Origin of the sequence: Micromonospora sp. NBC_01699, assembly GCF_036250065.1 — a bacterium.
GTDB lineage: Bacteria > Actinomycetota > Actinomycetes > Mycobacteriales > Micromonosporaceae > Micromonospora_G.
In genome coordinates this window covers 4,194,214-4,309,556 of record NZ_CP109199.1, presented here as the reverse complement: position 1 = coordinate 4,309,556, position 115,343 = coordinate 4,194,214, and the positions used below count along the sequence as shown (strand labels likewise).

Annotated in this window: 79 protein-coding genes and 1 pseudogene (2 of these 80 only partly in view); 46 read left to right on the top strand and 34 right to left on the bottom strand. The window is 71.5% G+C overall.

The window, feature by feature from the left end; translation table 11 throughout:
* Both OG792_RS18580 and scpA read left to right on the top strand, forming a co-directional pair.
* Window positions 1–1,598 carry the 3' portion of a methylmalonyl-CoA mutase family protein gene (locus OG792_RS18580; protein WP_329100546.1) on the top strand. It extends 175 nt beyond the left edge of the window, so only the last 1,598 of its 1,773 coding nucleotides appear in the window; the start codon falls outside the window, past its left edge; the stop codon is at window positions 1,596–1,598.
* Between the two features lie 41 nt (window positions 1,599–1,639).
* Window positions 1,640–3,895 (top strand): methylmalonyl-CoA mutase, encoded by a 2,256-nt coding sequence (gene scpA, locus OG792_RS18575; protein WP_329111317.1) that lies wholly within the window; start codon window positions 1,640–1,642, stop codon window positions 3,893–3,895.
* Between the two features lie 16 nt (window positions 3,896–3,911).
* Here the strand turns inward: scpA and OG792_RS18570 are convergent, their stop codons facing one another.
* Window positions 3,912–5,105 (bottom strand): glycoside hydrolase family 3 protein, encoded by a 1,194-nt coding sequence (locus tag OG792_RS18570; protein WP_329100543.1) that lies wholly within the window; start codon window positions 5,103–5,105, stop codon window positions 3,912–3,914.
* Between the two features lie 258 nt (window positions 5,106–5,363).
* Here OG792_RS18570 and OG792_RS18565 point away from each other — a divergent pair, with 258 nt between their 5' ends.
* Both OG792_RS18565 and OG792_RS18560 read left to right on the top strand, forming a co-directional pair.
* A complete protein-coding gene (locus tag OG792_RS18565) occupies window positions 5,364–6,497 on the top strand; it encodes an alpha/beta hydrolase (RefSeq protein ID WP_329100541.1) in 1,134 nt (377 codons plus the stop codon).
* Window positions 6,498–6,595: 98 nt separating this feature from the next.
* Window positions 6,596–8,608, top strand: a complete 2,013-nt coding sequence (locus OG792_RS18560; protein ID WP_329100539.1) for an FAD-dependent oxidoreductase — start codon at window positions 6,596–6,598, stop codon at window positions 8,606–8,608.
* 204 nt (window positions 8,609–8,812) lie between these two features.
* Here OG792_RS18560 and OG792_RS18555 read toward each other — a convergent pair whose 3' ends face one another.
* Window positions 8,813–9,457, bottom strand: coding sequence for a TetR/AcrR family transcriptional regulator (locus OG792_RS18555; RefSeq protein ID WP_329100537.1), 645 nt, complete (start codon window positions 9,455–9,457; stop codon window positions 8,813–8,815).
* A gap of 56 nt (window positions 9,458–9,513) precedes the next feature.
* Window positions 9,514–10,098: a TetR/AcrR family transcriptional regulator gene (locus OG792_RS18550; protein WP_329100535.1), complete on the bottom strand. Its 585-nt coding sequence runs from the start codon at window positions 10,096–10,098 to the stop codon at window positions 9,514–9,516.
* Window positions 10,099–10,300: 202 nt separating this feature from the next.
* Here OG792_RS18550 and OG792_RS18545 point away from each other — a divergent pair, with 202 nt between their 5' ends.
* On the top strand, window positions 10,301–11,953 hold the full coding sequence (locus OG792_RS18545) for an MDR family MFS transporter (protein ID WP_329100532.1): 1,653 nt from the start codon (window positions 10,301–10,303) through the stop codon (window positions 11,951–11,953).
* 96 nt (window positions 11,954–12,049) lie between these two features.
* Here the strand turns inward: OG792_RS18545 and OG792_RS18540 are convergent, their stop codons facing one another.
* The 3 genes from OG792_RS18540 to OG792_RS18530 form a co-directional block, all read right to left on the bottom strand.
* Window positions 12,050–13,300 (bottom strand): DUF1501 domain-containing protein, encoded by a 1,251-nt coding sequence (locus OG792_RS18540; RefSeq protein WP_329100530.1) that lies wholly within the window; start codon window positions 13,298–13,300, stop codon window positions 12,050–12,052.
* Window positions 13,301–13,313: 13 nt separating this feature from the next.
* Complete coding sequence (locus OG792_RS18535; RefSeq protein WP_329100528.1) at window positions 13,314–14,753, bottom strand: DUF1800 domain-containing protein; 1,440 nt, start codon at window positions 14,751–14,753, stop codon at window positions 13,314–13,316.
* A 107-nt stretch (window positions 14,754–14,860) separates the two neighbouring features.
* Complete coding sequence (locus OG792_RS18530; RefSeq protein ID WP_329100526.1) at window positions 14,861–15,913, bottom strand: WD40/YVTN/BNR-like repeat-containing protein; 1,053 nt, start codon at window positions 15,911–15,913, stop codon at window positions 14,861–14,863.
* Window positions 15,914–16,099: 186 nt separating this feature from the next.
* Between OG792_RS18530 and OG792_RS18525 the strand changes: the two genes are divergently transcribed.
* The gene (locus tag OG792_RS18525; protein WP_329100524.1) at window positions 16,100–17,458 is read left to right on the top strand and encodes a carbohydrate-binding domain-containing protein; all 1,359 of its coding nucleotides are present in this window, start codon (window positions 16,100–16,102) and stop codon (window positions 17,456–17,458) included.
* Between the two features lie 12 nt (window positions 17,459–17,470).
* On the opposite strand, the gene OG792_RS18520 is transcribed toward OG792_RS18525, so the two are convergent.
* From OG792_RS18520 to ggt, 3 genes are all read right to left on the bottom strand, one after another.
* The gene (locus OG792_RS18520; protein ID WP_329100522.1) at window positions 17,471–19,618 is read right to left on the bottom strand and encodes an MMPL family transporter; all 2,148 of its coding nucleotides are present in this window, start codon (window positions 19,616–19,618) and stop codon (window positions 17,471–17,473) included.
* A gap of 119 nt (window positions 19,619–19,737) precedes the next feature.
* On the bottom strand, window positions 19,738–20,823 hold the full coding sequence (locus OG792_RS18515; protein WP_329100520.1) for a Gfo/Idh/MocA family protein: 1,086 nt from the start codon (window positions 20,821–20,823) through the stop codon (window positions 19,738–19,740).
* A gap of 42 nt (window positions 20,824–20,865) precedes the next feature.
* Window positions 20,866–22,698, bottom strand: coding sequence for a gamma-glutamyltransferase (gene ggt / locus OG792_RS18510; protein ID WP_329100518.1), 1,833 nt, complete (start codon window positions 22,696–22,698; stop codon window positions 20,866–20,868).
* Between the two features lie 347 nt (window positions 22,699–23,045).
* On the opposite strand from ggt, the gene OG792_RS18505 reads away from it, so the two are divergent.
* The 9 genes from OG792_RS18505 (at window position 23,046) to OG792_RS18465 (ending at window position 35,789) form a co-directional block, all read left to right on the top strand.
* On the top strand, window positions 23,046–24,332 hold the full coding sequence (locus tag OG792_RS18505; protein ID WP_329100516.1) for an ABC transporter substrate-binding protein: 1,287 nt from the start codon (window positions 23,046–23,048) through the stop codon (window positions 24,330–24,332).
* Window positions 24,329–25,312, top strand: a complete 984-nt coding sequence (locus tag OG792_RS18500) for a carbohydrate ABC transporter permease (RefSeq protein WP_442932236.1) — start codon at window positions 24,329–24,331, stop codon at window positions 25,310–25,312. Before OG792_RS18505 ends, OG792_RS18500 begins: the two co-directional genes overlap by 4 nt.
* Window positions 25,312–26,151 (top strand): carbohydrate ABC transporter permease, encoded by an 840-nt coding sequence (locus OG792_RS18495; RefSeq protein WP_329100514.1) that lies wholly within the window; start codon window positions 25,312–25,314, stop codon window positions 26,149–26,151. The genes OG792_RS18500 and OG792_RS18495 overlap by 1 nt, the downstream gene beginning before the upstream one ends.
* Before the next feature lie 6 nt (window positions 26,152–26,157).
* On the top strand, window positions 26,158–27,366 hold the full coding sequence (locus tag OG792_RS18490; protein WP_329100511.1) for an ABC transporter ATP-binding protein: 1,209 nt from the start codon (window positions 26,158–26,160) through the stop codon (window positions 27,364–27,366).
* Between the two features lie 157 nt (window positions 27,367–27,523).
* A complete protein-coding gene (locus OG792_RS18485) occupies window positions 27,524–28,417 on the top strand; it encodes a DMT family transporter (protein ID WP_329100509.1) in 894 nt (297 codons plus the stop codon).
* A 233-nt stretch (window positions 28,418–28,650) separates the two neighbouring features.
* A complete protein-coding gene (locus OG792_RS18480; RefSeq protein ID WP_329100508.1) occupies window positions 28,651–30,201 on the top strand; it encodes a glycosyltransferase family 39 protein in 1,551 nt (516 codons plus the stop codon).
* A gap of 216 nt (window positions 30,202–30,417) precedes the next feature.
* A complete protein-coding gene (locus OG792_RS18475) occupies window positions 30,418–32,376 on the top strand; it encodes a glycosyltransferase family 2 protein (protein WP_329100506.1) in 1,959 nt (652 codons plus the stop codon).
* A 10-nt stretch (window positions 32,377–32,386) separates the two neighbouring features.
* On the top strand, window positions 32,387–33,535 hold the full coding sequence (locus tag OG792_RS18470; RefSeq protein WP_329100504.1) for a glycoside hydrolase family 26 protein: 1,149 nt from the start codon (window positions 32,387–32,389) through the stop codon (window positions 33,533–33,535).
* 100 nt (window positions 33,536–33,635) lie between these two features.
* Window positions 33,636–35,789, top strand: coding sequence for a hypothetical protein (locus tag OG792_RS18465; protein ID WP_329100502.1), 2,154 nt, complete (start codon window positions 33,636–33,638; stop codon window positions 35,787–35,789).
* On the opposite strand, the gene OG792_RS18460 is transcribed toward OG792_RS18465, so the two are convergent.
* A complete protein-coding gene (locus OG792_RS18460) occupies window positions 35,763–36,884 on the bottom strand; it encodes a MinD/ParA family ATP-binding protein (protein ID WP_329100500.1) in 1,122 nt (373 codons plus the stop codon). The two genes, OG792_RS18465 and OG792_RS18460, sit on opposite strands and share 27 nt — an antisense overlap.
* A 256-nt stretch (window positions 36,885–37,140) precedes the next feature.
* On the opposite strand from OG792_RS18460, the gene OG792_RS18455 reads away from it, so the two are divergent.
* The 5 genes from OG792_RS18455 (at window position 37,141) to OG792_RS18435 (ending at window position 42,523) form a co-directional block, all read left to right on the top strand.
* Entirely contained in the window at window positions 37,141–38,364 is a 1,224-nt protein-coding gene (locus tag OG792_RS18455; RefSeq protein WP_329100497.1) for a hypothetical protein, read from the top strand.
* 67 nt (window positions 38,365–38,431) lie between these two features.
* The gene (locus OG792_RS18450) at window positions 38,432–39,064 is read left to right on the top strand and encodes an alpha-ketoglutarate-dependent dioxygenase AlkB (RefSeq protein ID WP_329100495.1); all 633 of its coding nucleotides are present in this window, start codon (window positions 38,432–38,434) and stop codon (window positions 39,062–39,064) included.
* A 151-nt stretch (window positions 39,065–39,215) separates the two neighbouring features.
* Window positions 39,216–41,363 carry a M14 family zinc carboxypeptidase gene (locus tag OG792_RS18445; RefSeq protein WP_329100493.1) on the top strand — a complete coding sequence of 716 codons (2,148 nt, stop codon included), beginning with the start codon at window positions 39,216–39,218 and terminating at the stop codon, window positions 41,361–41,363.
* A 103-nt stretch (window positions 41,364–41,466) separates the two neighbouring features.
* Window positions 41,467–42,159, top strand: a complete 693-nt coding sequence (locus OG792_RS18440) for a fasciclin domain-containing protein (RefSeq protein WP_329100491.1) — start codon at window positions 41,467–41,469, stop codon at window positions 42,157–42,159.
* 58 nt (window positions 42,160–42,217) lie between these two features.
* Window positions 42,218–42,523: a DUF6582 domain-containing protein gene (locus tag OG792_RS18435; RefSeq protein WP_329100490.1), complete on the top strand. Its 306-nt coding sequence runs from the start codon at window positions 42,218–42,220 to the stop codon at window positions 42,521–42,523.
* Window positions 42,524–42,622: 99 nt separating this feature from the next.
* Here the strand turns inward: OG792_RS18435 and OG792_RS18430 are convergent, their stop codons facing one another.
* The gene (locus tag OG792_RS18430) at window positions 42,623–43,411 is read right to left on the bottom strand and encodes a CbtA family protein (protein WP_329100489.1); all 789 of its coding nucleotides are present in this window, start codon (window positions 43,409–43,411) and stop codon (window positions 42,623–42,625) included.
* Between the two features lie 17 nt (window positions 43,412–43,428).
* Window positions 43,429–43,659 (bottom strand): CbtB domain-containing protein, encoded by a 231-nt coding sequence (locus OG792_RS18425; RefSeq protein ID WP_329100488.1) that lies wholly within the window; start codon window positions 43,657–43,659, stop codon window positions 43,429–43,431.
* A gap of 246 nt (window positions 43,660–43,905) precedes the next feature.
* On the opposite strand from OG792_RS18425, the gene OG792_RS18420 reads away from it, so the two are divergent.
* The gene (locus OG792_RS18420) at window positions 43,906–44,487 is read left to right on the top strand and encodes a histidine phosphatase family protein (protein ID WP_329100487.1); all 582 of its coding nucleotides are present in this window, start codon (window positions 43,906–43,908) and stop codon (window positions 44,485–44,487) included.
* Window positions 44,488–44,496: 9 nt separating this feature from the next.
* Here the strand turns inward: OG792_RS18420 and recQ are convergent, their stop codons facing one another.
* The 3 genes from recQ to OG792_RS18405 all read right to left on the bottom strand — a co-directional run bounded on the left by recQ (window position 44,497) and on the right by OG792_RS18405 (window position 49,680).
* Entirely contained in the window at window positions 44,497–46,353 is a 1,857-nt protein-coding gene (gene recQ, locus OG792_RS18415; RefSeq protein ID WP_329100486.1) for a DNA helicase RecQ, read from the bottom strand.
* Between the two features lie 9 nt (window positions 46,354–46,362).
* Window positions 46,363–48,012: a RecQ family ATP-dependent DNA helicase gene (locus OG792_RS18410; protein WP_329100484.1), complete on the bottom strand. Its 1,650-nt coding sequence runs from the start codon at window positions 48,010–48,012 to the stop codon at window positions 46,363–46,365.
* Window positions 48,013–48,129: 117 nt separating this feature from the next.
* On the bottom strand, window positions 48,130–49,680 hold the full coding sequence (locus tag OG792_RS18405) for an alpha/beta hydrolase (RefSeq protein ID WP_329100482.1): 1,551 nt from the start codon (window positions 49,678–49,680) through the stop codon (window positions 48,130–48,132).
* Between the two features lie 207 nt (window positions 49,681–49,887).
* Here OG792_RS18405 and OG792_RS18400 point away from each other — a divergent pair, with 207 nt between their 5' ends.
* A complete protein-coding gene (locus OG792_RS18400; RefSeq protein ID WP_329100480.1) occupies window positions 49,888–50,463 on the top strand; it encodes a LemA family protein in 576 nt (191 codons plus the stop codon).
* A gap of 101 nt (window positions 50,464–50,564) precedes the next feature.
* Here OG792_RS18400 and OG792_RS18395 read toward each other — a convergent pair whose 3' ends face one another.
* The 3 genes from OG792_RS18395 to OG792_RS18385 form a co-directional block, all read right to left on the bottom strand.
* Window positions 50,565–51,815, bottom strand: a complete 1,251-nt coding sequence (locus tag OG792_RS18395; RefSeq protein WP_329100478.1) for a hypothetical protein — start codon at window positions 51,813–51,815, stop codon at window positions 50,565–50,567.
* A gap of 17 nt (window positions 51,816–51,832) precedes the next feature.
* On the bottom strand, window positions 51,833–53,359 hold the full coding sequence (locus tag OG792_RS18390; protein ID WP_329100476.1) for an alkaline phosphatase D family protein: 1,527 nt from the start codon (window positions 53,357–53,359) through the stop codon (window positions 51,833–51,835).
* Between the two features lie 123 nt (window positions 53,360–53,482).
* A complete protein-coding gene (locus OG792_RS18385; protein WP_329100475.1) occupies window positions 53,483–56,353 on the bottom strand; it encodes an ATP-binding protein in 2,871 nt (956 codons plus the stop codon).
* Window positions 56,354–56,711: 358 nt separating this feature from the next.
* Here OG792_RS18385 and OG792_RS18380 point away from each other — a divergent pair, with 358 nt between their 5' ends.
* On the top strand, window positions 56,712–57,566 hold the full coding sequence (locus OG792_RS18380) for an alpha/beta hydrolase (protein WP_329100473.1): 855 nt from the start codon (window positions 56,712–56,714) through the stop codon (window positions 57,564–57,566).
* A gap of 36 nt (window positions 57,567–57,602) precedes the next feature.
* Here the strand turns inward: OG792_RS18380 and OG792_RS18375 are convergent, their stop codons facing one another.
* Window positions 57,603–58,748 carry an FAD-dependent oxidoreductase gene (locus OG792_RS18375; RefSeq protein ID WP_329100471.1) on the bottom strand — a complete coding sequence of 382 codons (1,146 nt, stop codon included), beginning with the start codon at window positions 58,746–58,748 and terminating at the stop codon, window positions 57,603–57,605.
* A 108-nt stretch (window positions 58,749–58,856) separates the two neighbouring features.
* Here OG792_RS18375 and OG792_RS18370 point away from each other — a divergent pair, with 108 nt between their 5' ends.
* Window positions 58,857–59,528, top strand: coding sequence for a TetR/AcrR family transcriptional regulator (locus tag OG792_RS18370; protein ID WP_329100469.1), 672 nt, complete (start codon window positions 58,857–58,859; stop codon window positions 59,526–59,528).
* A gap of 2 nt (window positions 59,529–59,530) precedes the next feature.
* Here OG792_RS18370 and OG792_RS18365 read toward each other — a convergent pair whose 3' ends face one another.
* Together OG792_RS18365 and OG792_RS18360 are read right to left on the bottom strand one after the other, a co-directional pair.
* On the bottom strand, window positions 59,531–60,403 hold the full coding sequence (locus OG792_RS18365; RefSeq protein ID WP_329100468.1) for an LLM class F420-dependent oxidoreductase: 873 nt from the start codon (window positions 60,401–60,403) through the stop codon (window positions 59,531–59,533).
* A gap of 79 nt (window positions 60,404–60,482) precedes the next feature.
* Complete coding sequence (locus OG792_RS18360; RefSeq protein WP_329100466.1) at window positions 60,483–62,249, bottom strand: GMC family oxidoreductase; 1,767 nt, start codon at window positions 62,247–62,249, stop codon at window positions 60,483–60,485.
* A 129-nt stretch (window positions 62,250–62,378) separates the two neighbouring features.
* On the opposite strand from OG792_RS18360, the gene OG792_RS18355 reads away from it, so the two are divergent.
* Window positions 62,379–63,521: a hypothetical protein gene (locus OG792_RS18355; RefSeq protein WP_329100464.1), complete on the top strand. Its 1,143-nt coding sequence runs from the start codon at window positions 62,379–62,381 to the stop codon at window positions 63,519–63,521.
* A 9-nt stretch (window positions 63,522–63,530) separates the two neighbouring features.
* Here OG792_RS18355 and OG792_RS18350 read toward each other — a convergent pair whose 3' ends face one another.
* The 6 genes from OG792_RS18350 to OG792_RS18325 all read right to left on the bottom strand — a co-directional run bounded on the left by OG792_RS18350 (window position 63,531) and on the right by OG792_RS18325 (window position 74,705).
* Window positions 63,531–64,856 (bottom strand): hemolysin family protein, encoded by a 1,326-nt coding sequence (locus tag OG792_RS18350; RefSeq protein WP_329100462.1) that lies wholly within the window; start codon window positions 64,854–64,856, stop codon window positions 63,531–63,533.
* 39 nt (window positions 64,857–64,895) lie between these two features.
* A complete protein-coding gene (locus OG792_RS18345) occupies window positions 64,896–66,284 on the bottom strand; it encodes an FAD-dependent oxidoreductase (protein WP_329100460.1) in 1,389 nt (462 codons plus the stop codon).
* 171 nt (window positions 66,285–66,455) lie between these two features.
* A complete protein-coding gene (locus tag OG792_RS18340) occupies window positions 66,456–67,721 on the bottom strand; it encodes a TIGR02679 family protein (RefSeq protein WP_329100457.1) in 1,266 nt (421 codons plus the stop codon).
* Window positions 67,718–71,890 carry a TIGR02680 family protein gene (locus OG792_RS18335; RefSeq protein ID WP_329100455.1) on the bottom strand — a complete coding sequence of 1,391 codons (4,173 nt, stop codon included), beginning with the start codon at window positions 71,888–71,890 and terminating at the stop codon, window positions 67,718–67,720. Before OG792_RS18335 ends, OG792_RS18340 begins: the two co-directional genes overlap by 4 nt.
* Window positions 71,887–73,110 (bottom strand): TIGR02678 family protein, encoded by a 1,224-nt coding sequence (locus tag OG792_RS18330; protein WP_329100453.1) that lies wholly within the window; start codon window positions 73,108–73,110, stop codon window positions 71,887–71,889. The genes OG792_RS18335 and OG792_RS18330 overlap by 4 nt, the downstream gene beginning before the upstream one ends.
* Window positions 73,107–74,705, bottom strand: a complete 1,599-nt coding sequence (locus tag OG792_RS18325) for a TIGR02677 family protein (protein WP_329100451.1) — start codon at window positions 74,703–74,705, stop codon at window positions 73,107–73,109. Before OG792_RS18325 ends, OG792_RS18330 begins: the two co-directional genes overlap by 4 nt.
* Before the next feature lie 210 nt (window positions 74,706–74,915).
* On the opposite strand from OG792_RS18325, the gene OG792_RS18320 reads away from it, so the two are divergent.
* The 5 genes and pseudogenes from OG792_RS18320 to OG792_RS18300 all read left to right on the top strand — a co-directional run bounded on the left by OG792_RS18320 (window position 74,916) and on the right by OG792_RS18300 (window position 80,455).
* Complete coding sequence (locus OG792_RS18320) at window positions 74,916–76,199, top strand: D-alanyl-D-alanine carboxypeptidase family protein (RefSeq protein ID WP_329100449.1); 1,284 nt, start codon at window positions 74,916–74,918, stop codon at window positions 76,197–76,199.
* Between the two features lie 81 nt (window positions 76,200–76,280).
* Entirely contained in the window at window positions 76,281–77,555 is a 1,275-nt protein-coding gene (locus tag OG792_RS18315; protein WP_329100447.1) for a cytochrome P450, read from the top strand.
* 106 nt (window positions 77,556–77,661) lie between these two features.
* Window positions 77,662–77,858 (top strand): annotated as a pseudogene (locus OG792_RS18310) (GNAT family N-acetyltransferase); the annotation flags it as partial.
* A gap of 73 nt (window positions 77,859–77,931) precedes the next feature.
* Window positions 77,932–78,849 carry a pentapeptide repeat-containing protein gene (locus OG792_RS18305; RefSeq protein WP_329100446.1) on the top strand — a complete coding sequence of 306 codons (918 nt, stop codon included), beginning with the start codon at window positions 77,932–77,934 and terminating at the stop codon, window positions 78,847–78,849.
* A 220-nt stretch (window positions 78,850–79,069) separates the two neighbouring features.
* Entirely contained in the window at window positions 79,070–80,455 is a 1,386-nt protein-coding gene (locus OG792_RS18300) for a family 43 glycosylhydrolase (RefSeq protein WP_329100444.1), read from the top strand.
* A 39-nt stretch (window positions 80,456–80,494) separates the two neighbouring features.
* On the opposite strand, the gene fmdA is transcribed toward OG792_RS18300, so the two are convergent.
* Both fmdA and OG792_RS18290 read right to left on the bottom strand, forming a co-directional pair.
* Window positions 80,495–81,748, bottom strand: coding sequence for a formamidase (gene fmdA / locus OG792_RS18295; RefSeq protein ID WP_329100442.1), 1,254 nt, complete (start codon window positions 81,746–81,748; stop codon window positions 80,495–80,497).
* A gap of 80 nt (window positions 81,749–81,828) precedes the next feature.
* A complete protein-coding gene (locus OG792_RS18290; RefSeq protein ID WP_329100440.1) occupies window positions 81,829–82,143 on the bottom strand; it encodes a zinc ribbon domain-containing protein in 315 nt (104 codons plus the stop codon).
* 224 nt (window positions 82,144–82,367) lie between these two features.
* Between OG792_RS18290 and OG792_RS18285 the strand changes: the two genes are divergently transcribed.
* The 3 genes from OG792_RS18285 (at window position 82,368) to OG792_RS18275 (ending at window position 89,939) form a co-directional block, all read left to right on the top strand.
* Window positions 82,368–82,697, top strand: coding sequence for a hypothetical protein (locus OG792_RS18285; protein WP_329100438.1), 330 nt, complete (start codon window positions 82,368–82,370; stop codon window positions 82,695–82,697).
* A gap of 395 nt (window positions 82,698–83,092) precedes the next feature.
* A complete protein-coding gene (locus OG792_RS18280; protein ID WP_329100436.1) occupies window positions 83,093–89,194 on the top strand; it encodes a ThuA domain-containing protein in 6,102 nt (2,033 codons plus the stop codon).
* 130 nt (window positions 89,195–89,324) lie between these two features.
* Window positions 89,325–89,939, top strand: coding sequence for a dihydrofolate reductase family protein (locus OG792_RS18275; RefSeq protein WP_329100434.1), 615 nt, complete (start codon window positions 89,325–89,327; stop codon window positions 89,937–89,939).
* On the opposite strand, the gene OG792_RS18270 is transcribed toward OG792_RS18275, so the two are convergent.
* Window positions 89,940–90,875: a saccharopine dehydrogenase gene (locus tag OG792_RS18270; protein ID WP_329100432.1), complete on the bottom strand. Its 936-nt coding sequence runs from the start codon at window positions 90,873–90,875 to the stop codon at window positions 89,940–89,942.
* Between the two features lie 71 nt (window positions 90,876–90,946).
* On the opposite strand from OG792_RS18270, the gene OG792_RS18265 reads away from it, so the two are divergent.
* A complete protein-coding gene (locus tag OG792_RS18265; protein ID WP_329100430.1) occupies window positions 90,947–91,882 on the top strand; it encodes a helix-turn-helix domain-containing protein in 936 nt (311 codons plus the stop codon).
* A gap of 106 nt (window positions 91,883–91,988) precedes the next feature.
* Here OG792_RS18265 and OG792_RS18260 read toward each other — a convergent pair whose 3' ends face one another.
* On the bottom strand, window positions 91,989–94,760 hold the full coding sequence (locus tag OG792_RS18260) for an alpha-amylase family glycosyl hydrolase (protein ID WP_329100428.1): 2,772 nt from the start codon (window positions 94,758–94,760) through the stop codon (window positions 91,989–91,991).
* Window positions 94,761–95,038: 278 nt separating this feature from the next.
* Here OG792_RS18260 and OG792_RS18255 point away from each other — a divergent pair, with 278 nt between their 5' ends.
* From OG792_RS18255 to OG792_RS18220, 8 genes are all read left to right on the top strand, one after another.
* Window positions 95,039–95,350 carry a hypothetical protein gene (locus OG792_RS18255; protein ID WP_329100427.1) on the top strand — a complete coding sequence of 104 codons (312 nt, stop codon included), beginning with the start codon at window positions 95,039–95,041 and terminating at the stop codon, window positions 95,348–95,350.
* 64 nt (window positions 95,351–95,414) lie between these two features.
* On the top strand, window positions 95,415–98,669 hold the full coding sequence (fdh, locus tag OG792_RS18250; protein WP_329100425.1) for a formate dehydrogenase: 3,255 nt from the start codon (window positions 95,415–95,417) through the stop codon (window positions 98,667–98,669).
* A gap of 3 nt (window positions 98,670–98,672) precedes the next feature.
* On the top strand, window positions 98,673–99,662 hold the full coding sequence (locus OG792_RS18245) for a 4Fe-4S dicluster domain-containing protein (RefSeq protein WP_329100424.1): 990 nt from the start codon (window positions 98,673–98,675) through the stop codon (window positions 99,660–99,662).
* A complete protein-coding gene (gene nrfD, locus OG792_RS18240; RefSeq protein WP_329100422.1) occupies window positions 99,659–100,684 on the top strand; it encodes an NrfD/PsrC family molybdoenzyme membrane anchor subunit in 1,026 nt (341 codons plus the stop codon). Before OG792_RS18245 ends, nrfD begins: the two co-directional genes overlap by 4 nt.
* Entirely contained in the window at window positions 100,681–100,815 is a 135-nt protein-coding gene (locus OG792_RS18235) for a hypothetical protein (protein ID WP_329100419.1), read from the top strand. Before nrfD ends, OG792_RS18235 begins: the two co-directional genes overlap by 4 nt.
* A 132-nt stretch (window positions 100,816–100,947) precedes the next feature.
* Window positions 100,948–102,162 carry an acyltransferase family protein gene (locus OG792_RS18230; RefSeq protein ID WP_329100417.1) on the top strand — a complete coding sequence of 405 codons (1,215 nt, stop codon included), beginning with the start codon at window positions 100,948–100,950 and terminating at the stop codon, window positions 102,160–102,162.
* Between the two features lie 74 nt (window positions 102,163–102,236).
* Entirely contained in the window at window positions 102,237–103,748 is a 1,512-nt protein-coding gene (locus OG792_RS18225) for a M28 family peptidase (RefSeq protein ID WP_329111315.1), read from the top strand.
* Window positions 103,749–104,427: 679 nt separating this feature from the next.
* Window positions 104,428–104,703 (top strand): DUF559 domain-containing protein, encoded by a 276-nt coding sequence (locus tag OG792_RS18220; RefSeq protein ID WP_329100415.1) that lies wholly within the window; start codon window positions 104,428–104,430, stop codon window positions 104,701–104,703.
* Between the two features lie 61 nt (window positions 104,704–104,764).
* Here the strand turns inward: OG792_RS18220 and OG792_RS18215 are convergent, their stop codons facing one another.
* A complete protein-coding gene (locus OG792_RS18215; protein WP_329100413.1) occupies window positions 104,765–105,706 on the bottom strand; it encodes an NmrA/HSCARG family protein in 942 nt (313 codons plus the stop codon).
* Between the two features lie 351 nt (window positions 105,707–106,057).
* On the opposite strand from OG792_RS18215, the gene OG792_RS18210 reads away from it, so the two are divergent.
* Together OG792_RS18210 and OG792_RS18205 are read left to right on the top strand one after the other, a co-directional pair.
* Window positions 106,058–109,777 (top strand): M12 family metallo-peptidase, encoded by a 3,720-nt coding sequence (locus OG792_RS18210; RefSeq protein WP_329100411.1) that lies wholly within the window; start codon window positions 106,058–106,060, stop codon window positions 109,775–109,777.
* A gap of 187 nt (window positions 109,778–109,964) precedes the next feature.
* Window positions 109,965–110,444, top strand: coding sequence for a rhodanese-like domain-containing protein (locus OG792_RS18205; RefSeq protein ID WP_329100410.1), 480 nt, complete (start codon window positions 109,965–109,967; stop codon window positions 110,442–110,444).
* A gap of 120 nt (window positions 110,445–110,564) precedes the next feature.
* Here OG792_RS18205 and OG792_RS18200 read toward each other — a convergent pair whose 3' ends face one another.
* Window positions 110,565–111,617 carry a winged helix DNA-binding domain-containing protein gene (locus tag OG792_RS18200; RefSeq protein ID WP_329100407.1) on the bottom strand — a complete coding sequence of 351 codons (1,053 nt, stop codon included), beginning with the start codon at window positions 111,615–111,617 and terminating at the stop codon, window positions 110,565–110,567.
* Window positions 111,618–112,207: 590 nt separating this feature from the next.
* On the opposite strand from OG792_RS18200, the gene OG792_RS18195 reads away from it, so the two are divergent.
* Window positions 112,208–113,518, top strand: a complete 1,311-nt coding sequence (locus OG792_RS18195; protein ID WP_329100405.1) for a condensation domain-containing protein — start codon at window positions 112,208–112,210, stop codon at window positions 113,516–113,518.
* Between the two features lie 139 nt (window positions 113,519–113,657).
* Here the strand turns inward: OG792_RS18195 and OG792_RS18190 are convergent, their stop codons facing one another.
* Window positions 113,658–114,050 carry a hypothetical protein gene (locus OG792_RS18190; protein ID WP_329100403.1) on the bottom strand — a complete coding sequence of 131 codons (393 nt, stop codon included), beginning with the start codon at window positions 114,048–114,050 and terminating at the stop codon, window positions 113,658–113,660.
* A 336-nt stretch (window positions 114,051–114,386) separates the two neighbouring features.
* On the opposite strand from OG792_RS18190, the gene OG792_RS18185 reads away from it, so the two are divergent.
* A protein-coding gene (locus tag OG792_RS18185; RefSeq protein ID WP_329100400.1) for an amino acid transporter crosses the window boundary here: on the top strand, window positions 114,387–115,343 show its start. 1,005 nt of this gene lie beyond the right edge of the window; 957 of the gene's 1,962 nt are visible here — the first part of the coding sequence; the start codon lies at window positions 114,387–114,389; its stop codon lies off the right edge, out of view.

The window sequence follows — 115,343 nt, the reverse complement described above, 5'->3', positions numbered from 1 at the left end:
GTCGGTCGGTGGGTTCGGGTTGGGATGTGCGGCAGCGTCATGTGGATCCTGATCCGGTGGTGACGAACGAGGCGATCCTCGCGGATCTGGAAAATGGTGGTACGTCGGTTTGGTTGGTGTTGGGTTCGGGTGGTGTGGATCCGGCGGCGTTGCCGGTGGTTCTCGATGGTGTGTTTCTCGATATGGTCGGGGTGGTGTTGGATGCTGGTCCGTTGACGGAGGTGGCGGCTGCGGCGTTGTTCGGGTTGGCTGATGGTGTGGGTGTGGCTCCGGGACAGTTGTCCGGGAGTTTGGGTGTTGATCCGTTGGGTTGGCAGGCTCGTACGGGTGAGGTCGCCGACCTGCGGCCTGCCGCCGCCCTGGCTGTGCGGTGTGCGGCGGAGTATCCCGGTCTGCGGGCGGTGACGATCGACGCGACGGTGTTTCACGATGCGGGTGGTAGTGATGCGCAGGAGTTGGGGTGTTCGATCGCGGCGGGGGTGGCGTATTTGCGGGCGTTGACCGGTGCTGGTCTTGATCCGGCTGCTGCTTTGGGTTTGGTGGAGTTTCGGTATGCGGTGGGTGCTGATCAGTTTTTGGGTGTGGCGAAGTTGCGGGCGGCGCGGCGGTTGTGGGGGCGGGTGGCGCAGGTGTGTGGTGTGGGTGGGGTGGGTGGGCAGCGGCAGCATGCGGTGACGTCGGCGGCGATGATGACGGCTCGTGATCCGTGGGTGAATATGCTCCGGACGACCTTGGCGTGTTTCGCGGCGGGGGTGGGTGGTGCGGACGCGGTGACGGTGGCGCCGTTCGACGCCCGACTCGGGTTGCCGGATGGGTTCAGTCGTCGGATCGCCCGGAATACGCAGTCGTTGTTGTTGGCGGAGGCGAATGTGGGTCGGGTGATCGATCCGGCGGGTGGTTCGTGGTATGTGGAGCGTTTGACCGAGGATCTCGCCCAGGCGGCCTGGGTGTGGTTTACCGAGATTGAGCGGGCCGGTGGTTTGTCTGCCGCCCTGAGCAGTGGCTTGGTCGGTGATCGGTTGGCCGGCACGTGGGGTCGGCGGGTGGAGAACCTGGCTCATCGGCGGGATCCGATCACGGGGGTGAGTGAGTTCCCGAATCTGGAGGAGCGTCGACCGGTCCGCCCCCCGGCACCGACTTCACCCGGTGGTGGGTTACCCCGGCACCGGTATGCGGAGGTGTTCGAGGATCTACGGGATCGGGCCGAGACGCATATCGCGACCACCGGCATCGCCCCGACCGTGTTTTTGGCGACTCTCGGCCCGGTCGCGGCGCATACGGCTCGGGCGTCGTTCGCGGCGAACCTGTTCGCCGCCGGTGGGATCACCACCGTCCGCGGCGGCCCGGGGACCGATCCGGACGGGATCGTGGCGGCGTTCGTCGCCTCCGGCGCCACCGTCGCTTGTGTGTGCGGTACGGATAAGGCGTATACGACGTTGGCGTCACCGGTCGCGGCGGCGTTGACCGCGGTGGGTGCGGTACGAATTTGGCTGGCTGGTCCGCCCGGTGGGTACGACGGGGTGGATTCCTACCTGTTCACCGGCTGTGACGCGGTACGGGTCCTCCAAACGACGCTGGCTGACCTGGAGGTGGCATGAACCCGAACCCGAACCCGAACCCAGGCCCGAACCCGAACCTGATGCCGGACCCGAACCCGAACCTGGGCCCGGATTTGTCGGGTCTGATTCCGGATTTTTCGGATCTGGGGTTGGGTGTTCCGGATCCGGTGGTGGATCCGGGTCGGTGGGCGGACGCGGTCCGGGACCGGACCGGTACCGGTCCTGAATCTTTGGTGTGGGAGACGCCGGAGGGGATCAGCGTTGCTCCGCTCTACACCGCGACGGACGTTGAGGGTGTGGATTTTCTGGATACGTTTCCGGGTGTGGTCCCGTTTGTGCGGGGTCCGTATCCGACGATGTACACCACCCAGCCGTGGACGATCCGCCAGTACGCCGGCTTCTCCACCGCGGCGCTGTCGAACGCGTTCTACCGGCGGAATCTGGCGGCGGGGCAGAAGGGGTTGTCGGTGGCGTTCGACCTACCGACGCACCGGGGTTACGACTCGGATCACCCGAGGGTGGTCGGGGATGTGGGGATGGCCGGGGTCGCGATCGACTCGATCCTGGACATGCGGGAGTTGTTCGACGGGATCCCGTTGGACCGGATGAGCGTGTCGATGACGATGAACGGGGCCGTCCTACCCATCCTCGCCCTGTACATCGTGGCCGCCGAGGAACAGGGAGTGGCCCCGGAACAGTTGTCCGGGACGATCCAGAACGACATCCTGAAAGAGTTCATGGTCCGTAACACCTACATCTACCCACCCGGACCGTCGATGCGGATCATCTCCGACATCTTCGCCTACACCTCGACCCGGATGCCCCGGTTCAACTCGATCTCGATCTCCGGCTACCACATCCAGGAAGCCGGCGCGACCGCCGACCTCGAACTCGCCTACACCCTCGCCGACGGCATCGAGTACCTCCGCGCCGGCCAAGCCGCCGGCCTCGACATCGACGCCTTCGCCCCGAGACTGTCGTTCTTCTGGGGTATCGGCATGAACTTCTTCATGGAGGTCGCGAAGCTCCGCGCCGCCCGCCTCCTCTGGGCCAAACTCGTCCGCCAGTTCGAGCCGAAGAACCCGAAGTCGTTGTCCCTGCGGGCCCACTCCCAGACGTCGGGCTGGTCCCTGACCGCCCAGGACGTGTACAACAACGTCGTCCGCACCTGCGTCGAAGCGATGGCCGCCACCCAGGGCCACACCCAGTCCCTGCACACCAACGCCCTCGACGAAGCCCTCGCCCTACCCACCGACTTCTCCGCCCGGATCGCCCGCAACACCCAACTCCTCCTCACCCAGGAATCCGGCACCACGAGTGTCATCGACCCCTGGGGCGGCAGCCACTACATCGAACGCCTCACCCACGACCTCGCCACCCGCGCCTGGGCCCACATCCAGGAAATCGAAACCGCCGGCGGGATGGCCGCCGCGATCAACGCCGGCATCCCCAAACTCCGCATCGAAGAAGCCGCCGCCCGCACCCAAGCCAGAATCGACTCCGGCCGCCAACCCGTCATCGGCGTCAACACCCACCAACCCACCACCACCGAACCCATCGACGTCCTACGCGTCGACAACACCGCCGTCCGCACCGAACAACTCAACAAACTCCACCGCCTCCGCACCGAACGCGACCCCCGGGCATGGGCGACCGCCCTCGACAACCTCCGCAACGCCGCCGCCACCGAACCCGCCACACACACCAACCTCGACCAGAACCTGCTCACCCTCGCCGTGAACGCCGCCCGCGCCAACGCCACCATCGGAGAAATCAGCAACGCCCTAGAGGATGTCTACGGCCGACACACCGCCCAGATCCGTACCATCACCGGCGTGTACCGCAACGAAGCCGGCACCAACACCACCATCGAACAAACCCGGACCGCCACCGCGGCGTTCGCCACCGCCGAAGGACGCCAACCCCGCATCCTGATCGCGAAAATGGGCCAGGACGGACACGACCGAGGCCAGAAAGTCATCGCCACCGCCTTCGCCGACCTCGGCTTCGACGTCGACGTCGGCCCCCTGTTCCAAACCCCCACCGAAGTCGCCCGCCAAGCCGTCGAAGCCGACGTCCACATCATCGGCGTCAACTCCCTCGCCGCCGGCCACCTCACCCTCGTACCCGCACTCCGCGACGCACTCACCGACCTCGACCGCCCCGACATCATGATCATCGTCGGCGGCGTCATCCCCGAACAAGACTTCGACGCACTTCGCGCAGCCGGAGCAACCGCGATCTTCCCACCCGGAACCATCATCCCCAACGCCGCACTCGACCTCCTCACCCAACTCACCAAACGACTCGGCCACCCGACGGCCGAGCAAAACTGACGCTGTTGAACGACGGTCAGCTCTTCGGCCGGAGTGCGTTGACGCGGGTGACCGACTGATCGATTCGAGCCTCGGTGAGGCGCCCCGTCCGGACCAGGTTGACGACATTGTCGAGTGTCTCGTCGACGATCTTCGTGTCGTACACCTGTTGGTTTCCGAACACGAGCAGATCGAGGCCGGCTTCGAGCGCCAGCGCGACCGACTCGTCCCGGCCGAACTTGCTCGTGATGGCGACGGCCTGCATGTCGTCGCTGACCACGGGACCCTTCCAGCCCAACTCACCACGGAGCAGGTCCGTGACGACCGCCGGCGACAGTGACGCGGGAAGGTTCGGATCGAGTTGCCGGATGAGCAGGTGTGCGACCAGGACCGAGTCGGCGGTTCCGCTGTCGATCAGCTTTCGGAAGGGTTCGAGTTCGGTCCGCTTCCAGGTACTGCTGACATCCACGACGGCGAAGTCCGTGTTCCCGGTGGCGCTGCCGAAGCCCGGAAAATGTTTGATGCTCGTCCTGACGCCGGCCGCGCGGTGGACCCGGATCTCCTCGGTGGCGTTCGTGACGACGACGTCGGCATTGGCGGAGAAACTGCGGTCGAGCTTGCCGATCGCGGGATTGTTCGGGTTCAGGTCCAGGTCGACCACGGGCGCGTAGTTGAGGTTGACGCCGATCGACGTGAGGTCGCGTACCAGGCCCTGGGCCCACATCCGGGTGGTCGACGGCGAGTTCGCGGCGCCGATCTCGGCCTGCGAACGGGTGGCGGGGAAGCCGTTGGTCGGGTTGAGTCGGGCCACCCGGCCGCCTTCCTGGTCGATCGAGACGATGAGCCGTCCGGGCGACGCTTGCCGCAGGGACCTGACGAGGGCGGTGACCTGACCCGGTGAGGTGATGTTGCGCGGGGCGTCCGTCTTCAGGTCACGGTCGAACAGGATGACCCCGCCGAGGCCGTTCCGGACCGCCTTCACTATCCAGTCGGCGCCGACCGCCTCGCCTCGGAAGCCGACCACGAGCAGGCTCGCGATCTTCCGGCGGAGCGCGGCCTCGTCGAACGTCGCGGTCCCGGTCGGCTGGGAGGTCGACAGTCGGGGCGAGGCCGCCACCGGACGCGTCGGTGTCTTCGCCGTGGACGACCCGCAGCCGGCGAGGCCCGCCGCCACCGCGGCCGAGCCGATGCCCGTGAGCAGCAGCCGGCGAGTCAGCTGAGCGTCCGTCACGTTTCCCACGCTACGGCCGGTCGCCGGGCTTCGCGGCCATATCGCGCCTCTTCGACAGGCGGCTCGCCCCGGCACCGGTTGTGCGGGTTGAAAGGTCGATCGCGTACGGGCGGCCGGCACGGCGATGGCCCAGCGGTGACGGCGGTACGGGCATGATCCCGACCACAGCCACGGGCGGTTACGGGACCTCCGTAACTACCGTTTCCGGTACGTACACCCGGCGGGCGTACGTCAGCCCCGGTGACGGCAGGTGAACCCTTGGACCACCCCTCGAACCACGTGTGGCACTACTCGGCGGCGTACCTCGGCGGCGGTTTTCTCCCCTGGCTCGCGATAGTGGTCGGGGCGCTGGTCCTGCTGCTGCTCCTCCCCGTGCTGGTGGTGTACGCGTGGCCGCTGCGCAGCGGACGGCTGCGGCGGGTGCTGGTCGAGTCGCCCGACTACGACACTGTTGTCGCCCGCGCCGCGAAGATCGTCGCCGCCGACCGGGACGATCCGGCGGTGGCGCCCGAGGCCGGGAGCGTCCTGCTCACCCACGGCACCCGCACCGCCAGAGCCGTCCTGATGCTGCACGGCTACACGGTCTCGCCGGCCCAGTTCGCGAACCTGGCCCGCTTCTACTTCGACCACGGCTACAACGTCTACGTGCCCCGCGAGCCAGGACACGGCCTGGTCGACCGGCGGGCGGAGGGGCGGCTCAACGCGATCGACCTGGTCGGGTACGCGAACGAGTCGATCAACATCGCGGCCGGGCTGGGGGAGGAGGTGGGTGTCGTCGGCATCTCCGGCGGTGCCGTGCTCGGCACCTGGCTGGCCCAGTACCGCTCCGACGTGGTGCGCCGGCTGCTCGTACTCGCCCCGTTCTACGGCGTGAACCCGGCGAAGGCGCCGGGCTATTTGATCAAGCCGCTGACCGTACTGTTCGGGTTTCGTGTCCTGCCCGACCGCCAGGTCACCGGGACCGGCTTCTGGCTCTCCGCACTGTCCCAGTACCTGCGGATCACGATCAACCTGAGGGTGGTGCCGGTCCACGGCGACCTGCGTACGGTGGCCGTCGCGTTCTCCGACAACGACGAGTCGATCGACCGGCGGGCCGCCGTCGACCTGCCCCGGAGGCTGGCCGAGGCGAACAACCTGCCGTTGCGCGTGCACCGGCTGGGCCGGGAACTGGGGCTGGGGCACGACATCGTACGACCGGACAGGGTCAACGACCTGGCCGACGAGCTGAACCGGCTCTACCTCGACCTCTACGAGGGCCACGGCGCCCCCGAGCAAGCCGAGCGGCCCGAGGAAGCCGAGGAAGCCGAGGAAGCCGAGCGGGTCGAGCGGGTCGAGCAAGCCGAGCGGATCGAGGCGGCCGAGCCGGGTGCGGGATTTCGGCGTACCGGATAGACGACCTTGACAACGTCGGACGGCGGCCCGAGAGTCTTGGGTGATTCGAGGGATGCGGCGGCGCGCTCCCGATTCCACTGACGGAGGAGTCGCGCGCCATGCCCCATCCGATCACCCGCCGCACGCTGTTGCGTGTCGGCGGCGCCACCGTCGTCGTCGCCGGTGTGCCGGCCCTGTCGACCGCCGCCCTCGCCGCCGCCGTCGTCCCCGCCGACCTGGTGGTCTACGGCGCCACCTCGGCCGGCATCGTCGCCGCCGTGCAGGCCCGCCGGATGGGCCGCACCGCCGTGGTGCTCGAACCGGGCACCCACCTCGGCGGTCTGACCACCGGTGGCCTCGGCATGACCGACAGCGGCACCCAGTCCGCGATCAAGGGGATCGCCGGCGAGTTCTACCGCCGGGTGCACGCCAAGTACGCCGGAACCCCGGTCACCCCGACCTCACCGGCCCGGTTCACCTTCGAGCCGCACGTCGCCCGTGCCGTCTTCGACGACCTGCTGGCCGAGTCGGGCGTACCGGTCTACTACGGCACCCGGCTGTCCGCGGTCACCATGGCCGGCAACCGGATCACCGAGATCGTCGCCGACAACGGCCAGGTGTTCCGGGGACCGATGTTCGTCGACGCCAGCTACGAGGGCGACCTGATGCACCGGGCGGGCGTGACCTGGACGGTGGGCCGGGAGAGCAACAGCAGCTACGGCGAGACGATCAACGGGGTGCAGCTTCGCAACGGGCACCAGTTCAACTTCCCGGTCGACCCGTACGTGGTGGCGGGCAGCCCGGCCAGTGGGCTGCTGCCCGGTATCTCGGCCGCCCCGGTGGCGCCCAACGGGACCGGTGACGGCCTGATCCAGGCGTACAACTACCGGATGTGCCTGACCCAGGCGGCCAACCGGATCCCGTTCCCGCGCCCGGCCGGCTACGACGCCACCGACTACGAACTGCTGCTGCGCTACGTCCAGGCGGGCTGGACCGGCCCGTTCTTCACCACCCACGGGGTGGGCAACGGCAAGACCGACTCCAACAACAACGGGGCGTTCTCCACCGACTTCATCGGCGCCAACTACGCGTACCCGACCGCGAGTTACGCCGCCCGGGACAGCTTGGCGGCCGACCACAGTGCCTACCAGCAGGGACTGATGTGGTTCCTGGCCAACGACTCGCGGCTGCCGGCGTCGATCAGGTCGGCGACCGGGTCGTGGGGACTGGCACCGGACGAGTTCACCGGCACCGGCGGGTGGCCGCCACAGCTCTACGTCCGCGAGGCCCGGCGGATGGTCTCGGCGTACGTGATGACCGAGCGCAACTGCCGTGGCCAGGAGACGGTCACCGACCCGGTCGGCTTGGCCAGTTACACGATGGACTCGCACAACTGCCAGCGGGTGGTGGTCGGCGGCCGGGTCCGCAACGAGGGTGACGTGCAGATCGGCGTTCCCGCGCCGTACTCGATCAGCTACCGGTCGATTGTGCCGGCCCGGGGCCAGTGCGCCAACCTGTTCGTACCGGTCTGCCTGGCGGCGAGCCACATCGCGTACGGGTCGATCCGGATGGAGCCGGTCTTCATGATCCTCGCCCAGTCGGCGGCCACCGCGGCGTTGCAGGCGATCGACTCGGGCGCGGCCGTGCAGGACGTCAACTACCCGGCGTTGCGCACCCGGCTGCTCGCCGACGGCCAACTGCTGGTCTGGCCGCCGCCGGTCGCCGGCGAGGTGATCCTCGACAGCCGGGCCGGCAGCGGGGTCACCAGGGCCGGCACCTGGTTGAGCAGCACCTCGATCGGCGGCTACTACGGCCCCGACTACGAGCACGACGACAACACCGCCAAGGGCGTCAACCGGATGCGGTTCACCCCGACCCTGCCGTCCGCCGGCACGTACGCGGTCTACCTGCGCTGGACCGCGCACGAGAACCGGGCCAGCAACGTACCCGTGGACATCGTGCACAGCGGTGGCATCACCACCCGCACCGTCGACCAGCGGTCCGCCGGCGGCCAGTGGGTCTCCCTCGGCAGCTACCCCTTCACCGCCGGCACCGCCGGCAGCCTCCTCATCCGAACCGAAAACACCACCGGCTACGTAGTCGCCGACGCCACCCGCTTCGTCGCCGCCTAACCCCCACCCCCCACCCCTCCCACCCCCACCCCACCCCTCCCACCCCCCCCCGCCCCCCACCCCACCCCCGCTCGCGTTGATCTTGCAGTTGTGGCTCCCGGTATGTCGGGTTTGGGATGCTCTGTGAACAACCACAACTGCAAGATCGGCGCGGTGGTGGGGGGTGGGGAGGGGGAGGGGGTGGGGAGGGGGTGGGTGGGGGAGTTAGGGGGGTTGGTGGTTGGCGTTGTGCATGATTTGGAGGGCTACGTCGAGGGTGGCTTGGTGGCGTTCCTCGTTGGTGCCGCGGTCGCGCAGGATCTGCCAGCCGGCGTGGAGCGAGAGGATGGCCATCACCCGGTACAACTGCTGGGTGAGCGGTTCGTCCGGCTCGGCGAGCAGTTCGAAGACGCGTACCATCTGCTCCCGCAGCAGCGTCCCGGCCCGCAGCGTGTTGACCAGCGTCTTGTTCTGTTCGAAGAACAGCAGTACGTCCTCGTGGTGGTGCACGTCGTGCAGTCCGGCCGCGTACCGCCGGACGAACTCCGGCCGCATCAGCTCGGGATCGGGCTGCTGTCGGGCCCACCCGATCAGCTCCTCGACCGCCGCGACCCGTCTCTCGACGAGACTGCTGACGATGTCCTCCTTGGTGGGGAAGTGGTAGTAGAGGGCGGCCTTGGTCACCCCGAGCTGCTCGGCGATCTCCCGCAGCGAGGTTTTGTCGTAGCCCTTCTCGATGAACAACCCGAGTGCTATCCGCTGGATGTGGGCGCGTACCTGCCCGGCGTCGGTGTTGCTCGGGGAGTCCGCGCCGGTTCGGATCCGGTTGCGGCCGCCCGCCGCGGGGGTTGCGGTCCTGTGCTGGTCCATGTGCCCGTGCTCCAACGTCACTGTTCGCCGTCCGGTCCGATGTGCTGGTCGGCCGGTCAGCCGTCCCGGGCGTACGTCAGTGCCGCGCGCACCAGCTCCGCGAGCGGCCGGTCGGGTCGGTCGATCCAGTGCTGGATGGCCGCGCGCACCGCGTTGAGGAACGCGGCGGCGAGCACCCGGGCCCGCAGGGCGGTGTCCGGTCCCTCGGGCAGCCGCCGCAGGATCTCGGTGGTCAGGTCGCTTTCGGCGGCGCCGTAGACCGCGACGAGCTGGGCGGCGAGGCTGGGGTGACTCCGGATCAGGCGGCGCTGGGCCAGCCACACCGGGTCCAGGTTGTCGCCCTCGGCGATCAGCTGCTCGGCGGCCCGTTCCAGCGCGGTCCACGGGCGTTCCGTCGCCGGGCGGGCCCGGACCAGCTCGGTGAGGCGGCGGTTGCGGACCAGGTCGCTGTGGAAGAGCGCCTCCTCCTTGCTGGAGAAGTAGTTCGAGAACGTACGCCGGGAGACGTCGGCGGCGTCCGCGATCGCCTCGACGGTGAGCCGGTCGAGGCCCTCCTCGACGGCGAGCCGGATTGCGGCCTCGTGCAGCGCCTGGCGCGTCGCGGTCTTCTTCCGTTCCCGCCGTCCGGGCGTCGTGTCCACCAGTAGAGGCTACGCTGTCGTGACTATTTTCTCAATGGGAAAACTTGCACAGCGGGCAAGTATCCACGAAGCTGGGATCGGGCGGCGCGTCGGCACCCGGACCCGGATGTGACGAGATGGCGCACGCCGGGCAGGCGGTTCGGAGCCTCACCGAACCCGAACCCGGATCCGAGACACTTTCAAGACTGCTGGAGGCCGCGCGATGAGCGCACCCACGACCACCACGACCGCTACCGGGTCGACCGGTGCGGCGCCGATGAACCATCGGCAGACCCTCGAAGCACTCAGCGGCCTGCTGCTGGTGCTCTTCGTCGCGATGCTCAGCGGTACGGTCGTGTCGACCGCACTGCCGCAGATCATCGGCGCGCTCGACGGCTCGCAGAGCCAGTACACCTGGGTGGTCACGGCCACCCTGCTCACCGCGACCGCCACCACCCCGATCTGGGGCAAGCTCGCCGACCTGTTCAACAAGAAGTCGCTGGTCCAGATCGCCATCGTGATCTTCGTCCTGGGCTCGATCGTGAGCGGTGTCGCGCAGAGCGCCGGCCAGCTCATCGCCGCCCGCGCCTTCCAGGGCATCGGCGTCGGCGGGTTGCAGGCACTGGTCCAGGTGGTGATCGCGGCGATGATCCCGCCCCGGGAGCGGGGCCGCTACAACGGCTACCTCGGCGGTGTGATGGCCATCGCCACGGTCGGCGGGCCGCTGCTCGGTGGTCTGATCGTCGACACGTCGTGGCTGGGCTGGCGCTGGTGCTTCTTCGTCGGCGTACCGGTCGCGGCCATCGCCCTGGTGGTTCTCCAGGCCACCCTGCGGCTGCCGACCGTCCGCCGGGAGAACGTGAAGATCGACTACCTGGGCGCTGGGCTCATCGCGGCCGGGGTCAGCCTGCTGCTCATCTGGATCTCGTTCGTCGACGGCTCCTTCGCCTGGATCTCCTGGCAGACCGCCGCCATGGTCGGCGGATCGCTGGTTCTGTTCGCGCTCACCGTGCTGGTCGAGTCCCGCGCCGCCGAACCGGTGGTGCCGCTGGACATCGTGCGGCGGCGTACCACCGCGTTGTCCATCGTCGCCAGTCTCGCGGTCGGGATGGCCATGTTCGGTGGCGCGGTCTTCCTCGGCCAGTACTTCCAGATCGGCCGCGGCTACAGCCCGACCGAGGCCGGGCTGCTCACCATCCCGATGATGGTCGGCGTGCTCGGTGCCTCGATCGTCGCCGGTCGCATGATCACGAAGAGCGGCCGGGTCAAGCCCTACATCGTCGGCGGCGCGATCGTGCTCGTGGCCGGCTTCGTCATGCTCGGCACGATCGACCACCAGACCTCGCTGCTGTTCGTCGGCGCGGCGATGCTGCTGGTCGGGGTCGGCGTCGGCATGACCATGCAGAACCTGGTCCTGGCCGTGCAGAACACCGTGCCGCTGCGCGACATCGGGGCGGCCAGTTCCACGGTGGCCTTCTTCCGGTCGCTCGGTGGCACGATTGGCGTCTCGGTCCTCGGCGCCGTCCTCGCCCGCCGGGTCACCGACCAGATCACCCACGATCTCGCCGCCGCCGGTGTGCCCGCCTCGGCCTCGGGTGACGCCGGTGGCAGCCTCAACCTCAACGGGCTGCCGGACGCCGTGGCGCACATCGTGCGCAACGCGTACGGCGACGCGACCGGGCACATCTTCCTCATCTCGGCCGCGATCGCGGTGGTCGGCGTCATCGCCGCCGCCCTGCTCAAGCCGATCACCCTGCGTACCAGCCTGGATCTGGTCGAGGTGCCGGACAGCGGCGCGGCCACGGCCACGGTCGGCGCGGCAGCGGCCGGATCGGACGCCGCCGCAACGGAGGGGCCGGGCCCGCGCGGTAGGTGACCTCGGCGCCACCACGCCGGGTGCCGCACCGCCGTGGAGGTGGGGCACCCGGCGCCACGGCACCGGCGGTTCGGAGGTCGGCTCGGCGGCAGCCGGTCAGACCGGTGCGAACAGTTCGTCGCGCCGGCCGGACCAGCCGCCGAGCACCCGCTCCGGATCGCCGTCGAGCACCTGCTCCAGCAGGGTGGCGTAGACGTCGCGGAAGTCGACGGTGTACCTGAGGTCGCCGTCATCCAGGTCGGTCAGGCTCGGCTGTTCGCCGTGGAGGCCACCGCGTACCCCGGCACCGAGCAGGAAGACGTTCGAGGCGGTGCCGTGGTCGGTGCCGTCGGAGGCGTTGGCGCGTACGCGCCGGCCGAACTCGGAGTAGACCGCCACCGCCACCCGGCGGCCCGCCTCGGTACGACCCATCCGCTCGACAAATCCGGTGATCGCCCGGTCCACCTGCCCGAGCAGTACCGCCTGCAACTGCTTCTCGTCGGCGTGGCTGTCGAACCCGCCCAGTGACACGGAGAAGACCCGGGTGGACACGCCCGCCTCGACACACCGGGCCACCAGGTCGAGTTGCGCCTCCAGCGACGTACGCGCACCGCCGGTGGCGGTCGCTGCCGGCCGTTCCGGATCGTCACCGGTGTCGGCTTCCTCTGCCGCGTCGCGTACCTCGGTGATCATCGTGTCGACCGAGCGGAGATCCGCGAAGCAGGCGGCCGCTCGGGCCTGCGCCGGGGATTCGCCGGGGCTGCTGGCCGCGAGTGCGGCCAACGTCCGGTCCGGCAGGCGGCCGCGTCCCGCCCGTCCGGCCACCGGTACGGACGCACCCGCGCTGCGCTCGCCGGCCAGCAGTGGTGGCACCGCCGACTCGAACGAGACCGCGAGCCGGGGGTCGCCACCGGCACCGTCGAGCCACCGCCCGATCCACCCGGTCGTGCCGGGCCGGTCCGGGGTGGCCGTCTGCCAGATGTCCATCGAGCGGAAGTGGCTGCGGTCCGGCTTCGGGTAGCCGACGCCGCGTACGACCGCCAGCCGTCCCTGTCCGAACAGCCCGTGCAGGCCGGTCATCGCCGGGTTCAGCCCGAAGTTGTCGTCCAGCCGCTTGACCTCCTGCGCCGAGTAGGCGATCTCCGGGCGGGCGTCGTGGTACGCCGGATCCGCGTACGGGATGACGGTGTTGAGTCCGTCGTTGCCGCCGTAGAGCGTGACCAGGACGAGGGTGTGGCCGGCCGGGTCGCGGGTACCCGCGGTCTCGAACAGGTCGGACAGCGCGTACGTGCCGGCACCCGCGGCCAGGGCGCTCGCGCCCACCACGCCGCTGGCGACGAGGAACTTGCGCCGGGTCAGAATGTCCACGGGTGACCTCCGGTCAGCTGACGGTGTATTCGGGGCTCACCAGGCCGGCCGCGATGAGCCGTTCCGGGTTCGCGGCCAGCGGTGTCAGGGCGGCGCGGGTACGTTCGGTCCAGGCGTCCACCACGAGCAGCCGGGCCAGCGCGTCGAGCCGGCCGGCCGCCGGTGCCGTGGTGATCCGCTGGACCGCCACCGGGCCGGCCGTACCGGCGAACAGGTCGGCGAGCCGCATCCGGGCCTGTAACGACGAGGTGGTGAGCCAGGCCGCCCCGGCCGGCCAGCCGCCGACGCTCGGCGGTCGCAGCGGCACCTGGTCCATTCCGGACAGCCCGGACTGCACCTGCTTGCGCTGCTGTTCGGTGAGGTCGGCGGGACGGATGCGCAGCTGGCGCATTGCGCCGACCGCCCACTCCACCGGCTGCTTGACCAGCTGCCCACGGGTCCGGACGAAGGCGGGATCGGTGAACATGGCGCGCAGGATCGCGGTGACGTCGGCGGTCGCACCACCGGCGGGAGGCGCGACGCCACCGGCGGGAGGTTCGACGCCACCGGCGGGAGGTTCGACGCCACCGGCGGGAGGTTCGACGCCACCGGCGGGAGGTTCGACGCCACCGGCGGGAGGTTCGACGCCACCGGCGGGAGGTTCGACGCCATCGCTGGGAGGCGTGGCGCCGGCGAAGCGGAACCAGAGCCGGTCGGAGACGAATTCGGCGGCCCGGGGGAGGCCGGCGAGCAGTTCGGCGTACGAGTCGGCGTCGAAGGTGTCGGTCCGGCCGAGGATGGTCTTCGGCTCGGTGTCGTGCCGCTTCGGCTCGAACCGGGCGGTGCCCGACTCCCGGACCACGGTCCATCCGGTCAGCGCCTTTGCCCCGGCCTTCACGTCGTCCTCGGAGTAGTGGCCGATGCCGAGGGTGAACAGTTCCATCAGTTCGCGGGCCAGGTTCTCGTTCGGCGCCCTGCGGGTGTTCTTCTCCCCGTCGAGCCAGAGGATCATCGCGGGGTCGCGCACCATCGCGGCCACCAGTGGCCCGAACCCGTCCCGGCCGTAGCGCCGCAGGGTGTCCAACTGGCCCAGCATGAGCTGTGCGGACTTCACCTTCTGCACGCTGGTGGCCCAGTGACCGTGCCAGAAGAAGATCAGCTTCTCGGTGAGCTGGTGGTCGGCGGCGACCATCCGGTCCAGCCACCACCGAGTGACCTGCTGGGCCTGTTCCGTGCGCTGCTTGTTGGCCTGCTGCCGCTGTTCCCGGCCGGCACCCTTGCCGAGCGTGGCGTGGGGGTCGGGTCCGAGGCGCGGTGCGGGGGTGGCGGCGGCGCCCGCGTCGGTCCCGGCCGGGGTCAGCAGCCGGTCGAGGGTGGTGTCGAAACCCACGCGTACGGCCGCTTCGACCTCTTCGGCGGTGGGGCCGAAGGTCGCGCGGCGCAGCAGGTGGGCTATCGCGTCCGGTGGGGCCATACCGGGACCCTAGGCCGACAACGTACGAATCCGGTAAATGTCCCGTACGAGGCGGGTCCGGCGGGCCGACCGGCGGTTCGGCGTGCCGCCGGTCGGCCCGCCGGTGATCAGTGCCAGCGCAGTGAGGCGATCCGGCCCTGTTCGCCGGAGGCCCAGCAGTGCCCGCCGGGGGTGCAGTCGACCGAGTCGAAGCTGCCGCTGTCAAAGCGTCGCCAGTGGTTTCCGCCGTCGAGGCTGAGGTCGCTGCCGGTCGGCCCGACCGCGAGCGTCAGCCACCCGCCCCGCTTCACCCAGGCCGAGCCGGACCGGTACTCGCCCGGTTGGCTGCGCGCGGGTGTCCAGGTCCTGCCCCCGTCGTGGCTGGTCGCCGCGCCGTCGGGGGCGCTCGCCGGGGTGGTGTAGTCGCCGCCGAGCGCGATTCCGTGCCGGGCGTCGCGGAACGCCAGCGAGTAGATGCCGGCGGACGGCCCGCTCGGGACCGGACTCGCGGTCACCCGCCAGGTCCGGCCCCGGTCGTCGGTGTGGAAGACGCGCGCGGAGGCACCGCCGCCGGTGGCGAACCAGGCTCGGCCGGCGCTCCGGTCGGCGGTCACCAGGCAGGTGCCGCTGGCCGCGAAGGCGAACTCGCCGTCGAGCGCCGCCGGCATGCCGGCGGTCGGCAGCACCTCCCAGGTCCGGCCGCCGTCCGAGGTGGACAGGATGCGGAACCGGCCGTCGACCGGGTCGGACAGGGCCAGCCCGTGGTTGCGGTCGGAGAACGCCAGGCAGTCGTAGAACGCCCGCTCGTCGGTGTTGCGGAAGGTCTCGGTCCAGGTTCGTCCGCCGTTGTCGGTGCGGTAGACCCGTGACTGGTCACCGGGGCCGATCGACAGCGCCACCGCGTGGTCGGCGTCGAACGCCTCGATGTCGCGCAGTTCGAGGCTCACCTCGGCCGGGCCGACCTGCCGCCAGTTGCGGCCGCCGTCGACGGTGCGCAGGACGGTGCCGGCGGCGCCGCTGGCCCAGGCGACCCGTTCGCTGATCGCGGCGAGGCCGCGCAGCCGTACGGTCGCGCCGGTGTCGTGCAGTCGCCAGTCCGGGTCCCGTGGGGTGGTGAAGCCGGCCGTGCCGGTCAGCACGACGACGCCGGTGAGCAGGGTGGAGATCATACGTAGCCGCATGGGTCAGCAACGTACCCGACATCGTCCGACTTGGATGTCCTGCCACTGCCGGCCGGTCGTCACGTACGGGAAAGGTGGCGTACAGCCGAGGTTTCTGCGCTGTGTGTCAGGTATTTGCATATATCGTACCGATCTTGTTTATCGTCCAGGTGTCCGAATGTCGGGCGTAACGTGCATGGAGGATTGATGCGCATCAGGGGAGTCAGATCCGCCGCGGCGACACTGCTCGCGGGTACGGTGGTGGCCGGCGGGATCGCCTTCGCCGGCAGCGCGAGCGCGGCGGAGCCGTCGCAGTTCGTCGTGGTGAACGGGGCGATCCGGACGGCGACAGGTACCCCGGTGCCGGCATCGGGCACGCACGCCTCGCTCTGGGGCAACAACAGCTACGCCACCACCACGATCACCGGCTCGGGTCGGGTGCTGGTCGGCGCGATCGGTGACAACTGCCAGGGCTGGCCGACCATCCGGGTGACGGTCGACGGCACCGCCGTCGGCACCAGCACCATCGTCAGCGCCACCAGCTACGGCACCTATCCGATCGGCGCGGCGGTCGGCGCGGGGCAGCACAACGTCAAGATCGAGCTGATCAACGACTTCCAGTCGACCACCTGCGACCGCAACGTCCACCTGGCGTACGCCCGGATGGAGACGCCCGGCACCACCGTCGACACGAAGTTCAGCTTCGCGGTCATGCCGGACACCCAGCAGGAGGTGCTGAACGCCGCCGACACCCGGTTCCGGCAGCGCACCGACTGGCTGGTGAACAACCGCTCCGCACTGGACCTGCGCTTCGTCACCCACTCCGGTGACGTGGTCAACTGGGACACGCCCGACCACTCGCAGTACACGATCGCCCGCAACGCGATGCGTCCGCTGGAGACCGCCGGCATCCCGTACTCGCTGGCGCTCGGCAACCACGACACCCAGGCGACCGGGGTTGGCGGCTCGGCCCGCGATCCCGCCCGGACCCGCGAACTGGTCCGCGACACCACCGTGTTCAACCAGTACTTCACCTCCGGCCAGTACGGCGCGGTCAAGGGACAGTTCGAGGCCGGCAAGGTGGACAACTCGTTCTCCACCTACGAGGCCGGCGGCCTCCAGTGGCTGGTGCTGACCCTGGAGCTGTGGCCGCGTACGCAGGCGGTCACCTGGGCGAAGAACGTGGTGGCGACGCACCCCCGGCACAATGTCATCGTCGTCACGCACGACTACATCGACGGCAACGGCAACATCGAGCAGAGCGCCGGTTACGGGGCGACCAGCCCGCAGTACCTGTTCGACAACCTGGTCAAGCAGTACGCCAACATCAGGTTCGTCTTCTCCGGTCATGTCGGGATCGCGGGCAACCGGGTGGACACCGGCGTGAACGGCAACAAGATCTACACGTTCCTCCAGACGTTCCACTCGAACACCACCAACCCGGTCCGGCTGGTGGAGATCGACACGGCGGCCAACTCGGTGCGTACCTGGGTCTACGGCCCGTACACCAACCAGTCGTTCACCGAGTACGACCGCTCGTTCAGCGGCCTGGCCCTGGTCCGGTAACCGCGGTAACAATCACGGCGTTTCACGACCGCGGGGCCCGGCCGGGGCTTCGCGGTCGCCGTCGTCGGCGACGTCCGCGTGTCCGGGCCACCAGGCGAGGTGGCCGAGCAGCGCGGTGATCGCCGGGGTGAGGAACAGCGACATCACGAACGCGACGATGACGATGCCGGCCGAGATGGCGAAGCCCATCTGGGTGAGGGTGCTGTTGCCGGCCAGCATGAGCGAGGCGAACGTACCGGCGAGGATGAGGCCGGCGGCGGCGACCGTCGGTCCGGCGTGCCGGATCGCCATCGCGGCGGCGTCGCGCGGGTTGCGCCCCTCGCGGGCCTCCTCACGCAGTCGGGCGACCATCAGGATGTTGTAGTCGGTGCCGAGCGCCACCACGAACAGGTACATGATCACCGGCAGGATGAAGATCAGGCCGGGTTCGCCGAGGCCGTGCTGGAAGATCAGCACGGTGGCGCCGAGGGTGGCGGCGAAGCCGAGACCGACCGAGAGCATCAGGTACCAGGGCGCCACCACGCTGCGCAGCAGCAACCCCAGGATGACCATGATCAGTACGGCCGCGACCGGGAACACGACGGCGTAGTCCCGGTTGACGGCCGCCTGGATGTCGACGAACACCGCGGTGATACCGCCGACGAACGCGGTCGTCCCGTCCGGTGCGGCCGCGTGCGCGGTGCTGCGCAGCGGACCCTTGACGGTGTGCAGCGCGGCCGAGGACTGTGGGGTGTTCGCCAGGGTCACCTGGAAGTCGGCGACCTTGCCGTCCGGCGACAGCGTCGGCTGCCCGACCTGCCCCACGCCCGGCACCTTGACCAGCGCGTCCCGGTACGCCCCGAGCCGGTCGGCCGGCAGCGGAGCGCCGGTGTCCGAGCGCAGGAACACGTTCGACGGCTCGGTGGCGCCGGCCGGCAGGCCCCTGAGCAGTTCCTTGCTCCAGACGTTCGACTCCGACTCGGTCGAGGTCGAACCGCTGCTCAGGTCGAAGTTGGGGTGGAAGCCGAGGGCGAAGACGGCCAGTACGACCAGTCCGGCGCCGGACACGGCCGCGTACACCGCCGGCCGGCGGGCCAGCGACCGGCCGATAGCGGCGAACCGGGCGCCGCGCGGTTCGTGTCGCCACGCGTTCGACGGCCAGAACACCTTCGTGCCCAGCAGTGAGACCACGGCCGGGATCAGGGTGAGTCCGGCGACCAGGGTGGTGGCGACCGCGATGGCCAGCGCCGGCCCGAGGGACTTGAACAGGCCGAGCGTGGACAGGGTCAGGGCCAGGAAGGCGATGATGACCGCGCCGGCCGCCGAGGCGATCGCCTCACCGGCTCGGGCGACCGCGCTGACCATCGCGGTCTTCGGGTCCTCGCCCAGCCGTAGCCGTTCGCGGAAGCGGAACATCAGGAACAGGATGTAGTCGGTGCCGACGCCGAACAGCACCACGATGAGCATGGCGCTCACCGAACTGTCGGTCTTCAGGTCGAACGCCTGGTTGGCCCAGGCGATCAGCCCGGTTGCGATCTGCGAGACCAGGCCGATCACGATCACCGGCAGCAGCGCGATGATCGGGCTCCGGAAGATGATCAACAGCAGGATGATGATCAGACCGATGGTGGCGACCCCGATGATCACGTTGGCCCGGTTCCCGGAATCCTGGGCGTCCAGGTTCTGTGCCGCCGTACCCGTGGTGCCGGCCTTGAGATCCGAGTTCGCGAGCTGGTCCGGCAGCGCCGCCCGCAGCACCTTGACCGCGTCGGGCTGGGCCTGGTCGGCGGGACCGCGCTGCGGGGTCATCTCGACCGCGATGATCTGGATCAACCGGTTGGGCGAGGGCGGGGTCGGCGTGATCGCGACGATGTCCGGGATCCGGCGGTCGGTCAGCGCCTGCCCGATCGCGACCACCTTCGCGGCGTCGGCTTCGGTCAGCGGGCCCCCGTCCCGGCGTTCGAATACGATGATCGCCGATGGGGTCGCCGCCCGAGGGAACGCCTGCTGCTGGACCTCCGCTGCCTTGATCGACTCGTAGTGCGAGGGCAGGAAGGACGCCTCGTCGGTGGTCGCGGTCAGCGTCGGCGCGAACCCGATCACCCCGACCGCGGCGGCCACCCAGGCCACGATCACCCAGATCGGGTGGCGGACCACGAACCGTCCCACAGCAGCGAACACCCGCGGCACCTCTTCGTGATCGACGGCCTCCGTTCCGTGATCAAGCTAGACGCTCACCGCCGTCCCGGTGGGGCGAATGCCTCGGGTCCACCCCATCGGGGCCCGCGCCGACCGACCGGCTACCCGGCCCACGCCTCCGTCGTGGTGACCACCGGCCGGCCGGTGCGTACCGACTCCTCGATGGCGAGGCTGAGCAGGTGGTCCTGGCACGCCTCGGCGAGCGGGTACGGCGGCTCGCCCTGCCCGCGCGCCCAGGCGCCGGTACGGGCCACGATGTCGGCCACCGCGAGATCGTCGTCGGACAGCCCGCTGCCCACGAACGGGTTCCGGTACACCACCCGACCATCGAAGCTGATGTGCTTCAGGTCGAGCCCCTCCAGGTTGAGGTCGAGCCCGGTCTGCCGGCGTACCAGCGACGACTCCACCGGTGTGGTCGGGTCGACCAGCCGGACCACCCGGTCGTCGACGATCTCACCGAGCGAGCCGCGTACGGTCAGCCGCCGGGCCCGCAGCGGGTTCCACCACTGGTTGTCGGTGAAGTCGTACAGGCCCATCCGGCCGCCGAAGTCGATCGTCGCCAGGGTGGTGGCGAGCCGCCGGGGCGTGTCGTCACCGCTCCACCCGCCCGGCGACAGCGGATCGGCCAGCGGCGCGACGAAGGCCCGCGCGCTGACCTCGGCGGCGTCGTAGCCGACGCCGAGCAGGCCGCGGATCAGCGAGACCGCATGGTAGAGGTGGGTCGACGAGATCTGTACGGAGGTCGGCTCGCCGATCACCCCGGCCCGGACCAGTTCGAGCCGGGCGGCGTGTCCCGGCATCAGCAGGTACTGCTCGGCGACCTGCACCAGGCCGCTGTCGCCCACGTCGGACCAGAGCGAACGCAGCCCGTCCAGGTCCGGCGCCGGTGGCGTCTCGGCGAGTACGGGCACCCCGGCCGCGACCAGCTCACGGGTCGCCGTCGGGGTCACCGCCCACGGCACCGACACGATGACGAAGTCCGGCCGCTCGTCGGCGAGCAGGTCGGCGGTGCAGCGGAAGGTCGGCACGCCCCACTCCGCCGTCACCTCGTCGCCCCGCTCGGCGGTACGGGTGACCACACCGGTGACCCGCAACCGGTCCGGTAGCAGCCGAGCCAACCGAAGGAAGAACAGAGAGCGCCAGCCGCTGCCGACCAGACCGAAGCTGGTTTGCGCCACCGCTGTCATCTCCGACTCCTCACCCGACGGGCTGATCTTGGCAGGCACACCCTAGTAGGTCGGCTGGACGACCGCCGCCGCCCCGCCACCTCGGCGTACCGGTTCTGCCGACGCCAGGAAACCGTGCCGGCCGGTGAGCTCGACGGCCGTGGCGGCGCCCAGCTCGGGTGTGCTCGCGAACGGCGGATGGCCGAACCCGGACAGGGGCGCGCCGTACCCGGCGATGAACGCCGGCTCCGCCTGCGGTGCCGCGCTGTTGCGCTGCGACGCCCTCGGCGCGGCCATCGCCTCCGGCAGCGACATGCCCAGGTCGATCCGGTTGACGAGGATCTGGAGCACGGTGGTGATGATCGTCGCGCCACCGGGGCTGCCGAGCGCGAGGAACGGCCGGCCGTCGTCGAGCACGATGGTCGGCGACATCGAGCTGCGCGGCCGCTTGCCGGGCGCGGGCAGGTTCGGGTCCGGGGCGGCACCGGGCGTCTGCGCGAAGCTGAAGTCGGTCAGCTCGTTGTTGAGCAGGAAACCGCGACCGGGCACCACCATCGCGTTGCCGCCGGTCTGCTCGATCGTCAGGGTGTACTCCACGACGTTGCCCCAGCGGTCGGCCACCGTCAGGTTCGTGGTGCTCTGGCCGGGGTAACCCTCGGCGCCGGTCGGCGCGGTCGCGCAGCCGCCGTACCGGCCGTCGGGGTCGCCGGGCAGGACCGGCTTCGGTGCGGCGCGGTTGGGGTCGACCCGGCAGGCCCGCTCGGCCGCGTACCCGTCGTCGAGCAGTTCCCGCAGCACCCGCTGGGACGTGTCGTCACCGACATACCGGTTCCGGTCGGCGTACGCGAGCGCGCTCGCCTCCAGGTAGTGGTGCAGCGCCTCGGTCACCGTCATCGTCGACAGGTCGAACCGCTCCAGGATGTTGAGCGCCTCCCCGACGGCGACACCTCCGCTGGACGGCGTCGACATGCCGTACACGTCGTAGCCCCGGTAGTCGGACCGGGTCGGCGCGGGGAACCGGACGTCGTACCGGGCCAGGTCGGTCCGGGTCATCCCGCCCGGTCGGATCGGGAACTGCCACGGCACGGTCGCATCATCGGCCACCGGCGGGCGCTGCACGGCGGCGACGAGGTCCGCTCCGATCGGGCCCCGGTAGAACACGTCGACGCCGTGCCGGGCGATCTGCCGGTAGGTGTCGGCGAGGTCGCGGTTGCGCTGCCTCGACCCGACCGCCGGCGGCTGCCCGCCGGGCAGGTACAGCGCCCGGGTGGAGTCGAACTGGGCGAACGCCGCCGAGTTGTCGCTCACCTGCTGACGGAACGTCGGATCGACGGTGAACCCGCGCTCGGCGACGTCGGCCGCGGGGGACAGCAGCGCCGACAACGGCCGGCTGCCCCACTTACGCAGCGCCTCGTGCCAGGTCAGAAGCGTTCCGGGTACGCCGACCGAGAGCCCGCTGACCCGCGCCTCCTGGAAGGCGTACGGCGCACCGGTGGCCGGGTCGACGAACGAGTCCTGCCGCGTCGACGCCGGGGCCGACTCCCGGCCGTCGATGGTGTGCACCCGCTTCGTGCGCGCGTCGTAGTAGACGAGGAAGCCACCGCCGCCGATGCCGGCCGAGAACGGCTCGGTCACGCCGAGGGTGGCTGCCGCCGCCACCGCCGCGTCGACCGCGTTCCCGCCCCGGCGCAGGACGTCGACGCCCACCGCCGTCGCGATCGGGTCGACGGTCGACACGGCGCCGGCGTACCCCTGGGCCGTCGGCGTTCTCGGCGGTTCGCCGGAGTGGCCGGCGGTGCCCGGCCCGGCACCTGCCGGCGCCGGTACGGCCTGCCAGGCGACCAGGGTGACGGCGGCGACCGCCACCCGGGCCAGTGTCGTCACCGTGAGTCTCATCGCTGCCCCTCTACGATCGACGTACGTCTCTCCGACAGCCTAGTGGTGATCGGCGCGCAACCATACGGGTCGGACCCGTGCCTGGTCACGAGGTTTCGCCGGGTTCGCCGGAGGGCAGTGGGACCGGGCGACAGCGCACCGTCGGCCGCCGGGGCAGCCACGGCCGGGTGCGATGTCGCTCGCCGTGGGCCGGGGCACGGACGCGCTCCGGCCGTCGTGGAGGGAAGGGCACATGATGAGCGATCACTGTGGTGTGACGACCGGTCGGGACCGTACGCCGACCGCCCGGCGCGGCACGCGGCACCGAACCGGCCCGGTGCCGCTGCGGATCAGGACCGGGTGCCGCCATGAGTGAGCCGGACGCCGCCCGACCGGCGCGCCCGGTTGGGTTCCGGCTCGCCTGTGCCGCCGCCGGGCTGGCCCTGCTGGCCCCGCTGGCGGCCTGCGGTGCCGGTGGTGACGGTGGGCCGCCCACGGTCAACCTCTACTACCCGCCGGAGCAGAACCTCCAGCAGGTGGTCGACGACTGCAACGCGCAGGCCGGCGGCCGGTACCGGATCGCGTACCGGATCCTGCCCCGGGCCGCCGACGACCAGCGGGTGCAACTGGTCCGCCGGCTGGCCGCCGAGGACAGCGGCATGGACGTACTCGGGCTGGACGTGACCTGGACCCAGGAGTTCGCCAGCGCCGGCTGGTTGCGGGAGTGGACCGGAGCGCAGCGGGCTGAGGCGGAGCGCGGCACCCTTTCCGGACCGCTGGAAACCGCCCGGTACGAGGGCAAGCTCTTCGCCGCGCCGAAGAACACCAACGTGCAGCTGCTCTGGTACCGGTCCGACCTGGTCGACCGGGCGCCCCGTACCTGGGACGAGATGATCGAGATGGCGCAGCAGTTGAAGTCGCGCGGTGGCCCGTACCGGGTGATCACCATGGGTGCCCAGTACGAGGGTCTGGTGGTCCTCTACAACACCCTGGTCGCCAGCGCCGGTGGGCAGATCCTCAACGACGACGGCACGAAGGCCGTCTTCGACGACGGCGCGGTCCGCGCGCTGGAGGTGCTGCGCCGGTTCGCCACCGCGGGCGTCACGACCCCGTCGTTCTCGAACACGATCGAGGACCAGGCCCGGCTGGAGTTCCAGTCCGGCGGCGGCGCCTTCCAGCTCAACTGGCCGTTCGTCTACCCGGCGATGCAGGAGGCCGACCCGGAGCTGGCGAAGAAGGTGAAGTGGGCGCGCTTCCCCGGCGTGGACCCGCAGACCCCGAGCCGGGTGACGATCGGCGGGGTGAACCTGGCGGTCAGCCGCTACTCGCGCCACCCGGCCGAGTCGTTCGAGGCGGCGGCCTGCCTGCGCAGCGCCGAGCACCAGAAGTTCTCGGCGGTCAACGACGGTGTGCCGCCGACGATCGAGAGTGTCTATGCGGAGCCGGAGATGGCGCAGGCGTACCCGATGCGCGACACCATCCTCGAAGAGCTGCGGGACGCGGCGACCCGGCCGCGCAGCCCGGCCTACCAGAACATCTCCACCGTGCTGTCGGCGACGCTCTCCCCGCCCGGCGGCATCCGACCCGAACAGACCGCCGACCGGTTGCGGGACGCGGCACAGGACGCGCTGGAGTCCAAGGGGGTACTGCCGTGAGCGGGCCGCGTACCGACACCGTCCCGGAGCCGGCGGCGACGGCGGAACCGAGCCGTGCGCCCGGCCGCATACCGTCGCAGCGGCGGGCCGCGGCGGCGCTGAGCGAGGGTAAGCGGGCCGAGCGGCGGTTGGCCTGGCTGCTCTGCGCCCCGGCAGCGTTCGTGATGGTCGCGGTCACCGCGTACCCGATCCTCTATTCGGTCTGGCTGTCGTTGCAGCGGTTCGACCTGAAGTTTCCGGACCAGCGGGAGTTCGTCGGGCTCGCCAACTACGCCACCGTGCTGAGCAACGAGTTCTGGTGGACGGCGTTCGGCGTGACCATGTTGATCACCGTCGTGACGGTCGCCGTCGAACTGGTGCTGGGCATGGGACTGGCCATCGTGATGCACCGGACCATCGTCGGGCGCGGGCTGGTCCGCACGGCCGCCCTGATCCCGTACGGGATCGTCACCGTCGTTGCGGCCTTCTCCTGGCGGTACGCCTGGACACCCGGCACGGGTTACCTGGCCACCCTGTTCGGTGACGGTGCGCCGCTGACCGAGCGGGCCAGCGCGCTGGGGATCATCATGGTCGCCGAGATCTGGAAGACCACCCCGTTCATGGCGCTGTTGCTGATGGCCGGGCTGGCCCTGGTGCCCGAGGACCTGCTCAAGGCGGCCTCGATGGACGGCGCCACCGGCTGGCAGCGGTTCACGAAGGTGATGCTGCCGGTGATGAAGCCGGCGATCCTGGTCGCCCTGCTGTTCCGGACGCTGGACGCGTTCCGGGTCTTCGACAACATCTTCGTGCTGACCGCCGGGGCGAACGAGACCTCGTCGGTGTCGATGCTGGCCTACAACAACCTGATGCGGGGGCTGAACCTCGGCATCGGCTCGACCATGTCGGTGCTCATCTTCCTGACCGTGGCGATCATCGCGTTCGTATTCGTGAAGCTGTTCGGCACCGCCGCCCCCGGCAGCGCCGACGAGGGGAGGCGCTGATGTCGGCCGCCGACAGCACCGCCGCGGCGAAGTGGCGGTGGGGACTGCTGGACCTGGTAGTGGTGGTGTTCGCGCTGGTCCCGGTGCTCTGGATCGCGTCGCTGTCGTTCAAGACCACCGCCACGCTCACCGACGGCAACTTCGTCCCGCGTGAGTGGACCCTGGACAACTATCGGACCATCTTCGCCACCGACCAGTTCGTCCGGGCGTTGGCCAACTCGATCGGCATCGCGCTGATCGCCACGGCGATCGCCGTGGTGCTCGGCACCATGGCCGCGTACGCGGTCGCCCGGCTGGACTTCCCCGGCAAGAAGCTGCTGGTCGGGCTCTCCCTGCTGATCGCGATGTTCCCGCAGGTGTCGCTGGTCTCCCCGCTGTTCGAGATCGAGCGGTCGCTGGGGCTCTTCGACACCTGGCCGGGGCTGATCCTGCCGTACATCACGTTCGCCCTGCCGTTGGCCATCTACACGCTCTCGGCGTTCTTCAAGCAGATCCCGTGGGACCTGGAGAAGGCGGCGAAGATGGACGGCGCGACCCAGGGCCAGGCGTTCCGGCGGGTGATCGCACCACTGGCCGCGCCGGGGGTGTTCACCACGGCGATCCTGGTCTTCATCTTCTGCTGGAACGACTTCCTGTTCGCGATCTCGCTCACCTCGACCGAGCGGTCCCGTACGGTGCCGGTCGCGTTGTCGTTCTTCACCGGCGAGTCGCAGTTCGAGGACCCGACCGGGGCGATCTGCGCGGCCGCGGTCGTGATCACCGTTCCGATCATTCTGTTCGTGCTGTTCTTCCAGCGCCGCATCGTGTCCGGTCTGACCTCCGGCGCAGTCAAGGGGTGAATTGTTGTGGCTGACATCGTGCTGGACAAGGTGAGCAAGCGGTTCCCGGACGGGACCGTGGCGGTGCACGACGTGGACCTGGAGATCGCCGACGGCGAGTTCGTGATCCTGGTCGGCCCGTCGGGGTGCGGCAAGTCGACCACCCTGAACATGATCGCCGGGCTGGAGGACATCAGCGGCGGCGAACTGCGGATCGACGGGCAGCGGGTCAACGACCGGGCACCCAGGGACCGGGACATCGCCATGGTGTTCCAGTCGTACGCCCTCTACCCGAACATGACGGTCCGGGAGAACATGGCCTTCCCGTTGCGGCTGGCGAAGCTGGACAAGGCGACCATCGAGCGGAAGGTTGACGACGCCGCGCGGGTGCTGGAGCTGACCGCGCTGCTCGACCGCAAGCCGGCCAACCTCTCCGGCGGGCAGCGCCAACGGGTGGCCATGGGCCGGGCGATCGTCCGCAGTCCGAAGGCGTTCCTGATGGACGAGCCGCTGTCCAACCTGGATGCGAAACTGCGGGTGCAGATGCGTACGGTGGTGTCCCGGTTGCAGAAGCAGCTCGGTACGACGACCGTCTACGTCACCCACGACCAGACCGAGGCGATGACGCTCGGTGACCGGGTGGTGATCATGCGGGCCGGCGCGGTGCAGCAGGTCGGCCCGCCGCAGGAGCTGTACGACCACCCGGTGAACCTGTTCGTCGCCGGCTTCATCGGCTCGCCGTCGATGAACTTCCTGCCGGCCGAGGCGGCCGAGGACCGGTTGCGGACGGCGCTGGGCGAACTGCCGCTGGGCGACCGTCTCCGGCGCGAGTTGGCGGCCGCCGACGCTCCCCGGAATCTGATTCTCGGCATCCGCCCGGAGCACTTCGAGGACGCGGCCCTGGTCGACGACGACACCCGCGCCCGGGGAGCGGAGTTCGAGGCGCCGGTCGAGATCGTCGAGTCCATGGGCTCGGACAAGTACGTCTACCTCACCGTCGAGGGGGAGCGGGCCACTGCGGCCGAGTTGCGGGAGCTCGCCGCCGACGCGGGCGCTGAGGAGCTGGGCGGCACCGGCGCCAACCTGGTGACCCGGCTGTCGGCGGAGTCGACGGTACGGGAGGGGGAGAGCCGCCGGATCTGGTTCAACCTGGAGAAGATCCACCTGTTCGACCCGGCCGACGGACGCAACCTGACCCTGCACGAGGGCCGCGCCGCGGGCGCCCTCGCGTCCTGAACCGGTCAGCGCGTCGATCACGGAGGGTTCGGCCCGGTCCGTCCGGCCGAACCCTCCGTGACCTGCCATGGAACTCCGGCACCGAGGCGACGATGGTCGCGTAGCGTTACCGTGTGCGTACGGGATCGTGGGGCCCTCGTCGCAGGCGGGACGCCGCGTGACGCCCCTGGCGGTCCTGCTGGCACTCTGCGCCGCTGCCTGTTTCGCGACGGGAGCGGCGCTGCAACAACGCGCCGCCCGCCGGGAACCGCCGCACCAGACCTTCGATCCCCGGCTGTTCATGCGGCTGTTGCGCCGACCGAGCTGGCTGCTGGGTAAGGTGCCGGACATCACCGGCACCGTGCTCCAGGCGGTGGCGCTCCGGTTCGGGCCGCTGACCCTGGTCCAGCCGTTGCTGATCAGTGGCATGTTCCTGGCCATCCCGCTGGAGGCGGCACTGGACCGTCGGCGTCCGCATCCCCGCGACGTCATCGCCGTCACCTCGTGCGTGGTCGGGCTCGGCGCCTTCCTCATCGTCGCCCGCCCCCGACCCGGACTGTCCGAGCCGTCGGTGATGGGCTGGCTGGGGGTGGCGATCGGCTCGGGCGCGGCGGTCGCCCTCTGCCTCGCCCTGGCCCACCGGGCGACCAGCGCCCTGCGCGGCACCCTGCTCGGGATCGCCACCGGCATCTTCTACGCCGGGGTGGCGGTGCTGCTGAAGGCATTCACCGGGCGGGCCTTCGCCGACCCGTTCGCGATACTCACCGACTGGCACCTCTACGCCCTGATAGTGGTCGGGCTGACCGGCGTGATGCTGAACCAGAACGCGTTCCAGAACGGTCCGCTCGCCGCACCGCTGACCGCGATCACCCTGGTCGATCCGATCGCCAGCGTGGTGATCGGGGTGACCGCCTTCCACGAGACGCTCTCGATCAGCGGGCTGCGGTTGCTGATCGAAGTGCCGGCCGTACTGGCGATGATCTTCGGGATCTGGCTGGCCAGCACCCGGCCGGGCGGCCGGGGCGGGGTCGGGGAGAAACCCGGCCCGAGCCCGTCCGGGCAATCCGGCTGACTGTCACCCGTTCGTGCGATGACGCGCCGGCAGCACACCGTACGACCGTGGTTGCTTCGCATTCGTGGCGTTTCTCCGTACCCGTCTCACTAGCATCCAGGTGACAGCCCGGCCCACGGGTAGGGGTCGTGCGGCCCTGACCCGACCACTCGGAACCCCCTGTCCCGGCACCGCTTCGCCGGCGGCCTCGCCGTGGCCCTGACCGCCCGATCCGTAGGGAAGCGTGAGGCACGATGAAGGATGCGGAAACCGTGGTGATGCCCCGAATCGGGCGTCCGGACGGTGTCGAGGATCCCTGGGGCGAGGACCGGGACGGGCGGGGACGCCGTGCCGGGGCGGCGGACCGCTCCGCGGACGGCGGCGCGGCCGGGCGGAGGCTCGGTTGGCGGATCGCGCCGTGGCTGGTGCCGGCCCTGCTGATGGGCGCGCTCGGCGTACGGGGAGCCGCCGCCCCCGGACTCTGGCGGGACGAACTCGGCACCTGGGGCATGGCCACCTCGACCTGGCGGGAGAACTGGTCCCCGCAGCGCTGGGCCGATGTCACCGGCATCCCCTACCACCTGTTCATGCGGGCGTGGGCGGAGTATCTCGGCACCTCCGACCTGGCCCTGCGGGCGCCCTCGGCGCTCGCCATGACCGCCGCCGCGGCCCTCGTCGGGGTGCTGGGCGGCCGGCTGTTCACCCCCCGCGTCGGCCTGTTCGCCGGGGTGATCTTCGCGCTGCTGCCGACCTCGACCAGGTACGCGCAGGAGGCCCGACCGTACGCGTTCGCCCTGCTCGCCGCCGTACTGGCGACGCTGTTCCTGGTGCTCGTCATCGACCGGCCGAGCCGCTGGCGGTTCGTCGCGTACGCGGTGGCGGTCGCGCTTCTCGGGCTGTCCCACGCGGTCGCGCTGGTGCTGCTCGCCGGGCACGGCTGGGTGGTGCTCGCCTTCGGGCGGAAGGTCGGGTACCGGTGGTTGGTGGCGGCGGGCGCCGGGGTGCTCCCGGTGGCCGGGCTGTTCCTGCTCGGCGCCCGGTACGCGACCGGGCTCGGCCGGATCGCCGACCCCGGCGGGCAGCTGCTCGCCGCGACACCGAGGGACCTGTTCGGTGCCACCGCACTCGGCCTGCTGCTGCTCGGACTGGCCCTGTTCAGCCTCCCGCTGCGGTACGCCGCGGCGATCTGCACCGCGTGGGCGGTGGTGCCGCTGCTGGTCCTGCTGCTCGTGGCGTCGGTGACCCCGCTGGGGTTGGCGCAGAGCCTGATCTTCACCCTGCCGGCCTGGGCGACGCTCGGCGCGGCCGCCCTGGGTCGGGTACCCGCCCGGTGGGGCGTGGCGGTGCTGGTCGCGATCGGGTTGATCGGCCTGCCGGTCCAGGCGGCGTTCCGGGCCCCCGACGGACACCGGCAGGCGACCCGTCACCTCGCCCAGATAGTCGAGTCCGGGATGCGTACCGGCGACGGTGTTGTCTACGGCGCGGTCGGCGGGGCCGGTGGCTGGGACGGCCGGGGTGTGCTCGCCCGCTACCTGTCGGCCGACCGTCAGCCGGTGGACCTGCTCGCCACCGGTCCGGTACGGGCCGACGGGCAGCTCTCGACCGGTGAGTGTGCCGACGTCGCCCGCTGTCTCGGTGACGCCCGCCGGATCTGGGTGGTCCGCCCCGGTGCCCAGACCGACCCCGTCCACGCCCTCGGTGAGCGCAAGGAGCAGGTCCTGCGTACGCGTTACCAGATCGCGCAGGTGTGGCGGCTGACCGGATTCACGCTGGCCCTGCTGGTCGACGAGCGTACGGGGGTCTGACCAGCTCTGTCGGAGGCGTCTTGCCGGGTAGCCAGGCTTTCGGGTGACTCGTTTGGATCGCCTGGTATGTCGCGACAGGGCGTTTAGGATCTGGTCTAGCAGGGTTTGTCGCGAGCAGAGTTCGGGTTCTTTGGGGGGATCGTGAGCGTCGCCGGCCGGACACACCCGTACCAACCGCCCCCGTCCGGGCGCCCCGACCCGTCGGGACCCGTGGCAGTGGACCGGCACCCCGGTCGTCGGCAGCGCAACATCGACGCCAGGGTCGCGTACGCCGGCTGCGGGGCCACCGCGGGTCCGCTGGTAACGCCCCGGCAGGGGCGGGCCCCGATCGAGTTCCGCCACGTCGCCTCGCCCGCCGCGCGACTGGTGCTGACCATCCTGGTGCTCGTCAACGCGACCGCCGGGCTGGTCTTCGTCGGCTGGCTGCTGCTGCCCGCACACGTACCGGGCGCGGGTGTGTTCGGACCGGGGAACTGGCAGACGATGCTGGCCCGGATCGGCTTCTGTGTGGTCGTCGCCGTCGAACTGATCCGCGTCGCGCAGAACGTGTCGGTCTGGGTCTTCGCCCTCAACGCCAAGGACCCGGTCCCGGTCGACCCGCCGATCGGGCTGCGGGTCGCCCTGCTCACCACCATCGTGCCCAGCAAGGAACCGATCGAGGTCGCCGAGCGGACGCTGCGCCGGATGAGACAGATCGTGTACTGCGGACCGGTCGACGTCTGGATCCTCGACGAGGGCGACGACCCGGCCGTACGGGAGATGGCCGCGCGGCTCGGCGTACGTCACTTCACCCGGAAGGGTCGGCCGGAGTACAACCTGCCCGGCGGCGAGTTCCGGGCCCGGACCAAGTCCGGCAACCACAACGCCTGGCGGGCCGAGCACGAGCACCGGTACGACGTGGTCGCGAACGTCGACCCCGACCACGTGCCGCTGCCCGGTTTCCTGGAGCGGACCCTCGGCTACTTCCGCGACCCGGACGTCGCGTTCGTGGTGACGCCGCAGGTCTACGGCAACATGCACGAGAACTGGGTCGCGCACGGCGCCTCGGTCCAGCAGTACCTCTACAACGGACTGATCGCGCGCGGCGGGAACGGCCTGGACGCGCCGCTGCTCACCGGCACCGGCCACCTCTACCGACCCGCGGCCTGGGCGACCATCGGCGGCTACCAGGACTCGATCATCGAGGACCACCTGACCAGCATCCGGATCCACGCCGCGGCCAACCCGGCGACCGGAAACCGGTGGAAGGGCGTCTACACCCCGGACGTGGTGGCGATCGGGGAGGGACCCAGCTCCTGGGCGGACTACATGAACCAGCAGAAGCGGTGGGCCGCCGGCATCTGGGAGATCCTGGTCCGCCCCGACCTGCGCGCCCCGAGCGCCCTCGGCTCCCGGCGACGCTGGCAGTACCGCCTGCTCCAGTTCTACTACCCGAGCGTCGCGGTGAGCCTGTTGCTGGGCAACCTGGCCACGGCGCTCTACCTGCTCACCGGCGTGAGTACGGTCCAACTCGACACCCGGATCTGGGCGGTGCTGTGGGGCTCGACCATCGTCACCTGGTTCGCGCTCTGGCTCTGGCTGCGTCGCTACAACATCGCCGCCCACGAGCGCGAGGAGATCGGGGTGGTGGGGATGGCGCTGGCACTGTTCGTCGGACCGATCTACGTGGCGGCGGGCATCGCCGCGCTGCTGGGTCGCAAACTCGCCTTCGTGGTGACCGCCAAGGGCAAGCTGCGGACCACCGAGTCGCTGGCCACCTTCCGGCTGCACTTCCTCTGGGCCGGCCTCGCCGCCGCCATGCTGGTGGTGAGTTACCTGCTCGACCACAGCTACCCGCTGCTGCGGGTGTGGCCGGCGCTGACCCTGGTGGCGAGCCTGGCCCCGCCCGCGATCGCGATCGTGACGGGGCTGCTGGCCCGCGCCGAGCAACGGGCGGCCGAGGCGACCGGCGTCGCTGCACCGCCGGCCGACGGTCGCCACACCGCCCGCTGGGCCGTCTACTACGTCGACGGGGACAGCCGCCGCGAGTGGTCCCCACCGACCGCCATACGAATCGAGGCGGGCGTGTACGGCCTGCTCGACACCGGCGGGTACGGCCGCCTCGATCCGGGCGGGTACGGCCGACCGGAGCCGGGTGCGTACGCCCGGCCGGTGCACACGCCGGGCAACGGTTGAGGAGCGGGCGATGCTGAGGCTGACGCTGCCGCGCGTACTGGTCGCGCTGGTTGCCGTACTCCTGTTGACCTATGCCTTCGCGGTCGCGCCACGGACCGCGGACCCGTTGGGCGGCGGCGTCGGTTCCGACGTCGCGGCGACGAGCCGGCCGAGCGCCTCCCCACCGCCACCGCCACCGGCGGCGGAGCCGGAGGTGTTCCCGCCCGCCGGCAAGGTGTTCATCGGCGTCACGACCCACGAGGGCGCGTACGACTTCGATGCGGTGGACGAGTTCACCAGGGCCGCGAAGCACCAGCCGCAGGTGATGCTGTTCAGCGCGGACTGGGCCTCCGGCCGGTTCGACCGGTCGCTGTTCGACCGGGTCGCCGATCGGGGCATGATGCCGATGCTGGCCTGGGAGCCGTGGGACTATCGGATCGACGAGAAGGCCCGCGAGCAGGGGCTGCCGCTGCGGCAGATCGACGAGATCCGGTCGGACCAGCCCGACTACCGGTTGGCCCGGATCGCCGCCGGAGACCTGGACGACTACCTGCTGTCCTGGGCCGACGGGATCGGGTCGCTCGGCTACCCGGTCGCCATCCGCTTCGGCCACGAGATGAACGGCGACTGGTACCCGTGGTCCGAGGCGACCAACGGCAACCGTCCGGGCGACTACGTCCGGGCGTGGCGGCACCTGCACGACCTCTTCCGTACGGCCGGTGCCACCAACGTGACCTGGGTGTGGAGTCCCAACGTGCAGTGGGACGACTCCACCACCCCACTGAAGTCGCTCTACCCCGGCGACGCCTATGTGGACTGGCTGGGACTGTCCGGCTACTACGGCACCGGCTACTTCTCCGACTACCGGAACTTCGACGAGATCTTCGGCGACACCATCGGCGAGCTGCGTACCTTCACCGAGCGGCCACTGGTCATCACCGAGACGGCGGCGGCCGACGACAACGGCCGCAAGGTCGAATGGATCAGGGAGACGTTCCGGCTGCTGCCCCGGCACCGGGACATCATCGGCGTCATCTGGTTCGAGGTGGACAAGGAGTTGGACTGGCGGATCGTCAGCTCACCGGCGTCCGCCTCGGCGTTCGCCCAGGCCGTCGCCGCGCCCCGGTACGACCTGCGCTGGTCGCCGGAGATGGTGCCACGCAGCAGGATCGGCGACTGACCGCATCCGCGTGGCAGGGCGCCGACGCACCGGCGTCCGTCGGCCCGTCCCGGCCCGCCCCACCCGGACCCGGCCGTACGAGGTGGGTGAGGATGGCGCCATGACCATCCCGATCGACCATCCGCGGGTGCACGGGTACGACCGGAGCATCGTCATCGTCCGGGGCGACACGGTGCCGCCGGAGCTGGCCGCGCCCCGGCTGCCCAGGGAGCCCGACCGGCACACGGTGATCGTGGCGGCCGACCCGCCGATCGAGCTGGCCACCCTGATCGAGTTGCTCGGCCGGCACCTCCCGGTCCGCTGCGAGTCGATCCGGCTGGTGCTCTCCGACGCGGGACAGCCGGGGGTCGCCCAGGTCGTCGCGGACCAGCTGCGGATCGAGGTGCTGGCACCGACCGGGCCGGTGATGCTGCTCCGTACCGGCATGCTGTTCGTGGTCGACGGGACGTGGTGGTGCTTCCGACCGGGTGAGCCGGCACAGCGGGAGGGTGCCCGGCACCCGGCACCCGACTGGCAGCGCCTGCTGCCGTCGACCCTGCGGGCCGTGCCGTCGGGACTGCGGGTCACCGCCGTCCCCGCCGGCCTCTGGGTGCACCACGCGGCCCCTTCGCGGGCCGGCGCCGACCGGGGTGGGCCCGACCCGGCCGGGCCGGAGCTGACCGGGGCGATCCTGTCCATGTTCGTGGACACCGAGCAGCCGACCGTGGTGATCGGTCGACCCGGCACGCCCGCACTGCCACCGGAATCCGTGTACGACCTGCTGGAGGCGCTGCCCCGGCAGCTGCGGCGTCGACTGATCCTGGTCCCGTACGGGTCGGAGAGCGCGACCGCCGACACGGTCGGGGAGTGGTTGGCGGCGCGTACCGGCGGCACCGTCGAGGTGATGAGCGGGGTCGCCGACATCGACTCCGACGGAGCCACGGTTCGGACCACCGTCGACGCGAGCGGTGGGCGGGGCTGGCGACCGTTCGTGCAGCGGCTGGTGTACCGCGCCGGAGCGCCGCCGCAGGTGACGGAGTGGCGCCGGCCGCTGCCGGACGTCGCGGGCACCGGTGGGATCCAGCGGATCGACGAACACTGGGCGATCGAGGTGGTCCGGTGCGGGCTCTGGCTGCGTACGACCGGTCCCGATCCGGAACAGGACCTGGTCCGGCGGCTGCCGATCGACGCCAACCACCCGTTGCTGGTGCTCGGTGCCGGCGCGGTCGCGGCGCCGACGGGGGCGCTGGCGGCGATCGACACGGTGGTCGGCGCGCTGCCGCCGACGGTCACCAGCGCGTTGCGGCTGGCGGTGACGAGTCCGCCGGACACCGGCGCGCCGGTCTGGGCCGCGTTGGTCGCCCGCTTCGGTCCGCTGTTGGCGGTGGTCGGACCGGGACACCTGGTCGAACTACCCCCACCGGACGCCGCCCGGGAGGCGTTGCCGCTGGCGGGCATACCACCGCTCGACCCGGAACCGGCGGTTCCGAATCCGGGACCCGCCCTGCGGCCGGGACGCCTCGTCGCGGTGGACAACCCGGCCGGACCGCTGCCGGCGACGGACCACCGGAGCGATCCGCGCGAGCGGCAGGCACTGCGCGAACTGCTGGGCGACCGCTACCCGCGCTACGCCGCGATCGTGACGGGGTCACCCCGGGGGCTGGCCGACGGCCGCGACGGCGACGCCGTACTGACCGACCTGGCCGCGGTGGTCGGGTTCGTGGCCGGCGACGAGGTGTTCGACACCGACGGCGACCCGGTATCCCGGGAGGTGGCCTCCTGCCTGGTCAGCGGCCTGCTGCGGCTGCCGGTGCACCCTGGACCGGTCTTCGCGTCCTGGACCGTGCGATCGGGATCGGGATCGGGATCGGGGCCGGGGCCGGTCGAGGGTGCGGTGCTCGGCGCGGCCGAGGTGCTGGCCGCCGAGGTGTCGCCGTACCGGTGGGAGCCGGGCCGACCGGTGCTCGCGGTCTGGTCGACCACCGGGCGGCAGACGGCCGGGGTGACGCCGGCCGGGCGTGAGTGCGTACTCTTCCCGGCCGGCACCCGGTTCCGGGTGGTCGGCACGGAGCATCTCGGCCGCCCGGAGTCCGCGCTGGTGCTGCTGCGCGAGCTGGGCGCCGGGTCCGACCAACCGATCGAGGGCACGGGTACGCCGGACGAGGCGGCGGCGGACCGACGGGCCCGTGAGGGGCTCCGGCGGGCGGTCGAGGCGGTACGCCGCTCCGGCGCGGGTGCGCGGTGGCCGTCAGCCCTGGTCGCGGATGGCGAGTGAGTCGATGATCGAGCTGCACGCCATCAGCCAGGCCCGACGGGTGGGCAGGGCGAGGGCGTCGAACTCGATCCGTCCGCCGGACCGGATCAGCCGGTCGTACGGGATCACGACGACGTCCCGGACCACCCTGCGGTAGCGCTCCACGATCTCGTCGAGCAGCTCGGTGTCCGGCTTGGGGTCGGCGCAGGAGACCACGGCGACGGCGTTCTCGGCCAGGTCGCCGCGACCGGTCCGGATCAGGTGGTCGAGCATCCACAGTCCACTGTCGGCGACGTCGCGCTGCACGGTGGTGGGCACGATCAGGCAGTCCGCGACGGCGGTCGCCGACTGCCAGTTGGCCGAGCGGATGTTGTTGCCGGTGTCGACCACTATCAGCCGGTAGAACCGGCACAGCGCGGTCCAGAGCTTGGTGAACGCCTCGTCGTCGATGATCTCCATGCTGCCGGCGGCGTCGTCCGAGGCGAGCACGTCGAACCGGGCACTCTGCGGCCGCAGGTACGCCGACAGCCGTCCGACGCTCGCCGTGGTGGCGAGGAACTCGTCGATGTTGTGCAGCAGGTTGATCACTGTCTGTTCGTGGGTGGCGGACTCGGCCCGCATGCCGAGGGTGCCCCGGGTCTCGTTGTTGTCCCAGGCCAGCGTGTAGCCACCACGGTGGAAGCCGAGGGTCGCGGCGGCGAGCAACGCGGTCGGCGTCTTCGCCGCCCCGCCCTTCGGGTTGGCCACCACGATGGACATGGTCCGGCTGAACGGGCGGAGCAGCCGGCGGCGGGCGGCCCGGTGCACAAACTCGTCCTTGGTCGCGACCAGGTTCAGCGTTCCGCCGGTGATCCGGTTCGCCCGCCCGCGCCAGCCCCACTCCGCCCGTGGCTGCGACGGCGGGCCGACCGGGATGCCCGGTAGCGGGGCGACCGGTGCGTTGCCGCCGCCCGGCGCGGTGGCTGGCTGACGGGGCGCCTGCCAGGCGAGGCCGGCGGGTGCCGCCGACGGCTGGGCCGGACCGGCGGTCGGGGTCGACCCGGCCGGCTCCGTCGGGCCACCGGCGGCGGGAGCGGGCTCCGGAGTGCCGGGCTTGTGCGCTGCGGACGCGGTCATGACGGATCTCCCTGTCGATCAGCCGACGATCGGTGCCGCCGCCGACTGAGAAGCAGTCGAATGGCGGGACTGTACGTGAGCCGGGCGGCAGATCCTATGGTGCGAAAACCGATCCGGCCGGCTTCGGCGGTCCTCCCGCAGGTGGCCGGTGCGGGCCGGCTCGACTTGGGAAATGTCACCTGAACCGAAGTGGCCCGCGCGCCGTAGTCGCTTCGTACGTTCGTCCGGCACGGGCACTGCGGAGGGTGGGGCGGTCGTGGCAGCAGGTCCGGAAGTGGACGCGCGGATCCCGGTACGGATCGACGAGCTGCACGCCCTGCTGCTCCGCCTGGCGGGTCGGTTGCCCGACGGGCTGGTCGCGCGGGCGCGGCAGTGGCTGGCCGAGGGACGGTCGGTCGAGGTGGCGCAGGCGGTGGTGTTCGGTGCGACCGCCGGTCGGGTGACGGTCACCGAGGCGGACGCCGCCCTGCTCGCCCTGGTGCTCGCCGACGCCGGGGAGGACACCCACACGGTCGACGAGGTGCCGCGCGGTGTGCCGGTGTCGCGACCGTACTTCCGGCTGGCGCCGTTCGATCCGGCGGTGCTGGCCGAACACGGCGACCGGGTGCCGTACCCGCCGGACCTGACCGGTCGGTACGACGGCCCCGGCGGGCCCGACCCGGTGGACCTCGCCCTCACCCGGGCCGTGCCAGACGGGGTACGCGGACTCTGGCGGGTCTGGTCGTTCCCGGACCGGCCCACCCGGTGGCCGCCACCGCGCCGGATGTACCTGGTGCAGGTGTTCGGGCCGGCGGCTGCCGACCGGCCGGGCGTGGCCGCCGGGGTGCAGGAGGTGCTGCTCGCGGCGGGTGAGCGCGAGCCACGGGTCGAGGTCTTCGCCGAGCCGGGTGAGCTGCCCGACCACCAGCGCACCGCACTGGACCGGGCCGCGCTGCTCTGGGCCGCCGAGCCGCCCCGACCGATCCGGTTCGCCCGTGACCAATACACCGCCGCCACCGCCACCGCCGCCGCCGCCGCCGCCGCCACCGCCGCCGCCACCGCCGCCGCCACCGCCGCCGCCACCGCCGCCGCCACCGCCGCCACCGCCGCCGCCTCCTCCACCGCCTCCTCCACCACCACCGGCACCGGTACGGGGCTCGGCGACGAGCGGGAGCGGCTCGACGCCGACGAGCGGGACCGGGTGCTGGGTTACCTCGACGCGGGTACGCCGCTGCTGCTCGGTCCGATCCGGGCCGAGGACGTGCTCGACCGGATCCGGGGTGCGGTGGTGCCGACGAACGTCCGTACGGACGGGTCGTGGCTCTGGTCCGACGCGCTGTCGTACGGCTTGCGCGAGCACGGCCTGGCGCCCGAGCCGGACCTGCTCGACCACCTCCGGCGCAATGCTCACATGCCGCCCGAGGTCGGTGCCGTGGAACTGCACCGGGCGCTGGCCGCGCTGGACGCGTTCGTCCGGGGGCGTTCGGCACCGGGGCGGTAGCTCCCGAGGCGAGCGCGACGGGTGGGCCGATTAGTACACCCGTTCGACCCGGCGTACGCTGGGGCGCATGGCGCACGGCGTTTACCAGCCATCGATGCTGGACACGGCACCCGCGGCGAGCCTCGGTCGGCTGGCCGGGGCGGTCCGGCGGCACGAGCTGGGCCGGGGCGCCTGGGTCGACCACCTGCCCGGCTGGGTGCACGGGTCCGACCTGGTGCTCGCCACCCTGCTGGACGACGTCGACTGGCGGGCCGAACGCCGCCGGATGTACGACGGCCAGGTCGACGTCCCCCGCCTGCTGCGCTGGTACGCCGGCCACGAGACGCTGCCGCATCCGCTGCTGACCGAGGCGCGTGGCCGGCTCAGCGCGCACTACGCCCCGGAGCTGGGGGAGCCGTTCGTGACCGCCGGCATATGCCTCTACCGCGACGGCCGGGACAGTGTGGCCTGGCACGGCGACACCCGGGGAAGGTCGTCGCACCTCGACACCATGGTCGCGATCGTCTCGTTCGGCACGCCCCGCCCGCTGCTGCTGAGGCCGAGGGGTGGCGGGGCCAGTCTGCGCTTCCCGCTCGGGCACGGCGACCTGGTGGTGATGGGCGGCTCCTGCCAGCGGACCTGGGAGCACGCGATCCCGAAGACCGCCCGCCCGGTCGGGCCGAGGGTCAGCGTGCAGTTCCGCCCCGAGGGCGTCGCCTGATCCGTTGTGGACCACCGGGTCGTCGCGGGTCGCGTACGGGTCGATCGAACCTCAAGAATTGCTCAAGATCTTGCTTCGTCCAGTGGAGTCGATCATGATGGCCAGCACTGATGTCCCTGATCAACTGCGCCTTCAACACCCTGGAGGTTCTATGCGGTACAGACGACCAACGGTAGCGGTCCTGTCCGGACTGCTCGTCGCCACCCTCGGCACGGTCACCGCTCCGAGCGCCGCGCTGGGCAGCCCGAACTCGACCCGGCTCACCGCCCTCGCCCAGCAGGCGGCGGAACCGAACCAGGTACAGGGTCTCGCCGTCAGCCAGGCCGACGGGTTCGCGACGCTGACCTGGACCCCGGTCGACGGTGCGACCGACTACCAGATCGAACGCACCCTGGTGGACGCCGCCGACACCGCCACCGGCCCGGCCACGGTGGTCGGCGTCTGGCGCCCCAACCGTCAGATCAACAACGAGAAGCCGACGTTCGCCGACGCCGGCTTCAACCCCGGTGACCGGTTCTCGTGGCGGGTCCGGGCCCGGATCGGCACCGCCGAGCAGCCGTACTCGCTGCCGGTCTCCGGCACCACCACCGCGCCCTGGGGAGACCCGGCCGTACCGGGCCAGAACCTGCGTACGCAGTGGGAGACCACCAAGGCCGCCCAGTACACCAGCGACGTCAACGAGTACGCGTACACCGCTGCCGTGGACGAGCTGAGCGAGCGGGTGCGGGTGGTCGAGATCGGGCGTACCGTACTCGGCCGACCGATCAACATGTTCGTCATCGGCTACCCCACCCCGCCGGCCACCGCCGCCGCCGTGGCGGCGACCTCGCCCCTGTCGATCAACTGCAACGTGCACGGCGGCGAGCCGGGCGACCGCGAGGCGTGCCTGATCATGGCGCGTCAGCTGGCCTTCGGCACCGACGCCCGGACGATCGACCTGCTGTCGCACACCACCGTCCTGATCGTCCCCACGATCAACGGCGACGGCCGGGCGGCCAACACCCGGGGCAACTCCACCGGCCAGGACCTCAACCGCGACTACTCGCTGATCCGCCAGCCGGAGACCTTCGCGTTCGTGCAGATGCTGCGCGAGTACCGGCCGGTCGCGAGCTACGACGGGCACGAGTTCGGCAACTCCAGCGCCGGTGACCTGCCGATGCTGCCGCCACGGCACCAGAACGTGGCGACCTCGATCTTCAACGAGTCGCAGCACATGATCGAGGGCCACATGTACGAGCAGGGCGCGCAGGACGGCTGGTGGCCGTGCCCGTACGGGTGCGCCAACGGCGGCAGCGTGGGCCTGGGCGAGGAAACCATCCTGCGCAACACCCTGGGCCTGAAGAACGTGGTCAACTCGCTGCTCGAACTGCGCAGCTCCGGTGGCGCCACCCGGCCCGACGAGGGCAACACGGCGAACAACCGGCGGCGCAAGTCGTTCTCGGCGATGTGGACGTTCAACCAGTTCCTCGACTACCACCGGGCCAACCTGCCGGCGATCAAGCAGGCCCGGACCGAGGCGATCAAGTTCCAGACCTCGAACAGCAGCCGGATCGTGTTCCGGGGATCGCACCTGATCCCGGCGCACCCGGCACCGCACCCGGGGGAGAGCCCGCCGCCCGCCGACGCGCCCGGTCCGGACCAGATCCTGGACAACGCGCCGTGTGCGTACAAGCTCACCGAGGAGCAGTACAACGGTGCCCGTACCGACGGCCCCGGCGGCGTCGGCACCACCGTCGCCCAGCGGATCCGGGCGCACGGCTGGAAGGTGGTCAAGAGCGGTGACGCATACTTCGTACCGCTGAACCAGCCGGAGCGGGGTCTGATCCCGCTGCTGCTCGACGCGCAGGGCACCGAGGAGTTCGTCGGCGGCGAGCGGGTCTACCCGACCGGCTCGGGCCGGTACAACGGGCCCCTGGTCGTCTCCGGCTTCACCTGCCTCGACAACGGCACGGTCAACGGTCCGGTCACGGTCCGGCCCGGCGCGACCCTCGTCGCCACCGGGACCACCATCAACGGCCCGGTCAGCGCCGCCGGTGCGGCCGGGGTGTTCCTGACCGACAGCACCGTGCGCGGCCCGGTCTCCATTTCGGGCACCAGCGGTGCGGTGGCAGTGGTCAACGTCAAGGTGTCCGGCCCGGTCGACCTGTCGGTCAACCGTACCGGCGTCGACGTACCGCTGCTGGCCGGTAACACGGTGAACGGTCCGGTGAGCTGTGCCGGCAACAGCCCGGCGCCGATCAACCTGAACATCGCGAACACGGTGCAGGGTCCGCGGTCGGGCCAGTGCACGGGGCTGTGACCCGGCTCCCGGCGGCACACTGATACACCGGTGAACCCGTGTCGGCGGGTCGGGTCCCACGCCCGACCCGCCGGCACGCCCGGCCCAGAGGCAGGAGAGCAGCGTGTCCGAGCCAGTGATTCACACCCGCACCGCCCGGCGTACCGGTGGTAAGCCCCCGGTCGGCGCGTTGCGGGCCGCCGGAGTCGTCCTGCTGCTGGCGCTCGCCGCCACCGGCTGTACGAGCGCCGACGCCGGCACCGGCGACCGGGATCCGGCGAGCGGCGGCGCCACGGCGGTCACGGTCACCGGCCCGCTGTGCGACGTACTGCCCGCCGGCACCGATCCGGGCAACCCGGCCGCGCTGGTCGGTGAGCCGGTCGACGTGGCGTTGCAGTGGATTCCCGTGCTCACCACCTTCGAGTCGGCGCTGCGGGCGTCGGGACTGGCCTCGGAACTGCGCGGCATGAGCGGCCTGACCATCTTCGCCCCGACCGACGACGCGTTCCTGGCCAAGTTCAACGAGGACACCCTCGACGCCCTGTTCCTGGAGCGCAGGGACGACCTGCGGGCGCTGCTCAGGGCCCACCTCGTCGACGGATCGCGTACGCTGTCCGACCTGCTCGACGCCGGCACGGTGACCACCCTGGACGGGACCTCGGTCGAGGTCACCGCGTCCGGGACGATGGCCCGGGTGGCCGGACAGGCGGACACGCTCTGCACCGACTACCGGGCCGGCAACGCCCGGATCCACATCGTCAACAAGGTCCTCGGCAAGCTGCCCACGGACGTCGGCGGCCGGGGCCACCGGGGCTGACCAGGGGTTCGTTGGCTCCGGTCGGTGTAGTTCCGCTCCCCGCGGGTAGGGGGAGGGCATGAAAACCACCTGGAAGCCGCACGAGGAGCACGGCACCCTGTCCAGCAAGACGAAGCGGGAGCTGCCGGAATCGGTCTTTGCCTTTCCCGGCAAGCGCAAGGAGCCGCTGGTCGACGCCGGCCACACCCGCAACGCGATCGCCCGGTTCGACCAGGTTCAGGGGGTCACCGACGAGGAGCGGGAGCAGGCGTTCGAGAACATCCGGGCCGCCGCGAAGCACTACGGGGTCGACCTGGTCGAGACCGACTGGCGCCAGCTCGGCAAGTTGCCGCACACCCCGAACCCGGCCCACAGCCGGGGCTGACCGTGTTCACGGCCGCCGGGGTTGACCGCCGTCCACGGCCGCCGTGCCGGTCCCGCTCGACGGGCTTGTCGCCCGCCGAGCGGAACAACCGCTTCCGGCTCAGACCGGTACCGTCGCGCCGACCCCGCGCCTGACCGCGCCGGCCCGGACCCGACGTTCGGTCAGGGCGCCGAACAGCAGGCCGAGCGTGGCCCAGGTGACGAACTGGGTGCCGAGCGAGGCCAACCGGAACTCCCACAGCACCAGGGCCGGGAAGCCGTCGGGCACCTCGTTGATCGACGGCAGCGACAGCTGCACGACGGTGATGAACACCGCGTACGCGCCGACGGACAGCAGGGTCGCGTTCCAGGCCCCGTAGCGCGGGTGCAGCCAGCGGCCGAGGTACAGGGCCAGCAGCCCGGCGGCCACCCCGATGACGACCATGAGGAAGTACAGCCCGGTCCGTTGGCCGAGCGTGTCCGGGTTACCGGTGGCCGGCGGGTTCGCCGGGTACTTCAGGAACGGCACCAGCGCCACCGTCACGAAGCCGGCGAGGCCGACCAGTGCGGCGGTGGCCCGGGGCGTGAACCGACCGATCCGGCCGTACGCGACCGCGAAGGCGAGCGCGAACAGGCCGCCCAGCGCCACGCCGTACACCAGGGTGGCGGTGGCCAGCCCGATCGTGCTCTGCACGGTCCGGCTGACCAGCTCGGGTTCGGCCGCGTCGGTGTGCGCGGCATCGGCCGCCCCGTGTGACGCGGCGTGGGCGGCGGCACCGGCGGCGGACTCGAAGTCGATGGCCTGGCCGACCGGACCCTCACCGAACAGGGTGGCGAACAGGTATGCGGCGACACCGGCGGCCAAGCCGACCAGCATCCCACGGATCAGTAGTGAGCGGGCGGAGAGCACCTGGATGTCCGGCCGGCTCAGTGACAGGGGAAACCGAGCAGGTGCCGTCCATCGTGGACGAACTCGTGCACCGTCTCGCCGGAGACCAGCGAGGTCACGCCCTGTTCGGCACCGACGAAGTAGAGCAGCACGACCGCCAGCACCGCGCCGAAGATCGCCCAGGGCAGGATCTGGCGCAGCGGGATCGGTGCCGGTACCGGTACGGTCACGGCGGTCGGCGTCGTCGGCAGTGCGGATACGTTTGCCATGGCAAACCTCCTCGGGATCACGCGTCCCCTAGTGGTATCCGTGACGGTGGAGGGTCTGACTTCCGGACTGCCGCACGGCGGAGAACGGTTACAGTGGCGCGACCGTGCCGGGATTCCACCGGCTTCCTCCCACCATCACGCTGTGGACCGGACGCTACGGGCGGTGGAGCCGGGGTGTCAACCTGTACCCGGGTGGGCGATGTCGCACGTGGGGACCTTGATCGTCGTTAGGAGGTCGACCCGACGGTGACGACCCGACTGGTTCTCGTCTCGCACGCGCCGACGGCGGCGGTCCGGCGGGCCGCGTTTCCGCTCGACGAACCCCTGGACGAACACGGCCGGGCCGACGCCGGCACGGCGGCGGGCACCCTGCCCCGCCACGATGCCGTGCTCTGCGCACCGGCCCGGCGCTGTGTCGAGACCGCCGTCGCGCTGGGCCTCGACCCGACCGTCGACGACGGGCTCCGCGACGGTGACCTGGGCCGGTGGGCCGGGCTCACGCTCGACCGGGTCGCCGCCGACGAGCCGGAGGCGGTGGCCGCCTGGCTGACCGACCCGGCCGCCGCCCCGCACGGCGGGGAGAGCCTGCACGACCTGCTCGCCCGCACCGGCGACTGGCTGCGCGACCTGCCCGTGGCCACCCGTACGGTGGTCGCCGTCACCCACCCGATGGTGATCCGCGCGCTCCTGGTCACCGCTATCGCGGCGACACCCGCCTCGTTCTGGCGGATCGACATTCCCCCGCTGACCCGGACGGTGCTGCGCGGCGGCGGCGACCGGTGGACGTTGCGGAGCTCGGCGGAACCGCTGGGCACCGCTCGGGACTGATTGCGGCGGCTACTCGGCGAGGGTGTCGAGGATTTGTTGGCCGTACTTCGCCAGCTTGTTCTCCCCGACGCCGCTGACCCGACCGAGGTCGGCCAGGGTGCTCGGGACCTCGGTGGCGATCTGGCGCAGTGTCGCGTCGTGGAAGATGACGTACGCGGGCACGCCCTGTTCCTTGGCGGTCGCGCCGCGCCAGGCCCGGAGCCGTTCGAACAGTCCGGCGGCGGCCGGCGGCAGCTCGACGGCGGCCGGGGCGCCGGCACCGCGCGGCTTCGAGCCGCGCGAGGTGGTCGCGGTCCGTTCCGGCTCACGGCGCATCATCACCGTACGTCGCCGACCCAGCACCTCCGCGCTGGCCTCGGTGAGCACCAGCGTGCCGTACTCGCCCTCGACCGCGAGCAGGCCCTGGGCCAGCAGGGCGCGGACCACCCCGCGCCACTCGGCCTCGCGCAGCTCCGCGCCGATGCCGAAGACGGTCAACGCGTCGTGGCCGTGCTGGGCCACCTTCTCCGTCTTGCGGCCGAGCAGGATGTCGATCGACTGGCCGGCGCCGAACTTCTGGTTCTTCTCCCGGTGCAGCCGTAGCACGGTGGAGAGCAGCTTCTGGGCCGGGATGGTGGCGTCCCACGACTGCGGCGGGGTCAGGCAGGTGTCGCAGTTGCCGCACGGCTCACTGGCCTGGCCGAAGTACGCCAGCACCCGCACCCGCCGGCACTCCACCGTCTCGCAGAGGGCGAGCATGGCGTCGAGGTGCCCGGCGAGCATCCGCCGGTGGGCGAGGTCGCCCTCGGAGCCGTCGATCATCTTGCGCTGCTGCACCACGTCCTGCAACCCGTACGCGAGCCAGGCGGTCGACGGCAGGCCGTCCCGGCCGGCGCGGCCGGTCTCCTGGTAGTAGCCCTCGACGGACTTGGGCAGGTCGAGGTGGGCGACGAAGCGTACGTCGGGCTTGTCGATGCCCATGCCGAAGGCGATCGTGGCGACCATGACCAGGCCGTCCTCGCGCAGGAAGCGTTTCTGGTTCGAGGCTCGGGTCGAGGCGTCCAGCCCGGCGTGGTAGGGGAGCGCGGCGATGCCGTTGGCGACCAGGAAGTCGGCGGTCTTGTCCACCGAGGCGCGGGAGAGGCAGTAGACGATGCCGGCGTCGCCGGGGTGTTCGGTGCGCAGCAGGTCGAGCAGCTGCTTGCGCGGCTCCTGCTTGGCCACTATCCGGTACTGGATGTTCGGCCGGTCGAAGCTCGCCACGAAGTGCCGGGCGTCGACCAGGTTGAGCCGGGCCGCGATCTCGGCGTGGGTGGCCGGGGTCGCGGTCGCGGTCAGCGCGATCCGGGGTACGTCCGGCCACCGCTCGTGCAGCATCGACAGCGCCAGGTAGTCGGGCCGGAAGTCGTGGCCCCACTGCGCCACGCAGTGCGCCTCGTCGATGGCGAACAGCGCGATCGTGCCCCGCTCCAGCAGGCCGAGGGTGCCGCCCGAGCCGAGCGCCTCCGGCGCCAGGTAGAGCAGGTCGAGTTGGCCGGCGAGGAAGGCCGACTCGACCCGTCGACGGGCACCGAAATCCTGGCTGGAGTTGATGAACCCGGCCCGGACGCCGAGGTTGGTCAGCGCGTCGACCTGGTCCTGCATCAGCGCGATCAGCGGCGAGATCACCACCGCGACACCGTCGCGGACCAGGGCCGGGATCTGGTAGCAGAGTGACTTGCCACCGCCGGTCGGCATCAGCACGAGCGCGTCGCCGCCGTTGACCACCTGGTCGATGATCTCCTGCTGGTTGCCCCGGAAGGCGTCGTAGCCGAAGACCCGCCGGAGCACCTGCAACGATTCCGTGGTCCGTACGTCGGTGGTCCGCACATCGGTCGGGGAAGCCATCCGGGGAGTCTACGAGTCGCCGCCGACATCGGCGGTGAGCAACCCCTGCTCGCTCACCACGGGTACGGAAAGCGTCTTGTATCCGACATTTTCGAACAGGACGGTCATCCGGTCGTCCGTGTAGCTCATCACCAGCCCCGGCCCCCACTCGGCGTGCCGGACCGTGCTGTGCACCGGGAACGGTCCGCTCGCCCCGTCGGCGGCGGTGCTGGTGCCGGCGTGGCAACTGTCGCAGTGGCCGCAGGTCTTTTCGAGCTGCTCGCCGAAGTAGGCCAGCAGCGCCTGGCTCCGGCATCCGGTGGTCTCGGCGAACGCCCGCATCATGTCCGTACGGCTGTTCTGCACCGCCTGCTGCCGTTCCGCCTCGGCCACCGCCGCCCGGCCCGCCTCCGCCGGCTCCGGTGCGTACCGGGGGCTGCCGACCCGCTGGCTCGCCCCGGTCGTACGGGCCGCACCGACCCGTTCCAACAGGGCGAGGAGCTGGCCGAGCTTGCGTACCCCCAGCCCGGTCCGCTCCCGCAGCGCGCTCCGGCTGGTCGGGCTCTCGCGCAGCGCGGCGGCGAGTTCGGCCAGCTCCCCGGCGTCCGGGGTGCCGCCGGTGAAGAACCGTTGCAGGCCGATGTCCTCGGCCCGCCACAGCAGCAGCGCGTGCGCGGGCTCCCCGTCCCGCCCGGCCCGGCCGATCTCCTGGAGGTAGCTGTCCGGTGAGTCGGGCAGGGCCACGTGCGCCACCCAGCGGATGTTGGGCTTGTCGATGCCCATGCCGAACGCCGACGTCGCCACCATGACCGGCACCTCGTCGGCCAGAAACCGCTCGTGCAGCTCGGTACGGGCACCGGCCGGCATCCCACCGTGGTAGAAGGCGGCCTCGTATCCGGCGGTGGTCAGCCGCTCGGCGAGTTCCTCGGCGGCGCGGCGGGTCGGCACGTAGACGATGCCCGGCCACCGGTCCCCGTCGAGCAGGCCGAGCAGGCGCCGCCACCGGTAGTCCTCGGTGGGGCAGTGCGCCACCTCCAGGAACAGGTTGGGCCGGTCCAGCCCGGCGACCACCGTACGCGGATCGCGCAGCCCGAGCCGGGCGACGATGTCCTCGCGTACGGGCGGCGAGGCGGTGGCGGTCAACGCGACCACCGGCGGTCGGCCCAGTCCCCGGATCAGGTGCCCGAGCGCCAGGTAGTCGGGACGGAAGTCGTTCCCCCAGGCCGAGATGCAGTGCGCCTCGTCCACCGCGACCAGGGCCGGGCGCAGCGCGCGTACCTTGGCCAGCACCTCCGGGTTGCTGAGCTGCTCGGGGGTGATGAACAGGAACCTGGCCCGGCCGTCCTCGATCTCGTGCAGTGCCTCCGCCTGCTGGTTGGGCGTCTCGGCCGAGCTGACCCGGACCGCGTGCAGCCGGGGGTCGCCCCGCTCGTTGAGCGCCCGGATCTGGTCCTGTTGCAGGGCGAGCAGTGGTGAGATCACCACCGTCGGGCCGGACAGCAGCGCCGCCGGCACCTGGTAGATCGCCGACTTGCCGGCTCCGGTGGAGAGCACGACCAGGGCGTCGCGTCGTTTCATCAGCGCCCGCATCGCGGCGAGTTGGCCGGGGCGCAGCGAGCGCCAGCCGAAATGGTGCCGCGCCGCGCGGCGCAGGCGGGTCGAGTGCATGGGCAGCTTCATCGGAGGCCGGAGGTACCCAGGCCGACCGAACATGAAACAGAGAGCGTCTCGCCGGGCCCGGCGGCCGGGCGGGGAACCTCCCGCCCGGCCGCCGGTCACCGTCGATCGTGCCGGTGGTTACGCGAACGGGTCGTCGTCGGCCGTACAGACCACGTCGGGTCCGGGCAACGCCCCGGTGAACAGGTACTCCCGCTTCACCCGCTCACCGCAGGCGCTGGGCACGAACATCCCGGTGTGCCCGGCGCCCTCGATGGTGAACAGGTGACCCCGGGCCAGTTCGGCCGCGCCGTCGCGGGCGCCGTGCCACGGGGTCGACGGGTCGTACCGGTTGTTGACCACCAGGATCGGGGCGGCGGTCCACCGGTTCCACGGGCCCAGGTGCCGGTCGGTGTTGCGGGCCGGCCACTTGGCGCACGGCATGTAGTCGAAGACCCCGATCGGACCGAAGTACGGCACCCGCCGCTCCTCGCTCACCCCGAGCCGGCTGTACGTCGCATTGTTGCCGGGCACGACGCTGTCCGCGCAGTTGGTGGCGTAGAACGCCTCGGTGCTGTTGCCCGGGTACTCCTCGCGCGGCTCCGACCTGGCCGTACGGGCGCCCGCCGCGCTGTCTTGCGGCGCGGCGTACAGCCGTTGCAGTTGTACGGCGAGATCCGCCCACCACAGTGGTCGGGGCAGGTTGTCGTTGACCGTGCTGATGATGCCGGTGTACGTCCAGCTCTCGCCGTCGACCACGACCGGCTGCTGGCGGGCCCGCGCGGTCAGCTCGGCGAACTTCGCCCGTGGGTCACCACCGGCGGCGAACGCGCACTTCGCCGCCCCCGCGGCGGCGCAGCGGCGCAGGAACTGGTCGAACGTGTCAGCGATGCCCCGGGGCACGTCCTGGCGGGTGTCGATCGGCTTGGTGAGCCCGTCCAGACCGTGTCCGGTGGCGTTGCCGACGAAGTCCAGCGCGCCGTCGAGCACGAGTGCGCGTACCCGGTCGGGGAACAGGTTGGCGTAGGTCGCCCCGACGTAGGTGCCGTACGACAGCCCGAAGTAGTTCATGCTGCTGTCGCCGACCGCGCGGCGCAGCAGGTCCAGGTCCCGCGCCGTGTCCGCGCTGGACAGGTGGTCGAGCAGGTCACCGTTGCGGTCGCGGCAGCGGCGGCCGAGATCCTCGGCGGCGGCGTAGAAGGACCTCTCCTGCGCGGCCCCGACCGGGAAGGCCGGGATCGGGGCGAAGAACTCCTGCTGTTGCGCCACCGTGTCGAAGCACCGAACGGCGGTGCTGCGGCCCACCCCCCGGGTGTCCCACGAGACCAGGTCGAACCGGGCCCGCAACTCGGGCGAGAACAACCACTCCCAGCGGCCACGGGCCCGCAGCCGCTCCACCCCGGAGGCACCGGGGCCGCCGAAGTTGACGAACAGGGTGCCGATCCGGTTCGCCGGATCGGTTGCCGGATCCTTGATCAACGATAGGCTGATCTGCCGCCCGCGCGGCTGGTCGTAGTCCAGCGGTGCGCCCACGGTCGCGCACTGGTAACCGTCGGCACAGTCCGACCAGGCGATCTGGGGCGTCGTGGTCGGCTGCGGCCGCTGTGCCCCGGCGGGTGCGGCGCCGACCAGTGCCGGTGCCACCGCGATCAGCACCGAGGCGACCAGCAGCCGCGTTCTTCTTCTTCTCATCCGGAACCATCCTCTGGGCGAGGGGCGTCGATCTTCTGACAGGGGTCACACGCGCGACCGGGGTCGAAGGTTGCGCCGCGTCGACCGCCACATGCACATTCGGATGCCCGGCGGCGTGGCGCGTGCCACTTGCGGCCCTGCCGATCATGGTGGGTGCGGCTGCCGGCGGGCCGCCGTCTCTCAGACGTCTCGAAGAGGTGGGTTCGAGTGGATACGGGCGTGGTGCTGGTGGTGGTGACAGCGGCCGTGGTGCTGCTGGCCGGGTTCCTCGTGGTCCGCGCGGTCTCCGCCTACAACCGGCTCGTCCGGTTACGGGAACAGGTACGGCTTTCGTGGGCCCAGGTCGACGTCGTACTGAACCGCCGGCACTCGTTGATCCCACACCTGGTGGAGACGGTGCGCGGGTACGCCGGGCACGAGTGGACCACCCTGGACGCGCTGACCGCCGCGCGTGCCGCCGCGCTCGGTGCGGCCGATGACGCGCGGCGCAGGGCCGGCGCCGAGGAGGCGGTCACCTCGGCCCTGCGCCGGCTGTACGCGGTGGCGGAGGCATATCCACGGTTGCGGGCGAGCGCGAACTTCGCCGAGTTGCAGCGTGAACTCGCCGCCACCGAAGACAAGATCGCGTACGCGCGGCAGTTCCACAACACCGCCGTCCAGGCGCTGAACACGGCCGTCGAGTCGCTGCCGACCGGCATCGTCGCCAGGCTCGCCGGCTTCCACGTACAGCCGTACCTCGAAGCCGGCGGCGACGAGCGGGCCGACGTACCCGTCCGCTTCTGACGGCGACGTGGCCGGCGACGAGGAGTCACCGGCGGTGGGACAGGGCACCGCCCCGGACCGGTGACCGGCCGATCCGGGGCGGTGTCGAGCACGAGCGGGGTTCACCAGTTGGAGTTCGTCACCCCGGTACCCCACAGGATCTGGTCGAACGTGTTGCCGTCGTTGTCGTCGGTGTAGCAGACCGCCACCTCGCCCCACGGTGAACTGGTCACCGCCATCTGCTCCTGACGACCGACGGTGGCCTGGCTGAGCACCTGGGCGCCGAGCCGGCCGGTGTCCGTACCGTCGGGGTTGAGGCCGCGGACCCGGACGTCCGGGTCGGTCCCCTGCACCGTCCAACCGACCACCACGTTGGCCTGGTCGTCGATGCCGACGGTCGGCCCGGCCGCACCCGCCCCGGCGGAGGTCTCGACCTCGCCGTGTCGGGCGAGCGCGGCGGCGGTGAACGAACGCGTCCACACCCCGTTCGTGCCGGTGTGGTCGGACTCCCAGGCGACGGTGAAGTCACCGTTGAAGTTCGCCGCCACGGCGGGGCGCACCTGCTGGCCGCCGCTGTTCGCGTTGGCGGTCCGGCGGGACAGCGTGACCGCCCCGTTCGTCCGGGCCAGCCGGGTGAGGCCGACGTTGTAGGAGCCGTTGGCGTCGCCGTCCTCGTCCCAGACCACTGTCGCCTCGCCGGACGCCGACACCGCCACGTCCGGCCGGTGGTGCTGGCCGCTGGTCTGGCTGGCCGTCACCTCGTACGCCTTGGTGGTGATGTTGGTGTAGCCGGCGGCCCGGATGGTCGACGGGTTGGTGCCCTGGGTGTCCTCCCAGACCACCGAGAAGGCCACCGCGGCGGCGTTGTTGGCGACGCCGTCCGGGTCGACCGCGACCCTCGGCCAGGTCTGCTGGCCGTCGGCGCTGGCGTTGGCCCGGCCCGAGGCGAGCACCGTCCCGGTCGGGGACACCACCCGGTACGGCACGTTGTAGTAGCCGTTGCCGTCCGGGTCGTCGGACCAGACCACTACCGCGTTGCCCCGGTCGTCGAGCCCCACGTCGGGGTTGATGTGCTTCCAGGCGGTGCCGCTGGTGCCACCGGCGGACAGCTTGAGCTCGTAGACGGCCGTGCCGTTGTTGAACACCCGCAGGAAGATCTCCGAGTGCAGGTTGTCCCCGGGGACGGTGTCGTCGCGGTCGTCCTCCCAGACGACCGCGACCCGCCCGTTGCGGTTGGCCGCGATGGCCGGGGTGTCCTGGTCACCGGTGGCGACGCTGTTGGCCGCCGACCAGGTCGCCTCGGCGGCGGCGACGTCCGCCGGTACGGGTGCCGCGAGCAGCGAGGCGACGAGCAGTGAGGTGATGGCTGACATCGGGTTCGGTTCTCCTCTTACGCGGGACGCAGGCCGGGCTGGCCGTCGACGATGACGAACGAGCCGACGGTGGACACCGGGGCACCGTGCTCGGTGACCGTGGCCACCGCGCGGAAGTCCGCCCGGACCTGGGTGGGACTGATGGTCGTACGGACGTAGCCCCGCCGGTCGGAGGAGAACTTCAGGTGCGGGTTGTTCGACGCGTTCGGGATGGTCGTGCTCGCGCTGCCGTTGCCACCGGAGGTGATCGAGGTGCACACCAGTTCGGTGCCGATGGTGGCCGAGGACGAGTTGGCGTAGTCGGCCTTGAGGTCGTTGGCCCAGGCCCGGTGCACGTCGCCGGTGAGCACCAGCGGATTGCGTACGCCCCGCTGCTGCCAGCCCTGCTGGATCCGGGAGCGGGAGGCGCGGTAGCCGTCCCAGGCGTCCATGTTGGCCGCCCCGGCGGAGTCCAGCTGGCGGGCGAAGAACACCTGCTGGCCGAGGATGTCCCAGGTGCCGTAGTGCTGGGCCAGGCCGTCGAGCAGCCACGTCTCCTGGGCGGCGCCGGTGAGGCTGCGCGAGGCGAGGTCGGCCTCGGTCGACACCTTCCAGCCATCACCGCTGGCCTGGTCGTCGCGGAACTGGCGGGTGTCGAGCATGTGGAAGGTGGCCAGCTGTCCCCAGCGGACCCGGCGGAACAGCGAGATGGCGTTGCCGGTCGGCGCGGAACTCGGCCGCAGCGGCATGTTCTCGTAGTAGGCCCGGTAAGCGGCGGTGCGCCGGGCGGTCCACTGCGCGGCGGTCAGCGCCGGGCTGTTGTTGGCCCGGACCATGTTGGCGTAGTTGTTCTCCACCTCGTGGTCGTCCGGCACCACCAGCCACGGCGCCGCGGCGTGCGCCGCCTGGAGGTCCGGGTCGGACTTGTACTGGGCGTACCGGCGGCGGTAGTCGGCCAGCGAGACGATCTCGGCACCGACGTGTTCGCGTACGGAGCCGGCGGCCGTCCCGCCCTCGTAGATGTAGTCGCCCAGGTGCAGGACCAGGCCGGGGTTGTCCTCGGCGATCCGCCGGTACGCGGTGTAGTAGCCGGACTCGTAGTGCGCGCAGGACGCGAAGGCCATCACCAGGTCCCGGCCGAAGGTGCCGACCGCCGGGGCGGTACGGGTCCGCCCGACCGGCGAGATGTGACCCTGGGCCCGGAACCGGTAGTAGTAGTCGGCGTCCGGGGCGAGACCGCCCGCCACCACGTGCACCGAGTGCGCGTCGGCGTACCGGGCGGCGACCGAACCGGACGCGACCAGGGAGGTGAACCGGTCGTTGGTCGACACCTGCCACTCGACGGTGACGTCGGCGTTGGCCATGCCGCCCTGCCCGTCGGCGTTGAGCGGCGACGGCGCCAGGCGGGTCCAGAGCACCACGCTGTCGGATGCCGGTTCGCCGGAGGCGATTCCCAGCTTGAACGGAAACGGTACGGCGGCCTGGGCGATGCGCCAGGGAGCGACCACCGTTCCGGCGGTGGCCAATCCACCCAGGACGATGGTGCGACGGCTGAGCCTCTTCATGGTCAATAACCCTGGAGGCCGATTGTTAACACGATGCGCCCGGGCGACGAAACCCATATGACACCGAGGTGGTTGCATCGAGGACAACGGATGTACGGGTGACCCGGTGATGGCCGCCCGTCGTCAGTGCGGGTCGGTCGGCGGGTCGGTCCGGCCCTCCGGTGTGGCGGCCATCGCCTCGGTGAGTTCCCCGCGCGAGCTGATCCCCATCTTCGGGTAGATCCGGTACAGGTGGGTGCTGACGGTGCGCCGGGACAGGAAGAGACGTTCGGCGATCTCGGGGTTGCTCAGACCCGTCGCGGCGAGCTGCGCGATCTGCAACTCCTGCGGCGTCAGCAGGCTCTGCCGGTCGACCGGGCGGCGGCTCGCCTCGCCGGCGGCGCGCAGCTCCCGCCGGGCCCGGTCGGCCCACGGCACCACCCCCAACGCGTCGAACGCCGTGCCCGCCTCGCGCAGGTAGGGCCGCGACTCGACCGCGCGCCGCCGTCGGCGCAGCCACCCGCCGTAGGCCAACTGGAGCCGGGCCCGCTCGAACGGCCACCCGGACAGGTCCATGCCCAGGCGGGCCCGGAAGACGGCGTCCGCGTCGACGTCACCGTCCGGGTCGGCACCGGCGAGGACCGCCTCGGCGTACGCCACGGTGACGCGCAGGATCGGGGACCGGGTCGCGGCGGCGATCGGTTGCAGCGTACGCAGGATCGACGCCACCTCGTCGTGGTGTCCGCCGCGCGTACCCGCCTCGGCCAGGTGGCCGAACGCGGAGAACCGCAGGTACTGGTGGTAGGCGCTGTCCGCCGGGTCGAAGATCCGGTACAGGTGCCGGTACGCGTCCGCGGGCCGGCCGGCGGCCAGCGCCTCGATCCCCCGGGTGAGCTGGACCATCCCCAGGATCGGGTTAGCTCCGGTCGGCAGGAGCAGACGTTCCACCTCGTCGGCCAGTTGCCGGGCCGTGTCGCCGTTGCCGCGCAGGGCCTCCACGTGGGCCCGGTTGAGGTCGGCGGTCATCGCCCACCGGGGTTGACCGGTCTCCAGCGCCAGCGCCCGGCCCTCGGTGGCGGCGGTCAGGCCCAACCGGATGTCGGCCAGCTGGGCGGCGGTCCACGCCTGGTTCACCAGCGTGACCGCCAGCAGGCCGAGCCGGCCCTGGCCGCGGAGCCCGGCGACCGACGAGGCGAGGAACGCCGTCGCCAGCCCGAGCGCCCCGATCGCGTTCGCGCCATTGCCGAGCAGGAAGAGGTCACCCGGATCGCTGTCCATCCGGCGCATCAGCTCGGACATCCGGTCGAGCGCCTCGGCCCCACGTTCGATCGGCGCGACCCCGGCGAGCACGTTGACCAGCCGAGGATCGAGCGCCGGCACGTCCAGCCGTTCCGCGGCGGCGAGGAGCAGCCCACGGGTTTGCTCGTCCGGGTTCGACCACCAGCTCCGTACGGACAGCGTGACCAGGCTGTGCAGGGCGAGTTCGGTGTCCCCGTTGCGCCGCATCAGGTCCACGATGTCGACGAACGCCGGCAGTGGCGCGGCCCCGGACCAGCCCCCGCCCAGGAACGCCTCCCGCAGCCAGGACAACCGGGCCTGATCGGTGGGCTGGAGGTACTGCTCCTCGATGCCCCGGACCAGCCGTACGACCGCGGCGTGGTCGCCCAGGTCGACGGCGTACCCGGCCGCCCGCAGCAGCCGGTCGGCCCGTTCCCGCGCGTCCTCGCTGAGCTGCGCGGCGCGTTCCATCGCGGTCAGCGCGGAGGCGACCGCACCGTGCCGGGCGGCCCGGTCGGCGGCGGCGGTGAGGTCCCGCGCCACCTGCTCGTCGGCCCCGATCGTGGCGGCGGCCCGGTGCCAGACCCGGCGGTCGTCCGCCCCGGCGAGCCGGTCGGCGAGCGCGGCGTGCACCTGCCGGCGCCGGGCGACCCCGGCCGCCTGGCGCAGCGCGGATCGGACCAGCGGGTGCCGGAACCGGACCCGGAACCCGTCGTCCACCTCGACCAGGCCGGCGGTGACCGCCGGCTGCACGTCGGCGACCGTGACCGGTGTGGTTTCCAGCCCGGCGGTCGCGCCGACGATCTCGTCCAGGCCGTCCCCGTCGTCGAGCGCCGCGACCAGCAGCAGGGTCCTGGTCGCCGGGGGCAGCTCGCCGACGAGTGCGGCGAAGGTCCGTTCCACCCTGGTGGTCAGCGGCAACGAGGCCGGCAGCAGGGCGTCCGGGCCGAACCGGGTCGCCACCACGGCCAGTTCCACCAGGCCGAGCGGGTTGCCGCCCGCCTCGGCCAGGACCCTCGTCCGCAGCGCGGGCGACAGGTCCGGAGCCCGGTACGCGAGCAGCGCCGCCGCCGCGTCCTCGGCCAGTGGTTCGACCCGCAGTTCGGGCAGACCGGCCGAGGCGAGCCGGCGCTCGCACTCGACGCCGTCGCGCATCGCCATCACCAGCACGACCGGGTCGGATCCCAGCCGCCGCCCGACGAAGGTGAGCACCTCCCAACTCGGCCGGTCCAGCCACTGCGCGTCCTCGACCGCCAGCAGCAGGGGCTGCCGCGCGGCGGCGGTGGTGAGCAGGTCGAGTACGGCGAGGGCGACCCGGAACGGTTGACCGATCGGCGCGTCGACCACCCCGACCGCCGCCAGTACGGTGTCGCGGGCGGCAAGCGGGCCGTTGGCGTTGGCGTTGGCGTTGGCGTTGGCGTTGGCGTTGGCGTTGGCGCTGTCGCTGTCGCTGTCGCTGTCGCTGTCGCTGGCGTTGGCGTTGTCGTCCAGCACCGCACGGAGCAGGCGGTGCAGCCCGGCGAACGGGATCTCGATCTCGGCCTGCACCCCGGTCGTGGCCAGCACCCGCAGTCCCCGCCGGCCCGCCCGTGCCGTCGTCGCGGCGAGCAGGGTCGACTTACCGACGCCGGCCTCGCCGCGCAGCACCAGGGCACTGCCTTCCACCGGGACCCGGTCGAGTTGGCCGGTCAACCGGCTCTGCTCCGACTCACGCCCGAACAGGACGTCGTCCACCATTTCGTACCCCCGGTCCGACCTCGGCGTACCGCCCGGTGTGCCGGGCCGCGACCGGATGCCCACCGGATGGGATCGCGGTCGAGCCTAGGCTCGACGTGCCGCCCGGCCGGTGCCTCACCCGGTCGATGGTGTGCCTGGTCACGCCGGTCACCCGGCACAGGTGTACGCGTGAACTTACGTCAGCTGACGTATGGCGGTCGGTCCGGCGGCGCGAGTACGTTCGGCACGAAGCGTGATCGTCGTACCGGTCTGCCGAGTTGCCAGCCGACCGGCGGAGATACCCATGCGCCCCCACCCCGGCGACGTATTTCGGCCGCGACGGCCGTACCACGCTCGCGTGGGTAACCAAGGAGAGTTCATGTCTGAAGCCGCGCACCAGCTACCCCCCAGCACCGAGGAACAGATCGCCGCGGCCAACGCGAGCGGCCGCGCGCCGGTCGTGTTCATCCACGGTCTCTGGCTCCTGCCGAGCAGCTGGAACCGGTGGGCGGAGGTGTTCGAGGCCGCCGGCTACGCGCCGCTGACCCCGGGCTGGCCGGACGACCCGGAGACGGTCGAGGAGGCAAAGGCCCACCCGGAGGTCTTCGCCGACAAGACGATCGGGCAGGTGGCCGACCACTACGCCGACGTCATCGGCAAGCTGGACCGCAAGCCGGCGGTGATCGGGCACTCCTTCGGCGGCCTGCTCACCCAGATCCTCGCCGGGCACGGACTGGCGGCGGCGTCGGTGGCGATCGACGCGGCACCGTTCCGCGGCGTGCTGCCGCTGCCGATCTCCGCGCTGCGGTCGGCGGCGCCGGTTCTCGGTAACCCGGCGAACCGGCACCGGGCCGTTCCGCTCACCTTCGACCAGTTCCGGTTCGCGTTCGCGAACGCGGTGACCGAGGACGAGGCGCGGGAGTTGTACGAGACGTACGCCGTCGCGGCGCCGGGGGCACCGCTGTTCCAGGCCGCCGCCGCGAACCTGAACCCGTGGACCGAGGCGAAGGTCGACAGCACCAACCCCGAGCGGGGGCCGATGCTGATCGTCTCCGGCGAGCGGGACCACACGGTGCCGAGGGCCATCTCGGAGGCGACGTTCGACCGGCAGAAGCGCAACGAGGGCGTGACCGAGTTCGTGGAGATCCCGAACCGGGGCCACGCGCTGACGATCGACAGCGGCTGGCGCGAGGTCGCCGACACCGCTCTCACCTTCGTCAAGCGTTTCGTCTAACCCCGAACCGGGAGCGCGGCCGACCACTGGCTCCGGTCAGCGGTCGGCCAGCCCGGCGAGCCGCCCGGCCAGTTGGCGCCGGGCGGCCGGGGCGGTGGAGAGCAGCCGGAGTGCCGTGTTGCGCAGCGGCCGCAGTGGGGCCGCCGCGGTGCCCACCCGGGTGAGTCGGCCGGCGAACCCGACCACCTCGCGGGCGACCGACCGGCGGGCCGCCGCGTACGCGTCGAGCACCGTCTCGGGTGCGCCGGACAGTACGTCGGCCAGCGCGGTGCCGAGCGCCGCCCCGTCGCGCAGGCCGAGGTTCATGCCCTGGCCGCCGGCGGGACTGTGCACGTGGCCGGCGTCGCCGGCGAGTAGAACCGGCCCGGCCCGGAACGATTCCGCCACCCGATGGTGCACCCGGAAGCGTGAACCCCAGAGCACCTCGGTCACGGTGCTGCGCCGCCCGGTCGGGCCGCGTGCGTCGAGCAGCGACTGTGCGTACGCGACGTCGGGGTGCTCGGGTGGGTCGGCCACTTCGGCGACGATCCGGACACTGCCGTCGGGCAGGGGTGCCCAGACCAGCAGTCCGGTGCGGGAGAAGAAGAGGATCACCTCGTCGCGGGGGAGCGCGGTGTCGATCCGTACGTCGGCGAGGACGAAGGAGTCCTCGCTGTCCGTACCGTGGAAGCCGATGCCGGCGAGTTGCCGGACCGTGCTGTGCATGCCGTCGGCGCCCACCACGAAGCGGGCCCGGACGGTTTCCCCGCCGGCGAAGGTGACCCGGCTGCCGGTCCCGTCCGGGCTCAGGCCGACCACCCGGTACGGCCGGAGCACCCGGCCGCCGAGCGCGGTCAACCGGTCCAGCAGTACCTCCTCGGTCACCGACTGCGGCACCAGCAGGACATACGGGAACGGGGTCGGCAGGCCGTCGAAGCGCATCGTCAACAGGGTCCGGTCGCCGTCTCGGAGGGTGACCCGGGCGGCGGGGATGCCCCGTCGCACCAGTGGTCCGGCGACACCGACGCCGTCCAGCACCTCAAGGGTCCGGGCGTGTACGGCGGCGGCGCGCGAGGTGTTGTGGCCCTGCGCGACCCGGTCCACCACGGTCACGTCGACGCCGCGCCGGGCGAGCTGCACGGCGGTGACCAGCCCGGCCGGTCCGGCGCCGACGACGAGTACGTCGCAGTTGGTGGGCAACATCGCTACCTCCGGTACAGACCGTGCCAACACTTGTTTGCCAACGTATGTTGACAACGGTAGATGTGCGTCCGCGTCGATGTCAACGGGCATTGGCCTACACTCGTTGGCGTGTCTCCGCATGATCATGGAAGTGCCCCGCACGCGGCGGTCGGCGTACCGTCGGGGCCCGAGCCGACGGCGGCGCCGGAGCCGGCCGCGCCCCCGCGCCGGTCCGACGCCACCCGGGCCGCGATCCTTCGGGCGGCCCGCGAACGGTTCGCCGCCGACGGTTACGAGCGCGCCACCATCCGGGCCATCGCCACGGACGCGGCGATCGACCCGTCGATGGTCATGCGCTACTACGGCAGCAAGGAACTGCTCTTCGCCGCCGCCGCCGAGTTCGACCTGCGCCTGCCGGACTTCACCGACCTGCCGGTGGACCGGGTCGGGTCGGCGATGGTCGCGTACTTCCTCGACCGGTGGGAACAGGACGAGACGATGGTCGCCCTGTTGCGGGCGGCCGCTACCAACCCGGCGGCCGCCGCGCGGATGCGGCAGATCTTCGCCGACGAGGTCGGCCCGGCGGTCCGTGCCTTCGCCGAACGTGCCGGGGCACCGCCCTGCACCGCGAGCGCGGCGCTCCCGGTCGACCAGCGGGCCGGCCTGATCTCCAGCCAGGTACTCGGTCTGGCCCTGACCCGATACGTGCTGCTGCTACCGCCGGTGGTGGGGTTGGACCGGGCGGCGCTGGTCGACTGGCTCGGACCCACCATCCAGCGCTACCTGCTGGGTAACCCGTAACCTCAGAAGCGCGCGACCACGGGTACGACGTCGGTGCCGATCCGTTCGAGGACGTCCAGTCGCGGCAGCTGCGGCACCGCGCCGATCGCCAGGTCGAAGCCGAGTTCGTCGAGCTTGCCGAGCTGGTCGATCAGCTCCTCGGTCTTCTCGCCGTTGTCCCCGATGTCCATGAACTGGTAGACGGTCTTGGTGATCTCGTCGTAGTCGCGGCCCTCGTTGTCGCAGTGCCGCCGGAGCACGTCGAGCTTGTGCGGCAGCTCGGGGGTGTTGAACAGGTTGCACGCCTGGGCGTACTTCGCCACCAGCCGGAGCGTCTTCTTCTCCCCGCCGCCGCCGATCATGATCGGTGGGTGCGGCCGGCTCAGCGGCTGCGGCGAGTTCAGCGTACGGGTGGCCCGGACGTGCCGACCGGTGTAGGGCCCCTCGTCGTCGGACCACATCTGGAGCACGAACTGAAGGGTTTCCTCCAGCATCTCGAAGCGTTGCGCGACCGGGGGAAACCCGAAGCCGAGCCCGAGCGACTCCTCCTCGTTCCAGCCGGCCCCGATGCCGAGCATCGCCCGCCCACCGGACAGTACGTCCAACGTCGTCACGGTCTTCGCCAGCAGCCCGGCCGGGCGGTGGTGTACGCCGGTGATCAGGGTCAGCAGCCGGACGCGTTCGGTGTGCGCGGCGAGGAACCCGAGGGTCGTGTACGCCTCCAGCATCTCGGCCTCGCTCGGGCCCACCGTCCGGATCTGGAAGAAGTGGTCCATCAGGGCGAGGTACTCGAACCCGGCCTCGTCGGCCGTACGGGCGATGGCCGCGAGATCGGGACCGAGCGCGGCCGGTCCGTTGGGCCAGGTGAAGGTGGGAATCTGGATACCGAGTCTCATGGCTACCATCTTTGCGTCGATGTCGGGCGGCGGCCGAATGTTCCCATCGAACACCGACCCGTGGTCCTCCGCGAACAGCTCACCCGGGGTCGTCCGGCGGGTCGTCGGTGGGTCGGCCGGCCGGCGCCCCGCCCGGCTGCCAGTGCAGGGCGGCCGGGGCGGCGGCGGGCACCGCCGGGTTGTCCGGCGGCACCGGCGCGAGCACCCGGTACGGCTCGCCGGGGGCGGGCCTCGGGTCGGGCCGGCCCCGGTTCGGCCAGAGTGACATCGCCCGTTCCGCCTGCGCGGTGATGGTCAGCGCGGGGTTCACCCCGAGGTTCGCCGACACGGCGGACCCGTCGGCGACGTGCAGCCCCGGATGACCGAAAACCCGCTGGTACGCGTCGACCACCCCGTCGGCCGGCGAGCCGCCGATGACCGCCCCGCCGAGGATGTGCGCCGTCATCGGCATGTCGAACGGCTCGGTCACCGCCCCGCCGGGAATGCCGCCGATCTGCTCGGCGAGCAGCCGGACGGCCCGGTTGCCGGCCGGGATCCAGGTCGGGTTGGCAGCACCGTGTCCGGGGCCGGTGGCCAGTCGACGGCGGCCCAGCCGGGTGCGCCGGTAGTGCACGGTCAGCGAGTTGTCCAACGACTGCATGACCAGCGCGATCACCGTACGGCGGGACCATCCGCGTACGGAGAGCAGGTGGCGGTGGGCGAGCGGGTGTCGGGCCAGGGTGCCGAGCCAGCGGCGAAACCGGCCCGGCCCGCCGTCGACCAGCGCCGACTGGAGCAGCCCCATCAGGTTCGAGCCGTGGCCGTACCGGACCGGTTCGACGTGGGTGTCCGGGTCCGGGTGGAAGGAACTCGTGATCGCCACCCCGTCGGTGAAGTCCGGCCGGTGCCGCCGGGCCGGCCCACGGGGCACCGATGCCCCGAGGATCGCCTCGGAGTTGGTCCGGGTGAGCGCGCCGAGTCGGGGCGACAGGCCGGGCAGCGCCCCGTCGGCCCGCATCCGGTGCAGCAGCCGCTGGGTCTCCAGCGCCCCGGCCGCGAAGATCACCTGGTCGGCGTGGACCCGCTGCCGGCGCCCCGGCCAGGCCCCGGTGCGTACGCTCTCCACCTCGTAGCCGGAGCCGGAGCGCGCCGGCCGGACGGCGGTCACCGTGGTCAGCGGCCGGATCGTCACGCCGAGCCGTTCGGCCAGCCAGAGGTAGTTCTTCACCAGGCTGTTCTTCGCCCCGTGCCGGCAGCCGGTCATGCACTCGCCGCAGTGCAGGCAGCCGGTCCGCTCGGGTCCCACCCCGCCGAAGTAGGGGTCGGCGACCCGCTCGCCGGGCCGGCCGAGATGGACCCCGACCGGCGCCCGTCGGAAGGTGTGACCCACCCCCATCCGGTCGGCGACCGCGCGCATCGCGGCGTCCGCGGCCGTGTCCCTCGGGTACGTGGTCACGCCCAGCATTCGTTTCGCCTGCTCGTAGTGGGGGGCGAGTTCGGCCCGCCAGTCGGCGAGGTGTCGCCACTGCGGGTCGTCGTAGAACGCCGGCGCCGGTTCGTAGAGGGTGTTGGCGTAGACCAGGGAGCCGCCGCCGACCCCGGCACCGGAGAGCACCAGCACCTTCGCCGCCCCGTCACCGGCCCGGCGCCCGGCCGGGCGTAGCAGAGTGATCCGCTGGATGCCGTAGCAGCCGAGCCGCGGCGCCCACAGGAACCGCCGGGTACGCCACGAGGTCCGTGGCAGTTCGTCGTCGGCGAACCGCCGCCCCGCCTCCAGGACGGCGACCGAGTAGCCCTTCTCGGCGAGCCGCAGCGCCGCGACGCTGCCGCCGAAACCGGATCCGATGACCACCACGTCGTAGCCCATTCGGTCATGGTCGCCGATCCTTGCCGATCCCACATCGGGGCACCGGCCGGGAAATGTCCCAGCCCCGTGCCATGCTGGCCCCGCCCCGATCGGGGGGCGACACCGACCGCACCGGCACGAGGACAGGCCATGCCCACCGCTGACGAGCTCATCAGTACGACGACGGTGACCCACCTCGTACGCGTCCTGCGGTCGGTGGCGCCGCGAAACCGCTGGGCGACGGTCGCGGCGAGCGGCGCGACCCTGGCCGAGCGCACCCTCAGCGAGCGGGCACAGGCGATCCGGGACGCCCTGCTGGCCGACCTGCCGGACACCTACCGGCCATCGGCGGCGATCCTGCGCGACGCCCTGGCCGACCCGTCCTTCACCGGCTGGATGATCTGGCCGGTCACCGAGGCCGTCGCCGTACGGGCACTGGCCCCACCCCACGCCCCAGCCCCCGCGGACTTCAAGGCCGGCGCGGACTTCAAGGCCGACGCCGACTTCGAGGCCGGGCTCGGTCTGCTCGCCGAGCTGACCGGTCGGCTCACCGGCGAGTTCGCGCTGCGCGCCTTCCTCAACGCCGACCTGGACCGCACCCTGGCCGTCGTGCTCGGCTGGACCACCCACCCGGACGAGCACGTACGCCGGCTGGCCAGCGAGGGCACCCGGCCCCGGCTGCCCTGGGCCAAGGGGGTACCGGCGCTGACCCGGCGCCCCGACGCCACCATCGCGATCCTCGACGCGCTCCACCGCGACGAGGTCGAGTACGTCCGGCGGTCGGTGGCGAACCACCTCAACGACCTCAGCCGGCTCGATCCGGACCTGGCCGTGGCCACCGCGTCACGCTGGCTGGAGCGACCCGAGCCGTCCACCGTGCGCCTGGTCCGGCACGCGATGCGTACGCTGGTCAAGGCCGCCCACCCCGGCGCGATGGCGTTGCTGGGCTTCCCGCCCCCGGTCGGTGTCTCGGTCGCCGGCCCGGATCTGGACCGGACCGCCGTACCCCTCGGTGGTGAACTGGCCTTCGAGGTCGTGGTCGGCAACGACGGCGACCGGGACGCGAACCTCGTGATCGACTACGTGGTCCACTTCCGCAAGGCGAACGGGAGCCTGGCGCCGAAGGTCTTCAAGCTGGCCAACCGGGTGCTCGCGCCCGGCCAGCGGCTGACGCTCGGTCGCCGGCACTCCTTCAGACCGATCACCACCCGCCGCTACCACCCCGGCCGGCACGCGATCGAGGTCCAGGTCAACGGCGTCCGTTCGGGAATGGCCGAGTTCGACCTCGGCTGACCCCGGCGGCTACCGGCCGCTGGCGACCCCGTCCGCGTGCCGGATCTCGTCGTCGCCACCGGCCGACCCACCCGAGCGGGGACGCAGCCGGACCTTGGTGATCGCGTGTCCGGTCACCTCGACCACCGCCGCGGTGAACGCGGGCACCTCGACCGTCTCGCCGGGCCCGGTCGGAATGTGACCGAGACGGGCCAGCAGCAGCCCGGCGATGGTGGTGTAGTCGCCGTCGTCGGCCTCGTCCAGGTCGAGGCCGAGGTCGGGCAGGTCGTGGATCGGGAAGGTGCCGGAGAGCAGCAGAGTCCCGCCCGGCTCGCGGATCACCGCCTGCACGTCCCGGTCGGTCTCGTCGTAGATCTCCCCGACGATCTCCTCGATCAGGTCCTCCATTGTCACGATGCCGTCGATCGAGCCGCGTTCGTCCACGACCAGGGCGAACTGCTGCCGTTGCTGGCGCATCTGCCGGATCGCGTCGGTCACCCCCAGGGTCTCCGGCATGAACAGTGCCTCGGACGCGTGATCGCCCACCGTGCCGGTGTCGTCAAGCAGGTCGCGCAGGTGCACCACCCCGACGACGTTGTCCAGACCGGCCCGGGTGACCACCGGCGCGCGGGACTGTCCGGACTTGGCGAGCAGCCGGAGCCCCTCGCCGGTGGGCAGGTCCGCCCGCAGGCTGGTGACCTCGCCCCGGGGCACCAGGATCTCCCGCAGGATCCGGTCGGCCACCTCGAACGCGCCACTGATGATCGTGCGGTGTTCGGCGGTCAGGCTCGGCTGCGCGGCCACCATGTCCCGCAGTTCCTCGGCGCTGACCTCCTCCCGGCCGCCGTCCGGGTCGGCGCCGGTCAGCCGTACGACCGTGTTCGTCGCCCGGCTGAGCAGCCACACCGCCGGCCGGGAGAAGGTGGAGAGCATGTCCAGCGGGCGGGCGACGAACAGGGCCCAGCCCTCGGTGCGCTGCATGGCGATGCGTTTCGGGGCCAGTTCGCCGAAGACCAGGGTGAGGAAGGTCAGCACGATCGTCACCAGCACGATCGACACCGGCTCGGCCGCCGAGCCGAGGAAGCCCAGCGGCTCGACCAGCGGCGCGGACAGCGAGACCGCGGCGGCGGCCGAGGCGAGGAAGCCGGCCAGGGTGATGCCGATCTGGATGGTGGCCAGGAACCGGTTCGGGTCCCGCGCCAGCCGGGCCAGCACCCGGCCCGTACGCGACCCGCGCTCCAGCCGTTGCAGCTGGCTCTCCCGCAGCGACACCAGCGCCATCTCGCTGCCCGAGAAAACCGCGTTGACCAGGACCAACACCGCTACCAGCGCCACCTGAAACCCGTAGCCACCCACGCTGTGACGCCTTCCTACCTGAATGGTCGAAGCACAAACCTAACCGGCTGCCCTGAGCGCACGCCACAGGGTGCCCGGCCGGGCCAACGCGTTCGGGTGCTCGACCATGGTGGTCACCCGGGCCAGTCGTTCGTTGATCACCGCGTCGGTCATCGACGCCCGGAACACCAGATTGGCGAACCACCTGATCAGCCGGTAGCCACGGGGGTACGGCCCGTCGACGTGCGGCAGGTCCAGATCGGCGAAGGTGGAGATCTGCCAGGCGGCGTCCACGATCACCCTGACCCGCTCGAAGTAGGCCCGCGCCGGCTCGTCGTGCAGCGCCGGGTCCGAGCGCAAATACGCCGACAGGCAGGAGGCGTGCAGCGTCGCCGAGGTCATGCCCTGGCCGTAGATGGGATTGAACGAGGCGACCGCGTCCCCGGCGGCGACCAGCCCGGCCGGGAGCCGGTCCACCTCGTGGAAGTCACGCCGCCGGCTGTCCGCCTGGTGGTACGTCACCACGTCGCCGATCATCCGGCCGCGTTCGGCGATGTCCCGGAACTCCTGCGGGAAGTGGTCCCGGCAGCGGGCGGTGAAGTCGTCGGCGTCGCGGCTGGGCCGATCGGTGTCGTAACCGGCGACCAGCATGATCCACTGGTCGTTCTCGACCGAGTTGATGCCGCCGATCCGGGCGACCCGCCCGTTGCCGGGGGTGGTCTGCGCGACCGCCACCCAGGCGTCGCTCACCTGGGCGTCGCGCTTGTACAGCGCGGTGGCGTAGTTCAGTTTGATCGGCATCCGGCGCATTGGCGGCCGTGGCCAGCCGGAGTCCTGTAGCCAGTCGCCGAGTCGGCTGGAGCGGCCCATTGCGTCCACCACCAGGTCCGTGGTCACGGTGACCGGCTCGGCCGCGCCGGCCGGCAGGTACCGGGCGCCGGCGACCCGGTCGCCGTCGAAGACCAGTCCGTCGGCCCGGCCGGGTACGAGGCGGATGTTCCCGACGGCCAGCGTCCGTTTCCGGATCAGTGCCTCCAGGAACGGCCTGGTGGTGATCAGCCCCGGCATCTGCGGCCGGGACATCGGCGCCGTACGCAGCACCCCGTTGATGAAGACCTTGCCGATCCCGCCGGCCGGCCGTGGTGCTCCCGTGGCGAACGCCTGCGCGGCGAAGCCGGGGAACCAGCGTTCCAGTTGTGCCTGCCCCGCCGGCAGCAGGGCGTGCACCTGACTGCCCTGCGGTACGCCCGGTCGTGGTCCGGCGTCCACGTCGGACGGATCCCGTTCGACGATCAGGACCTCCTCGGCGTGGTCACTGAGCACCCGGGCGGCCATCAGTCCGGCCACGCTCCCGCCCAGCACCACCGCCCGCCGCATGATCACTTTGTTGCCGGTGGGCCGCTCCGACGTCGTTATCTGGGCGAAAAGCCGTGACGCTGAGGGCGGCACTCGGCACTCCTTCTTCCGGCGGGGAACGGTCACCCGCGCCACGGCCGGCGCCGGGTGGCGGTTGCCGTGGGTGATGGGTCGACTGCGCAGCGGGAACTCGCCGGAGACTATCACTGGCTGCGCGTCCAGGCCATGTGCCGGAGCAGCCGTCGCGGGGCGGGGTGGGGCCGGTCAGCGCCGGCCGGGCGGTGGCGTGGCCCGGCGCAGATCCGACAGCAGCTCGTCCAGCACGAGTTCCTCCTCGATCCGTACCCCGTGCAGCCGCATGTTCTCGGTCAGCCCGGCATCCCAGGCCGCGTCGACCGGCCGGCCGCGCAGCGGCGACGGCACGGCGCGGGACGCGGCGTCCAGGTAGGCGGCGACGTCGTACCGCCACGGGTGCCACGGCACCCTGGACCGGAGCAGGTTCGCGATCCGGACGCCACCCCAGTCGAAATCGCCGTGGTACCGCAACCGCGCCCCGTCCGCGGCGAGCGCCGTCAGCAGCCGGATAGCGGCCGTACTCGGCTGGCCGTTGACACAGACCAGGGGCGGGCAGGCCGGGCCGAGGTCGTCCGCCGCCGAGGCGAGGACGGTCGGATTCTCGCAGACGTAGACCTCCGCCGGCCGGAAGCGTGGCGGCTGGCGGCAGACCTGTCGCAGGGTGAGCACCGCCGGCTCACCGAGTTCGCCGGCGGGAAGGGTGAGATCGTGCAGCGTACTGCCGGGCGCGGTGGGCAGGTTGAGCACGAGCACGGTCGACGACAGCTCGTCGACGAGGACGCCGGCCGCGTCCCAGAACGCGCGACGCTGCTCCGCCGGCCCGGACGGCTCGATCCCACCATGCCACCACGCGGCCCGGACGGCCGACAGGACGAGTGTCGCGAGCGGACGACCGACGTCGAGGGCGTGCGCGTCCCCGACGGCTCGTACGGCGAGCCTCGCCAGCGGTACGCCGTCGCCGGGCAGCGCGTCGAGCACCGCGACCGCCGCGTCGGCGAGCCGGCCGGCGGCGATCGGGGTCTCGCCGAGACGGCGCAGCAGGATGCCGGTGCCGGCGTCCGCGCACCAGTCCGCCAGTTCGCCCCGCCGCACGCCGAGCAGGTCGAACGGGGCGGCCGCCGCCCGCCAGGCCGCCACCTCGGCCGCCCTGGCGTCGGCGAGCACCGTGACCGGACCGGTCAGCATCCCGACGGCCGCGGCGAGACCGTCCGGATGCATGCCGCTGCGCCGTACCACCCGATCGAGATCGTCGAGGTTGATCGTCAGTGAGGTTCCGCGACCCGGTCGCCGTCCCAGCAGCCGTTCGACCGCGTGTCGTTCGCCCTGCGTCGGGTCGGCCAGGATGAGCACCCCGGAGACCGGCTGACCACGGGCGATGCGCTGGCGTACGCGTTGGACCAGCCGATCGGTGTCGGGGCCGCCGAGCTGACGCCGCAGCCGATCCGGATCGGTCACCCGGCGTCCCACAACGCTGGTTGGGGACCGCTCGCGGCGCTCCCGTCCGGTACGTCGACCGGCGCGGGTTCCCGCTGACCGGGCAGGTGCCACTCGGTACGGGGCAGCCGAAGTCGCTCGCTCCCGTCCCAGCGCCACGGGGTGACCAGGACACCGTCGATACCGTCGTGCCGTACCAGTTGGGCGATCCCCAGGCCGGGCACCTGCGGGTAGCAACCCCACTCGCGTTCGCTGGTCATCACGACGTCGAGATCGAAGGTGGCGAGCAGTCCCAGACACTTCGCCCGCGAGTCGTCGTCCACCCCGGCGAACGCCTCGTCGAGCGCGATGAGGCGCGGCGCGTACGGGTTCCCGGCCGAGCCGTAGTAGGAGGAGGCGGCGGCGAACAGCGGGACGCTGGCCGCCAGCACCCGTTCGCCGCCGGACGCGGGACCGGTGGCCGGTCGCCACTGCCCGTCCTGATATCGCTGGATGGCGAATTCGTGCCACGCCCGGTAGTCCAGTGCCCGGGTGAGTTGCTCGGTCCAGGTGGACGCGTCGTCGCGCTGCCGTTCCCGACTGATCTGCGCGGAGAGAAAGGCACCGACGGTACGGCGGTCCTCGTCGTTCCACACGTCGGTGCTCTGCCGCAACTGTCGACCGCGCAGTTCGGCGAGCCCGGCCGGGGCGTCCCTGGTCGGCCGCCACAGCAGCCGCAGCCGCATGCCGGTGGAGGTGGGGCGTGCCTCCAACTCGCGGTTCATGTCGTCCACCTGGCGTTCGGCGGTGCCGATCAGTTCCTGGAGCGCGCCGGCCACCTCGTTGACGAGGTGGGTTTCCAGCACCTCCCGTTCGTGGGCGGAGAGCACCCGTTGCCGCTCCTCGACCTCGACCACCAGCGCCTCCGCGAGTTCGGCGACCGTCCGGGTGTGCCCCTGGAAGGTCACGTCGACGACCATCGTGTCCTCGCGTACGGTCGGCACGACCTGATGGCCATGCTTGGACAGACCGTCGGTGAGGGCCTTCAGGTCGACGCTCACCTGCTGCTGGAGCCGCTCCCAGCGCCGATCACCGTCGTCCACCTCGGCGAGCAGGCGGTCGAGTCCCCGGGCGACGGTCACGGCGGGCGTCACCGTCCACTGCTGCCCCGGATCGGGGATCTCCTGCTCCGGGCAGGCCAGGCCGATCAGGCCGGTGCCGGCGAAGGACCGCAGGGTGGCGACCGCGCCGTCGCGGGCAGCGGAGGCGTCTTCGAGTTCCCGTTCCAGCCGGCCGCGTTCCCCGTCGGCCCTTCCCCGGGCGTCCCGGGCGGTTCCTTCCCGCTCGCGGGTGGTGCGGCGGGCGCGGTCGCATTCGGCCAGGGCGGCGGTCACCTCGCCGATGCGCCGTTCCAGCTCCGCGACGGAGGCGCCGGCGGTCGCGTCGAGCGTCTCGAACTCGACCCGGGCGGTCGCGGCGTGTTCGCGTGCCTCGGCCGCCTCGATCGCGGCCGGTTCGAGCCGGTCGAGTCGTTCCCCGTAGGCCCGCTGGGCCTCGTCCCGTCGGCCGGCCGCCGCCCGTACGCCGGTCAGCGCCGGCCACCACGCGGCGAGCGCTATCCGGTACGCCTGGAACCCCTCACCCACCGTGGCCAACTCCGCCGGGTCGTAGGGCAGCCCCACGTCGCTGGCGAAGTCGGTCGCTTCGGCGAGCGCGGTCGCCGCCACACCCTCGGTACGGCGCAGTTCGGCGCCGGCCTCCTCCCGCTTGCCGACCGTGTCCCGCCGTGCCCGATGGGCGCCGCGCAGGAGGGTGTGCGCCTCACGTAGCGGCTGGTCGGAGGGGAGGGCGTCGACCTCCTCGGTCAGCCGCTGCCGCCGGCTGCCCAGGGCCGAGCGCTGTACGACCAGCTCCGCCAGACTCTCGGTCAGGTGCTCGGCCTCGCCCCGCAGACGCTCCATCCGGGCCCGCCGAGCCGCTTCGCGGGCGCCGTCGCCGATGTGTTCGGCCTCGGGCTTGCCCCAGCGTCCGGTGACCACGCCGATTCCGAACGTGCCGTCCGGGTCGACCCAGGTCGCCGCGCCGGAGGCGGCGCCGAGGCCGATCGTGGCGAGCAGGGTGGCTACCGTTCGGTCGGACAGGGTGGCCGCGTACGGGTCGGCCCGGTCGATGGCGGGCCGCAGGATGGTGCCGAGATTCGCCGGTACGCCGTCGCCGGGAGGTGACACCGGCGGGTTCTCCGGCGTACGCAGCAGCGTGTCGCCGGTGACGAGGTCGCGTAACGCCCCGTCCGGATCCAGCCAGGCGTCCAGCACCCCGGCGGCTTCCAGCGCCGCCTCGACTCCGGCCCGCTGCGGGTCGGGAACCTCGGGGGCGAAGTCGACCACCCGCCACAGCGGTGCGCCGGCCCGGTCGACGCGGACCTCCGGGTCTCGGGTCGGCGGGCACGGCGGCGGGCGGTGCACACCCTCGGCGAGCCGTCGCAGGTCGGTCTCGATTTCGGCCAGCCGTTCCTCCGCACGCCGCTGGTCGGTCTCCAGCGCGGCGTCGAGGCGGGCGATCGTCTCGGTGGCCGACCGTCCGGCCCGCCCGATCTCGCGGGCCGCCGGGTTCTCGCCGGTCAGGCCGGAAACCCAGTCCTCCAGTTGGGACAGCGTCAGATCCGCGTCCGTGACCGGCAACTCGACCAGGTTGGCCAGATACTGCCGGGTCAGGTGGAGCAACGACTCACCCTGGTCGGTCACGGCCCGCTCGGCGTCGTCGATCCGCAGGTCCGCGGCGGCCAACTCGCTGTCGAGCCGGTCGTGTTCGGCGCGGGCACGATCCGCCAGGCGTTTCGCCGCGTCGGCCGCCGAGCGCAGCCCGACCAGCGTACGCAGCGCGCCGTTGCGTGACTCGACCAGCTCGGCCGCACCCTGCCTCGCCCGGTCGGTGCCCTCCGACAGGACGGCGACCACCCGGCGCTGGTGCTGTTGGACGAGTCGCGCCGCGTCGGCGGCTTCGTCTACCTGGCTTCGGACATCGGCCTCGGCGTCCGTCGTCCGGCGTAACTCCTCGACCGCGTTGTCGAGTGCCCGCCGGTTGCGGGCCACGTCCGACTCGATGTCGCGGAGCCGTTCCGCCTGACGTTCGGCAAATCGGGTACGTTGCGCCGCCGTCTCCCGCAGCTGGTGCAGGTGCTGTGCGGTCCTCGCCTCGGGACTCTCCGCGAGGGCCTGCTTCTGCGTGGTCAGCGCCGTGGTGTCGTGGTCCAGCTCGTCGAGTCGGGCCTGCGCCGCTCGCATCTGTTCGTCGGCCTGCGCGTACGCCCGCTGCGTCTCGATCAGGTCGCGGCCGAGATGCTCGTACCGGCTGTGCTGTTGCCGCAACAGCGCGGCCTTGCGTTTTGTCGCCACCCGGGCGTACTGGCGGTAACGGCTGAGGAAGTCGTCGGCGGCATGTTTGGTCTCGGCCAGTTCGTGCAGGGTGGCCCGCTCGTCGTCGAGGCTGCGGAACGCCTCCGCCACCTGGGTGACCAGGTTCCCGTCCAGCGGTGGCAGGGCGTCGCCGAGCGCCCGTGACAGGCTCTTCTCGTCCGGACGCTTCGACAGCTGCGGCTGCCGGAGTTTGATCAGCAGTGAGATGAGGGCGTCGTAACGATCACCCAGCCCGAACAGTGCCTCGTCGATCGCCCGCCGATAGTCCACGGCACGGTCGTAGACCATTCCGGACGGGCCGATCGAGTCGCGGAGCCGCTCCCGGGTGAGCGCCGTCCCGGTGGGCGTGAGCAGGGTCAGCCGTTCGCCGATCCGTTCACTGCTGACGAAGAACCAGTGACGCGCGATTCCCCGACCGGCCACGGCCTTCAGACCGCAGCCGATGGTGAGAAAGTGGGGCGTACCGTCGGCGTCGCGGCGACCGAACTCAAGCCAGGTGTAGCCCAGCCGTTCCGAGTGGGGATAACGTCCGCCGAGCAGAAGGTTCCATTCCATCCGCTTGTGCGGGTCACCATCTGGCTCCACCCGGTACGGGGCGAGCTCGCCGTCGAGCAGGAACGGCAGGGTCAGCGCCAGCACCTTGGACTTCCCGGTGCCGTTGTTTCCCCGCAGCAGCAGGCTACCGCCGTGGAAGTGGAACTCCTCGTAGTCGTAGTAGAAGAGGTCGACCAGCCCGGCCCGCAGCGGCTGCCACCGTTCCCGCTCCGGCAGCGGAAGGACTCCGGAAGTGGTCATGAGGCGACCCCCTTCGACTCGCGGACCGTCGGCTCGGCCAGGGCGTAGCGCGCGATCGCCGGGCGGGCGACCACCAGCGGATCGTCGACCGGCTCGACGGTGATCAGCTCGACGGTGATCAACTTGAGCGCGAGCAGGGCGGCCAGGGCGGTCGCCACCAGTTCGACCTCGGCCCCCGGGTCGGTCGCGTGCTTGCGCCAGTACGACCGGTGTTCCTGGGCCAGCGCGCGGGTCCGCCGATGCAGGTCGCTCACGCGTACCCCGCCCTCGGCCGCGCCGATCTGCTCGGCCAGCAGCAGCGTCAGGTGGCTCTGCATCCCCTCGGCCGGCATCCGTACGTCGGTCAGCTCGTCCAGCGGGTCGACCATCGCGATCCCCTCGGCCCGTACCTCGGCGACCAGGCCGGTCAGCTGGCCGATCCGGCCCAGGATGGCGGCGCGCTGGCCGGTCAGATAGGCACGTTCGGCCTCGGTCAGCTCGTCGTAGTAGACCACCGGCTGTTCCAGCAGGAGCCGGGTGAGCCGGTGCCGGAGTGCCCGGTTCCGCGCGTCGTCGACGTCCGGCACGACCTCCAGGGTGAGCGCGTCGAGCCGAGCGGCGTGTCCCGTCTCCGGGATCAGGGACGGGCCTCGGGAACTGGCGAGCAGTCCGGCGATCACCCGCCGATCCACGTCGTACAGCACGTCGCCGCTCGTCCCCAGGTACGCGTCCTCGTCGCCGGCCACCCGACGCAGCACGCCCCAGTGCATCAGCAGCCGGACCACGGCGACCATGTCGGCCCGGCGCTCCCGGCGGTCGAGCGTGAAGGTGAAGCCGGTCAGGGCCAGCAGCGGCTCGGCGGCGGAGAGCACGATGTCCTCGGCCAGCCGGCCCAGGGTGATCTGCCCGTCGGCGCGTTCGAGCGCGGCCAGCGCGAGGCAGGCCAGGACGTACCGTTGCCGGGTGAACGGTGTCCTGGCGCGGGGGTCGCGGGCCGGATGTGTCTCGTCGTGCGGGGCGGCGGTCAGCTTCACCAGCCGGATCGTCTGGGCGTCGGCGGTGAGCCGCCAGCCGGTTTCCCGGTCGAACCAGTCCCGCAGCTCCGGCGCGTACGCCCGGACCAGCCGGAACTCGTCGTCGCCGGTGAGTCCCGCGACCAGCAGGGGCCGGGCCAGCAGGATCCTGGCCGCCTTCTGTAGCTCGGCCGAGGGCGCGTCGTCGCCGGGGGAGTGGATCCTCACCGGTTGGTCCGGGCGGCTGTCGGAGCGATATCGGTGATCTCGATCAGGTGTTCCGGGCCGGTGAGCACACCGTCTCGGGTGACGATCCGTACCGGTTCGGCCTGGTCGACCAGGACGAGGCGGACCTGGAGCGTCCCGTCGGAGGTCGCGGTCACCACCTCGCGGGAGTCCGGTCGTCTCGTCGCCAGCGCGTCACCGAGCAGTTGCAGGAAGAGCCGAAACTCGGCGGAGTCGAGTTCACCCAGACGGGAGAGGGCGACCGGGCCGGGGGTGACCAACGCCGCCCGAGCCCGAGCGGTCTGGGCGGCCTCCCGCTCGGTGTGCTCGGCCAGCAGCCTGCGCTGCTGGGAACGGTCGATCACGCGGGTCGGCGCGCCCCGGCGTTCGTAGGACCCGGTTCGGCGCAGCCGGGGGCTGATCTCCTGTCGGGGCGCCCGGTCCCACGGGGTCGAGGCCGGCACCGGCCGTTCCTGGTTCCTGGCCTGGGTCTCGGTGGTCGTGGTCAGGTGCCGTGCCGGCGACAGCCCGAAGGCGGTGTGCCACAGCTGATGGGCCGACTCGTCGTCGGGGGCCAGCGCGAACCAGAGGGCCAGTGTCCGGAAGTCGGCGGAGCGGTCGGTGCGTCCGGCCCGTCGTTCGTTGATCGCCGCAACCGTGCCGAGGAGCTGGCGGATCGAGCCGATCGCCGCGGTCCGCAGCAGCCGGGCCTGCGACTGCCGGCTGGAGTCGGAGCTGACGAACCAGTCCCGCAGCCCCTGCCACCGTTGCCGCCATGCCGTCATGGCCTCGTCCAACGCGGCCTCGTACGCGGCGTCCGCATCGCCGTCCCCGCCGTTCGGAGCGGCGTCGGCGGCCTCCCGGCGGGCAACCACCTCCAACAGCGGCACGACCCCGGCCGTTTCGATCTGATGAGCCAGTCCGGCGATCTCCGCGCCCCGGTTGGCCAGATCGGCGATGAACCGCTCGATGTACGAGATCAGCTGTTCCTTGTATGCGATGAAGGCGTCCAGGTCCGCGTCGGCGAAGTCGATCGTCCGGCGCAGCGAGGCCATGAACGCCTGTGCGTTGTCGGCCAGCCCGGTGAACCGGTCGACGATGCTCATCATCAGCAGGTGGGTCTTTGCCGCGTCCGGCGGACCACCGATCGTGGCGTCGGTGGCGATGACGAGCAGGGCCCGTAGCTGTGCCGCGATATCGGAAAGTGCCACCGACTGAAGCGCGCCCCGTCGGCCGATCGCCTCCTCGTAGGTCGCGATCGCCTGTTCGGCGGCGTGTCCGTACGGGCTCAGTTGGTACAGGTAGCGGGCCCGGTGGAAGTCCTCGACGGTGGTGACGCGCCCGGTGTCGGGGTCGGCGCGCAGGTTGCCCCATTCGGCCAGCTGGGCGAGGGCGGCGGTGACCGTCTCCAGCGAGGTGTCGCCGTGTTCCGGCGACGTGTCACCATGCAGATCCGCGAGTACGTCCTCGGGCCGCAGGTGGACGGTGAATCGTTGTTTCGCCCGTCCGAAGGCGGTGAGGACCGCTCGGTAAAGGGGTGAGTTCTGGGCCTGGAGGTGTGCGAACGGTTGCGCCGTCGACCCACTCCCGGAAGGCATCCGACCATAATCGCAGAATCGTCGACCTACCCCGCGCACTGCCCGGGGACGGCCGGCGGCGTGTCCGAAGACCGCGGACATTCGTCACATAAGTGCCCGGCCGAGCCCCGTCGCCGTGGTCGACCGTGGCGGCGAGTGTGCGGCACGGGGTTCGCGCGACCGGGCGAACCATCACAAGTTACCCTCGTTGCCCATGAGGGGATGGTGCTCATGAGGGCTCGGCGTCTGGTCACCGCACTGACCGGTGCCGTACTCGCCCTGCCGGCCATGGCGGTTCCACCGGCGACCATGGCCAGCGCCGCGAGGGTGCCCGCGTCCGTGCCCTGCCCGGTGCCGACGCCACCGGTACCCCGGCCGGCCTCGCCGCCCCGCCCGTCGCCACCGGCCGGCGATCCCGCGGACCGTGTCGTCGGCGGCCCGGAACTCGCGACGCCGGGCCTGACCGTCCCGCCCGGTGCGCCGAAGCCGCCGGCCGTGACCGCGACCTCCTGGGTGGTCGCCGACCTGGACACCGGCGCCGTTCTCGGCGGCTGCGGCCCGCACGAGTACGGCACCCCGGCGAGCGTGCAGAAGCTCCTGCTGGCCGCCACCGTGCTGCCGAAACTCGACCCGAAGCAGGTCATCACCGTCACCCGCGAGGACCTCGACTACGAACCCGGCAGTTCCGCGGTCGGGCTGCTGCTGGGCGGCCGCTACCCGGTGGAGACGCTCTGGCTCGGTCTGCTGCTCAACTCCGGCAACGACGCGGCGAACGTGCTCGCCCGGCTGGCCGGCGACGACGCCGGGGTCGCCGGCACCGTCGCGGACATGAACGAGCAGGCACAGCGGCTGGGCGCCTTGCAGACCCACGCCGTGACGCCGTCCGGCCTCGACGGTCCGGGACAGTTCACCAGCGCGTACGACCTGGCGCTGATCGCCCGGGCGTGCTTCGCCGACGAGGGCTTCCGCCGGTACGCGATGACCGAACGGACACAGATCCCCGCCCAGGGCGCGCAGAAGGGCTTCCAGATCCAGAACGAGAACCAGCTGATCTTCCGCTACCCCGGTGCGCTCGGCGGCAAGACCGGTTACACCACCCTGGCCCGGCACAGCTACGTCGGCGCGGCCGAGCGCAACGGCCGGCGCCTGGTGGTGACCCTGCTCGGCGCGGAGGCCCGACCACTGCGCGGCTGGCAGCAGGGCGCGGCGCTGCTCGACTGGGGTTTCTCGGTGTCGGCCGACGCGTCGGTCGGTCGGCTGGTCGACCCGGGCGAGGCGCCCGCCGCCACCCCCTCCCCGTCACCGGCGGCAGACCGGGCGCCCGGCGAGCGCTCGGCAGCGGTCACCGTACGCGACGAGACCTGGTGGGCCGGCCTCTCCTCGACGGTCGCCCTCGCCGTTGCCGCCGCCCTTGCCATCGCGGCGGTGCTGACGATCGCGGCCCTGGTGGTCACCGCGCGCCGCCGACCACGCCGCCCGAGCGGACGCCGACGTCGGCCGGGACCGCTCGGCTAGCTGCCGGTCCGTTACCCGGCGTTCACACCGCGACGGCGACCCACCGGCCATGATGGACGGACCGCTACCGCAGGAGGATCCGTGGAAGCCGAACGAAGCGACGACGCCGACGGGGTACGACCCAGGGCGACGATCGACCTCGACCACCATTCGTCGGACTACCAGCGCCGCTGGCGCGAGATCTCCGACGCCAACGTGACCGGGTGCCCGGTCGCGTACACGCCGGCGCACGGCGGGACCTGGGTGGTCTCCGGTTACGAGCCCCTGGTCGAGGCGCTGCGCGACCACTCGACGTTCTCGTCCTTCTACGACCACAGCGATCCCGACAGCCCGATGCGCGGCACCAGCAACCCGCCGACGCCGTACCTCAACGTGCCCCAGGAACTGGATCCACCGGAGTTCTTCACCTACCGGCGGCTGCTGAATCCGACGCTGTCACCGGAGCAGTCCCGACGGAGGGAACCGTTCATCCGGCAGGTGACCGCCGCCTGCCTGGACCGGGTGACCCCGACCGGTCGGGCCGACCTGGTGGACGCGCTCACCAACCCGGTGCCGGCGATCGTCACCATGAGCGTCCTCGGCATCCCGCTGGCCGACTTCGAGCGTTACGCGCAGCCGGTCCACCTGATGGTGTACAGCCCGCCGGGAACCCCCGACGCGGCGCGGGCGGTGACGGCGCTGAGCGAGATGACGGGGCTGATCGCGCAGCTGGTCGGGCAACGCCGGGTCGACCCGGCCGACGACCTGATCAGCGTGCTCGCCACGGCGACCGACGACGACGGCGTACCGCTTCCGCTGGACCACGTCATCGCCGCCTGTGGGCTGGTCATCGCCGGGGGAGTGGACACCACGACCGCCCTGGTCTCGCACGCGCTGCACTGGCTGTACCGCAACCCGGCCGAGCGGGACCGGCTGGCGGCCGACCCGACCCTGATCCCGGACGCCGTCGAGGAGTTCCTCCGGGTGCTCGCCCCGGTGCAGTTCATGTCGCGTACCGCGACCCGGGACGTGGAGCTGGGTGGGCAGCGCATCGCGGCCGGCGAGCGGGTCATGCTCGCCTTCGCGGCGGCGAACCGGGACCCGGCCGCCTTCGACTGCCCGACCGAGGTACGCCTGGACCGCACACCGAACCGGCACGTGGCTTTCGGTTCCGGCATCCACCGCTGCGTCGGCTCACACCTGGCGAAGGTCCAGGCCGTGGTGATGCTGGAGGAGGTGCTGCGCCGGATCCCGGACTACGTCGTCGACGAGGAGCGGCTGCGACCGTACCCGTCGATCAGGGCGATCAACGGCTACATCAACCTGCCGACGACCTTCACCCCGTCACCGGCGGTCGGTGCGACGTTCCCCGAGTGACCCATCCGGGCGGGCACCGGCCGACGGGCGGACAATTCGGTTGTTCCCGTCCCGGTCGCGCCACTAGTCTGCCGCCGTGCAGATCAGGGAGTTCGTCGAGGCCGAACTGACGGTCGTCGCGGTCGACGGTGCACGGGTGCTCGGCACCGCAAAGATGGGAACGAACCGCCCGGGACCGGGCGCACGCGTCTCGACCGCGAGCTTCATGGTCGCCACGGATGCCCGGCGCGGGGGCGTCGGCACCGCCCTGTGCCGGTACGCGCTCGACTGGCCCGGCAGCGCGGCTACACCGGCATGATGTACCAGGAGTTCTGACCCCGGCGGTAGGCTCTACGGCCGGGAAACAGTGGCCAAAATTCGGCGGGGGGCTCGAACATTGTCCGCGGTACGCGAGGACGCGCGGGGCGCGCCCGACGGGGCACGCTCCGATCTCCGAGCCGACTGCGCCCGCTGCTTCGGCCTGTGCTGCGTCGCGCCGGCCTTCGCCGCCTCGGCGGACTTCGCGATCGACAAGGACGCCGGCCAGCCCTGTCCGAACCTGGGCCGGGACTTCCGCTGCGGTATCCATCGGGACCTCCGCCAGCACGGCTTCCCCGGTTGCACCGTCTTCGACTGTTTCGGCGCCGGCCAACAGGTCGCCCAGGTCACCTTCGGTGGACGGGACTGGCGGGAGGCACCGGGCACCGCGGAGCAGATGTTCGACGTGTTCACCGTCATGCGGCAGCTCCACGAACTGCTCTGGTACCTCACCGAGGCACTGACCCTGGAGCCGGCCCGTCCGATCCACCCGGACCTCCGTACGCTGCTCGACCGGACCGAACGGCTCACCCGACACGGGCCCGAGGAGATCCTCGGACTCGACGTGGCCGCGCACCGGCAGGAGGTCAACGCGCTCCTGTTGCGGACCAGCGAGTTGGTCCGGGCCGGGGTCCGGGGACGCCGGGCGGAGCACCGGGGCGCCGACCTCATCGGAGCCAGGTTGCGTGGCGCCGACCTCCGGGGGGCGAACCTGCGGGGCACCTACCTGATCGGTGCCGACCTGCGCGGCGCCGATCTCCGGCTGGCGGACCTCATCGGCGCCGACCTGCGCGGCGCCGACCTGAGCGGGGCGAACCTCGCCGGCAGCATCTTCCTCACCCAGTTCCAGGTCAACGCGGCCAGGGGAGACGGCAACACCCGCCTGCCGGCCGCGCTCGACCGCCCGCCGTACTGGACGGCGGTGGGTCCGTCGGTGGGGCGGGCACTGCTGCCGATCTCCCCGCGCCGACGCGGGCCGGGAGCCCGGCGAGGCTGACGCTCGTGTCTCGACGGCCGACATTGACGGTCATCAGTTTCCGGGGCTAGTCTTGGCTGGTCGGATCGAAGCCGGGTCGGTTGTTGTCCCCGGGCCCCATCCGTACCGCTTCCGGGCAGCGGGGATCCCGCGTCATGGCGATGAGTCGCCCGACGCGACACCGCCACGGAATGAGATGACCATGTCGTATCCGGGTCGCAGTCGTCCCCGGCTTACCATCGTGACCGTACTGACCCTGGCCGGCATGCTCGGTGCGGTCGGTGTGGTGAACGCGGCGGCGGCCGCCGTCTCCTGCCGGATCGCGTACGCCGTGACGAACCAGTGGTCCGGCGGGTTCGGCGCCAGTGTGACGGTCCACAACCTCGGCGACCCGCTGGACGGGTGGCGGCTGGTGTGGACGTTCGGGGCCGGTCAGACGGTCACCCAGTTGTGGAACGGCACCTTCGTCCAGTCCGGCGGCCAGGTGACGGTGGCCGACGCCGGCTACAACGGCGCGATCCCGACCAACGGCAGTACGGCGTTCGGCTTCAACGGCGGGTGGAACAGCGTGGTCAATCCGGTGCCGGCCAGCTTCGCGCTCAACGGCGTGACCTGCACCGGCGCCCCGGCACCGACAACGCCCCCACCGACCGGCACACCTCCGCCGACGTCCGGGCCGACCACCGCGCCGACCACCGCGCCGACCCGCCCACCCGGTACGCCGCCGGCCGCCTACCCCGGTCCGGGGCGGGTCACCGGTGACACCGGGGTGCACGACCCGGCCGTGGTGAAGTCGCCAACCGGCGGGTACATCCTGGTGGCGACCGGGGACAACCTGGCCATCAAGACCTCCGGCGACCGGACCGCGTGGCGCGACGCCGGACCGGTCTGGCCGAGCGGGGCGCCGTGGACCGTGGCGTACACCGGTGGTGGTCGCAACCTCTGGGCTCCGGACATCTCCTACCGCAATGGTCAGTTCTACCTGTACTACTCGGCGTCCACCTTCGGCTCGCAGCGGTCGGCGATCTTCCTGGCCACCAGCCCGACCGGCGCCTCGGGCAGTTGGACCGACCGGGGCCTGGTGATCGAGAGCAGTACGGCGGTCGACTACAACGCCATCGACCCGAACCTGGTCGTCGACGCCGAGGGGCAGTGGTGGCTCAGCTTCGGCTCGTTCTGGAGCGGGCTCAAGCTGATCCGCCTCGACCCGGCCACCGGCCGCAGGTCCACCACCGACACCGCCGTACGCGCGCTGGCGACCCGGCCGTCGAACGTCGGCGGGGCGGTCGAGGCACCGACCATCCACCGCTACGGCGGTTACTACTACCTGTTCGCGTCGTTCGACCGGTGTTGTCAGGGCGCACAGAGCACCTACCGGATCATGGTCGGCAGGTCCAGGACCGTCACCGGCCCGTACCTCGACCGCAACGGCACCTCGATGACCTCGGGCGGCGGCACCCAGGTGCTCGCCGGCCACGGTTCCATCCACGGTCCCGGCCACCAGGCGGTGATCGCCGACAGCGATGCCGACGTGCTGTTCTACCACTACTACGCGGACAACGGTGCCGCGCTGTTGGGCATCAACCTGTTGGGCTGGGACGCCGCCGGCTGGCCGTACGTCTACTGACCCGACCCCGCTACGGGCGAGCCGCCCGGTCGAGACGGGTCAGAAGGTCGCCTTCGGTGCACCCCCGCCCGGCTTGATCCCGACCGGTCCACCGGCCGACGGCCGTACGTCGAAGTCGAAGATCGCGGTCGGCAGGTAGACCGTCGCGCAGGAGTTCGGGATGTCCACCACCCCGGAGAAGCGCCCCTCGATCGGCGCGGCACCCAGAATCAGGTACGCCTGCTCCGGGCTGTACCCGAACTTCGTCAGGTAGTCGATCGCGTGCAGGCAGGCGCGCTGGTACGCCAACTGCGAGTCCAGGTAACGCTGCTCCCCGTCCAGCGTCACCGAGGTGCCGGAGAAGGCCAGCCACTGGCTGTACTGCGGGCTGACGTTGCCGGGCATGAAGATGGCGTTCTCGGTCACGCCGTACGTCTGCATTCCGCCCTTGATCAGGTCGACGTGCAGGTCGAGGATCCCGCCCATCTCGATCGCGCCGCAGAAGGTGATCTCACCGTCGCCCTGGGAGAAGTGCAGGTCGCCCATTGACAGGTTGGCACCCGGGACGAACACCGGGTAGAAGACCCGGCTGCCCTTGGTGAGGTTCTTGATGTCCTGGTTCCCGCCGTTCTCGCGGGGCGGTGCCGTACGTGCCGCCTCGGCCGCGACCCGGTCGAAGTCGGCGCCGGTCAGCGAGCCGAGGATCGCATCCTGCGGCTCCGGTGGCAGGGCCAGCGGCGGCACCCGGTTCGGATCCGTCGCCCGCAGCGCTCCCTCGCGGGCGTTCCACCTGGCCAGCAGTTCGGCGGAGGGAGCGGTGCCGATCATGCCCGGGTGGGTGATGCCGACGAACGAAACCCCCGGAATGTGCCGCGAGGTCGCCTGCTGCCCGGTGAAGTCCCAGATCGCCTTGTACGCGTCCGGGAACTGGTCGGTGAGGAAGCCGCCGCCGTTCTGCCTGGCGAAGATGCCGGTGTAGCCCCAGCCCTGACCGGCCAGCGGCCCGGAGTCCTCCTGCGGCAGCGGGGCGACGTCCAGGATGTCCACGATGAGCAGGTCACCCGGCTCGGCGCCGTGCACCGCGAACGGCCCGCTGAGCGCGTGCACGGTGGTCAGCGGCGCATCCCGGATGTCCTCGGCCGAATCGTCGTTGTGGATCGCGCCGTCGAACCACTCCCGGCAGTAAACCCGGAAAATCTGACCCGGCCGTACGGTGGCCACCGGCGGAATGTCGGGGTGCCACCTGTTGTGGCCCACCTTCTCCTGGTCGGTGAACTTCTTCGTTGAGTCCAGCGGAAAGATGACTTCGGGCATCGTGACTCCCCTCATCGCAGCGCGCCGTGGCTGTCGGTTCCGACCGCTTTCCACCGCCGTCGCGCCCCGCCGGTCGACGGTCACGGTCGGGGCAGACGGAGCTGGGCCGGGTTGGTGGTCCGGGTACGCGACCGCCGTTCGCCGGAGGTCCGGCCGCCACCCGGATGTCGGTCACCGGGGATCCGGGAAACCACCTCGGGTGCTTCCGCGCTTCGTCCGGCCCGGTCGATGGCCGTGGCCAACGGGCGTGACATCGCGTTGACCAGCGGCGCGGTGAAGATCCTGGGGGACTCGCGCCGACAGGCGGCACAGCGCACACTCGCTGCGGCGGTGCCGATCGGGAACCGTACCTCGAAGTCGCCGTCGCGCGGGCACCGATACTCGTACGTCGCCAACCGGCTCTCCCCTCGGACACCGGAGTCCGTCCAGGACCCCAGCATCGACCGCTCGGCCGCGACGCCGCAGCACAACGCCACAAGTCGTGAATCCTGGTACGGCAGTGGCGCCTGCTACCCGCCGATCCCTTCGTGGGGCGACCCGCCACCCATTGATTAGTAAAGATTCCTTATGGATAATCGGATCGGCGTCATCGCCGACCACCGAGGCTAGGAGAGCGCTCATGCGTCGACGTGTCCGTACGCTCGCCACCGGACTGCTCCTGGCCCTCGTCGGTGCCCTGGCCTTCGCCACACCGGCGCAGGCGGCCGTCGTGGACGTCCCCTTCGGTCCGCTGTCCATCGCCGGCTACTGCCAGTCGAAGTACCCCACCGCCTGGATCGGCTTCTACGAGAGCACCGGACTCCGCTGCTACGCCAACCCGCCCGGCACCCTCCTGCACTACGTCGGCCCCGGCGACCCGTACCTCGCCTGCAAGCACCTCACCTACGACGTCGTCATGACCGCCTTCCGCGGCCCCTCCGACGCCCTAGTCTGCCGCGTAATCCGCTAACCCCCACCCCCTCCTCCTTTCTCCCCCCGCACCCCCCGCGCCCCCCGCGCCCCCCCACCCCTCTCTGCGTCGATCTAGGGCAAATACAGGTGATTGAAGATCAATTCACCTGTATTTGCCCTAGATCGCGTGTGGGTTGGTGGTGGGGGGCAGGGGTGTGGGGGAGGGGTGGGGTGGGGGAGTCGAGAAATTTCTAGGGTTGGGTGGATTCTTGCAATGATCGGCGCTAATCTATCGCTCAACACACCGCCGAAACATGACCGCAACACCCGCGCAGCGGGGGTGGTCGCGGTCCTCGCCGAACACCCGATGCGGGCACCGCCATGGCACCCACGGTCCTAGCCGAGCCGATGGCGCCTGTCCCGGTGCCGCCACCGGGAAAGGAGACCCCCCGAATGTTCCGGTCCCGTCACCGCTCCCCGCGCCCCTCCGGGCACCGAAGACTCGTCCGCCTGGTCACCGGGTTCGTAGCCGCCGCGACGGCGACGGTCACCGCGCTCGGCGCCGCGGCCCCACCCGCCGCCGCGACACCGCAGACACGAGCCGACCAGAACACCGCGTCCACTCAGAACATCGCGTCCGCCCAAAACACCGCGTCCACCCAGGACACCGGGAAGGCCGGGAACACCGGGAACACCGGGAACACCGGGAACACCGGGAACACCGGGAACACCGGGAACACCGGGAACACCGGGAACACCGGGAAGGCCGGGAAGGCCGGGGACACCGGGAACAGTGTGGGCGTCGGGCAGGCGGGGGTTGCCGCCGCGGCGGCGTACTCGGTGCTGGTGTTCTCGAAGACGGCCGGATTCCGGCACGACTCGATCCCCGCCGGGATCACCGCGATCCAGCAACTCGGCGCGGCGAACGACTTCACCGTCGACGCGACCGAGGACGCGACCGCGTTCACCGACGCCAACCTGGCCCGCTACCGGGCGGTCATCTGGCTCTCCACCACCGGCGACGTGCTCGACCCCACCCAGCAGGCCGCGTTCGAGCGGTTCGTCCGGGCCGGTGGCGGCTACGTCGGCGTCCACGCCGCGGCCGACACCGAGTACGACTGGTCCTGGTACGGCAACCTGGTCGGCGCGTACTTCACCAGCCACCCGGCGAACCAGCAGGCGACGGTCAAGGTGGAGGATCCGGCCCACCCGTCCACCGCCGCGTTGCCGGCCCGGTGGAGCCGCTTCGACGAGTGGTACAACTTCCGGACCAACCCACGTAGCTCGGCGCACGTGCTGGCCAGCATCGACGAGTCGAGCTACACCCCAGGTACGGGGGCGATGGGTGCCGATCACCCGACCGCTTGGTGCAAGAACTACGACGGGGGCCGGTCCTGGTACACCGGCGGCGGTCACACCAACGAGTCGTACGCGGATCCGCAGTTCCGGTCCCACCTGCTCGGCGGCATCCAGACGGCGGCCGGGGTGGTCGCGGCCGACTGTGGGGCGACCCAGACCAGTGGTTTCGAGAAGGTGACCCTGGACAGCAACACGAGCAATCCGATGGAGCTGGACATCGCGCCGGACGGCCGGGTCTTCTACCTGGAACGTGACGGCCGGCTGCGGATCATCAAGCCGGACACCCGGACCACGGTCACCGCCGCCACGCTGAACGTCTTCACCGGCAACGAGGACGGGCTGCTCGGCCTCACCCTCGATCCGAACTTCGCCACCAACGGCTGGGTCTACCTGTACTACTCGCCCAACGGCGGGGCGGCGCGCAACCTGCTGTCCCGGTTCACCGTGACCGGCGACACCCTCGACCTGGCCAGCGAGCGGGTGGTGCTCCAGGTCGACACCCAGCGCAACACCTGCTGCCACTCCGGCGGCACGATGACCTTCGATAGCGCCGGCAACCTGTACCTCGCCACCGGTGACAACACCAACCCGTTCGAGTCCGGTGGCTTCACGCCCATCGACGAGCGGGCCGGGCGGCAGGACTTCGACGCCCAGCGCAGCTCCGGCAACACCAACGACCTGCGCGGCAAGGTGATCCGGATCCGCCCGCAGGCGAACGGCACCTACACCGTGCCGGCCGGCAACCTTTTCGCACCGGGCACCGCGCAGACCCGTCCCGAGATCTACGCGATGGGCTTCCGCAACCCGTTCCGGATCGGCGTCGACCCGAGGACGAACGTGCTCTACGTGGCCGACTACGGCCCCGACGGGCAGGCCAACGCCGACCGGGGGCCCGGCAACACGGTGGAGTGGAACATCGTCGGCCAGGCCGGCAACTACGGCTGGCCGTACTGTGTCGGCAGGAACGCCGCGTACCGGGACTACACGTTCCCGAACGGGCCGAACGGTCCGGCGTTCAACTGCGCGGCACCGGTCAACAACTCGCCGAACAACACCGGCCTGACCACCCTGCCGCCGGTGGTTCCGGCGACGGTCGACTACGACTACGACGCCAACCCGCTCTTCCCCGAACTGGGTGGCGGCGGTGCGCCGATGGCCGGCCCGGTCTACCGGTACGACCCGAGCCTCGCCTCCAGCCGCAAGTGGCCGGCGTACTACGACGGCAAGGCGATCTTCGGCGAGTGGAACCAGAACAAGTTGTACACCATGCAGGTCAGCGCCGACGGGAAGTCGCTGGTGGACATCAACCAGCTGCTGACCGGCATGTCGACGGTCCGACCGATGGACTTCGACTTCGGCCCGGACGGCGCGCTCTACCTGATCGAGTGGGGCAGCGGCTTCGGCGGCAACAACGACGACTCCGGCATCTACCGGATCGACTACCGGGCCGTCGACCCGGCGCCGATCGCCGCCGCGAGCGCGCAACCGGTCAGCGGCCGGGCGCCACTCACCGTGCAGTTCAGCAGCGCCGGGTCGCGGGACCCGGAGGGGCAACCGATCACGTACGCGTGGCGCTTCGGCGACGGCGGCACCTCGACCCAGCCGAACCCGAGCTACACGTACACCACCAACGGCAACTTCACCGCCCAGTTGACGGTGACCGACCCCGGTGGCCGTAGCGCGGTGGCGAACGTACCGATCACGGTCGGCAACACCGCACCGGTGGTGAACCTGACCCTGCCGCCCAACGGTGGGTTCTTCGACTGGGGCGCCCAGGTGAACTACTCGGTGACCGTCACCGACCCGGACGGCGGCACCATCGACTGCGCCCGGGTGACGTTGCAGTACCTGCTCGGCCACGACGAGCACGCGCACCCGTTGCAGCAGCGGACCGGGTGTTCGGGCAGCATCCAGACCTCGTTGGACAGTGGGCACGGCGGTGACGCGAACATCTTCGCCGTACTGGAGGCCACCTACACCGACCTCGGCGGACCCGGCGGTGCCGCTCCGCTGACCGGCAGGTCGCTGGTCCAGTTGCAGCCCAAGCGCAAGCAGGCCGAGTACTTCAACGGCACCGGCCGGATTCCCGGCGCACCCACCGGCGGTACCGAGGGCGTGCAGCGGGAGACCACCACCGACCCGCAGGGCGGCTTCCAGAACATCGCCTTCATCGAGAACGGCGACTTCTGGTCGTTCACCCCGACCAACCTCACCGGGATCCAGTCGCTGCGGCTGCGGGCGAGTTCGGGCAGCACCGGCGGCACGGTCGAGGTGCGTACCGGGTCGGCGACCGGGACACTGCTCGGCTCGGTGAGCGTGCCGAACACCGGCGGGTGGCAGAACTTCACCGACCTGACCGTACCGCTGGCCGCGAGCACCACGACCGGGCCGCTGTTCTTCGTGGCGAAGGCCGCGGCGGGCACGGCGGCCGGAACCGCCCTGTTCAACGTCAACTGGGTGGACTTCGTCGGGCCGGGGCTGGGTGGCAACACCCCGCCGCAGGTGACCGCGGCGGCGACGCCGACGTCGGGCGCCGCACCGCTTCAGGTGACGTTCACCGGCAGCGCCACCGACGCCGAGGGTGACACCCCGTTGACGTACGCCTGGAGCTTCGGCGACGGCGGTACGGCGAACACCGCCAACACCACCCACACGTACGCCAGCGCCGGCACCTTCACCGCGACGCTGACCGTGACCGACGCCCGTGGTGCCCGCAGCACCGCCAACGTCGTGATCACCGTGACCGGTGGCCCGGCACCGACCGGATCGTCGAACGTGCACCTGTTCTACTACCCGTGGTACGGCAGCCCGACCGGACCCAACGGCGGCTGGCGGCACTGGCAGCAGGGTGGGCGGACCCCGCCCAACGACGTCGGGGCCGACTTCTACCCGACCCTGGGCGCGTACGACTCGGGTGACCCGGCGGTGCTCGCGCAGCACATGACCTGGGTGAAGCAGTCCGGTGCGAACGTGCTCGTCTACTCCTGGTGGGGCCAGGGCTCGTACGAGGACAACCTGGTAACCACGGTGATGAACGCGGCGGCTCAGCAGGGCATCAAGATCGCCTGGCACCTGGAGCCGTACAGCGGTCGCACCGGCGCCTCGACCGTGGCCGACATCAACTACATCAACACCCGGTACGGCGGCCACCCGGCCTTCTACCGGGCGGCCGACCAGGGCAACCGGCCGGCGTTCTACGTCTTCGAGAGCCTGAACGTCCCGGACTGGTCGGCGCTGAGCCAGGTCAACGCGAACAACATCATCCTGGCCCAGACCACCGACACCTCGAAGATCGCCGGCTTCTCCGGCATGTACACCTACGACGCGATCGCCGCGACGACCGCGCCGGGCTGGGCGAACGCCAGCGCCTACGCGAGGGCGAACAACCTGATCTGGGCGCCGTCGATCGGCCCCGGCTACATCGACGACCGGGCCGTGCCCGGCAACACCACCCCCACGCTGGCCCGCAACAACGGCGCCACCTACGACCAGGTGTGGAACAACGCCCTGGGTACGACCACCGGTGGGCTGCCCACCTGGGTGTCGATCACCTCGTTCAACGAGTGGCACGAGGGCTCGACCCTCGAACCGGCCCGGAGCACGCCGCCGACCGGGTTCAACTACCAGACCTACTCCGGCGCGTACGGGCGCACCGGGGCGTCGGCGGAGACGGCGTACCTGGACCGGACCGCGTACTGGGCGGCCGAGTTCGAGCGGCGGCGCGCCGGCAGCGGTGGTGGACTGGTCGCGCAACCGACCAGCCTCACCTTCGGCCCGCAGAACGTCAACACCAGCAGCGCCGCCCAGGCCGTGACGGTACGCAATACCGGCACCGCCGCGGTGACGCTGACCGGCGTGGTCACCGGTGGTGACTTCAGCCAGACCAACACCTGTGGCTCGTCGCTGGCCGCCGGTGCCACCTGCACCGTCAACGTCACGTTCCGGCCGACCGCCGCCGGGTCCCGCGGCGGAACGCTGACGGTCACCCCGACGACCGGGACCGCGCTGACCGTGCCGTTGACCGGCACCGGCGTCACCCCCAGCGGCAACCTGGCCGCCGGCCGCCCGGTCACCGCCACCAGTTCCAACCAGGGGTACGGCGGCGGCAACACGGTCGACGGCAACGCGTCGAGTTACTGGGAGAGCGCCAACAACGCGTTCCCGCAGTCGCTGACGGTCGACCTCGGCGCGGCGGTGACGGTCAACCGGGCGGTGCTCAAGCTGCCGCCGGGTTGGGAGACCCGCAACCAGACGTTGTCCGTACTCGGCTCCACGGACGGCACGTCGTACTCGACCGTGCTCGGTTCGGCCAGCTACACCTTCAACCCGGCCGGAGCCAACACGGTCACCCTCAACCTGCCGGCCGGGGCCCGCCGCTACCTGCGGTTGACCTTCACCGGCAACACCGGTTGGCCGGCGGCCCAGCTGTCGGAGTTCGAGGTGTACGCCGGCGGCGGCACCGGGGGACCGGTGCTGTCGGTCTCGCCCGGCACCCTGTCGTTCGGCAGCCGTACGGTCGGATCGCCCAGTCCGGCCAGCGCGGTGACGGTGTCGAACACCGGTACGGCGGCGGCGACCCTCACCGGCGTCACCGCCACCGGGGACTTCGCCCAGTCGAACACCTGCGGCTCGTCCCTGGCGGCCGGGGCGTCCTGCACGGTCAACGTGACGTTCACCGCCACCGCCACCGGGGCCCGTACGGGCACCCTGTCGGTGGCCTCGAACGCGCCGGGCAGCCCGCTCACGGTGGCGCTGTCCGGCACCGGCACCGCCACCAACGCCAACCTGGCGGCGGGCCGCCCGGTCACCGCGACCAGCACCAGCCAGAACTACGTGCCCGGCAACACGGTCGACGGCAACGCGTCGAGTTACTGGGAGTCCGCGAACAACGCGTTCCCGCAGTCGCTCACGGTCGACCTGGGCTCGGCGGTGACGGTGTCCCGGGTGGTGCTCAAGCTGCCACCGGCAACGGACTGGGGGACCCGTACCCAGACCCTGTCGGTGCTCGGTTCCACCAACGGGACGACGTTCTCGACGGTGGTCGGCTCGGCCGGCTACACCTTCAACCCGGCCACCGGTAACACCGTGACGATCACCTTCCAGGGCACGTCACAGCGTTACCTGCGGCTGACCTTCACCGGCAACACGGGTTGGCCCGCCGGACAACTCTCCGAGTTCGAGGCGTACGCCTCCTGACCCACCACCGCTGTGGCGGTCTACTGCCCCTGAACGGCAGTAGACCGCCACACAGCTGCCACCCGTGGCGATAGGTTGGGGTGCTGTCGGCCTACCTGCCGACAGCACCCGACTCGAAGGGACTTCCCCGGTGGCAAAGGTCATCTCGACGCTGTTCATCTCGGCCGACGGTGTCGCCGAGATCGACCCCGAATGGCACTTCCCGTACTTCGACGAGAACATGGGCCGCGCCGTCGGCGAGGACTACGACACCGCCGACGTGCTGCTCATCGGCCGCGAGACCTACGACAGCTTCGCCGGGGCCTGGCCCGACCGCGAGGCCGCGGGTGGGGACGACGCGCCGTTCGCCAAGCAGCTCGGGGACGTGCGCAAGGTGGTCGTCTCGCGCCAACCGCTGACCTTCTCCTGGCGTAACTCGGAGCTGATCGGCGGCGACCTCCCCGACGCCGTCGCCTCGCTCAAGGCCGATGCGGGCATCAAGGGCATCCTCATCCCCGGGTCGATCTCCGTGGTGCAGCAACTGCTCGCCGCCGGGCTGGTTGACGAGCTGCGTCTGCTGGTGCACCCGGTGGCGGCGCGTAAGGGCCGCCGGCTGTTCGACGAGGGTGACACGCCGTACCACCTGAGGATGACGGCGACGGAGGCGTTCCCGACGGGCGCGATCCGGGTGATCTACTCGCTCAGCCCGGCACCCGGCAAGGTCGGCTACGACGACGTCAAGGACCGGGTACCCGCGGGAGAGTAGTCATCCGAGGGTCAGCTGGTCCGGCGTGAGCGAGACCAGGAAGTCCGGTGCGTCGAAACGCGCGCCGACCGAGGCGACACCGGCCGCGTCACCCGTTCCGGCCAGTATCCGGGCGGCGGCCTCGATGACCAGGGGCGCGGTGACCGCGTAGATGTCCCGGCCGCTGGCCACCGCGCGACGTTGCGTGTCACCCGACCGTACGACGACCTCGACCAGGAAGGTCTGCGCCGAGCGGCGGCGCTCGTCGACCGCGACCGGCCCCGACGGGTCCGGGGCGTGCAGGTCGTCGAGCGCGTTGCTCGACATGTACGTGCGGATGTCGGCCGTGAACAGATGCGTCGGAATGGTGGCGCTGTCGGCCATCGTGACCTCGCCGACGACCGGGCGGGTGCCGATCGGGTCCGGGAAGGTCCACTCGGTACGGGGCGCGTCTCCCTCGCGGAACCGCAGCCGGTGGCCGGTGTAGGCGATCCGTCGTCCGTTCCGGCGCTGGGCGGAGACCCGCCCCGTCGCCCGGGTGCCGGGGGTGGGCCGCCAACCGCTGAGGGCGTACGCGATGGTCACCTCGTCGGCCGCGGGCCAGTCTCCCATCGCCGAGGTGGCGAGCAGGTCTCCGAGACCGCCGTAGAACGCCGCCGCCGGCACGATCGGGATGCCGGCCCCGGCGTAGTCGGCGAAGGTGTCCGTCACGACCTCGACCTCGGCGGTGACGTCGAGGTAGGGGATCCCGACCCGGATCGCGGACTCGATCACCCGGACGGCCGTGGCCGCGAACGGCCCGGCACAGTTGATCACGGCGTCGGCGTTCCGGAGCGCCGGGTCCAGGTCGGTGGCGCGCCCGCAGGGGATCGGTGTCATGCCCCGCCGCTGTAGCTCGGCGACGACAAAACCGCCCGTGTGGCCCCCGGCGCCGACGACCGCGACTCGTTTTTTCATGGTGTTCAGCGTCGTCTCGACGATCGGATGCGACCAGTGTCCGCAACGACGGGTCCCGTACAGTTTCGGACATGCGCTCGGTTGCCCTGGCCGTCGCCGACGGCACACCCCTGTTCGAACTCGCCGCCGCCTGCGAGGTCTTCGGCGTCGACCGAGGTCTGGGCACCCCGTGGTACGACTTCACCATCTGCGGTCAGGACGACGCGGAGGTCGGCGGCTGGCTCAGAGCCGGCATCCGGCACGGCCTGGACGGGCTGGCCGACGCCGACACGGTGATCGTCCCGTCCTGTCGCGACGTCGCCGAACCCCCACCGCGGGCGCTGGTCGACGCCGTCCGGGCGGCCCACCGGGCCGGTGCCCGGGTGGCTTCGCTGTGTACGGGCGCGTTCGTGCTCGCCGAGGCCGGTCTGCTCGACGGCCGACGCGCGACCACCCACTGGGCGCACACCGCCCTGCTGCACGACCGGTACCCGGCGGTACGCGTCGACGCCGACGTGCTCTACGTCGACGAGGGTGACGTGCTCACCTCGGCCGGCAAGGCGGCCGGTCTGGACCTCTGCCTGCATCTCGTCCGGATCGACCATGGCACGGCGGTGGCCAACGCGCTGGCGCGCAGCCTGGTGGTGCCGCCGCACCGTCCGGGCGGACAGGCGCAGTTCATCCCGGCCGCCGTCGGGTACGGCCGGAACAACGTGCTCGCCGGCCTGATGGCCTGGGCGCTGGAACGCGTCGACCGTCCGTTGACGGTGCGTGACCTGGCGCGGGAGGCCGGGATGAGCTCGCGCAACCTGGCCCGGCACTTCAACGCGGTGACCGGGACGAGCCCACTGCGCTGGCTGCTGACCCAGCGGATCCGGCGGGCACAGGAGTTGCTGGAGACCTCCGACCTGAGCGTCGAGCAGGTCGCGGCGCGGACGGGCATGGGCACCGCGACGACGCTGCGCCGCCACTTCGGCCATCAGCTCGGGGTGCCGCCCGAGACCTACCGCCGCACCTTCCGGCCCTGAGTCGCCACCAGACCCGCGAACGGAAACACCGGCGGCCACGGAATCCGCCCGTGCCCCGCCGGGGCCGACCGTGCGGTCAGCCCCGGCGGCAGCGGAGACGAAACGTTCAGCGCCCGGCCGGCGGGCCGGAGTAGACGGTCGGGTCGCCCTGGACGATCCAGACCTCGGGGCGGTCCAGCGGCAGGAACGCGCGGTCGCCGCCGGGTTCACGGGTCGACGGCACGCTGTCGCCGTTGGGCAGGTGCATGATGAAGTTGACCGGTCGGGTGTCGTCGACCAGCGGGATGTCGTACTCGGCCCAGCCGTTCTCGATCCGGGTCGGCGGCAGCGGGCGGTCCCAGCCGATGGTGGCCAGGGTCGCCGGGTCGACCGCGTCGCCCCACAGGTGCAACCCCCACTGCCCGTAGTCACCGGCCGGCCGCAGGTAGTGCAGGGTGGTGGTGCTGATCGGTGGTCCGGCGGCGCGTACCCGCCGGGTGGGACTGGTGATCCGGGTGCCGTTGGGCTCGGTGAGGATCGCCCGGTACTCGACCACCGTGTCGGCGGCCAGGTTCAGCGGCGTGAGGTCGTCGAAGACGGTGTAGACCGGTGCCGAGTCGTCGGTACCGATCCGCTGCCACGTACCGTTGGCGACCCGGCGTTCGACGGCGACGACGTGCGTCGCCCGGTCCGGGTCCGCGGTGGCCCGCACCTCGACCCTTCCGCGTACGCCGCTGCCCTCGGCCGGTGCGGCGATGGCCAGTGCCGGCGCGGGCACGGTGGTGGTGCGGACCCCGGTCCGCGCGGTGTGCCGGTTGTTGTCGAGTACCACCGCCCGGTACTGCACCGGCGTGCCCGGGGCCAGCCCGGAAACGTCGTGGAACACCCGGTACGGCGTCGTGTCGTCGGTGCCGATCGGCTCCCACCGGCCGTTGTTACCGATCCGGGCCTCGAAGGTGACCTCGTTGAACGAGGATCCGGCCACGTCGGCGGCGACCCGGATCCGGCCCGGTGTCTCGGCGGTCGGTACGGGTGCGCCCAGCGAGATCGCCGGTGCCGCCTTCGACCCGGGCAGTCGCCCGGTCGACCGGTAGACCAGGGTGCTCAGCGGCGGCACGGTCAGGGTCAGTTTCCGGTCGTTGCCGGTGCGTACCCGGCGCGGGCCGTCGCCGTACACCGGGGTGAAGGTGTGGTCGGCGAGGTAGGTCGGGATGGCCGCGGTCTGCGGCTGTTCGCTGTTGTTCGTCGCCACCACGTATTCGCGCTGCTCGGACCGGTCGAGCCGGGAGTAGGCGTAGACGCCCGGACCGTCGGTGGCGTACCGGTGCTGGTGGGCGCCGTCGCGCAGGGCCGGGTGGGTACGGGTGAGCGCGGCGAGCTGGCTGATCGACCGGTAGAGCGGGTGGCCGGGCACGAAGTTGTCCTGCCCGTGGGTGGCGTCGGTGCCGATCAGGTCGTCGTCGAGGTACGCCGGAACCTGGCTGGCGAACATCGTCTGCCGGGCGGCCTGGTCCCCGCCGGGACCGGTGAAGCCCTGCTCGTCGCCGTAGTAGATCACCGGGTTGCCCCGGGACAGGTACATCAGCTCGTGCGCCAGGCGGTCGCGGGCCAGCAGCTCGGTGTCGTCCGCGCCGGGGTTGTCGGCGGCGACGAAGCTGCCGATCCGGCCCATGTCGTGGTTACCGAGGAAGGTCGGCAGCTGGTAGACGTTCGAATCCCGATCGGTGTAAAAATCGTCGTCGGTGAAGAAGGTGGCGAGCTGGCTGGTCGGCTGGCCCCGTGAGGCGAAGTTGCGGGCCGCCTCCTGGAACGGGAAGTCGAGCACCGCCTGCATCCGGTCGCGGGTGGTGAACTGCGAGGTGAAGGCGCGGGTGGTGTCGAACACCTCGCCGAACATGAAGAACTCCGACTTGCCCTGGCGGTGGGCGTAGCGCAGCACCTCGGGGCCGAACTTCTGCCAGAACTCGTCGTTGACGTGCTTCATCGTGTCGATCCGGAAGCCGTCGATGCCGAAGTCGCCGATCCACCGTTGGTAGATGTCGATCATCCCGTCGACCACCCGGGGGTTCTCGGTGAACAGGTCGTCCAGCCCGAAGAAGTCGCCGTAGTACGAGTCCTCGCCGGTGAACGTCGTGTCGCCCCGGTTGTGGTAGAGCGTGACGTCGTTGAGCCAGGCCGGCACCTTGAGGTCCCGCTCGCCCGGATCCAGCACCGGCGCGTACGGGAACGAGGTGGTCGGGCTCAGCGTCGGGAAGCTCGGCCGACCGGCGCTGTCCCGGTCGTCGAACGGCACCCCGGCCGAGGTCCGGTACGGCACCGCGTCCTTGCCGGTGTACGCCATCCGGGCGCCCTGCTGGTAGCCGATGACGTCGGCGGTGTGGTTGGTGATGATGTCGAAGTAGACCTTCATGCCCCGGTCGTGCGCGGCGTCCACCAGTGCCCGCAGGTCGGCGTTGCTGCCCAGGTGCGGGTCGATCTGGGTGAAGTCGGTGATCCAGTAGCCGTGGTAGCCGGCGGACGGGCCGTCCTCCAACTGCACCGCCTTGTTCTTGAAGCTCGGGGTCAGCCAGATCGCACTGGTCCCCAACCCCCGGATGTAGTCGATCCGGTTCAGCAGGCCCCTGAGGTCGCCGCCGTTGTAGAAGCCCGTCCGGGTCGGGTCGAAGCCCGACACCAGCGGGTCGTCGCCGAGCCCACCACGGTCGTTGGCGGTGTCACCGTTGGCGAACCGGTCAGCCATCACGAAGTAGAACGACTCGTCGGTCACCGGCCCGCGCAGCGAGTGCAGCGCCTGCGGATCGTGCCCGGAACCCTTCCCGGCCGCGCCGGCGGGTACGGCGGGCAACGCCATCGCCAGCATCACGGACAGCAGCGCTGCGGTACGGGAACGGATCGACATGTTCGACTCCTCCTGGGCAGCGGTCGCGGGTGGTGGTAGCGGTGGTGCTCGATGCCCAGTACAGGTTGCCGTACGCCATCGATGGACGCCAGACGATGCCGCGCGCCCACCGGCCCGGTTCGCGGGGCCCCGATCGTCGCCCGCCACCCGCGCTCCGGTCGGCCCGGCCGTCGCCCCTCGGCGGCGGCTTTTCGCGTTTTCGGACCACGGGTGGGGCGAAATGCGAAACTTGTCGGCAGTAGGTGTGCGGCTGTCACGGCGCGCAGTTGGAGGTTCGCATGCCGAGCAAGCAACAGGTACTGCGTCTGGTCGACCTCGGCCACGGCTACCCCGAGATCGGCCGGCTGCTCGGCATCCCGGCCGGTCAGGCGTACCTCGTCGCGACCGGGATCCCGGCCGACGGGGGAGACACCGTGACCGGGCGGCAGCGGGAACGACCGGGCATGCTGCCGTCGCACTCGCAACGGCTGGTGAACCCACGGGAGGTCAACCCGAGCCACTCCGAGCGGGTGCACGAGTGGGTACGGACCCGCGCGCGGCAGGAGCGCTCGGCCACCCAACGACCGGACGACGGCCCCACCCACCGGTGACGGTCAGTCCGGCCGGCACCGGTTACCGGTAGAGAGCCGCCACCGAAGACGCGAAGGAGGGTCGGTGCGACAGCCCATCTCCATCGGATCATGGCCGGTCTGGCGTCAGCTCACCGGACCGGACGGGTTCGGCCGGGCGGCCGCCGCCAAGTCCCGGCAGAGCGGATCGCTACCGGCCCGGACCGCCAGCGCCGACCGGGTGGTCAAGTCCATCTGCCCGTACTGCGCGGTGGGTTGCGGGCAGAACGTGTACGTCCGCGACGACCGGGTGGTGCAGATCGAGGGCGACCCGGACTCCCCGGTCAGCCGTGGCCGGCTCTGCCCCAAGGGCGCCGCCACCCTGCAACTCACCACCGGCTCCGGCCGGCTCGACAAGGTGCTCTATCGGCCGCCGTACGGGCGGGACTGGCAGGAACTCGACCTGGACACGGCCATGGACATGATCGCCGACCGGGTGCTGCGTACCCGGCGGGAGACCTGGCAGTGGGAGGTCGACGGGCTGCGGGTGGCCCGCACCATGGGCATCGCCAGCCTGGGCGGCGCGACCCTGGACAACGAGGAGAACTACCTGATCAAGAAGTTGTTCACCGCGCTCGGTGTGGTGCAGGTCGAGAACCAGGCCCGGGTCTGCCACAGCTCCACCGTGATCGGTCTCGGTACGTCGTTCGGCCGGGGCGGGGCGACCACCTTCATGCAGGACCTCCAGCACGCGGACTGCATAGTCATCGAGGGATCCAACTTCGCCGAGGCACACCCGGTCGGCTTCCAGTGGGTGATGGAGGCCAAGGCGCGCGGCGCCACGGTGATCCACGTCGACCCGCGGTTCACCCGTACCAGCGCGCTGGCGGACCTGCACGTACCGCTGCGGGCCGGCACCGACGTCGCCTTCCTCGGCGGGATCGTCAACCACGTCCTGACCGGGGAGCGGGACTTCCGCGAGTACGTGCTGGCGTACACGAACGCGTCGACCATCGTCGACGAGCGGTTCCGTGACACCGAGGACCTCGACGGCCTGTTCTCCGGCTTCGACCCCGACGTGCACCAGTACAGCGCCGAGACCTGGCAGTACGAGGGCACCCAGGAGGCGACCGCGTCCGGCGACCGCGACGAGGCGTACGAGCGGCGGCTGGCCACCCAGCACGCGAAGCACGGTGCCGGAACGGGCGAGAAGCACGGCTCCGGCGGGGCCGCGCTCGACGGCGACCCCCGGCAGGACCCGACCCTGCGCCACCCGCGCTGCGTCTACCAGATCCTGAAACGGCACTTCTCCCGCTACACCCCGGAGATGGTGGAGCGGATCTGCGGTGTGCCGCAGGACGTGTTCGCCCGGGTCTGCCGGCACCTGGTCGAAGCCTCCGGCCCGGAGCGGACGGCCGCTTTCGTCTACGCGGTGGGCTGGACCCAGCACACCGACGGGTCGCAGTTCATCCGGACCGCGAGCATCCTGCAACTGCTGCTGGGCAACATCGGCCGCCCCGGCGGCGGGATCCAGGCGCTGCGCGGCCACGCCAGCATCCAGGGCTCGACCGACATCCCCACCCTGTTCAACCTGCTGCCCGGCTACATCCCGATGCCGCACGCCCACCGGCACGGGAACCTCGATGACTTCATCGACGGCGACGCCGCCCGCAAGGGCTTCTGGGCGAACCTGCGGGCCTACACGGTCAGCCTGCTCAAGGCGTACTGGGGCCCGGTGGCGCAGCCCGAGAACGACTTCTGCTTCGACTACCTGCCCCGGATCAACGGCAGTCACTCGGCGTACGACACCACGATGGAGCAGCTCGAAGGCAACTGCAAGGGCTACTTCCTGCTCGGCGAGAACCCGGCGGTGGGCTCGGCGAACGCCCGGATGCAGCGGCTCGGCATGGCGAACCTGGACTGGCTGGTGGTCCGGGACTTCAGCCTGATCGAGAGCGCCACCTGGTGGAAGGACGGACCGGAGATCGAGTCCGGTGAGCTGTCCACCGACCGGATCGGCACCGAGGTCTTCTTCCTGCCCGCCGCCACCCACACCGAGAAGTCCGGCAGCTTCACCAACACCAACCGGATGTTGCAATGGCACCACCAGGCCGTCGAACCGGCCGGCGACCAGCGCAGCGAACTCTGGTTCATGTACCACCTGGGCCGGCTCGTCCGGGCCAAGCTGGCCGGCTCGACCGACCCCATGGATCGGCCGATCCTCGACCTGACCTGGGACTACCCGACCGAGGGCCAGACCGGTGAGCCGATGGCCGAGGCGGTGCTCGCCGAGATCAACGGCTGGGACGCCGACGGTCGGCCGCTGTCGGCGTACACGGCGCTGCGCGACGACGGCTCCACCACCTGCGGCTGCTGGATCTACTGCGGCGTGTACGCCGACGGGATCAACCAGGCCGCCCGGCGCAAGCCCGGCGAGGAACAGAACTGGGTGGGTGCCGAGTGGGCCTGGGCCTGGCCGGCGAACCGACGGATGCTCTACAACCGGGCCTCGGCCCGGCCCGACGGCCAGCCGTGGAGCGAACGCAAGCGGATGGTCTGGTGGGACGAGGACGCCGGCCGGTGGACCGGGTACGACGTACCGGACTTCGAACCGACCAAGCGCCCGGACTACCAGCCGCCGGAGGGAGCCAGCGGGGTCGCGGCCCTGCGCGGCACGGACGCGTTCATCATGCAGGCCGACGGCCTCGGCTGGCTGTACGTGCCCAGCGGTGTCCTCGACGGCCCGCTGCCCACGCACTACGAGCCGCAGGACTCGCCGGTGCAGAATCCGCTCTACCGCCAGCAGCGCAACCCGGCCCGACTGCTGCGCCCGCACCCGGAGAATCGGTACCACCCCAGCGGTTCCGAGCCCGGCGCGCAGATCTTCCCGTACGTGGTGACCACCTACCGGCTGACCGAGCACTTCACCGCCGGGGCGATGAGCCGCAACGTGCCGTACCTGGCGGAGTTGCAGCCGGAGTTCTTCTGCGAGGTGTCACCGGAACTGGCGACCGAGCGCGGGCTGGAACACGCCGGTTGGGCCACCATCGTCACCGCCCGCAACGCGATCGAGGCGCGGGTGCTGGTGACCGCGCGGATGGCGCCGCTGCGGGTCGACGGCCGGGTGATCCACCAGATCGGGCTGCCGTTCCACTGGGGACCGAACGGTTACAGCCGGGGTGACGCCGCCAACGAACTCTCCGCGATCTCGCTGGACCCGAACTCGCACATCCAGGAGGTCAAGGCGTTCAGCGCGGACATCCGACCGGGTCGACGGCCACGGGGACCGGCCCGCCCGGCCATGGTCCGGGACTACCAGCGCCGGGCCGGGGTCACCGGCCGCACCGGTACGGAGGTGTAGGCGATGGGCTTCGACCTGCGTGAGGCGGCCACCGGTGGAGCCGACCCGGCGACCGTCGGCGGCTACGGCGCACACCCGGAACGGGTCGGCTTCTTCACCGACACCAGCGTCTGCATCGGCTGCAAGGCGTGCGAGGTGGCCTGCAAGGAGTGGAACACCATCCCCGAGGACGGCCTCAACTTCACCGGGATGTCGTACGACAACAGTGTCGGGCTCGGCGCCGACACCTGGCGGCACGTCGCGTTCGTCGAGCAGCCCCGCCAACTCGGCCGGCAGGAGACGTACCTGGCCCCGACCGAGGTGCCGGGCGAGCTGAAGCGGGCGGCGGCCGGGCGTACGCCGGTCTCGCTGGGCCTGCCGGCGTCGGTCCCGCCGGACGGGGCGGTCGGCAGCGTCGCCGAGATGGACTTCCGCTGGCTGATGTCCTCCGACGTGTGCAAGCACTGCACCCACGCCGCCTGCCTGGACGTCTGCCCGACCGGGTCGCTGTTCCGGACCGAGTTCGGCACGGTGGTGGTGCAGGAGGACATCTGCAACGGTTGCGGCTACTGCGTGCCGGCCTGCCCGTACGGGGTGATCGACAAGCGGCCGACCGACGGCCGGGTGGCAAAGTGCACCATGTGCTACGACCGGCTCTCCGTCGGTCAGGAGCCGGCGTGCGCGAAGAGCTGCCCGACCGACTCGATCCAGTTCGGCGAGCTCGACGAGCTGCGGGAGCGGGCCGCCGCACGGCTACGGGCCCTGCACGCCGAGGGGGTGGACAGCGCCCGGCTCTACGGCGCCGACCCGGACGACGGGGTCGGCGGCGCGGGCGCCTTCTTCCTGCTGCTCGACGAACCCGAGGTGTACGGCCTGCCACCGGACCCGGTGGTCACCACCCGGGACCTGCCGGCCATGTGGCGGCGGGTCGGCCTGGCCGCGGCGGGCCTGCTGGTCGGCCTGGTCGCGGTGACCCTGTCCGGTGCCAACACCCCGACGGGAGCGCGACGATGAACCGGACCGACGTACGTCTCGACCGGGCGCCGGACCTGCCGGCCGAGCGGGACGCGGTGGTCGGGTCGGCCGGGCGGCCCGGTCGGCGGCAGCGCGGCGAGCGGCTGATGGTGCCGAAGGCGGACTTCCGCTCGTACTACGGTCGGCCGGTGCTCAACGCGCCGACCTGGCAGGCACCCGACATCGCCGGGTACCTCTTCCTCGGCGGGCTGGCCGGCGCGTCCTCCACCCTGGCGGCGGCGGCCGAACTCACCGGTCGGCCGGCACTGGCCCGGGGGCTCAAGGCCGGCGCGGCCACTGCCATCGCCGGATCGCTCTACACCCTGGTGCACGACCTCGGCCGCCCGGAACGGTTCGTCAACATGCTCCGGGTGATCAAGGTGACGTCGCCGATGAGCATCGGCTCGTGGCTGCTCGCCGGCTACGCCCCGATGGCGATGGCGGCCGCCGCGAGCGCGGTCACCGGGCGGCTTCCCGTACCCGGTCGGTTGGCCACGATCGGCGCGGCGCTGCTCGGGCCGGCCGTCGCCGCGTACACCGGTGCTCTGATCTCGAACACGGCGGTCCCGGCGTGGCACGAGGGCCACCGGGAGATGCCGCTGCTCTTCGTCGGCTCGGCGGCCGCATCGGCCGGCGGACTCGGCCTGCTCGTCGGGCCCGGCGCCGAGTCCGGCCCGGCCCGGCGCGCGGCGCTGCTCGGCGCGGTCGCCGAACTGACCATGACCCGGCGGCTGGAGCAGCGGCTCGGCCCGCTGGCCGAACCGCTGCAACAGGACACCGGCGGGGCGCTGATCCGGGCCGGCAAGGTGCTCAGCGCCACCGCCGCGCTGACTTTGGCGCTGACCGGTGGCAACCGGCGAGCCGGCATCGCGGCCGGCGTCGCCCTGCTCGCCGGGTCGCTGTGCACCCGGTTCGGCATCTTCCACGCCGGCCTCGCCTCCGCGAAGGACCCGAAATACACCGTCGGCCCGCAGCGCGACCGGCTGGCCGCCCGCGACCGGGCCGCGAAGGATCAGACATGAGTACGCTGCGCAAGCACCTTCCGCTGGCCGCGATAGTGGTCACCACCTGCCTCGCGGCCTGTTTCGCCGCCCGCCGCGACCCGTCCGGGTCGGGTACCTCCCGACGGCTCCACAACGCACTGCGGTCGTAAGTCACTCGGGCGAGCCGTGACTGCACGATCCGGCAAGGATCGGCCGCACCGCTGGCGCGTCCGTTCACCCCGGTCCGACACTGTTGACATCGCGATGGCGACGGCGACGGGCGGGACGGTGGCGGAGGCGCGATGACGGCGGAACGGATCGATCCGGCGACAGCGGCGCGTCCGGAGCGCCGGCCGGAACTCGACGCGATCCGTGCCCTGGTCGTGGTCGGACTGGTCTTCTTCCACTCGGCGCTGGTCTTCGACAGCCGGGACGACTTCTACGTCAAGAATACCGAGACCACCGAGGTCACCACGATCTTCGCCAGCCTCGGCGTGGTCTGGGCGATGCCGATGCTCTTCCTCGTCGCCGGCCTCGGCTCGTGGCACTCGCTGCGCCACCGGGGCCCGGCCGGGTTCGCCCTCGAACGGGTACGCCGACTCGGGGTGCCACTGGTCTTCGCCACCGTCACCATCGTGCCGCTGCCACAGTGGCTACGCCTGCGCGCCGATCCCGATTACCACGAGTCGTACCTGCGGTTCCTGCCCCGGTTCTTCGACGTACGCCTCGCGCCCGGCGACTTCCCGTTCGTGCTGCGGGGCGAGCACTTCGAGACCGGCCACCTCTGGTTCGTGGTGCTGCTGCTGGCGTTCTCCCTGCTGCTGGCGCCGGTGGCCGGCTGGCTGCCCGCCGACCGGGCCCACCGGATCCGCGACCGGGCGGCCGGGGCGGTACGGCACCGGGGCGTCGTGCTGCTGCCCGCCGTCGCGATCGGCCTGGTCAGTGCGCTGTTCGGGCTGGAGGAGGGGTTCGCCGCCTGGCACCGCTGGGCGTACCTGCTGTTCTTCCTGGCCGGGTTCGTGCTCGCCGCCGACGAGCGGTTCCGGGCGGCGATGCGGCGCGACGCCGTACCGGCGGCCGTGGCCGGTCTGCTGCTGTTCGCGATCGGGCTGCCCGGCTTCCTGGTCGCGGCGGACAGCGGTGACCCGTTCACCGACCACACCCCGCTCGCCGTCGCCGCCCGCGCCCTGTACGGCGCCACCGGCTGGTGCTGGCTGGTCGCCATCCTGGGCCTGCTCGACCGCCGCCGCCCCGCAGCCGCACCAACCACTTCGGACGGTGTACGGAGCCGGAGCCGACGGCTGTACGACTACCTCGTCGCCGCCGTGCTGCCGCTGTACGTCCTGCACCAGCCGATCGTCGTCGCGGTCGCGTACGGGGTGGTCCGCTGGCGGGCACCCATCGCCGTCGAGTACGCCGCGATCGTCAGCGTCTCGCTCGTGCTCACCGCGCTCGCGTACGACCTGCTGGTCCGGCGGACCAGGCTGACCCGGTTCCTGTTCGGCCTGCGGGGATAGCGGCGGACAGATCCGCAGCGTCACGATCTTGAATCGGTGCGTTGCCGGAGGCTACATTCTTCGAAGTGATCACGATGCTCGATGTGATCGCGCTCGCCGTCCGTACCTATGTCGCCGGTCCGTTCCGGCAGCACCGGAGGTCTCCAATGGACACCAGCGCCGACTCCTCCCCGTCACCGGAACGCTCCCCGTCCGACTCCGCCCTGTCCCGGCGCCGCGCCCTGGCCATCGGCCTCGGCGGTGCCGCCGGCCTCGCCGTCGCCGCTCCGGCGTGGGCCGTGACCGACCAGCGGCCGGGTGCGCACCGCCCGCCGTCGCTCAACCCGGCCGACCGTCTGGTAGCGAGCCGGGTGTCGGCCCGACGGGCCATCGATCACCTGCGGGTCCTCTCCGAGCGGATCGGACCGCGCATCGGCGGCACCGCCTCGGAACGCGCCGCCGCCGACTACATCGAGGACGTGCTGGACGACCTCGGCTACCGGACCACACTCCAGCCGTTCCCGGTCGCGGACAAGTTCCTGGCCCAGCTCAGCTCCCGCCCGGGACTGCCCGACGACCTCAACTGGCAGGTCGGCGCGTCACCGCACGCCGCCCTGAACACGCGGGTCAGCGGCCCGGTGGTCGACGTGGCCGCCGGTGCCCCGGCGAACTATCCCGAGAACGTCACCGGAAAGGTGGTGCTCGTCGACTACGTCGCCGCACAGCGGGAGGCGCTCGTGGCGACCGCGGTGGCGCGCGGTGCGGCGGCCGTGGTCTTCCTCCCGGCCGACCTGGTGGAGCCGCGCCGCGCCTCGGCCTTCGCGCCGACCCTGCCCGGCTCGGCCACCACGCCGGTGCCGATCCCGGTGGTCGGCGTGGCGCAGGCGCAGAAGCACCGGCTCCGGGCACGCCTCGCCGCCCGGCCGTTCACGCTGACCGTCGCCACCACCGCACACCGCGGCCTCACCTCGCACAACGTGCTCGCCGAGCGGGCACCGAGGCGATCCGGCGGCAACGGCCCGGTGGTGATGGTGAGCGCCCACTACGACACCGTGATCGGCGCTCCGGGTGCCAACGACGACGGCTCGGGCACCGTACTGTGTCTGGAACTGGCCCGGGTGCTGCGGTCGCTGCCGACCGACGCGACCATCCGGTTCGGGCTGTGGGGTTCGGAGGAGCAGGGCCTGATCGGCTCCCGGTACTACGTGGCGCAGTTGCCCCAGGCCGAACGGGACCGGATTGTGGCGGTCTACCAGAACGACATGGTCGCGACGAGTTGGGATCCGGCGACCCGCTACTGGCTGCTCTCCTTCGACGGGCTGGCGAACCGGGCGACCACCGAGGTGGCCGCCGCCGCCACCCGGCTCGGCTACGAGCCGCGCATCTCCCCGGTCACCCTGCGCGGCTCCAGCGACCACCAGTCGTTCCAGGAGGTCGGCATCGCCAGCGCCAACTTCTCCTGGCGGGGTGAGGAGTCGCCGGCACTGCTCGAACCGCCGTACCACAGTCCCGAGGACACCATCGCCAAGAACGTCAGCCCCGCCCGCCTCCAGGTCTCCATGGAACTGATCGGCTGCGCCGCCTACGCCACCGCCCGCACCCCCTGACGCGCCTCATCGCCTCGCGACGGGTCCCCGTGATCATTTGTTGCTCAGGCACGCAATCATCAGCGGTTCGCGTGCCCCAGTGCCTAATGATCGTGGGGACCCTATAGGGGCGGGAGGACCAACCTCGCGGCGTGGACGAGGTCTTGCGGTCGTTGGTCGAACGTGGTGGCGGGTTGGTGACGTGGCGGCTGGCGCGTCAGGTGGTGTCGAGGCGGAAGCTGGGCTGGGCCGTCCAGTCGGGCCGGCTACGGCGGGTGCTACCCGAGGTGTACGCGGACGCACGACTCGTGGCCGGCGGCTCGCCGGGTGACGGAGCCTCCCCGCTCACCTGCCTCCAGCCGGCACCGCGCCGCCGAGCTGCGCTGATGTACGCCGACGGGCGCGGCGCACTGAGTCACGCCACCGCGCTCGACGTGTGGGGTCTGCACCGGCAACCCGTCGACGAGCCGCTGCATCTGAGCGTGCCGCATGGGGTCGCCATCCGAGGCAGGCCCGGTCTGGTGGTTCACAGCCGTAGCGAGTTCGAGGTGGCTCCTCCGTACGTGATGATCCGTGCGGGTCTGGCGGTGGTCCGGATCGAGCGGGCGCTGGTCGAGGCGTGGCCGATGCTGTCCCCGGCCGAACGTTCCGAGTCGATGATCCGGGCGGTCAACCAGAGGCTGTCTTCACCGGTCCGGGCATGCCACGGTTCCAGCGCCAGGTGCGCGTCCGGGTGGCCAACCGCACGATGTACCTGGACGTCTACGCCGAACAGGAACGGGTCGCCTTCGAGCTCGACGGAGCCGCCGCACACGGCGATCCACGCCAACGGGAGATCGACCTACGGCGGGACGCCCTGCTCGCCACGCTCGGCATCCTGGTCGTCCGGTTCAGCCATCGCCGCCTGGTCCACGACCCGACCGAGGTACGTCGCGAGATCGTCGCCATCCTGGACCGGCGCCGCTCGCCGCAATAGACGGTGCGCCCTCCGGTGGGGGTGCCAGCGGAGGGCGCACCAGTGTCGCGTTCGAACCGGGTCAGCCGGCGGTCAGCTCGTCGCGGTGGGCCGTCAGGAACTGCTCCAGCGTCTGGACGGTCGGGTTGACCGACCGGGTGAACCCGAGGTCACGCCGGCCGAGGAAAGCCTCCGGGAACTCGGCGTAGTACTGGAACATGTTGCCGTACTCGACCGCGGCGGGGAAGCCGAGAGCGCGGTACGCGTCGTGCGACAGCGGCCGGTAGACAACCTCCTCGCCGAGGACCCGGCTGTACGTCTCGGCGATCTCGGCACCGGTCAGGAACTCACCGGCGATGCCCACCGTACGGTCGACCAGGTCGGTCCCGCTCTTGAAGATTCCGAGTACGGACTTGCCGACGTCCTCGGCGGTGATCCCGGCGATCCGGCTGTCCAGCATCGGCAGTCCGAGCACGAGCCGGCCGCTCTCGTCCCGTTGCGGGCCGACACCGGCGAGCAGGTTGTCCCAGTAGAACGTGGTACGGAGGTAGGTGGTCGGCACGCCCGCGGTGGCGAAGAAGGTGTCGGCCTCCGCCTTGGCGTCGAAGTGCGGCACCTTGAACCGGCCGTCGAGGGTGGGCATCCGGTCGTCGGTCAGCGGGACCGACTCGCGGGTGTCCTCCAGGGTGGACCAGACCACGTGCTCCAGTCCGGCGATCTTCGCCGCGTCGGCGAGGTTCCGCGCCTCGGTCAGCTCCCGCTCGGCCGACATGTGCGCCCAGAAGAAGGTGACGGCGAAGGCGCCGTACGCCCCGTCGAACGCCTTCTCCAGGCTCGGCCGGTCGTACAGGTCCGCCTCGACCACCTCGGCGCCGAGTTCGGCCAGCTCGCGGGCCTTCTCCGAATCGAGGTTCCGGGTGATCGCCCGGACCGCGAACTCACCGTCGGCGAGGATCGCCCGAGTCGCCGCGCCGCCCTGTGCGCCGGTGGCGCCAACCACTGCGATTACCTTCTTGTCGGTCATCTCCGGGCTCCCATTCAATCGATGCTTGCCGATCTGTCTTACAGTCCGCACAACGTGGGTGCCGGTGCTGTTCGTCCCGTTCGGAGGGTGGTGTCCGTCATACCCCCGCCGGGTATCGCGGTCCCGGTCTTCGTTGTTTGCCGACGGCGTCGGAACGGGGGCTGGACAGGCGGCGGCGCACCGGGGCGGCGTACCGGACCATGCGGTGACGTACGACGAATTTGGATCTATCCATGGTCGGTCCCGGCGCCTATCGTCTGATCATCCGCTCGGGTGATCACCGGGGCGGACCTGGGTGTGAAGACGGCGCCGATCGCATCGGGCCGGCGCCCGAGTCCCGAGGAGACAGAGTTGACAAACCCCTCGTTGTCCGCGATCCGCGACCGGGCCGCGCCCCGGCCCCGGCTGGCCGCACTGGTGGTGGCCAGCCTGGCCGCCGCCCTGCTACCGGTACTGGTCGCCGCCACCCCGGCCGCCGCCGCGCCGGCCCAACCCCAGACCCCGTGGGCGAAGATCGGCGGCAACCTCACCGCCGCCCGGTCCGGCAAGGCAATCGACATCCAGGCGAAGCGGCTCGCCGGATTCAGCCTGGACCGGGCGCTGCTCGAATCCGAACTGGACCGGGCGCCCCGGGAACGCGCGGCGAACAGCGCCCGGACGGCGCCGCTGGTGGTCTCGCTGCCCACCCCGGAGGGCGACCTCCAGCGGTTCGAACTGGTCGACTCGCCCGTGATGGAAGCCGGGCTCGCGGCAAAACACCCCGAAATCAAGACGTACGCCGGTCGGGGCCTGGACGACAAGACCGCGACCGTACGCGCGGACCTCACGCCGTTGGGCTTCCACGCCTCGGTCCGCTCCGAGCGGGGAGTCTGGTTCGTCGACCCGTACTACCACCTCGACCAGAGCGTGTACGCCAGCTACTACGGCCACGACCTCGTCAACCCGACCGAGTCGCCGGCCGAACTGGAGGACGTCGAGTCGGCGGCGGAAGCGGTGACCGAGCAGGTCGAGCCGGCCGAGGCCGGGCCGACGGTGACCCTGCGCACCTACCGGCTGGCCCTGGTGACCGATCCGTCGTACGCCACCTTCTTCGGCCCGGAGAACGTCACCGCCGCCAAGGTGACCCTGGTCAACCGGGTCACCCAGGTCTACGAGGACGAAACCGCGATCCGGCTGGTGCTGGTCGACGAGACCGACCGGACCAACCTGAACACCGCCGCGCTGGCCACCGAGCCCAACGGCCCGTGCGGTACGGCCGCCTGCTTCACCCCGGCCCAGATCGCCTCCTGCGGCAGCGGCACGCTGAGCCGCAACCAGATAGTGCTCGGCCAGCTGATCGGCGCCGGCAACTACGACGTCGGCCACATCGGTCTCGGCGTCAACGGCGGCGGCGTGGCCGGACTCGGCGTGGTCGGCGGTGCCACCAAGGCGCGCGGCTGCACCGGCCTGCCGACCCCGGTCGGTGACTTCTACGCCGTCGACTACGTGGCGCACGAGATCGGGCACCAGTTCGCCGGCAACCACACCTTCAACGGCACCCAGTACAACTGCTCCGGTGGCAACCGCAGCGCCGCGAACTCGTACGAGCCGGGCAGCGGGTCGTCGATCATGGCGTACGCCGGTATCTGCCAGCAGGACAACCTCCAGCCGCACAGCGACCCGTACTGGTCGCAGCGCAGCTACACCGAGATCACCACGTTCGTCGGCTCCACCCGCCCGTTGATCAACGAGGTGCAGACCGCCGCCCTGCGCGGCTTCGACACCGACGGCGACTCGTTCACTATCGGCTACGCGGGCCGGGAGTCGGCGCCGATCGTCCGGGGCGCCAACTACACCACCGCCGGGATCAAGGCCGCAATCGAGTCGATCCCGGACTGGCCGGCCGGTGCCACAGCCGCCGTGGCGGCGTTCGGCGGCACCGGCACCCTGGACGACACCGGTTTCCAGGTCACCTTCAACGCCGGCCCGCTCGCCGCCGTCAACGTCGAGTCGCTCGCCATCACCGCCACCACCGGCGCGTCCGGCTCGGTCGGGGAGACGGTCAAGGGCGGTGCCGTGGACAACGGCGGCTGGCTGGTCGAGCAGACCGCGAACCGGGCACCGGTGGTGACCGTGCCGGCGTCGTACACCATCCCGACCCGTACGCCGTTCACCCTCACCGGCGGCGCGACCGACGCGGACGGTGACACCGTCACGTACCTGTGGGAGCAGAACGACCGGGGCGGCATCAGCGGTGGCAGCACCGCCGGCACGGCGCTGGTCAACAACACCAAGACCAACGGTCCGCTGTTCCGCCAGTTCGGCACCGCGGCCGTGGTCAGCCCGACCGACACCCTGGAGTACTACTCGCCGGGGCTGAACGCCGTCGACACGAACCCGACGCGGGTGTTCCCGGACGTGGCGCAGATCGCGGCGAACAACACCAACGCACGAACCGGCGCCTGCCCGGCGGCACCGCCCGCGCCGCCGACCGGCGGGGCGACCAACGTGCCGGCGGCGATCATCGACTGCTTCTCCGAGTTCCTGCCGACCGCCGACTGGGTCGGCTTCGACAACAGCCGCACCATGCACTTCCGGCTCACCGCCCGCGACGGGCACCCGGGGGCCGGCGGGGTCGGCAGCGCGGACACCGCGCTCGTCGTCGCCCCGACCGCCGGGCCGTTCCTGGTCACCTCGCAGACCGGTACGGGCACCGTCGTCGGCGGCTCGACGCAGGCGGTCACCTGGGACGTGGCCGGCACCGACGCCGCGCCGATCGGCGTGACCGAGGTCAAGATCTCGCTCTCCACCGACGACGGGGCGACCTTCCCGTACGTGCTGGCCGAGCGGACGGCCAACGACGGCAGCGCGGCGGTGGCCGTACCGAACGTCGCCACCACGACGGCGCGGATCAGGGTCGAGGCGGTCGGCAACGTCTTCTTCGACCTGAACGACGACCGGATCACCATCAAGGCCGGGCCGCAGGTGTCCGACGACGCACCGGCCGGCGGCGCGACCGTGCAGTACAGCGACGGCGTCTCGCCGGAGGTGCACGTTGGCGCCACCGACCCGGACAGCGACGGCGGGGCGCTGTCGGCGACCGCCACGGGACTGCCGAGCGGGCTCTCCCTGGCACCCGGCACCCCCTCCGAGGCGGGCACCCGCCCCGGTACCCGGCAGTGGACCGTTGCCGGCGCCACCACCGCCGCACCGGGCGACTACCCGGTCAGCGTCATCGTCACCGACGAGACCGGCGGTACGGCCACCACCACGTTCACTATCCGGGTGGTCCGGGAGAACGCCGAGGTCACGTACACCGGCGACAGTCTCGCGTACGGCCGCAACGGCACCACCGTGTCACTGCGGGCGACCGTCCGGGACGGTTCGGTGGCCGGTGACCCGGCCGACTCCCGACCGGGGGACATCCGTACCGCGACGGTGACGTTCGCGGCCGGCGGCCGGACGCTCTGCACCGGTGTGGTCGGGCTGCTCGTGCCGGCCGACACCAGCACGGCCTCGACGAGCTGCGAGGCGGCTCTGCCGGTCGGCAACCACCAGGTCACGGTCACGGTCGGCGGCAACTACGCCGGCACCGCGAGCGCCCGGGTCGAGGTCGCCCGGCCGGAGACCCGGGCGGTGATCGGGGCGGGCACGCTCACGCCGACCCGGTCGGCCGGCGCCTACCCGGTCGACCGGGGCTCGCGGGCCGACTTCTCGCTGCTCGTGGCCCAGGCCGGGAGCGGTGGGGGAGCCACCGGACTGGCCACGGTGACGTTCAGGTCCGGCGGCCGGCGGTACGAGATCCGTAGCACCGACATCAGGTCGTTCGGTGCGCGTACCGGCGCCGGCGCGGACGTGCTGGAGTTGCGGAGTCGGGCCGGGCTGTTCGACGTCACCGATCCGCGGCGGGCCGTCGCGGTCGGCACCGGACTCACCCTCCGGTTGACCGCGACCGACCGTGGGCTGCTCAGCTCGAACGACGGTCTGGGCATCACCCTGACCGACGGTGAGCGGCTGCTGCTCTCCTCGGACTGGACCGGGGCGCGGACCGGGGAGATCAAGGTTTCCGGCGGGACGATCCTGATCCTGTAGTCGCACCGTCCCGTACGCGGGGAAAGGGTGGCCGACCCCGGTCTGCCACCCTTTCCCCCTGCGGCGGCGCGCTCGGCATGGGGGTAGCGCTCGGCACGGGGGTGGGGCCGGGAACTGGCAGGATTTCGGCTGACCCTGGCATTCGTGCCACTGGTCGGGAGTTCTCCGGGCATCCATGATCACCTCTATGACCAATTCGATTTCCGTGACGTCGAACGTCCTGCGTACCCCGCCCGGATCGCCGGCCGGGGCGGTCGCCCACTTCGCCGCCCGGCTGGCCTTCGAGACCGATGTCAGCGACGTGCACGCCGATCTGGAGGCCGGCGTGTCCCGGCTGGTGGTGGTGGACTCCCGCGACGACCTCGCCTGGCGGCAGGGGCACCTGCCCGGTGCCGTCCACCTGCCCCGGGCCGAGATCGGGCGGCGGGCGGCGGCGGTGGTGCCGGCCGGCGCCACCGTGGTCACCTACTGCTGGGGGCCGGGCTGCAACGGCGCGACCCGGGCGGCGCTGGAGTTCGCCGGGCTCGGCTACCCGGTCAAGGAGATGCTCGGTGGTTACGAATACTGGGTCCGGGAGGGCTTCCCGGTGCAGACCGAAACCGGGCTGGTACGCCGTCCGGCCGACGACCTGACCGCGCCGGTACTCGGCGCCACCTGCGGCTGCTGACCGGGACGCCGCCGACCGGCTGCGCGGGTTCGCCCGCGACCGGGCTGCGAGGGCGTGAAGCCGGCCGCAAGGCGGGCGTTGCCCCGGACCGTGGCGGCCACGGTGCGTCCGGTCTGGCCGTCACGGCAGGGTGGCGTGCACCCGTGGGATCGCCTCGGCCACCTCGGGTGTGAACTCGCCGAACGGTGTCGCGGTGATCGTCCGCTTCGCGCCCCGGCCGGTGTACGCCCAGGTGCCGAGCACCCGGCCGGCGCCGACCACGGTGGGCCGGAACACCCCGTTGTTGCCCGGCACTATGCGATCGGCGAACTCGGCCGCAAGCACCGCGCCCCGGTCCCGGTAGCCGAGGATGAACTCGTCGAAGCCGGGCAGCAGGACAACCCCTGCGGCCCGCGCCCGGTCGGCGTCGAGCCGCTCCGGCGTACCCGGATCCATCAGGTACTCCAGCCCGTCGACCTCGATCCGGTCGAGTGCGGGTCGGGCGAGCGCGAGCCCGGCCCGTACGTCGGCCGCGACCAGGTTCGTCCACCTGGTGAAGTCCTTCACCGTGGCCGGACCGTGGCTGCGGAAGTAACGCAGGGTCAGCTCGCCGAGTGCTTCCTCGCGCTCCGGCCGGCGCGGCCGCGTTATCCACTCGTCCGTCAGCACTATCAGCTGTTCGCGGTCGCGGACCGGCCCGAAGCAGAGGGTGCCGGTCTGCGCCAGATACCAGATCAGGTGGTAGCCGCGTTGGCCGCCGGTCACCACACCGGCGGCGTTCCACTCCCCGAGCAGCTCGTCACGACCCAGTCGCCGGCCGCCGGCCAGCGCGCCCACGGCCAGTTCCCGCGCTCGTTCGAGGGTGGCCGGGTCGAGGCCGAGCTGGGCCTGGCGGCCGACCGCGCGGGCCACCATCCGGGGCGTGGTGAGCGCCAGGATCCAGGGCAGGTCCTCGGCCGCGACGAGGTGCAGGGTGCCGCGCATCGGCCAGGACCTGACGATCTCGCCACGGTCGAGCGCGGCCTCGACCAGCTGCCGGCTGCCGCCCGCCGTACGCAGTGCGACCGAGGTGAGGGCGCCGGGGAAGTCCTGCGCCTGGACGGCGGTCAGCCAGCGCACCGCCTCGGTCGCGGTCGGCAGCCCGGGACCGACGAGATGCTGTGCCGCCAGCCGGAGCGGACCGATCTCGGACATCGCCGTCATGACCACGCGGGCCCGGTGGCGGGCCACGGTCGCGGCGACCGGGGGTGGGCCGGGTTCATCCCGTGAGGATGCCAGACCGGTCCGACACTCCCGTCGCGGCGCTACCGCCGGAGGCCGGGCGGCCCGCCGGTCGCCGCCGTCGACCGGTCCGGTCGTACGGCTCGGGGGATCGGCCGATCGGTCACAGGAATGCGCTTTCTTGAGGGATGTTCGAAGCCCGCCCCGATCAACGGATACTTGTCGGATCGAGCTGCCCCGATCGGTGGCGGCCGCCATGAGCGTGGTCGACAATGGAGCGGAGGTGCGCCGTGGCGGTACGCGAGGACTCCGACCGACCGGCACCGGCACCGGCACCAGCACCGGCACCAGCACCGGCACCAGCACCAGCACCAGCGCCGGCACCAGCACCGGCACCAGCACCAGCACCAGCGCCGGCGACCCCGGCCCGACCCGTCGCCACGAGCGTGCCGGAGCCGCCCGCCCCGACCATTCCGGGGGCGAGAACCGAGTGGACGGGTACCGGCTTCGTGGGTGCCGGGGAACCATCCGCACCACTGACCTGGGGACAGAGCGCGCTCCGGATGGCCATCGAGCGGCACGGGCCGGGATACGTGATGATCACCATGCGGCGGACGATGTCGGTGCCCCACCGGGCCTCGGCGGACACCGCCGGCGTACTGCGGTCGGTCGGTGCGTTGATCGGCCGGCACAGCTCGTTGCGTACCCGGCTGCGGCTGGTCGACGGGGAACCGCGCCAGGTGGTGGCGGACCGGGGCGAGCTGCCGGTCCTGCTGGTGCACGCCGACACCGGGTCGGACCCGGGAACCGGACCGGGCGCGGCCGACCACGACGGTGCCGCGCTCGCCGGTACGGTCGCCGAGCGGCTGGCCGACCACCAGTTCGACCACGCGCTGGAGTGGCCGCAACGGGTGGCGCTGGTGCTGGTCGACGGCCTGGTCCGGCAGGTCGTGGTGGTCTTCAGCCACACCACGGTCGACTTCCAGGCGGCCGAGATGGTGCTCCGGGACCTGCGGCTACTGCTGCTGCGCGGGACCATCGCGACACCGGCCGGCCTCCAGTCGACCGACATCGCCCGCCGGGAACAGGAAGCCGACCAGCGGCGCCGGGCGCAACGCGCGGTCACCCACTGGGTCGACAGCTTCGGCCGCCTCCCCGCCGACACCCTGCCCCGACTCGGTCCGCCACGCGAGCCGCGCTGGGAACGCGGTTTGCTGACCTCCCCGGCCGCCGACACCGCCATCCGGCTGGTCGCCGACCGGCATCGGGTCACCAGCTCGACCGTGCTGCTGGCGGCCACCTCGGTGATCGCCGCCGCCTGGTCCGGCAACGACGTCGTCGGCATCCACACCATGGCCAACAACCGGGCCATGGACGGCTACCGGGACGCGATCGCCAAACTCAACCAGCTCGGCCTGGTGGTGGTGGACCTGGCCGACCGGCCCGACTTCGCCGACCTGCTGCCGAGGGTCTGGCGGGCCGCGCTCGACGCGTACCGGCACGCCTACTACGACCCGATCCGGCTCGGGGAGGCGTTCCGGGCGGCCGGATACCCGTACGCCGTGGGGGTGAACCCGCATGTCTACCTGAACGACATCCGGCTCTCCACCGACATCGACCTGTTCGGCCGGGCCACCGACGAAACCGAGGTACGGGCTGCGCTGGGCCGCTCGTCGTTCGCCCTGACGCACGGGCTCGACACCTTCACCTGGCGTACCCGGATCGAGATCGTCGACCGACCCGGCGCCGTGGGACTGGCCCTCACGGCGGACACCGCCCACCTGCCACCCGAGGAGATCGAACGTTTCCTGCGCGACCTCGAACATCTCCTGGTCAACGCAGCATTCAAAACCGTCCCATGGCCATGGCGATAACGCCCCCTCCCCCTCCCTCCCCGCCCCCGACTCCCCCGGCGATCTTGCACTTGTGGTCGTGGACAAATCAGGTTGAATGCCCTAAGTCGGGCGCCACAAGTGCAAGATCGTCGACGGGATTGGTGGGGGCGGCGGCGGGTTAGGGGCCGCCGGGGGGCTCGGGGCGCATGCCGGTTTCCTCTTCGAGGGGATTGTCGGCGAGTGAACCCGTTGAACTGTCGTTCGGGAATGGTTGGTGGGCCGGCGTGTCGGGGGTCAAGCCGGGGCCGGCCTCGTGGAACGGGGTTGGTTCGACCGTGCCGAGGCCGTCGCCACCGGCGGCCGCGGGCTGCCCGGCCCGACGTTCGCCCCGACGCCCCTCGGTGACCGCGGTCGGCTCGCTTCCCTCGTCCAGCGGCGAGTCCTCCTCGACCCCCCAGGGCGCGTCCTGGTCCAGGCCACGGGTGGTACCCCACGGCCCGACCGACTCCGGGCCGCCCTCACCGGCGTTCACCGCCTCGCCGTTCGTCGTGGACTGCTTCTTCGCGGCCATGGACTCACCTCGCTGACGGGTCTGTAGGGGCACCCGTGTGTGCCCACTCCCGCACCGGTCATGCGGACCACACCGCCCCGGCCTCGACGCGGCCGGGTCATACGGGCCGCGCCGCCCCGGCCTCGACCCGGACGGGTCATGTGCGGACCACACTGCCCCGGCCTCGACGTTTGCCGGGCGTGCGGACGGGTAACGGCCGGGCACCACGGTCGGCGCCGCGAACCCCCGGTACGGCGGGGACGGTGTCGGATGGTCGGTTTCTCCACGGCGACGGTCCGGGGCGGGTGACGATGGCTCGCGGCGGGAATGGTGGGCCGCCCGAGCGGGGGATACGACGTGGCGGGTCAGGCGATGGGGGAGCCGGGGGCGGCGCAGCCCGCCGGTGGGCGGCTACGCCGCTGGCTCCTGCACGGTCTGCAACCCGGCCGGGCCAGCGGTCCGTACACCGCCGAGAGTGCCGAGCACCAGCGGCCGTGGTGGCGGGTGATGTGCCTGACCGGCCTGGACTACTTTTCCACCCTCGGCTACCAGCCGGGTATCGCCGCCCTGGCCGCCGGGGTGATCTCGCCGATCGCCACCCTCGTACTGGTGGCGCTGACCCTGTTCGGCGCGTTGCCGGTCTACCGGCGGGTGGCCCGGGAGAGCTCACACGGCCAGGGATCGATCGCCATGCTGGAGCGGCTACTGCCGCGCTGGAACGGCAAACTGCTCGTACTGGCGCTGCTCGGGTTCGCCGCCACCGATTTCATCATCACGATCACGCTGTCCGCGGCCGACGCCAGCGCGCACATCATGGAGAACCCGTACCTGCCGGAGTCGCTGGGCGGGTTGCAGGTCGAGGTCACCCTGGTGCTGGTCGCGTTGCTCGGGGCGGTCTTCCTGAAGGGCTTCAAGGAGGCCATCGGCATCGCCGTGGTGCTGGTCGCCGTCTACCTGCTGCTGAACCTGGTAGTGATCACGGTGTCGTTCGGGCACCTGATCGGCAATCCCGGGCTGGTCTCCGACTGGCGTCGGCTGCTGTTCGACGAGCACCCCGACGTACTCGGCATCGTGGTCGTCGCCCTGCTGGTCTTCCCCCGGTTGGCCCTCGGCCTGTCCGGGTTCGAGACCGGCGTCGCCGTCATGCCGTTGATCAAGGGGCGGGACAACGACCACCCGCGCCGGCCCCAGGGGCGGATCCGGGGCGCGCACCGGCTGCTCACCAGCGCCGCGATCATCATGAGTGTCTTCCTCATCACCAGCAGCTTCGTCACCACCGTGCTCATCCCACACCGGGAGTTCGAGGCCGGCGGC

Coding starts and splice junctions, on each gene's coding strand:
- ggt (WP_329100518.1), bottom strand. CDS start 22,698: ATGAGACTCACGGTGACGACACTGGCCCGGGTGGCGGTCGCCGCCGTC.
- OG792_RS18255 (WP_329100427.1), top strand. CDS start 95,039: ATGCCGAGCAAGCAACAGGTACTGCGTCTGGTCGACCTCGGCCACGGC.
- OG792_RS18425 (WP_329100488.1), bottom strand. CDS start 43,659: ATGGCAAACGTATCCGCACTGCCGACGACGCCGACCGCCGTGACCGTA.
- OG792_RS18445 (WP_329100493.1), top strand. CDS start 39,216: ATGCGGTACAGACGACCAACGGTAGCGGTCCTGTCCGGACTGCTCGTC.
- OG792_RS18465 (WP_329100502.1), top strand. CDS start 33,636: ATGACCATCCCGATCGACCATCCGCGGGTGCACGGGTACGACCGGAGC.
- OG792_RS18395 (WP_329100478.1), bottom strand. CDS start 51,815: ATGTCAGCCATCACCTCACTGCTCGTCGCCTCGCTGCTCGCGGCACCC.
- OG792_RS18325 (WP_329100451.1), bottom strand. CDS start 74,705: ATGCCTTCCGGGAGTGGGTCGACGGCGCAACCGTTCGCACACCTCCAG.
- OG792_RS18270 (WP_329100432.1), bottom strand. CDS start 90,875: ATGAAAAAACGAGTCGCGGTCGTCGGCGCCGGGGGCCACACGGGCGGT.
- OG792_RS18355 (WP_329100464.1), top strand. CDS start 62,379: ATGCCCACCGCTGACGAGCTCATCAGTACGACGACGGTGACCCACCTC.
- scpA (WP_329111317.1), top strand. CDS start 1,640: ATGCCGGACCCGAACCCGAACCTGGGCCCGGATTTGTCGGGTCTGATT.
- OG792_RS18200 (WP_329100407.1), bottom strand. CDS start 111,617: ATGTCCGAGATCGGTCCGCTCCGGCTGGCGGCACAGCATCTCGTCGGT.
- OG792_RS18260 (WP_329100428.1), bottom strand. CDS start 94,760: ATGTCGATCCGTTCCCGTACCGCAGCGCTGCTGTCCGTGATGCTGGCG.
- recQ (WP_329100486.1), bottom strand. CDS start 46,353: ATGGCTTCCCCGACCGATGTGCGGACCACCGACGTACGGACCACGGAA.
- OG792_RS18495 (WP_329100514.1), top strand. CDS start 25,312: ATGTCGGCCGCCGACAGCACCGCCGCGGCGAAGTGGCGGTGGGGACTG.
- OG792_RS18530 (WP_329100526.1), bottom strand. CDS start 15,913: ATGCGGCTACGTATGATCTCCACCCTGCTCACCGGCGTCGTCGTGCTG.
- OG792_RS18480 (WP_329100508.1), top strand. CDS start 28,651: ATGAAGGATGCGGAAACCGTGGTGATGCCCCGAATCGGGCGTCCGGAC.
- OG792_RS18365 (WP_329100468.1), bottom strand. CDS start 60,403: ATGAGACTCGGTATCCAGATTCCCACCTTCACCTGGCCCAACGGACCG.
- OG792_RS18505 (WP_329100516.1), top strand. CDS start 23,046: ATGAGTGAGCCGGACGCCGCCCGACCGGCGCGCCCGGTTGGGTTCCGG.
- OG792_RS18190 (WP_329100403.1), bottom strand. CDS start 114,050: ATGGCCGCGAAGAAGCAGTCCACGACGAACGGCGAGGCGGTGAACGCC.
- OG792_RS18405 (WP_329100482.1), bottom strand. CDS start 49,680: ATGAGAAGAAGAAGAACGCGGCTGCTGGTCGCCTCGGTGCTGATCGCG.
- OG792_RS18560 (WP_329100539.1), top strand. CDS start 6,596: ATGCCCCATCCGATCACCCGCCGCACGCTGTTGCGTGTCGGCGGCGCC.
- OG792_RS18220 (WP_329100415.1), top strand. CDS start 104,428: ATGCCACGGTTCCAGCGCCAGGTGCGCGTCCGGGTGGCCAACCGCACG.
- OG792_RS18225 (WP_329111315.1), top strand. CDS start 102,237: ATGCTCGATGTGATCGCGCTCGCCGTCCGTACCTATGTCGCCGGTCCG.
- OG792_RS18280 (WP_329100436.1), top strand. CDS start 83,093: ATGTTCCGGTCCCGTCACCGCTCCCCGCGCCCCTCCGGGCACCGAAGA.
- OG792_RS18525 (WP_329100524.1), top strand. CDS start 16,100: ATGCGCATCAGGGGAGTCAGATCCGCCGCGGCGACACTGCTCGCGGGT.
- OG792_RS18320 (WP_329100449.1), top strand. CDS start 74,916: ATGAGGGCTCGGCGTCTGGTCACCGCACTGACCGGTGCCGTACTCGCC.
- OG792_RS18545 (WP_329100532.1), top strand. CDS start 10,301: ATGAGCGCACCCACGACCACCACGACCGCTACCGGGTCGACCGGTGCG.
- OG792_RS18515 (WP_329100520.1), bottom strand. CDS start 20,823: ATGACAGCGGTGGCGCAAACCAGCTTCGGTCTGGTCGGCAGCGGCTGG.
- OG792_RS18535 (WP_329100528.1), bottom strand. CDS start 14,753: ATGGCCCCACCGGACGCGATAGCCCACCTGCTGCGCCGCGCGACCTTC.
- OG792_RS18555 (WP_329100537.1), bottom strand. CDS start 9,457: ATGGACCAGCACAGGACCGCAACCCCCGCGGCGGGCGGCCGCAACCGG.
- OG792_RS18410 (WP_329100484.1), bottom strand. CDS start 48,012: ATGAAGCTGCCCATGCACTCGACCCGCCTGCGCCGCGCGGCGCGGCAC.
- OG792_RS18235 (WP_329100419.1), top strand. CDS start 100,681: ATGAGTACGCTGCGCAAGCACCTTCCGCTGGCCGCGATAGTGGTCACC.
- fmdA (WP_329100442.1), bottom strand. CDS start 81,748: ATGCCCGAAGTCATCTTTCCGCTGGACTCAACGAAGAAGTTCACCGAC.
- OG792_RS18265 (WP_329100430.1), top strand. CDS start 90,947: ATGCGCTCGGTTGCCCTGGCCGTCGCCGACGGCACACCCCTGTTCGAA.
- OG792_RS18205 (WP_329100410.1), top strand. CDS start 109,965: ATGACCAATTCGATTTCCGTGACGTCGAACGTCCTGCGTACCCCGCCC.
- nrfD (WP_329100422.1), top strand. CDS start 99,659: ATGAACCGGACCGACGTACGTCTCGACCGGGCGCCGGACCTGCCGGCC.
- OG792_RS18435 (WP_329100490.1), top strand. CDS start 42,218: ATGAAAACCACCTGGAAGCCGCACGAGGAGCACGGCACCCTGTCCAGC.
- OG792_RS18385 (WP_329100475.1), bottom strand. CDS start 56,353: ATGGTGGACGACGTCCTGTTCGGGCGTGAGTCGGAGCAGAGCCGGTTG.
- OG792_RS18390 (WP_329100476.1), bottom strand. CDS start 53,359: ATGAAGAGGCTCAGCCGTCGCACCATCGTCCTGGGTGGATTGGCCACC.
- OG792_RS18285 (WP_329100438.1), top strand. CDS start 82,368: ATGCGTCGACGTGTCCGTACGCTCGCCACCGGACTGCTCCTGGCCCTC.
- OG792_RS18215 (WP_329100413.1), bottom strand. CDS start 105,706: ATGACCGACAAGAAGGTAATCGCAGTGGTTGGCGCCACCGGCGCACAG.
- OG792_RS18335 (WP_329100455.1), bottom strand. CDS start 71,890: ATGACCACTTCCGGAGTCCTTCCGCTGCCGGAGCGGGAACGGTGGCAG.
- OG792_RS18375 (WP_329100471.1), bottom strand. CDS start 58,748: ATGTTGCCCACCAACTGCGACGTACTCGTCGTCGGCGCCGGACCGGCC.
- OG792_RS18380 (WP_329100473.1), top strand. CDS start 56,712: ATGTCTGAAGCCGCGCACCAGCTACCCCCCAGCACCGAGGAACAGATC.
- OG792_RS18460 (WP_329100500.1), bottom strand. CDS start 36,884: ATGACCGCGTCCGCAGCGCACAAGCCCGGCACTCCGGAGCCCGCTCCC.
- OG792_RS18360 (WP_329100466.1), bottom strand. CDS start 62,249: ATGGGCTACGACGTGGTGGTCATCGGATCCGGTTTCGGCGGCAGCGTC.
- OG792_RS18195 (WP_329100405.1), top strand. CDS start 112,208: ATGGCCATCGAGCGGCACGGGCCGGGATACGTGATGATCACCATGCGG.
- OG792_RS18470 (WP_329100504.1), top strand. CDS start 32,387: ATGCTGAGGCTGACGCTGCCGCGCGTACTGGTCGCGCTGGTTGCCGTA.
- OG792_RS18230 (WP_329100417.1), top strand. CDS start 100,948: ATGACGGCGGAACGGATCGATCCGGCGACAGCGGCGCGTCCGGAGCGC.
- OG792_RS18450 (WP_329100495.1), top strand. CDS start 38,432: ATGGCGCACGGCGTTTACCAGCCATCGATGCTGGACACGGCACCCGCG.
- OG792_RS18245 (WP_329100424.1), top strand. CDS start 98,673: ATGGGCTTCGACCTGCGTGAGGCGGCCACCGGTGGAGCCGACCCGGCG.